Source organism: Cohnella phaseoli, from assembly GCF_003386235.1.
Lineage (GTDB): Bacteria > Bacillota > Bacilli > Paenibacillales > Paenibacillaceae > Cohnella > Cohnella phaseoli.
Window position 1 is genome coordinate 57,672 of sequence record NZ_QRDZ01000019.1, and the last position, 115,343, is coordinate 173,014.

Consider the following 115,343-nt stretch of genomic DNA (forward strand, 5'->3'; position numbering starts at 1 on the left):
TTTCCAGTTCATTTTGCCGGCCGCCTGCGTACGACTCATAATCCGACCCGCTCCGTGCACGGTGCTGTAAAAGGAATCGCGATTCTCGTCCGTATCCTTCCCTCTTACGATTACAGAGATGTCCCCCATGCTGCCGCCGATAAAACCGAGCTGTCCCGGAGCGGACGGAGTCGCGCCTTTGCGGACGACCATTGTCGTTTTGCCGACATGGGTTTCCTTCCAAGCGTAGTTGTGGTGGTTATGCACTTCGAAATCGGCGCTTGCGCTCAAGAGCGACAGCACCTGTGCGATAACGTAATCGCGGCCCGCGTATGCGTATCGACCGGCCAGCTTCATCGCCCGGTAGTACAGATCGCCGAGCTCGCTGTCCAGATCGAGCAGCACGGGCGGCTGATCCATCTTCTCTCCCGGCGCATTCGCGAGGAACTCCCGTCCGGCGGCCAGATTGAGAAATCCGCTTGCCGTCTTATGGCCGAAACCGCGGCTTCCAAAATGGTTGCCGATCCAGAGAAGACCCGTCTCCGGTTCTTCGAACAGATCGACATAGTGGTTTCCGCTGCCGACCGTTCCGAGCTGATCGCGGGCCAGCGCCTTCAGCTTGTCATGCTCCTGCTTTCCGATCGCCGAATACACACTCCAGTCGGGATCGTCGAACAGGTCGTGATCCACCTTTTCGCTGTTAACGCGCCCAACGCCGAAAGATATTTTTCTGGCGATCTGATCCATCACGGCGGGTAGTATCGGTTTAATGTCCGCCGCCAGCACGTTCGTCCGCACTGCTTTGTTGCCGCAAGCAATGTCATAGCCGACGCCGGAGGGCGAAATTTGCCCCTCGTAAGCGACAACGCCGCCGATCGGCTGGCTGTAGCCTTTGTGGTGATCGGCCATTAGCAGCGCTTGCACGACGTTGCCGTGCTCCGCGCAGGTTTTCGCTTGGGACAGCGCGCCGGCATCGGGGTTGCCCCATACGCGTACGCCGTCAATTGTCTGGTAAGTCATTTCTCTATCTCTCCTTGCTATATACGTTGAACCAAAATAGGGCGATTGAAGAGCCGAGCCATTGCATTCCGAAAGGGATGATTTTGCCGACTTCAGACAGGTTGTTTTGAGTTGCTTGGATCGATAGGATTTGTATAGGTAAGCAACTCAAAGCCAAAACTCGCGGCAAAACCATTCCCTTTCTCCATTCCATTGGCTACTCTCTGCCCTTTCCGTGGTTCAACCTAGATCGTTTCCTCTTAATATGACCAGTTGTCTACTAAAGCCGAGCGAAACAAATCGTCCAGCTGCTCTCCCAACCTCGCGTCGGCCGTTTTCATCTCGATCGCCGAATTTTCCAGCTCATGCAATCTTTTTTCCAAGTAATCGTTAATCGGGGCAAGCTTAGGCTCGATGTCCAGTTCGTCGCCCGACTTTTTGCGCGCCAGCAGCTCCGCCACTGTCTCTCCCAAGCTTCCCGATCGCGGAATTAGCCGCTCTACCAGCGTATCGAACTCTATGGGCGGCATCCCGCCGTAACGCTCGATCCATTCGCATGCCAGAACGGGTCGCAGAACATAGAAATATTTCTTGATCCGCACGCGCTCTCCCTGCAAATAATCCCGATAGTTGCCCCGCGCCATGTTGAGATAGTGGTACATGCAGGATTTCGGGGAAAAAGCCAGCGGAGAAATACGACGAAGCTGACTCGCAACTACGGATTTCTCGGCATAGCGGATCGGCGATTGCAGCCATTCGAGCAGCGGCGGGTTCGATTTGCGATACAGGTTCAGCGCCTTGCGCAAATCCCAGCCGCTGATGTCGAGCTTGTCGCTGATCGGGCGTTCGATAACGTCCCTCCGGTCGAAGATCGACAAGTACCACTCCGGCTTGCGGACGTAGATGAATCGCACATCGTAATCGCTATCCCGGGAAGGAAAGCCCCACGCCCGGCTGCCCGATTCGCAGGCGTACAGAATGCGAACTTGCTCCTCGCTCTCCAGACGCTCCAATTGCTCGGTTATCGTATGACGTATGGCTTCCATTTGTATCACCTCTATAAAAACGAATCGTTTATGAAATATCAATCGGAGCGGATTAGCCGCATTCCCCTTCCCCACCCTCGTCTCTCTCAGGGCGTGTCTGCAAATCTGCTGGCCTCGGAGCATGCAGACACGCCCTAGCAAATCAGCGCGCGGTCGTCACATTAAACGGTACGCATTACTTCCATGCTTAGGCGCATTCTTGTTACATTTCTGGGCTCATTCATGAAAAGATAGACATGGCCCCGCGTCTACTCAAGGAGGTCCAACTTGCCCGTTGGCGGGTTGCGCTCGCCTTCGCCGGGAGAGACTACCTTCGCGGCTATTCCTCGAGCAGATCGGTCCGCCAGTTCAGCTCCTGAATGCGAAAATCATATTCACGGTAGGCTTTCGACAGGGCGTCGACCTTAGTCTGGATCTGAACGACGTCGATTGTCCGCTCGTATTTCACTTCGGAGCGGCTGAAGCGATCCTGCTTGATCGAAGCCTGCTCAAGCACATCCCCCAACAGCTTGCGATGCTGCATGATTCGATCTCTTTCCGCCAAGGCGTCCGAAATGCTCAATCCCTCGGCGAAAGAAACCGTTGCGTTTGTCCGATTGATTTTACGAATCCATGCGGTTTGTTCGTCCAGCGTTTGCTCCAACTCTCGAAGCAGGGATGACGGATCTTCCGCAGGAAGCTCTCCCTCTTGAACCTTTACGACTCTCTCCAGTCGCTGTCTCAGCTGCGCAATCTTCTTCTGGGTATCGGCGCGCAGGACGAGCGCTTCCGCTAATTTCATATCGTACAGTTCCCCTCTCAAAATGTCGTTTTCTACAGCTCTATCTTCTCGACGGTCTCCACTAGCGAATCGTAGCCCTTCGCGGTCTGAGCGATGTAGCTCAGCACCGTATCGCTCCAACCGTAGATGTAGTACGTATTCGGATCTTGCGGCGGAACCATTGCGCTGCGGTAAGGCGAGATGTCGATGATGAACGCCTTCACCTGCGGGTTCACCTTGGCGCGATAGTTCGCCAGCTCCCGATAGAACATGCTGCCGCTGTTTTGTTGTTCGTCGGTGATGATGACGATCTGATCGACCTTATGCCGTTCGGATAGCAGCTTGCGGACCGGAGCTCCGGTATCCGTGCCGCCGCGCGTCTGAATCCGATCCGCCTGCGATAGAATGCTGTCCCGGCGCGACGGGTAAGCATCCTCCGCCTCCGTGTCGAACAACCAGAACAGAGAGTTACCCTGCGTTTTCTTGTACAAAGCCAGCGCGAACACCGAGCCGGTCTGCAAATATTCGCCATCCATCGATCCCGAGATGTCGAGGAAGATCGCCGTGCGGTCTTCCAGGTCGGGCAGGTTGGCGAACGTAAGCTCCACCGCATCACGCAGCGCGTCTCGCAGCTCCGGATGCTTCACTTGACGGAACGCTTTCGCGAACCGGAAAGGCAAAATCTTGGCCTTGCTCAAGGCGACCGGATCGGTCAGTCGAGCAATTGCGGCATCAAGGTTGCGGCGGTCTTCCAGCACACCTTCGCGTTCCAGCGTGCTCAAGTGACGAAGCAAAGCAAAGGTAGGCATTTGGCCAAGCAGCGCCTCCCAGATCGCCTTCGTCGGCTTCACTGCACCGGTCACAACTTCGTGCGGCAGCTTGCCATTTTCAATCCAGTGCAGCCGTTCCTGCTCCGTCGCCGCCCGCTTCAGCTGCTCCAACGCCCCGACTTGCGGAAGGAGAGTCAGATTCGCCTCCTGGCCCCGCAAATAACGGAACAATGCTTGCTGTTTCAGGTCCGCAGGCTTCGGATGAGCGGTTGCGATCGCGTCGCCCAAGCTGTAGCCCCGACCTCTACCGTTGTATTTGATCGCCCAATATTCGGACACTCCCGCCAGAAACCGGCTCACTTGACGTTTAACCGCCCGGCCGCCTTCGCCTCTGCCCATTCCCTTCAGAATCGTCAGAAAATCGGACAAATCGGAAGGAATCCGCACAACTTGCGGGAACGCTTTGGCAAACAAATCCGGACGATACTGCGATAGAATCGCCAGACCGTACAGCGGCTGAAGCCGCATGTAGCCTTCGTTGCGGGCATAGACGAGCGCCTGTGCCATGAATTGCGGACGATTCTGCGCCATTTCGCGGTGGAGCTCGTCGGCTTCGTCCAGCAGCGTCTGCTGATCCGCGTAAAACGTATTGCCGAACGTGTTGGTCACCAGCGTCTGCACGTACTGCTCTTCAATGGAGCGAGCATATGCCGGATAGCCTTCTCTATTGCTTATTGTAGGTCGGATGACCGAAAACAGCTTTTTTGCGAAGCTCATTACAATTACCTCCTTAATTGTAGGAACCGGCGAGGAAAGGGCGGAGAAGGTTGACTGCAGGACTCGAACCTGCCGTAAAGCCCGGGTAAATCAATTGGGTGCGCTAAGTGGCGAAGTAGCCCTCCCCGGCGCCTCGCCGGTCATATGTGATTTTAGTAGAGCGAGGAAAAGTTCCAGAAGGCTTAACGGAGAAGCTGATTTTGCTCCTTCCGCCCTTTTCTTGGACGAAGTAGCCCTCTTGAGCGCCTCGCTCTATGTTGCGTGTTATTGCGGCCGTTGAGGAAAAAGGCGGAAAGGTACGTGCTGCTCTACCTACTGAGCTATCCCGCCATGACGGGAGTTGGATTCGAACCAACGACATGCCGATTAAAAGTCGAAGTAACCCTTCCATGCGCCTCAACTGCGCTTTGTTGATTAGCCGTGCTTGCGGCCGTTGTTTCATGCTCTTATCTTCGCGCATTTCCGGTTGAACGAACATGGCGGAAGTATGACGACGGGGAGATTTGTTGGGGAAAATAACAAAAAAAGCATCCTTTCGTTCGCGTAGAAAACGAAAGAACACTTTTATATCATCCATCAGCCCCGACTATTTGGCTCCCGCTTCTCTCAAGACGTTCGCGAGCTCTTGCATCGTATTGCTTAAGGCAAGCTCAAGCAATCGATCTTTCTGGGCTTGGGTGAGCGGATCAAGATTTGTTTTGTAGTTAACGATAAGCAAGTTAAGGTTTTGCATATTCTCAAGACTTGGATTCCAACTGGTGATTTCATATGCCGATACAATCAATTTTTGTTTGCGTTGAGGGTCCCGCTCAAAACCGTAAGCATGAAAATAAATATTTTTTTCCGTGTCGTCCAGATAAACCAGCTTTACCGTCTCCCCGTTGGGGTCTGCTCCATGACTAAGCAACCATTCCAAGTTCTGTGTATTACGGGAAGCTAGAGCCTCGTACACATCCAAAGGAACGATTTCAAAACCATGCTCATAAAGAAGCTGCGCCACTTCGCCGGAAGGCGGGGTCGTTACCTCAGGCGGAATTCTCGCTGTAGCACTTTCTTGCTGCAGATTCCACTTGCCCAACGCACTGCCAATATAAGAAAGTCCATGCTCAAGTTTAGGGGCGCTTTCTTTTGTCACCTTTCCCTTCTCAAGCATCAATCGTACAATTTCAGTTTGTTTATATTTGACGGCCGCATCAAAATAATTAGCTGGTTCCAAAATATTGTCGATCACATCTAATGCGATATTTACGATTTCAATATTTGGAGTTTCATTCTGTATACTGTACATAAGTGCAAAGGATGGATTTGCTCCAAGCCGAATAAGCTCTTTCACTTCCTCCGCATCTTCCTTATCTACTGCATCTTCCACAAGTGGAATCCAATCGTAAAGCTTCAATTCTACTTTATCCTTATTCCAAACGATCCCTAATCCAGAAACATGATCGAGAACCTCTATCGGAATATAAAATTGCCCGTTGATCGTAGTTGCCGGATGGCTCAGACGCACAACCTCATCGTTAGCCTTTATTATTTTTGACCCCAATGAAAGAACAATCGGATAGTAATCTTTTTTAATCGTTAGCCTCTTATTGTCTAATTTGATCGGAAGTTTCATTTGCCTAAGAACGGAAAGCGGAATGTACACCACGTCATTTTGAAGAAGCGGCTTCGGATTGATTTCTGTTTTCTTACCATTAATAAATAATACGACGGGTTCAGGTTTCTGGCTCTCTTTCTTAGCAGGAGCCGCTGTTGCAAAGCCTGGGATGAGTAACAATACAGTTAGGAACAAGAGGAAGGTTCGTTTCAATAGGAGTAACTCCCTGCGATTAAGATAAACACGATTGACGTTAGCATTTCTTAAGTAGAGACCAAATGCTATATTTCCCAATTGATTCTATCACCAACTTGATTATTGGTAAATCTAAAACAGTCAAACGAGGCTTTCTCACAGCAGGTTGATTGAAATGGTCGATGACAAAAGGGAGACGTACCTTCTGGAGACTTATGATTGACCCACAATGGTTCCAATCGACACACATGAGTTTACGCAGGGAGTTAGTCGGAAAATCGTACAAAGCAGCTCGAATCAGGCTTAAACGGTGGACGTTTGTTCGAAGAATCGTACAAAACTGCTCTGCTCAGGCTCAAACAACGGACATTTGTAGGGAAAATCGTATAAATCGACCAAGATCAGGGATTGTATGTCACTAAACGTCTTCGATGGTGATACGAATAAAATCTGGGAATTATCTGGAAGGTATTGTGGGTCATGATTAGTCCGGAGAATGCCTCATACGCTCCTGAAACCGCCTTATCACGGTTTTACCCATTCAGGTTTCAGGTGCGTATAGCATCGGAGGAGGAAGGTACATCCCCTTTCACTTTGCTCATAGATTATCTTTCACTGTAACTTGGTTGGCTTATGGGACAGCCCCATCGCCCTGATCGGTTAATAGGGACAACTTCATTATGTTACTGCCGATTTCTTTTCCCGGTAGGGGGTTTTCGTATAGCGATTCGATATGGAAGAAGCCGCGATCGCTTCCGGTTTCACCCGAGCCGACAATCCCATCGCTTCGATCCGTCCAACCAGCTCCGCCACAAGTGTTGAGGTCCGATTGCGCTTGGCGTCCGTGCCCGCGTCGATGTCGATGAACAGCTTCAATTCGGCGCCTTGGTACACGTAAGGAAGCAAAATATCCTCCAACTCGGCGCGTTTACTTTCATCGAAATACGAAGCAGTCTCCTGGCTGAACGTCGTCTCCAGGCTGAGCTTTTCCTGGAGTGAGCGGATTTCACGGGGCAGAATGATCTGCCGGTAGCAAAACCATGCTCCTCTGCCCGGCCGGAATACAACGACGGACGTCACGAATTTCGTATGTCCGGCGTGAACCTGCGCATCCGTGCCAACCATCAGTTGGTAAGCAGCGCGAGGGTCAACCAGCATAAAACTGCGAATGCGTGCAAAAACCTCGTCCATCGTCAATCCTCTCTCGGAGACGTTTCGGAAGGTTTGCTCGTGGATCATAGGGATTTGTCTTCTCTGCATAGGGGTCACCTGTAACGCAAGGTCGGCTTCTTCCTTTCTAGTAAGGTAGTTCAAAAAGTCCGCTTTTGATCAAGAAGCATTTTCAGGTAGTAGACTCGACGTCGAATCTTGAACTCAGCCGGACCTTCCGGTACTCATGTAGGTTCTCCTACACTAGTTCCTAGCTTCATCCAACCTTCTTGGTGCTGAAAATCGAACTTTTTGAACTTTTATTAAAATAGTAGAATTTTGGCGGGGGCAGCAGGAGTCGAACCTGCATATGCGGTTTTGGAGACCGGTGTTCTTCCGATTGAACTATACCCCCGTGGCAGGGTTGGCAGGGCTCGAACCTGCGACCGTCCGATTAACAGTCGGGCGCTCTACCGCTGAGCTACAGCCCTGTAGCTGGAGACGTGGACGGGACTCGAACCCGCACATCCGGGCGTGAAAAGCCCGTGTGTTATTCCTTTTCACCACCACGTCATATGATGGTCGGAACGGCAGGATTCGAACCTGCGGCCTCTTGCTTCCAAGGCAAGCGCTCTAGCCAAGCTGAGCTACATCCCGATATGGCGGCCCCAAGGAGGATCGAACTCCTGACTTCCGCGCTGACAACGCGGCGTTCTTCCACTGAACTATGAGACCGTATTGGAGGCGTGGACGGGACTCGAACCCGCACATCCGGACGTGAAAGGCCCGTGTGTTATTCCTTTTCACCACCACGCCGTGGAGGACAGGAGCGGATTTCCCCCGCCGATCTGTCAGCCGCCGAATTGCGGCAGCCTATCTGATAACGCCTATCCATGTATGGATGCCCGGGCAGGATTCGAACCTGCGATGGATGAGTCAAAGTCATCTGCCTTGCCGCTTGGCTACCGAGCAATGTTGGGGAGACTAACCAGACTCGAACTGGTACTAACGGACTCACAAACCGCCGCGTTCGCCCTTTCGCCATAGTCTCCAAAATAAAAAGCTACCCGTGACCGCCCCCCATTTTCCCCGTCAAAACAAGGATAGAAGGATTCGGAACCCGGATAGCTCAATTCGCACAGCGAGCATGCTCTCGCCTAGGAGAAGGGATGGCAACTCTGTCGGTAACCCGGCCATCGTTGCCCGCTTCTCGCGAATCGGCTATCCTGTATCTCGATCGGATGATCCTGCTGACGCCAATTCCGTTCATACGGATGTAAGTTGTTTTTCATGGTGCTCGCCTCTCTTCTAAAGTGGATTTTTACTGCGATATGTACTTTGTTAGGGATCAGGCATAGACGTTTTCCGTCAAAAAAAAGACCCCTGTCGCCGCCGTCTTCCTCTATGGTTGCTCCATAGAAAAAGACTGCCGGCCTCGGCAGTCTCTACAAGTACGCGAACTATGCGATTACGAGCGGAGTCAGGCTGTGGAATACAACCGACGAACCGCAACGAATCTGCTGCGCCTGTAAAGATAGCCTATCGAATATGGAATGAAGGAAACATGCGTCTCGTGCCACGGCTGGCTCATCTGTTCCTCATGAATAACCGGATTGTTCGCCCAATCGAGTCGATTTAACTTATGCATGCTCCCTCACTCCTTTCTCGTATAATTGATATTGCTGGTAATCCTAACATCTCAGCTTTAACCATGTCAACCATTAATTTCATGAAATACAGAGGAAAATGTGCGGAAAGGTAATCACCACACCACCGTTGCAGCTTCCTGTGAAGGTGGCGGATTGGATTCGAACCAATTTTGAGCCACCGAAGTAACCCTTCCAAGCGCCTCTGTTACCGGGAAACCGTCGACCGTGCGGCCTCGGCTTCACAACCTGATTTTCGCCGATAATCGGATCCACGAACAGGGCGAAAGTATGGCAACGGATAAAATTTCCTCAAAAGAATGAACCTTGCCCGAATTGATGTCCCTTACGGTCTCGCAGGCCGTTACACGAGCTACCCCGAGCCAATTAGCCGCCATTAATAATCGCTTCCAACTGATTAGCCGTATCGTACACCGCTTGGTAAGCGTTTGAAGGATACGGGCTGATTTCCGCCGTTAATGTATCGGTGTAGCCGATCTCCTTAAGCGCGGCGATCACTCCCGGCCAATTCACATCGCCTGCCATCAAAGGCACGAAACCGCTGAAATTGCCTGCCGAGGTTTTGAAGTCTTTCACATGAATTTTGGCTATACGGCTGCCCAGAATACGAATCCACTGCTCGGGATAGCCATATAACAGAATATTGCCGACATCGAAATAAACGCCAACGTTTGGAGAATCCAACTCGTCCACGTATCGCTTCATTTCCAGAGGAGAGAGCAAAAACTTGTTCCACACGTTTTCGATTCCGATTTTGACGCCGCGACGCTCGGCCTCTGGAAGCAGCAGCTCCAGTTCGCGTTGGCTGTTTGTATAGCAATCATCGTAGGAGGAGTTTTCATTAACTGTACCAGGTACGACGAGAACGGTATCGGCTCCGATTAGTTCGGCAATTTCAAGCTGCTTGTGCACGATCTCGCGGCCGCGCTTTCTCTCATCGGCATCCGAAGAAGAAAGAGGAGCGCCCCACAGCAAGCCGGTTGAAATACTGCGCAGCTTCAAGCCATGCTCGGCTGCCTGCTTGGCAATCGTATTCGCCTCAGCTGCCGTTGTATCCATCGTAAATCCGGCGGGCGCGCCTGAAGCATACAGATTAAGCTCTACGGCATCCAGCCCCGCTTGCTGACTAACCGAGAATACCTTGTCCAAAGCTGTGCCCTCTGGAAAGCACCATTGATTTACACTTTTCAACATACCCGTTTCACCTTCCTCCGCCTCAAATATTATTCTCCTACAGCAACAACGCCTTGTTTCTCCGCCGCCTCATTAAAAGCCAACGTCGCCGCCAATGTGGCCGCCGCCTCTGCGTAACTGCCCAGAACAAGCTCCTGCCGCCCGGAACGAATGGCCTCGACGAATGCGCTATTTTGCGCAGCATAGAAATCGGTCGTACATGTTTCCGTGATATTCTGGTGAGCATCGCGAATCGTAAGAGAATGGCCGTCAATCGACAGATAGAAATCCGGACCGTAAATCTCGATATCACCGCGGCCGTGGTAGTCGGATACACAGCTATTCACGAACGAACCTACAGCGCCCGATTTCAGTCGAAACGAAACAACGCCCACATCGGGGATCGTAGCGTCAGGATCTATATTTCGAATGCTGCGCTGCGCATAAACCGCCTGGACTTGATCGAACTCGCCGACCAAATAACGAACAAGATCCACCTGGTGCGTAGACTGCTCCACCATTTGTCCGCCCGACTGATCCATCTGCGCAAACCATTTGGTCGGAGGAAGACCGCCAATGCGATAAGCGACAACCATGTTAATCGGTTTATTCGTCAAGTAAGCTTTCGCCTTCTGCACATTGTCCAAATAACGCAAGCAGTAGCCGGAGCTGTTAATGATGCCGGCCTCGCTAATTTTGCGGCCGATACGGTTTACAGTGTCCATATCGAGGCCGACCGGCTTCTCGGACAACAGATGAATGCCTCTCTCAGCTGCCATCGTCTCCGTATCCCCTCTAGTGAACGGCGGCGTACAAACATAAAGCGCATCCACTTTGCCCGAATCCAGCAGCGCCATCTCGCTCGCAAATACTTCCGCGCCGAACTTATCGCCAATTTGCTTGGCTCGCTCGCCATTAATATCATAGACAGCTGCCAATACGGCCGTTTCGATATTTTGCAACGTATTCATATGATGCTCTGCCATGCCGCCGACGCCGATAAATCCGATTCTCACTTTGTCCAAGATCGCAGCCTCCTTGTATTTCGTGCACACGTCAAGAATAGTAGATCGAGCCATAAAAGTATTCATCGAAATCGAAACGGAATTTACGCAAAAAAGACACCCTCAGGTGTCGGAGAATGTACTAGGTTGTTTGGGGCTGCTTGGATCGATAGGACCTTCAGAGTGGGCTTTAATCATTCATGTGAAGCTGCCTCTTCCTCCATCGCGATGGAGAGATGCCTTCCGCTTCTTTAAACCATTGGGAAAAAGAATGCAGCCTGCTAAATCCGATCTGCTCGGCAATTTCATTCAAATCCTTGTCGGTGGCGCTAAGCAGCCATTTCGCTTCCTGCATGCGGCATTGCTGCTGATATTGTTTTGGACTTAAGCGGTAAATCTTCTCGAACGTGCGACGAAAACCGACAGCAGACAAGCCGGTCATGGCGGCCAAATCAGCTACTTTCGGCTGTTGACGCAAATTTTCGCGCAAAAAATCGGCCGCTTTCGTAATGGTCATCGCCTGCGAATCGGCTTGGGAATGCTCGTACAAATAGAGCAGCAGCATCTCCGCCCATACCGCGTATGTTTTGTCTTTCTCCTTCAACGGATAGTTTTGTATATAGATCCACTCGCGTAACAGCTTCGCGAAGCGATCCCGATCCAAGCGAGACAAAGCATAAATTTGCGGCTCTTTACCGCTTGGAGTCAGCTTATTCGCAATCGCGGCGAGCGATAGGGACATGTGCTGCAAATGGATCACGCCAAGTCGAATTTTGGATATCGCGCCGAAACGATGCGGAATCCCTGGAGGAATAACAATGACATGCCCGACTTCTATACCCATTTTTCTAGCCGTCCATTCGAATATTCCTCTGCCTTCCAGCACGATCTCTATCTCCAGCGTTGCATTCCGATGAAAGCCGGGGTCTTCCCAGTCCTCATCATATGTGCCTATGCCGCTAAAAATAGTAAATCTCTCGTCCACCGCCAGTCCTCCCCCCCGAAAAACCGGAAAAACCGACACCCTCCCTAGGGCGTGTATACATACACGCCCTAACGTGAAAACGAGGTGTCGGCTTTATAGCCCCTCTCTTGCCATTCAGTTTATTCCTTCACGCTTCCGAGCACAATCCCCTGTACAAAATATCTTTGCAAAAACGGATAGACGAGCAGGATCGGAAAAGTGCCTACGAAAATCTGCGCGGCTTTGGCCGTTCGATCGGATACTTGAGACATCACGAGTGCGTCCTGCCCGGTTATTTTAGTTAAGTCGATTCCTTTAATTATCCTTTGGAGATAGCTGGCAAGCGGATACTGATCCGGCGTATTCATTAAGATCAATCCGTCAAACCAAGAGTTCCAATGCCCGACGATCGTGAACAAGCCAATCGTGGCCATCGCCGGCAGAGAGATTGGCACGAATATTTTCCACAACGTGGTCCAATAGCCCGCGCCATCGATGAAGGACGATTCCTCGAGCTCCTTCGGCAAGCCGCGGAAGAAATTCAATAACAGAATGACGTTGAACACCGGAATCGCGCCCGGCAGCACTAAAGCCCATATGCTGTTCAGTATGCCGACATACTTAATCGTCATGTACCACGGGATCAGTCCGCCGCCGAACAGGATCGTAAAGATGAAGAACCAGGCATACATCGTTCTGAACTTCAAATCTTTACTTTCCTTCGATAGCGGGTAGGCAATCACAATCGTCAAAAACATGTTGATGATCGTCCCCAGGATAACCCGCTGTCCCGTGACAAGCATGGAACGGAGAAACTCGGGTTTGGCCAGTATAAATTCATACGATTTCGTGGTGAAGTCAACCGGCCATAGCTTAACGAAACCGGCGGCAGCCGCGCTGCTGGAGCTGAAGGAAATCGCCAATACATGCAGTAACGGAAACAAGCAGGCAAACCCCAATAAAAACAGCACCGTATAGTTAAAAGTCGCAAACACTCTCAAAGCGCCACACACTCCTTTTTACTCAGAAAATCCGGTAGTTTGCAAACCTGTAAGCTAACCAATAGGAGGTTGAAATCAGGAAGAACGAAATGACGGACTTGAACAATCCAATGGCTGTGGCCAAGCCATATTGAAAATCAACAAGCCCCATTCGATAAACCATCGTATCGATAATATCCCCGCTCTCGTATACGGCCGGGCTATACAAATTGAAGATTTGGTCGAAGCCCGCGTTCAGCACATTGCCCAGGCTGAGCGTGGCAAGCAGAATAATAATCGGGCGCATGCCCGGCAACGTGATGTGCCAGGTCTGTCTCCAGCGATTGGCCCCGTCCATTCGCGCCGCTTCGTACAAGGTCGGATTGATGCTCGTCATCGCGGCCAGATAAACGATGGTGCTGAAGCCAAACTCCTTCCACACATCCGAGATGACAATCACATACGGGAACCAGGAGTTGCTGCCCAGGAAAAAGACAGGCTCCAGGCCGAACGAAGATAGAATCTGGCCGATAATGCCGTTAGACGGAGATAAAATATCGATTAGAATGCCGCCTAGAATAACCCAGGATAGAAAGTGGGGCAAATAAATCAGCGTCTGTATGCCTCTCTTAAACCACATTCTCCCGATTTCATTCAACAGCAAGGCAGTGATTAAAGCCGCGATTGTGCCCGCCACGATTTTCATCGAGGAAATGAATAGTGTATTTCGCATCACAAGGCGAAAATCGGGCAATTCAAAGGCGTAGCGAAAGTTGTCCCACCCGATCCACTCCGAGCCGAATAAGCCATGAGTCGGTATAAACTGCTGGAACGCGATCACAATGCCAACCATCGGCACATAACTGAATAGAAGCAACAGTACAATGCCCGGCAGCAGCATCATATGCAAGGGAAGCTGCTTGATTATTTTTTTATTCATGCCGCGCCATCTCCTGATTCTGATCTCTTTCATGCACAAACGGCTGCGTCTTGATTGCGAAGACGGCAGCCGCTATGCTTACGAATTACGTTGCTCGTATAACCTTATCTTCCTGCCGCCCACTCATTCACTTCTTTCATAATGTCGTCGCCGCCAAGCTTGTGCCAATTCGCGACAAACACATCAAACTCGTCTGGACTCTTCTCGCCCATAATAATTTTAGTGAACGTTTCCATCATCATTTTCTCCAGGTTAGCGGTTCTCTGACTCATCGTTGTCGTAGGGGCTCCGAAGAACTCCTGATTCTGAATCAGGCTTCCGTCAACCTTCTCTTTCACGTAAGGCCACGCGCTGTCGACGCCGTACATCCCCTCATTCGTCCAGCTTGCCGGGTCGCCGGCGCGGTAAGCCATGATCTTGTCGTAGTAGCCTTTCTCCTCCCCAGTCAGCTTGGAAATATCGCCGGAGCTCAAGGCATCCTTCAGATGCAAGTGAATGGCCAGATTTCCTTCGGCAGGCGAAGCATATACCAAGGGGTAATTGTTATATAAGAAACCGTCTTCCGCGATGAAATACTTGGTAATATCGGCATTGTCCGAATAGCCGTTCTCGACCAGAACATTGAGCAATTTGACCAGCGCCTCTGGATTCGCAGCGCCTTTCTTCACCACGTAATACTCGTAAGTCGGGAAGGCGAGCTGCAGCTTGCTGGCCGTATCGTCAATAGACGGAATACCGTAGGCTTTCCATTCTGCGGTCGGATCTTGATCTTTGACCGCCTGCAGCGGCCAGGCCGGATTCCACCATGCCCCGTACGATATGCCGATTTTCCCGGAAACCAGCGCTTCCATCACTTTGGAGCCGTCTTTGACTGCGAATTCCTTGTCGATGATCCCGCCCTTGTACATTTCCTGCAGCTTGGCCAGCGCCGCTTTCATCTCGGGCTGTACGCTGCCATACACAAGCTGACCGCTATCGTCTTTTACCCAAGTATCCGTGTAGGCATGGAAGCCGTTAAAGAAGCCCTGCAGATTGGCAAAGCCGCCCTGCTGCAGATCCTTCGTCAGAGCCAGACCGAACGTGTCGTTCTTCTGGTTGCCATCCGGATCTTGCGTGGTAAACGCTTCGGCGATCTTAAATACATCCTCCATCGTTTGCGGCTCGGACAGTTCCAGCTTCTTCAGCCAATCGGCGCGAATCCAGAGCACCTGCGAGGAATCATAAGGCGAGCCCGCTCTTGGCAGCGCCATCTGCTTGCCATCGAAAGCGGCGGAAGCCATCTGATTCGGATCTCCGGCCATGATTTGCTTCGTCAGGGGCGACGCGTATTGCTCGTAGACTTGAGTGAGATCCTCGATCTGCCCTGCGTCGACCAATTGCTTGAGCTGAAGCGCATTTACGCTGAAAATATCGGGCAGCTCGCCAGAGGCGATCGCCACGTTAATTCTTTGCGGGTAATCGGAGTTGCTCGTCCATAAATATTTGATCTTGATGCCCAGCCGTTCTTCGTACTCGCGGCTCCACACGTTATTGTCAATCGATTCGCCTTCGCGGAAAGCAATGCTGGCCGGCAAATCTCTTACGGCCGTCACTTCAATCGGCGGATCGTATTTGCCCAGCGGATCGATCTGCGGTTCGGCCGACGCTCCGGGCGTCGAAGAAGCTTCGGCGCCGCTCGCCGATGCAGATTCCGAAGGCTTCGCGACGTTGCTGTCGTTTTTCTTATCGGAGCACGCTGTCGTGATGAGCAGCACGCAAATGGTAACCAATGCGATTAAACTTTTCATTTTGCTGTGACGCATGGTAATCCCCCTCTAGTGAAAAAATGTTATTGAAGTTTAACGTAATCCGCTCTATTATCGCGATATTTGACCCTAGATGCTTTCCTTATTGTATCCGCTTCAACCCTCCCCGCATCCAACTCAAGCATCGTTATGTTTTAAGTATAGGAATTGAACGGAGGAGCATCTACGAGAAACTTGTTACCTTCTTTATCTTTTGTTTACTACTGTTTTCGAGTATTCTGTGTTACAAGCGCCACACCAACGAAGATGAGGTGAGCACCTTTGTTCAGCATTTCCGCTAACTATCGCGTCTCTATTTTCCCTAAATTGTTTCTCTCCTTTGTGTTCATTATTGCTTCGCTCTACTTTCTTAATGTGACAATGAATCAGGCCAGTATGGGCACGATTAGAACCGGGATTGAAGATTCGCTGACATCGCGCGTTCATTTCTATAACAGTACATTGGTAACCGATCTGAAGCGAGTGATCCAATTGAAGACCGAGTATTTATACGATAAAGATTTAATGGAATTAAGCTTTATCCCCGAGCAAATGAGCGACTATCAGTTCGCCGAAGCTGTGCTTCGCATTCGAACGAGGCTGTCGCTGCTGGAAACGTCCAGCTTGTATATCGAGAACGTGAACGTGCATATCCCGTTAATCGACAGAACGATTTCTTCCAAGGGATACGTGGATTCGCCGCCGGCCGAAGAGCTGAACGCTCTGCAGGACTCGAACTACAGCCATCCGATTGTGGCTTGGAATAATCGGTTGTTGATCGGCGCGCTGTCTCCGGAAAATATGATTGAAGATACAGATCTGCTGATGGCGATTAAGATTCAGCTGTCCAGAGACAAAATACGCCAGTCGCTTAAAGAAATTAACAATGCCGGTGACGGAAAAGCTGTTCTGTTGGATAACCAAGGAGCTTGGGCCGTATTCAGCGAGAACTTGTCTGTGGAAGAGGAGCAAGGGCTGCTGGCGCAATTGCGGATGGAAATCGGGGACGAGCCGCAAGGGACGCTGTATCGGAAGATTAATGGCGATAACTATATTTTTATCTATGAACGCTCGGCGGTGCTGGATGCGACAACCGTCGTTTATTTTCCTGAAAATGAAATATTGGCGCCGCTGAAGGCGCATCGTCTGTGGTTCTGGTGGTTTTCGCTATTATCGATCGGGGTTGTCCTTGCATTCTCTGTGTGGACCTATCGTCTTATTCACAGGCCGATCCATAAGCTGGTTCGCGCTTTCCGCAAAGTGGAGGAAGGCGATTTAAGCGTTGCGCTCTCTAGTCGTCAGGGAGACGAATTTCGTTATTTGTATACGCAATTTAACGTGATGGTGAGCAAGCTGAACGTTCTTGTGAAAGAAGTGTACGAGCAGAAAATTCGTTCGCAGCGAGCGGAGTTAAAACAGCTGCAGTCGCAAGTTAACCCGCACTTCCTGTACAACAGTTATTTTGTGTTATACCGTTTGGCCAAAATTCCCGATGTCGACAATGTGCTTCGAATGGCGCGCCACCTGGGAGAATATTTTCGCTTTATTACCCGCAGCCGTTCGGACGAGGTGACGTTGGAGGAAGAGCTCAAGCATACGCTTGCCTATATTCAAATTCAAATGTATCGATTCGATCAGCGAGTGGAGACGTATTGCGAAGAGCTTCCGGAAGCATGCAAGTCGATCTCGGTGCCAAGGCTTATTTTGCAGCCCATTGTCGAGAATGCTTATGAGCACGGATTGCGGGAAACGGTCTCCGGTGGACTTGTACGGATGGCCTTTCAACAACTCGATCAGGATTTGATCATTATCTTCGAGGACAACGGCTCCGAAATGACGGATGAGAAAATCGCTGAATTACACGACCTGCTGCACGCCAATGCGGACGACGCGATCGAGACAACGGGAATACTGAACGTCCACCGGAGACTGCAATTGAAATATGGCAGCTCGTACGGTTTATCCGTTTCCCGAGCGCAGATTGGCGGTTTGCGTATCGAGATGAGAATTGGATTGGAGCAAGACAGCGAATCGATGTCGCCTGGGCAGAGGATGTAAACAGAAGTCAACAAAGGCAACGAGATTCCCGTAGTTCGACCATTTGGGCGGGTCCTATAATAATCGTAAGACATCGTGCCGCGGCGATGTAATTGGGGAGTGGGAACAGGAAAGCGGCTGTCCCATAAATAGAGTTGCTTGAGATGATCGAGATATAAAGAAAGGGGGATGTGCCTCTCGGAGACTGCCTCATACGCTTCTGAAATCACCTTATCACGGGTTTACCTATTCAGATTTCAGAAAGCGTATAGCATCGGCGAGAGACACATCCCCCTTGTACCTTTATCATCGATTATCTTTCACAGCAACTTGGTTGGCTTATGGGACAGCCCCTTCTTCTCGCAACCTTTTTTGTTTGCGCTTTCATAACGATTGACGTTCTACAACTACGCGAAGAGGTGAATAGGATGCGATCCAAATTGGGATTGATTTTAAGTATTGTTTTGCTATTTTCCCTGATTGCGTACCCGGCTCCAACCACCCATGCCGCTACGTCCACTATACTGTACCAAACCTCGTTTGAAGACCCTAACGACAGCACTTGGCAAGCTGCATTCACCGAGTACGATACCGCCGACGCCCATACCGGTTCTTACTCGCTTAAGTACACATTTAACGGAACTAATCCGGGGCTTGTAATCCGACTTCCGATTGAAGCCGGACATTCCTACGACATGAGCGTGTGGGTCAAAACGACAAATACTCCCGACTCCTGGCCGGGAGCCAAGATTGCGATTGACGCCTACAGAAATTGGGCTTGGGATTGGGCTGGTGGCAAGTACATGTCGGCGCCAGTCAACACGAACGGCCAGTGGCAGAAGATCAGCTTGCCCACTTACACGGCTCCCGAGGGCGCCGCCTCCGCCGTTTTTACTTTATATTCAGAGGGAGCGAGCGGCACGATTCAATTTGACGATTTGAAGATTGTGGAGACTGAAAGAGTTGATCCGATTGAGATCGGGACGTCCTATCAGACCTCCTTCGAAGATGCGAACGACAGCATCTGGACTCCATATGAACATACTTCGTATGCGGTCGACGAGCATCATAGCGGGTCGCAATCCTTAAAATACGTGATTCCCTCCGGAGCCAACAATCCAGGCGAAGAAGGGGCCGAAAGGCCGGGACCTTCGATTAAATTTGTAGCAGAGCCCGGTATGGCCTATGATACGAGCGTATGGATAAAAACCGTCGATACACAGGGACTATGGGCGGGAGCGATGTTCCGTATTACCGTTCTGGACCACAATGGCAACTGGTTGGAGAGTAAGAAACACAATCCGCACGGCACCGGCGGCGAATGGCAACTGCTGAAGCTGCCAACCCTTGTCGCAGGCGAAGGGGCCGAGCAAATCGAGATTACGCTATTCGCTTACGGTGGAGCAGGCACCCTCTATTTTGACGATTTATCGATAGAGAAATCTCAGCCTCCCTTATTTCAATCCAAACTCGTAAACCCTACCTACAGAGGGCTTCTGGTTCCTGGCGGAAATCCGCAGGTCGCAATAACGACCCGAGGCGCGGCAGGCATTAACAAACAGCTCTATACCACGGTTGCCCAACTGGTAGACCAGAATGCTCAGGTCATGGAGGAGCAAGTCTATTCCGGAAGCTTGGATGTTAACGCAGAATTCGATACTTCTTCCTTACCGGCAGGCAATTACAAGGTCGTTGTGTCAGCGAAGCTGACAGGGACAGAGGGCGGCGGCTACTCGCAACAATGGCCAATCGTGAAAGTGCAGTCCTTGCAGGAAATGCCCGAATCTTATACAGACGATCAAGGACGGTTTTGGAAGGATGGGGAGTTGTTTTTCCCAATAGGGATCTATACGGCGAATACGGACAAGAAAGATTTGGAGGATTTGCTTGGCGGTGCGATCAACACGATCTTGCCATACGGTTATCCAGACAGAGAGAAGCTTGATCTTGCCCATCAGTATGGGATGAATGTTATTTTCTCCATGAAGGATTTCTTCTTCCGATCTCCCTGGGCGCCGGACTTTATCCAGTCCGAAGAAGACGAACTCACCGCTATTGCGCAATATGTTCAGGAATACAAGGATCATCCCGCTTTACTTGCCTGGTATGTAAGCGACGAGACGCCAACTGACAATCGCTTATCCGCTCATTATCAGACCGTTATGGCTAATGATCGGGATCATCCGGTATATGCGGTGGATTACAGATGGGTGGATCATTATACCGTAAACGATACAACAGACCTGTTTGGCTTGGACATATACCCTGTCTATGGGAAGCCAAATGATGATTTGAAGTATTTGGGCGACTTGCAAAAGGCCATGACTACCGATCTGCAGAATAAAGGGCAGTGGGCGGTTGTTCAGGCACATAATCATGGGAACTATGTCTCCTCGGGCGTTGATCCATTGCGGCCGCCGACGACGGAAGAAATGCGCAATATGGCTTGGCAATATATTGCCGAAGGCGCCCGGGGTGTGTTGTTCTATTCCCTCTTCGATCTAGCCAACGATGCAAGCGGAAAAACGTACGATGAGCTTCTTGGCAATGTGAAGACGGTGGCGCAAGAGCTGAAAAATATGGCTCCGGTCATTCTTTCCGCAGAAACAGCACCGGAAGTCAGCTATAATCCGCAAAGTTGGCTGCATGTGATGGTGAAAAGCTATGAGGGCAATACTTATATTATCGCAGTGAACAACAGCAAAGAAACGCAGCAAGCCTCATTCGGCGCACAGCAATTGAGCGGCCTGCCTGTTCAGGTATGGAACGAAGGACGTACGCTCAATTGGAATAACGATCAGTTTAGCGACACCTTCGCCCCGTATGCCGTCCATATCTATGAAATAGGCAATGGGGATTCGATAGCCTCTCCCGATCGTCCCGAATGGGCAACGGGAAATCAACTGGCTGTCTCCAATATTCAGAGCACAAGTGTAAAATTATCCTGGCCGAGCGCCTCGAACGATACGGACGCTTATTACGTTTATGTCGATGGCGTCAAAAAGGCCGAAGTAGCGGGGACGGCGAATGAGTATGTCGTGCCTGGGCTGACAGCAAGCTCAACCTATACTTTTACCGTTACAGCGGTCAATGCGCAGGGCTTGCAAAGCAACGGATTATCGAACTCGGCCACTACCGCAGTTGCTGTGCCTTCAACGACGGCGCCGCAGAGCAGCGGTGGCGGTTCGCCGCCTTCCAGCCTGAAAACATTGAGCCAGCTTGGGATAACCGCGAACGGCAAGCCTCTAGTCTTGTCGCCTGCCTTCTCGGCAGACGTAACGGAGTATTCCATGGAAACGGCAGAGAAATCTGTTACGATTGCCGCAGCGGCTTTTGGAGCAGCCGCAATGACTTTGAACGGCAACGCGGTAGACAAAGAAGCAACGGTGAACCTGCAAGAAGGGGATAACAAATTCGAACTCATCGTGAAAGCCGCGGACGGAACCAAGCAGGTCTACATCCTCCATATTGTGAAGACTGGCGAAAAGGAGCCTTCTTCTTCAAACCACGAAAAAGCGTCGGATTCTTGGAAGGACATCGCCGGACATTGGTCGGAAACATTGCTTCTGAAAGCTTGGGAGATGAAGCTGATTAAAGGTTACCCCGACCAAAGCTTTAAACCGAATCAAAGTCTGACTCGCGCGGAATTTAGCGTGCTGCTGATGAGAGCTCTACAAGCAACAGGGGATGATAACGCCCTTGGCTTCACGGATCAGACGCAAATTGGAGCATGGGCGCGATCGGAAGTCGCCAAAGCGGTTGAGGCCGGCGTTATTCGAGGATATGATGACGGCAGCTTCCGCCCTGGCGAACCGATTACAAGAGCTGAGATGGCCGTTATGATCAGCAGAGCATTAAAGCTGCTCGACACGAATAATCAAGCAACGAATTTTGCGGACGCAACAGAGATTCCGGCATGGGCCGGCGAAGCTGTGCAAGCTGTACAGCAGCTCGGCATCATCGAAGGGCGAAGCAGCAACCGTTTTGCGCCGAACAAGCCGCTTACTCGAGCGGAAGCGGTCGTTGCTCTCCTAAGAATGCTGGAGAAGACCGCAAAACATTCTGAATAAGCGATAGGCAAAGAGGCCGACCCATAAGCAGAGTCGTACAAGATGATCGATCAGAAAAAGTGCATGTATCTCCCGGAGACTGCCTCATACGGTCCTGAAATTACCCTATCGTAGGAAGATACATGCACGGCAACATTCTCTATCGATCATCTTTTTGTACGACTCTTTTTACTTATGAGACAGCTTCTTCGTTCAAATCGGCATATCCCGTTCGATCAGATACTTGAGACCTCGCGAGCTTCCCGCAGATCATTATCGAAGAGTTGAACCTCCCCTGCTTCCGACCCCGAAGTGCGAAGAAATACGGTTGTGCCGGGAAGCGCCGTGCAGTTGGACACACTTGCGGATTCCACATCCACCATCGCGATAGCCGGAGCTTGATCGCCATTCCCCGCCTGCCGACCGGTAAACCCGCGAATCTGGAGCCGTTTGATCCGTTTGCAGGAGATCGCGCTCCAGCTTCCGTCATATTCGCCGTCCTGCCATACCAAGCTCACTTGATCCATACGAATGGTCTGAACGTTCCGCAAATAGATTCCGTAAGGCGCAAAGTGATGGTGGGCATACGATGGGATCGGTTCGGGAATTTCCAGACCGTACAGCTTTTTCTTAGGGGCAATCTCGAACTGGATATGGGTCAAGGAAACTTCCTCGATACAATCATCGGGCAAGCCGATCACCGTACAAGCCCCATTCGAATGCACAAGCCAATGATTCAGATGGACATGACGAATCGTTCCATAATTGCTCATCAGAAAAATAGCCGTTCCTTCCTGCTCCATCCGTACCGTCATATTGGACACTGAGATTCTTTCAATTTGGCCATGCTCTGCCGTCACATTCAGCACGCCCGCTGCGTTGAAGACGGAGCAATTGCTGATTGATATATCGCTAATCGAGCTGTAGCTTGCCTCTTTGATCCATGGGTCGAGCCCCGTGTAAATGCGGAACGCATTCACCGAGGTGTCAAAGGTGCAGTCGCTAATCGTGAAATGGCACGAGCTCTGGCAGCCGTTGCTGTCAATTGCAATCGAATCGTCTCCGGTACGGAAATGACAGGATGTAATATGGACATACCGGCAGGAGCTGAAATGAAAGCCATCGCTATTCGGTCCATAAAAATGATTCAGGATGTTAAGCCCCTGCAGATTAACGCGATCGCAATCGATGATCCACCCCGAGTATACCGGAGAATTGCACAATTCAATCCCGCTAATCCGAATGTTCGAACAGGCTTCGAGAAGAATCAACATCGGCCGCCACTCTAACGGATCATAGCGCGACGGCGTAGAATTCCAGCCTTCGCCGATCGTATCCTTGGTGGCCCAGAACGCCAAATCCTGGCCGTCGATACAGCCCGTGCCTGTAATCGTAACGTTCTTTAAGTTGGAGCCGTATAGCAATCCCGGATAGACAACAGGATATTTGCATGTAGAATACACTTCCGCAAAATCATAATCCTCTCTGTTCGTGCTCGCCTGCAGCACCGCGCCCGCTTCCAGCCATAGCGTGATATGGTCTTGCAATCGGAGCGTACCCGTTACATATTTTCCCGGAGGAATGTAGACAGTGCCTCCCCCAGCTTGTGCGCAATCGTCGATCGCAGCTTGTATGGCTGCCGTATCCTTGGTCATCCCGTCGCCAACAGCGCCGAACGTTCGAATATCCCGATAGTTCATCCTAGTCGCTCCTCCTGTTACATTCCCTTCGATCCTCTTCGCTATCCGCATAAGGACCGTTGCATTTTAAAGTATAGGAATGGAGCGGAGGAGCATCTACGTGAAACTTGTTACCTTCTTTATCTTTTGTTTACTACTGTATGGCGGCTCTATTGATTGAGCTCCCGGAATTCAGTCGGCGTCAAATTCGTCATCTTCTTGAAAAACCGCGTGAAATAAGCCGCCGATTCAAATCCGAGCGCCTCGGATATTTCATGGATTTTGATCGCAGGCTGACGGAGCAACTCCTTGGCTTTCTTCAATCTCATATCGAGAATGTACTCGGACAAGCCTTCTCCGGTTTTCTGCTTATAGAGCCTGGACAAGTAAGAACGATTAAACCCGACTAAATCCGCAATATGGGTAAGCGATAAATCGCCCGCCAAATTCTGTTCGACATAACGTTTGATCTTACGAATGACTTCCCGATCCCGTTCATCCAGATCGTCGTTTTTGACGGAAAACAGCAAGTCTGCAATCCCCTGCAAGTATTGAACGGCTCCCGCCCATGATCCGTGCTGTTCCATATGAGTTAATCGGCGAATGTCCAACTGACTCCCGCCCTTAGGCGGTTGGCCCAATTGGTGCAGATAGGAAAGGAAGAGGGTTACGATCCCGTAATAAAGGTGCATCTGAACGACATCGATTTCCGCTTCATTCTCCCCGGTTAAGCGCACAAGCTCATAGAACAACTCGTTAAATGCCTCTCTTTGCCCGGTTTCCAAATAGGTATCCAACAAAAGCATTTTGCGTTGCTGGCGTTGGGCGGATGTATCCGGGGACTCTGCATGCAGCCCCTCCTCCGCTTTTGTCAAATTGGCCTCGGATAAGGCCAACTCCCTCCGCATCGCATGATTCACGAATAGCAGCCGTCTTAACCGATTGAATTTGACACGGCAAGTCTCCCACGACACGGCCTCGCTCGCAACGATTAACGATATTGTGATCCCCAAATATCGTTTGCAGGCTTCCAGGATAGACTCGGACGCATTATTCATCAGCAAGGCGATCCGTTTGGAAGAACTTACTGTCTCCGCCGCCAACATCTGACTGTCCTGAATCAGCCAAACCACTTCGCCTTGACCATTCGCGAGCGGATAAAGCTCCGCTGTGGAACCTAAATATTCCTTGACGATATTGGTCATCGCGTACAGCATCAGCATTCGGTCGCTTGTATTCGTCTTATTGCCCCAGTCGTCAACTCGTGCCACCATCAGCAGCACCTCCCGATCCAGCGACAAGGGAAAATCCAACTCCTGTATCTGTCTAAGCAATCTCGAATCGTTGTAGGCCCCTTCTTCTTGAAGAAACTCCCATAACAACTCCTTTTGCAAGATCGGCAAAGCTTGTTTTAATTTCAAAGCGGCTTCGGCCATGGAGATATGGATTTCAAGCTGCTTATTCAAGCGCTCAACCGCTTTGCCGACAGACAGAACGATCGTCGAGTCCTCTTCCGTTTTCAGAATATAGTCGGTTCCTTCGTTGCGCAGCGCCTCTTGAACGTAATGAAATTCATCGAATCCGGTCAAGAAAATAAACTGACAGCCCGGCCACAGCTCCTTTACTTTCTTCTGCAGCTCCAGCCCTGTCATGCCCGGCATCCGGATATCCGACAATACGATGTCCATCGGCTGAGTTCGAATCAGTTCATACGCCTCTACTCCGGAATAGGCTCGAAAAAGATCCAACTGCAACTCGGATTCTTCTTCGAACAAGCGGAATAACCCGTTTACAATCGCCCTTTCGTCATCGACAATGAGCATCTTGTACATCGTTGACAGCAAAATTCCAATCTCCTTTATCATGGCCGCAGTCTAGGGCGTGTCTGAATACTCCGAGGGCAGCAGGGGGCGAAAAGGCGGTGATAGATGCCCCTGAGCGGGTTTTCAGACACGCCCTGGTGTCGTACACCCATTATAGAATCCTGTCAAGCGCCAAACTAGGAGAATTTCGTTACCTTGTTGACTTCTGTTTACCTTATCCGCCCGTTCTGCTGGTTAACGCTGACTCCCGCCCCCGAACCCGTCCGCCAACCGAACGACATTAATCGTTGTATGGTATAGATTGTCCCGAGCCTGCTCCAAGCAATCGGACAATGGCATCGGTCTCGGAACGCAGGAGAAGCAAGCGGTAAATTCGCTGTTTAATTGCTCCGATTGCGGCCCCAGGCTGCCAGAAATCAGCAGCGAGCGAGCTCCGGCGGATTGGGCCAGCCGGGCTACGTAGACCGGCAGCTTGCCGAACAACGTCTGGTTGTCGCTTTTCCCTTCGCCGGTAATGACCCAGTCGGCATCGACCAGCTTAGCTGGCAAATTCGCCGCGGAGCCGATCAGCTCCGCTCCCGGCATCAGCTGCGCCCCGGCCAGCAGCAGGGCGAAGCCCGCTCCTCCGGCTGCCCCTGCGCCCGGGTGGTTCTGGAAGACAATTCCCATTGCTTTCTCTAATAGGCCCGCATATCGCGCCAGCTCTTGATCCAACGCTCGCACTTGCTCGGAGGTCGCGCCTTTCTGAGGGCCGTATACCTCGGAAGCCCCGTCCTTGCCGCATAACGGGTTCTGCACATCCGACGCCACAAGAATCCGGCATTCCTTCAGACGGGCATCGATAGGGGCGGCGTCGACGGAAGCGATCTCAAATAGATCGCGCCCGTAGCCTGCGAGAGGCTCTCCCTCCGCATCCTTGAACCGAACCCCGAGAGCGGCGAGCAATCCCATGCCCCCGTCGTTCGTGCCGCTGCCGCCAAGCCCGATTATAAAGCTGCGAATTCCTTCGTCCAGCAGATGGACAATCAGTTCGCCCATGCCTCTCGACGTAGCGAGATAGGGATCGCGTTCATTTGCAGGAATCTGGGATAATCCGAACAAAGCTGCCGCTTCCAGCACGGCCGTATCTTGATCTGCTTCTCCGTCTACCGCCTGCTTAATCCTGCCGTAGACGGCGCGGATTCGTTCACCTCGCGGTCCGGTTACTTCTGCAGCATGCAGCGTGCCTTGCGCCGCTTCGACCAATGCCTCGACGGTCCCCTCTCCCCCGTCCGCCATAGGCACTTTAACGATAGAGGCATTCGGATTCACGCTTAGGATAGCCTCGCTAATCGTCTGGGCGACTTCAGAGGCCGATAGGCTCTCCTTGAACGAGTCCGGCGCAACGACATATTTGATCCCACCCGTTCTGTCCGCTCTATTTTCATTCGTGCGCATTCCTTACTCCCCCCGACTAAATATCTGATTTATATACTCATGCTCTTCGACGAGCAGGTCCAAATAGATCGAAACCATCGTATTCGTATTCCGCAAATTCAACCCGGTAATCTCAGCAATGCGATTCAAGCGGTAGGTTAGCGTATTGACGTGAACATGGAGAATGGAGGCGGCCTCCTTCAAGCTCGTATTACAGCTCAAATAGACGGATAGGGATCGGTTGAGGTCGGCCTTGTGCTCCTGATCGTGCTCTCTTAGCTTCATTAATAACGGACTTTGGCGTCCGCTGCTTCTTCGCAGTTCAATGACCGCGGGAAGATCCGCGAATACCCCCATATCGTCGTAACGGAAAATATCGCGGGTATGATACGGAAGCCGTTTCTTCATTTCCAATACGGACAAAGCTTCCTGATAGGCGCGCCAGGCCTGTCCGTAATCGTCGTATTGCCGGCTGCAGCCCGCGGAGATAACGGACGGGCTCTCGCTCGCGTCGTCCCAATGCTCGATAAAACCTTTAATGAACGACAAAAGCACCCCCTTGTCCGACGTCTTAAGAGGATGCGAATATAATCCGATCAACTGGTTTCGATCGGACATCAGGAAATGGGCGTCTATGGTGGAAAAGGCGGATACGGTGTTGCGTATACGCTCGATCACGGAAGACTCGATGATCGCACCGAAATCGTGGATGACGATCCAGTACTTATCCGGCAGTCTGACGGATATCGACTGGGCTTCCTGCCTTAACTGCGCTGCGGAACCGTTGCGGGTCGTCAGCAGCTTCCAGAAAAATTCATCCTGAAGCTTGCGCTGCTTGGTCCCCCAGCTTCTTTGCCTCAGCAGGTACAGCTTCGCGATGTCCGCAGCCTTCTCCGCGACTCGCTCCGCCTCCCCGGCGATCAAACGTCCCGTGTCCACAATCCATATATATCCGAGCACCGAGTTGTGGTTTTTGATGCAAACCGTCAGCCTCGGCCCCAAGCCGATCTCCGGCATAGCCGGAATCCGCAGCGCAACGTCCGACGTCTCCAATTGCTGCAGAATCCCCGCCTTTCTCAAGCCGGCGGTTACTTCATCCGGCACCCGACGACCGATAATGGTGGAAATTCTCGCCGAGTCGCTCTCCTGCCGGTGCGAGCTATAGGCCATTACGTTGTGATTTTCATCCTCTATCGTAACCTGAGATTCCAAAGATTCGCTGATGGCATCGGCAAGCGCTTCCAGATTCGCGTATGTTTGCGCAAGAGGGGGGTAGGCGTGCATATGTCGACCTCCGGGAATATAGCTTTCAGAAGAAATTATAGATGGTTTGATCTTCGTTGGCTACACAAACACGCGAGGCGTTCTCCCGCCAATCAGACATATGACCTCGTAATTAATCGTCCCCATGAGCTCGGCAATGTTGTCCAGCGCCGCAGGCCCCGAATCCTCCGTTCCGATCAAAACAACCTCGTCCCCTAATCGGCATTCGGCAATTCCGGTCACGTCGATCATCGTCTGGTCCATGCAGACTCTACCGACGATCGGTGCCGCTTGCCCGCGGACCCGGACGCCGCCCCGATTGGATAGCAGACGGGAAATCCCGTCCGCATATCCAGCAGGCAATACGGCAATGGTGCGCTCTGTATTTGAAACCGATGTACACCCGTAGCCAACAGGTTGATTTCCCGGTATTCGCTTCAACGCGGAAATTCTCGTCAGCATGCGGAACGCCTGCTTAAGCCGGATCGGATGGCTGATCTTCAGCGTCTCCGCAGGATACAGTCCGTAAAGGGCGATCCCGATCCGCACCATGTCCAGATGCATCTCGGGAAAATTCATCGTCCCCGCGCTGTTGCAGCAATGCTTGATCTCGATGCAATGTCCCGCCTCTTCCAGATAGTCCAAAGTTTCTTGAAAACGCGAAAATTGGAGGCGAGAATAAGTCGGGTCCTCTCCATCGGCGTAAGCAAGATGGGTGAAGATGCCTTCTATTCTAAGTTGGGCGTAGGAGCGTGCTAGATTCGCGATTGCGAGCACCTCTTCCTTGGAGCTCACGCCAAGTCGCGACATCCCGGTGTCTACTTTGAGATGCAGGACGGCAGACTTCTTCAAAGCGGTCGATTGCGCGGCAGCCTCCCGAACCATGTCGGAGCTGATCGCGGTAATGGAGATGTCCGCCTCGATTGCCGCCCTTATTGCACTCAGCGGAATGGCCCCTAACACCAGAATCGGAGCGCGTATGCCAGTCGCTCTCAATTCCAGAGCCTCTTCCAGCAGTGCAACCGCCAAGTAATCGGCTCCCGCCTCCAAAGCCGCATTAGCCGCGACTACGGCTCCGTGACCGTAGCCATCGGCCTTCACTACCGCCATTAGCCGGGTAGCCGGATCTATAAACTGCTTGAATTGCCGTACGTTGTGCTTAATGGCATCCAACGAGATTTCTATCCAAGTCTCTCTGTATCTCGTCAGGGACTGTGTGAGCTGCAAAGCTTACCTCTCCTTCTAACTCCGACCGGCTTGATGCTGCCGATTTTATCTCTATAATAAGTTGAACCCATGGACGGGAATCCCATTGCATTCCCTTTCTCCATTCCATTGGGCCATCTCTTAGAAGTATCTCTGATTCAACTTATATGCTGGCCGTCAATTGGAGCTTGAGCGCCTCCTCGACTGACACGAAAACCTCTCCGAGGTCGCGAGCGACCGCTTCGGAGGTGATTTGGCCGTTAGCCACATTTACGCCCTGCTTCAACGAATCGTTGTCGCTGATAGCTCGATTCAGCCCTTTGCCCGCAATCTGCAAGGCATACGGAACGGTAACGTTCGTCAGCGCAAGGGTCGACGTTCTCGGAACCGCGCCCGGCATATTCGCTACGGAATAGTGAAGCACGCCATGCTTCTCGAAAACGGGATGATCGTGCGTTGTAACCCTGTCGATCGTCGATACGATTCCGCCTTGATCAATGGCGACGTCGACGATCACCGACCCCGGCTTCATCTTCTTCACCATCTCTTCGGTAATCAGCTTCGGCGCCTTCGCTCCGGGAATAAGCACCGCGCCGACCAGCAAGTCCGCTTCGGCAACCGCTTGGGCGATATTGTAGGAATTGGAGATCAAGGTACGAATCTGCGTGCCGAAAATATCGTCCAGCTGACGCAGCCTGTCTGCGCTTACATCGAGAATCGTCACGTCTGCTCCCAGTCCAATTGCGATCTTCGCCGCATTCGTCCCGACGACACCGCCTCCGACTATGCTTACCTTGCCCCGACCGACTCCCGGAACGCCGGATAGCAGAATGCCTTGTCCGCCGTTGTTTTGCTGCAGAAACTGCGCTCCCAATTGAATCGACATCCGCCCGGCCACCTCGCTCATCGGCGTCAGCAGCGGCAGAGTACGCCCTACGGCAACCGTCTCGTAAGCGATGGCGACGACTTCCTTGGCCTTAAGAGCAGCAGCCAGCTCCGGCTCCGCAGCCAAGTGCAAGTAAGTAAATAATATCAATCCGGGACGGAAATGACCATATTCGCTCGACAGCGGTTCTTTGACCTTCATAATCATCTCCGCCGTCTGCCAGACCTCCGCAGCAGAATCGGCGACGCGAGCCCCCGCTTGCACATAGTCCGAATCCGAGAAACCGCTGCCTTTCCCCGCATTTTTCTCCAGAACGACTTGATGTCCTGCCGCAATGAAGGAAACGACTCCCGCCGGCGTCAACGCCACCCGATTTTCGTTATTTTTGATTTCCTTGGGTACTCCGATAATCATACCAGCCAACTCCCTTTTCGAAGGTTACGATTTTGTGTAAAAAATCATAGCATATTCTTCGGAGAGCTCTTTTGTGGAAAATGAAAAAATTGGCGGGAATTGATTGTGGATTTCAACAGGGGGGACACTCTAAACCACGCTAGGCGTGCCCGTTGAAGCTCTTGAAATTACGCATAATTTTACGTAACATAATGAGTGAAATGAGTATGACTATTTTAATAATGAGGCATAAATTAATAATAGGAAGGAGAAATAAGGATGGTGAAAACGATAACCAAGCCAACACTTACCGTTGATCAGTTGATTACCTCATCGGAAGCAGCCAAAAAGTTTGGGGATCTGCGAAAAAAAGCAAAGGAACTCCCTCAATTTATTACGGATAATGGTACTGTCGATTCAGTCCTGATTAGCTACGAACTCTTCGAGCAGATGTACGAACGACTTACTCAGCTAGAAGATGAAGAAGAGCACCGTCTCTTGTTACAGCGCATCGAACGGAACGAGCAGAATCCAGCGGCTGCAAAATCTTGGAGAGACATCAGGAGAAGTCCGAAGTCGTGATGTCCGAAGATCGTTTTGATGTGCGATTCGATCCCGATGCCGAAGAGGAGTATAACCGGCTGGGGTTACTGGGGTTACTCGGCTTGATCCGCTTAGAGCGTAGACTTATTAGTCTAAGGCGGAAAAGCCGTCTTAAAAGTGATGCTGTACTATTTTCGGGGAAAATAAGGCGGATTTTCCGCTTTAATTCCTAAAAATCTCCCATTTCGGATAAATAAGAGGGGTTTTCCTTCTTAAATCGATCGTTTTCGCTCATTTGGTCGAATTAAGGCGGATTATCCGCTTTAATTTTTCTACTCAGGTGGCCTGCCGCCCGTAAGAAAAGAGGGCGTGATCAACCATAAGAGCGCGAATTTTATACTCTGGATATAAGAAAAAAATCGCCGACGCCCTCGATAGGCACCGGCGATTTTGCTATATAACGATAGAATTAGGAAACCGACTCCATCCATACCTCCCCAATCTGAGGAGCCCAAGAATACGTATTCGTTGCGGGAAGAACGACCTTCAGGAAGTTCGTTCCCGAGGGCAGAGAAGATACTTCGACGTTCCTGCTGAACCAAGGCGAGCCGCCTGGAGCGGAGACGGGCGCGCCCCAGACCGGACTAAGCGGCGACCAGGTGCTGCCGTCCGGCGAAGCATAGAGCTCCAGCTGTCCCGAACCCTCGTAATAGATCGAAGCCTTGAAGCTGAGCATGTTTGTGCGTTTGTATACGAACCATTCGTCCGAATTCGCCGTCCGGCGAACCCGACCTGCATCCCCTCCCGCAATCTCGTTCGCGTAAGAGCCGTCCATGACGAGGTTGGCGCTGCGAGCGTGCATCCAGCGGAAATTGTCCATCGTATCGCGGAGTACCGTCGGAGGGCCGCCCGCTCCGTAGCCGGAGACGATCTCCATCCGCCCCAACTGCGGAACCCAGTCGTAATCATTGGCGGCGCTGTATACGACCTTCAAATAGTTCGTTCCCCATGGAATGTCGTCTGCGCTCAGTCGGATTCGGTTCCAAGGCGCCGAGGTCTGCACGGGGGTATCTTCCGTTACGGAGATTGGCGTCCACGCGCGATTATCCGGCGAAGCATAGAACCGGAGATCATGTGAGCCTTCGTAATACAAAGTAGCCGTAAAAGAACGGATATTGAAGCGATTGTAGACGATATGCTCCTCGGAGCCCGCCGTTCTGCGAATGCGTCCGGCATCGTTCTCGGCAATGACGCCGGCATAGGAGCCGTCCACCGTCAGATTGGCGCTCCGTTCGTAGATGCCGCCGAAATCGTCCATCTCGTCTACGAACGTTTCGTTCGCGCCGCTGCCCGCCAGATTGTCCAGAATCGCCTGACGCGCCATTCGAATCGCATTCCCGTCGGCATTGTAGCTCGTTCCGCTATAGATGAGCGCTTCGGCGATATTTTGCGCCAGATCGGGCTTCGACTCTGCCAGCAGCATCAGAAGCTCCCGGTCCTGGATGCCTTCCAGCTCGGCTTCGCCGCGAATCGATTCGAACAGGCCCAAGTTAGCTTTGTCCGGATATACCAGCCAGCGGTCTCCCGGAGTCGGCGTGTCCGCCTCCTTCAGCACGTCGTCCATGCCGTAGACGGCGATCTCCGCAAGCTGCATCCGATAAGCGCCTCCATCATTCGGGTTGGAGCGCAAATTCGTGCCCTCGATCTTCACGTAACGAGCCGATACCGGCGCAAACGAAAAGCTCGGCGCTTCATCGTACACGGTCGGCTGAGGATGGCCGGTTTCCGATACGACGGTCGTCCAGTTGACGTTATCCTCCGATACGTGAATCGAGAAATCGATCGGAAAGCCGTACCCCCGGTTCGCTCCGTCGTCCCTCGGGAACAGCGTCGCCTTGCGCACCTCCGTGCTCGCGCCCAGATCGACCGTGATCCATTCGGAATGGTTAACCCCCGTATTCGAGCTGCTGCTCCATCCCATCGAGGAAGGCAGAGAGCTGATCGTGCCGTCGGTCAGATTCGCGGTCGACCACCCGGCAGCTTCATAGGAGCTGGATGCCGTAACCGGCCGATTGCCGGAAGCGGAGTTCAAATTCCAGAAGTTGAAGCCCCAATGCAAATACCCGTCCATTCCGTGCCGGAACGTGTACCAGTGCGGAAGCACCGTTTTCGCCAGCGAGGCGTCGATATTGCGCACCAGATACTCCCACGTCGGATAGTTGCAAATGTACAGCCACACTTCCTGCCCGAAATCCTGCCTGATTTTATGGTAGTTGGCTTCGTAATCGTAGTTGCTTTGCTTCACCACCTGCACGTCCAACGTATCCTCGAAAGCATAGGTCGGCACGAAGTTGGCCTCGATCGTCCGGATGCCCGGCGCAAGCGAATGCACCTTGCCGTAAAACCAATTGTCGTCCGCGCGGTCCTGATCGTTGATCGGCTCGTCCCCTCCGCTTTGGTAGAACAGATTCAGCCAGCCCTTCGCGTTCAAATGCGCTTTCAGCGCGGGAAGATAGACGGCGAGCCAAGCCTCCGCTTCGGCCGATTGGGCGGGAACGGGAACCATTTGCGGCGTGCCGTTGATTTTCTGAATCGTGCGAACCTGATAGCGGTCGCCGGCTTTCGTCATCAGGCTTGCGCCGTGCAGCTCCTTCAACGCGCCTTCGTCGATGAAAAGTTGCGCAAATCGATCGAACTTCGTCCAATCGAACGTGTAATCCCCGTTCGCGTCGATTTGCACGTCGGGAACCAGATAGCCGATCGGATCGACCCAGATGACGTTATTGCGGTGCTTCTTCATGTACTGAGCAAAACTAGTCATCACGGTCCACCAGTCGTTCGAAAACTCCGTAATTCCATACTGGTAGCGCAGAGCTTCCATTGCCGCCGGCTCCCAACCGGCCGAGGAAAACCAGTTGTCGACCTTATACGAGGACAACCGTCCGTCCGGCAGCGTTACGTCGTACACCCGAACGTTAACCGGTACGCTGGCGCTTCCCTCGTTCGATTGGACCGTTACCGTTCCGGTATACGTACCGGCCGGAGTGCCGGCAGGCACATAAACGCTGTACCAGACCGGCTGCGTCGTGTTGGCGGCCAATACGGCTAACGTCGAATCGTGGGTGATCCGATCGGGGTAATCCATGCTGGCGTCCGGAGCGAGAACCTGATGCTCCACCGGCAGTTGATCCGTATGCTGCTTCAGATGAATGAAGTCCACCAATCTCGCACTGATGTTGGAAGCCGCGATATGTGCCCCGCCCGGTCCCGTCAACGGTCCCACCGATACGGACAAGTCATTCAGCTCCTGGGCGGAACGAATGCCGAGCTGTCCGGCCCGATACTCGTTGCGAGCCGCCAGCAGGCTGATCGTCCCCGGCGCATCGTCGGGAGGAAGCGTGGCCCGGAACAGCTTGGTTAGCCCGTCGGCCGCCCATACCGTCAAGTTCGGAGATGCAAAAGCGCGAGTCGCATCGGTCATCGGCACAGTCGTTACTGCAACCAGAAACAATAAACCAAGCAGGCAAAACCTTTTTACTCCGCGTTTCATCCTTGATCCCTCGCTTATTAAGAAAGTGGGTTGCCGTTACGGGCGCCAAGCTTCGCCATTGATCAAAATCCGTTTCCCTTCGAAAAAACGGCTGTTAAAATCATAGACCACCGAAACCGCCTCGGGATGACCGACCTTCAGCCTGACTTGACGCTCATCGCCGTCGATTTTCACAGAAATCGGGCCATGAGGCGTAGGGATCGCACCTTCGATCTCGGTCAGGCCGGCACCAAGCCGCGGAGCGATCAGCGTCTCCCGGAATCCGGGCCGCAGCGGCCTTACGCCTAACGCATAGCCTTGCAGAATCGCCGAGATCCAGCCCGACCAGCCGTGGCAGGCGCTGTTCAGCGCATCTCCTTTGGAAAACTCGAAAAACGACCGCAGCGGAAATTCGCCGTTCTCGGCATCGATCATTTCCCAATACGTGCCCGGCTCTTGAGCCAGCATCGTTCCCCAGCATCTTCGGGTGAGCTCCAGCGCCTCGTCGGCCTGATCCGCCAAGAATCGGGCTTCAACCTCATAGCCGTTCATGAACGGCCAGATCTGCTTGTTGTGCGGCCACATAAAGCTCATCGTCTGCTCGTCCGTCAGACTCATCCCCGGCAAATACGTCTGGAAATGCGTGCAGCCTGCGGCGGGGACTGCCCTCTCCAGCTTGCGATCCAATGTCGCAGAGCCGTAAGGGGTCCACATCTCGGCTTTCAAGTAGCTTAGAATGCGTTCCGACATCTTCCGGTCTGCCAAGCCGAAGACGACGGCGTAGCAGTTCACGTCGCTTAATACGACGTCCGCATCTTCGAGATTAAGCACATCGCTGAAGACTCCTTTATCCTCGTCCCAGTAGGTGTCGATAAGTTGACGGCGCAGATGGGCGGCCAGCCGTTCCAGCGCCTCTACCCGCTCGCGCTCTCCCGCTTCTTCTTCGATCCGAGCGGCGCACTGCAATGCCCGATACAGGACGCATTGCGTAGCCGAGCCGTATCCCTCGCGCGGAAACGTCCACATCCACGTTTTGTCGTTGTACAGAAAGCCGCGGGAATCGAGTCGAAATTCGATCCAGTCCATTAAGGAGCGATAGCCTTCGTACATTTTATCGAGGAAGGCCCGGTCCTCCGTGAACAGATAATGCTCCCAGATCGAAATGATCCACCACAGGTTGTATTCGGTAAAAGCTTGCCGGGAAGCCGCGCTCCCCGGAATCAGCCCCGAGCTCTCTTGCAGCGCATGGAAAAGGTGCAGGCTGCTCTTCACCGTCTCGTTCGCTCCGAACGCGTAATAAATGTTGAGCGCTTCCGTGCGAATATCGCCGATCCAGGCTTCGCGATCTCTGCGCGGCCCGTCGAAAATGACGTAATCCGAATACGGGCTGCGCCACTCGTTCACGAAAGTCCGATGAGGCTCGGGCAGCTCGTTGCGGAAGGTGCTGGCAAAACGGGAACGCTGCAAGCAGAGCTGAGTCGTATAGGCACCGGTCCGCCACAGCTTCTCCCAGAAAGGATCGGTCGCACGGAAGCTGCCGCGATACACGCAGGGATAGGCGGAAAACTTCACGCCGATCCGTCGAATCGAAGCCTGGCAGGGAGACGGAAGCACCGCCTTGCTGCGGATAGACAGCTTCATGTAGCGCAGGGCGATATATTCTTCGTCGACCCACAGCACTCCGTCAGCAGGCATCGGGACGATAAGCGTTTTGATCAGTGCGTCGCGCAGAGGGCCGTACTGGATGACCAGCTCGTCTCCCGAGCTTTCCTCCAGCTCGACGAAAAAATAGCCGGTCGTCTTAATGCCGAAGTCCAGCAGCACGCTGGGAGCTCGCGATCCGCCCACGGATAGATAAGCGGAGCTTTCTCCCTTATCCAGCATCGAAGATACGTTGAGCGCCTCCCCGTCTCCGGCATCCGCGGACACCAAGCTCGGAAAGATAAATCCTGTTTTCATCACGATTCCTCCCTATCCTTTCACCGCGCCGACGGTCATGCCCCCGATGAAATACCTTTGCAACAAAGAGAACGCCGCGATCATCGGAAGCGTACACAGCACGCAAGCCGCGAAAAGCTGATTCCATTGCGTCGGGTTTTCCCGGTCTCCGAGAAACCGGATCATCACGAGAGGCAGCGGCTTCTGGTCGGGCTGGGTGATAAACACGAGCGGATAGAGAAAATCGTTCCAGATCCATACCGCCTGCGTAATGATGACGGCCGTCGTAGCCGGGAGCAGCAGCGGGAATACGATTCCCCAGTACCGTCGAAGCAGCCCCGCCCCGTCGATCACGGCCGCCTCCTCCAGCTCATACGGGACGCTGCTATTGATAAACCCGGTATACAGAAAAGTGGAAAACGGCAGGCTGCACGTCAAAAACATCAGGATGCTCGCCAGCTGCCCGTCCTTGATCTGCAAGGCGTCCATCACCGTGTAGATCGGGATCAGCGCCATTTGGCCCGAAACGATCAGCCCCGACAGAAAGAACATCGCCAGAAAACGGCTGGTCCGGCTCTGAATGCGGGCCATCGGATAGGCGGCCGCGGAGGCCAGCAGCACGACCGCCGTCACGGAGATGAAGGTCAGCAGCACGCTGTTCCACAGCGACAGCGGGTATTTCATCGTTTCGTATGCGACCCGGTAGCTGCTCATCGTCACCTGCTCGAACAGGTTAAGCGGAGCGGCCGACTGTCCCGGCGGCCGCAAGGAGCCGGACAATACGATCACAAGCGGATACAGGCTGGCGACAGAGAACAAAGCAATAGCCGCATGAAGAAGGATGGAGCGGATTCGGTTGCGGGTTCTCATGCGGACACCTCCCTGGACCTTAGGAGTTTGACGAACACCATGGTTACGGCGGAAATGACCACAAAGGAGATAACGCCAAGCGCGGCCGCCTTGCCGAACAGCGACTCCGCGAAGGCCATCCGAAACATCTCGAACATGAGCGTTCTCGTCGATTTGCCCGGACCGCCCTGCGTCATCGTGTAAATGTAGTCGAATTGCTTAAGGCCGTTAATGAGTCCCAGCGTCACGTTGATCGTCACGGCGGCGGCCAGCAGCGGAAGCTTGATCCGACGGATCAACTGCCAGCCGTTCGCGCCGTCCATGCGCCCCGCTTCCTCCAGCTCCGCCGGCACGGATTGAAGTCCGGCCAAATAAATGATCATCGTTCCCCCGAAGCCTTTCCATACGTCGACGGCCATCGTTGCCCACAGGGCGGTGGAGGCGTCGCCGAGCAGGTTCAGCTCCCAGCCTCCGAGACCGATTTTGTTCAGCAGTGCAGCTAGCAGACCATAATCGGGCAAATAAATAAAGCCCCAAATAAAGCCGACCACGATCGTGCTGAACAAGGTCGGAACGTAGGCAAACGTTCGGTAAAGCCCGCTCAGTCGAAGCTTGGCGTTAAGCCCCATCGCTAAAGCCAGCGCCAGAACGTTGGTCGCGATAACGCTTCCGATCGTGTAGACGAGCGTATTTTTCATAGCGTTGGCGAGCGTTCCGTCTTTGAGAAGATACTCGTAATTTTGGAAGCCGACATACCGGTATTGGGTATCGAATCCGTTCGAATTCGTCAGGCTGTAGTAAAAGGTGAGAAGGACCGGACAGATCCAGAAGGTGACGTACACGGCCAAGGCCGGCACGGCGAACCAGTACATTCTTTTCTTAAAAGCCTCGCTCATAGCTGCTCCTTCCTAAGGGCGGCCGGGGATCGGCCGCCCTCTCGACTCCTACTGCTGCTGCTGGGCCATTAGCTCGGACAGCTTCAGATCGGCCGCCTTGGCCACGCCTTCGACCGTTTCCTTGCCGCTGATCATCTCCTGGACTTTGGCGCACAGCTCGTCGGACAATCCGCCCGGCCAAGCCTGGTTGCTGAAGTACCAGGACGGGCTCGTCTGGAACAGCCGGTAGTATTCGTCGAACACCTCGCCGCCTTGGAAATCCACACCTTTGTAGGACGGAACCTGCCCTACGTTGTACTCCACCCATGCTTTGAATAGCGGGGATTCGCCGTCGTACATGTACTCCATAATTTGGACGATCGTATCGTAATGCTCCGTCTTCGCGTTGATGAACGTTCCTCCGCTAGGCGCCGCGGACAAGCCGATCGACTCGCCCGGATCGTTGCCCGGCAGCGGGAAAAATCCGCGATCGAAGTCGACTGCGCCCTTCTGCGTGAGGTTGGACTGCGACCAGTTGCCGTCGATCGTCATGGCGGCTTTGCCGTCGATGAATAGCTGCTGGGCCTGCGTGTTGCCTGCGCCAAGAGAGTTCTTCTGGACGAATCCGCGATCGTACAGCGTTTTGTATTTCGTCAGCACTTCCTGCCATTTCGGGTCGGCAAAGCTCTGCTCTCCCGCCAACAGCTTGGCGTCGAAATCGTTCTCCTGCGGATACACGATCGAGGCCGCCAGCTGATACAAGCCGAACTGCGCAACGAAGCCGTCTTTGTCCCCGGAGACGAGCGGCTGTATGCCGGCGTCCTGAAGCTTCTGGCAGGCGGCGAGGAAAGCTTCCCAATCCCCGGGAATTTCCGTGATGCCGGCCTGCTCGAACAGCGATTTGTTGTAATAGACTCCGAGAATGTTAACTCCGGACGGAATAGCATATTGCTTGCCATCGACGGCAAAAGCGTCCACGACGCCGGAATTAAACTTGTCCAGCACCGACAGCCCGGTAATTTCCTTCGCATAGCCCGGCTTCACGACGTCCAGCGCCTGCATTTTCGGCCAGTAGAAGAAGATGTCGGGTCCGCCGCCCGTCGCCATTCTCGCTTTCAGAGTCGTAATGTATTGCTCGTTCGGAAGCGTCTCGGATTGGATCGTGACGTGGGGGAATTTCTCTTTGACCAGCTCCGGGAAGATCTCCGTATTGAAATCCTTCTTATCCGTCGAAGCGTTCCCGGGTCCCAGCATCGTAATCGTGATCGGTTCGTTTTCTGGTTTCGGGGAATTGGCACCGCTTCCATTATTGGCGGAATTGTCGCCTTTACCGCATGCGGCCAAGGCAAATGCCAGCACAATCGCCAGCGCCGTTACTAAGCTTTTTCTCATCTCGGACAAGCCCTCCCTATGATTGTCGATGCTCGTATGTGTTGCGGCAAGCTCGCCCTTACTGTGCACAAGTCGATTATAATCGAGAATTCGGAACAGGATTTTGGCATTTGGGGTGTACTTTTTTTGGGGACTAGCGCCGCCGGGATTGTCGATAGGCTTGCGGAGTATCGCCTGTCGATTTCTTGAAAATCCGAATCAAATACTTGTCGTTGCTGTAGCCGACCAGTCTGGCGATACGGTCGAGCGGGTAATCGGTTCGTTCCAGCAGCTCCTTCGCCTTGGCGATTCGCTTGGCCGATAGAAACTCCGACAGGTTCATGCCGGTCTTTTCCTTGAAAATGTAGCTGCAATAGCTGGCGTTAACGAAGAATCGCTGCGCCAGCTTCTGCAGCGACAGGTCCTCGTGGTAATGGGCTTCAATATAGCTTTGAAGCTTGCGGACCAGACTGTGGGACGAGTCCGCGCCGGATGAGCGGAGCGGCGATTCGATCGCTTGCAGAAGCTCCTGCATGTATTCGCTCAACCGTCTGCTGTCGTATCCTTCGTCTATTATGACATCCGCATTCTTCGCCCAATCGTGAGGCGCGAGCAGAAGCTCCTGGCGCGCCGCGTTCATTATCGCTTCGATCAGCTGCCGGCATCGGGACTTGGCTTCGCTCCAAGTCATGGCGTCTCGGAATAAAGCATCGTCTAACTCCTTCGCCGCCTTATCCGCCGACCCAGACTCCAGCAAATAAACGAGCCGATCCGTTTCCTCCCATCGCTCCGACTTTGCGGGCTGACGCTCGTAGCTGCCGTAGCCGTACATCGTATCTGCGGAACAGGCGTCCATCGCCGAACGACATTCCAGATAAGCTTCGTGAAGCTGCCCCAGATCCCGCTTCGGTAGACTTGCGGCGATCAGAAGTCGGCTTTCGGTCTTATCGTCCACGTGCGCCCCCATCATCCATTGCTTAGCCAGCTTATGGACGCGCTCAGAGTCGTCCAACGAATTCAACGGCACAACGAGATAAAGCCATGCCTCCACCGAACCCGGAATGAGGGCAAGCTCCGAAGAGAACTCCTGCTGCTCCTGAAGCAGCTCGGCAAGTCGACGCAAGTCTGTCCTCTGTGCATTCTGAGCATCGGTTGCATACTGCGACAACAGCATGTAGCGCTTGATCGACTGCAGCGCGCGGCCCCGATGCGACTGAAACTCTGCAGAAGCCGCTCCATGTCTTCCCGATTCGATCTGAACGCGGCACAGCTCCAAATCGTATTGTTCGTGCAAGCGTTCCTGCTCGGCCTGCATGTCGTCGAGCTTCTCCCGCAAACCTTTGGACGCCGCAGCCGCTTCGATCGCCTCGATCGCTTTTGCCATAACCGCCTGAACCTCCTCGCGGCTGAACGGCTTGAGCAAATAGCCCGCGACCTGCGCTTCGATTGCACCCATCATATACTCGTAATCTTTGTAGCCGCTAACGACGATCATCTGCTTGTCCGAATAGCTCTGCTTCAGCAGGGCAAGCAGCTCCCGACCGTCCACTCCCGGCATGCGCATATCCGTCACGATAATTTGCGGGTCCCGTTCGGCGATGAGAGCCAGCGCCTCTCTCCCGTTGTTCGCTTCTCCTACGCAGAGCAGTCCGAGCGACTCGGCGAAGCTGTCGATTTTACTGCGTATGCCGCTGCGAATGAGCGGCTCGTCGTCCACGATGACATAGCTGTACATGATTGGCCTGCTCCCTTCTTGACTCTTAACTCTACGGCTTGAGCTTCGGTACGCGGACACGAACGTTCGTGCCCTGGCCCGGCTTGCTATCTACTTCGATTCCGGCTTCTTGCGACGCTTCGCCGTAATACAAGCGAATGCGCGAGTGAATGTTGGATACGCCGATGCCGCCCTTATCTCTGCGGCCCATCTCCGTGAAGCGAGGCGGCACTTTAAGCTGACGCCGAAGCTGCTCTAGCTGCTTCTCCGTCATCCCCGATCCGTCGTCGCGAATATCGATCTCAAGCGAGTCGTCGTTCATCCGCCCCGAAATCGTAATTTTCCCCGGCCCCTCTTTCGTCTCCAGACCATGATAGATCGCATTTTCCACCAAAGGCTGCAGGATGAGCTTCAATATTTTTTCCTCGCGTGCATGTTCGTCGATCTCAATTTCAAAAACCAGCCTGTCCCCGTAGCGCATCTTCTGGATCGTCAAGTAATTCAGCACATGGGTAAGCTCGTCCCGCAGCCGTACCTGCTCGCTGTCCGTCTTGATGCTGTAACGGAACATATCGCCCAGAGCCTTCGTAATGACCGTGATGCTAACGACGCCTTCCACGTCCGCGATGCTGTTGATCGACTCCAAGGTGTTGTACAGAAAATGAGAGTTGATCTGCGCCTCCAGCGCCCTCATCTGGGAATCCAGCACAATGATCCGGTTCTGATAACGCTCCTTAATTATCGCCTTGTTCTCCGCAATCATTGCGTTGTACTCATTGTACAAGGTCGCGATCTCGTCGCTGCCCTGCAGGTATTTGTTGTTCAGGAGCACCTCATTGGACTTCTCCGACTTCATGATGCGGCTCAAGTTGACGATTGGCCTCGTGACCATGCGCGACAGGAAAAAGGAAATCGCCCAGAACATGATGCAGCAGGTGGCCGCTATCGCGATCAGCACGTTGCGCACGGGAACGAACTGGTTCTCCAATGCCGCCATCGACACCCGGAGGACGAGCTTCCACTCGTAATTCGGAAACGTTTTGAAGATCGTCAGCCATTCGCCCTTGTCGTCCATGAACTGCCCGGCCTCTTTGCCAGACAGCAGCTCTTCGCCGCTCGCCGATAGAGGTACGCCCTCCTTCCCTTCCGAGCTGTCGTATTCGATGCGTCCGTCCAAGCCCGTAATGAACATAGCGGACTGCTGCGGAAGTATGTTTTTGTCGATGCCGCCGAACAGCTCCAGATTGCAGTCGATCAGGACGACGCCTAACGGCTCGTTCGTCGTCGGGTCAACGATCAGACGAGAAAATGAAACCGACGGCTTGGCCGACATCGAATAGTCCTTGCGTCCGATATCGCTTACATAAATTCCGTCCTCCAGCGTTCTTTTGTACCAGTCCGCCCCCTCAGGACGGTACCCTAGCAGCAAATCATTGTCCGTTCTGGCGTAGTAGAAGGAGTTGCCCCCTGCGGCAAACAAATAAATTCCGTTCATATAGCGATGCGTATAGAGCAGACTCTCGAACAGAAACTTCAAGTCCCGATGGCTCTGAAGCAGCTCGAAGCTGTTCAAATCGTCGGTGTACGCCTTGTGCCTCCGCAAAATGTCGATGATTGAACGATTGTCTGGCGAATAGGGCTGGTAGGCAAACGTCTGGCTCACACCCGCGATCTCGTCTAAGGCATCGCCGAGCTTGTTCATGCTGCTATCCAGTAAGTTGGCGGCGGTCGCGCTCACCTGACGATGAATAAGATCCGAGTATCCCCTGTAAGACACGACGGTGATAAGGATGATCGGAAGGAGCGAGATACCCAGGAAAATCGCGAACAGCTTATGCTTGATGCTGAATTTGTGCCGAATCGCTCTCATCCCCCGTCCATTTGGCTTTTTGGAATTGATTATAGTGGAACGGGCTGCCGGGGACCAATACTTTTTTTAATGGCGTTAATTGCGGCATAGCAAAAATAGCACTGAACGACAAAAAACACCGAGCATGCAGAATTAAGCTGCATCCACGGTGCTTCCGCGTCCAAACTTGTGATTTGTTAGCCAGTATACCATTCATTAAGCAAAAGATGTAGTTTTTTTAGGAAATCGCGTTATCCGCTCACTTCCCCCGCTCTTGCTACGTACATGTCTATAGCTCAACCCGCCGCAAGCTCACACTTTAAGCTGGTTAGGACTTGTATTCTCGATCATGGCAAGCATTTTTTCGCTTCTGACCATTTCGGTTTTGCATTGGGGACAGATGGGAACGATGGAAAACGTGAAATTATCTCTCATCCAACCCTTGCAGTTCTCTCCGGGGCACGTCCAAATTGCGGTGATTTCTTCCGGCAGCTCTTCCAACGGTCTTTTCCGAGAATAATACAAGTACATTCCCTCTTTCTATTTTGAAATGGAGGCAGCGGTAAAAAAAATGCCCCAAACGCTTGGTTCGGGGCAAGTCCTTATTTACAGCTTGACGACATTCTCGGCTTGCGGGCCGCGGTTGCCTTGAACGATGTTGAATTCGACCCGTTGACCTTCGTCCAAAGCTTTGTAACCGTCGCCGACGATTGCGCTGAAATGAACGAATACGTCGTTGCCGCCTTCAACTTCGATAAAGCCGAAGCCTTTGTCTGCGTTAAACCATTTTACTGTTCCCGATTCCATACTGATGACCACCTTATTAGTATTTACATGATCTTCTTATTCGATTAAAAATAAAAAATTCACATAGTGTACAAGGTTATTAACATAAAAGAATAACCCTCTACGTTATGTGAATTTGTCCATAAGTTCTATAAATTTCATTATAAACCATCGCACTACAAATAGCAAGCATCAATTTGACTAACTGGCCATTGGCCAAGGAATCCCGTTCTGACAACGACCAAAAGCTTCACCATCGAACCATACGTCGAAAAATTCCCATTCCCCCCGCCTTCCGCAATTGCTACAATGGAACTTATATGGAAAAAGGAAGAGAACGGAGGAACGACAATGGCTCGGGAAAGCTTCGACAAAGAGGTACAGTTTCTCAGGCTGCTTGCGTTGGCCGGAGGGGCCTATTCCAGGCAGCAATTCGCCTCCCGTCTGGGCATTTCCGTACATACGTATGACAAGACGCTCCGCTATCTCAAGGATATGAGAACGTCTCTTCAGCCTCTCTCCGCTAATCAGGAATCCGACCTCACGGAAGGGCTTCGCTATAATCACTATGAATCTGCCGACCCGCTGCTGCTGTTTCTGTTCCGGGCCAAATCGCTCAAGGAGTCGGAAAGCGTGCGGCTCTCTCTAACGATCACCCTTTTGCAGGATCGGGAGCTGACCGCCAAGGAGCTTCTGGACGAGTGCAGCGACAACATGCCTCTGGATTTCCCATGCCCTGACGAGAAAACCATTCGCGGCGATCTAAAGTACCTTGAAGAGGTCGGAGTTATCACTCGCTGCGAAGGCGGTCGTCCTTATCGCTACAGAGCGGCCAACGATTTGGTCGATCATCTGTCCGACGATGAGCTGCTTGATCTGTACGATTACGTGGACGTCATGGCCAACACGCAAGTCCCGGCGGTTCAAGGCTATCTGCTGCGCGATACGCTGAAGAAGGCGCTCGGTAAACGCGGCTTCTCTCCCGAAACGTCGGAAACTCATCTGTACAAGTACCACTACCATTCTCGCATTTTGGACGAAGCGCATTTGCATACCGTTTTTCAAGCGATTCGCGAGCGGAGACGGCTGCAGTTTCTCTATCTATCTCCCAAAAAGGGTAAAAACTACGCCTCGAAAAATACCAATCCACTGTTTGAGCGGGATACGGAAGGCAGCGACGAAACGACGCTCCCCCTGCTCGTGATCTACGACCATCAATACGGACGCTGGTATCTGATCGGCCACAGCTCCAAGCTCGGCTTGATGAAATACCGTATGGAGGGACTGACGCAGATCGAGATTGGCGATGCCGTGGAGGAGACGCAATTCACCAGTCAGCTTGCCCGCGCGCAAGAACAGTTGGAGCGAAGCTGGGTGACGGACACGCTGCGTCCGGTGAAGGTCGTGGCCCGTTTCTACAATCCCGACCGCGCGGGAGCTAACTTCATTCGGGATCGCGTTGAAGCGCAGGGCCAGTGGGGCACGATTCGCGAGGAGACGGAGGCAACCTTTCTGTACGAGATTACAGTTAACGGCATTTACGAAATCAAGCCTTGGCTCAGAAGCTTCGGATCAAGCTGCGAGGTGCTGGAGCCCGCTTGGCTTCGCAAAGAGATGATCGCGGAATGGGAGGAGATTCGGAACAATTATGAATCCGTTCGAGAAGATTTTTAACTATCAGATTCTCTCCCGGCTGGACGAGTCGGATGCCCTCGCCCTTACTTCGCAGGAACGGACATGGCTCCGAACGGCGCTGGCTCATAGCTCCTCTGTGGTAGCCTTTACTCCAGGTACGCTGGAGAAGCTCAATCGCATCCTGCAAAACAAACCGGGAATCAACCACCGGGATTTCATTGTTGAAAAGGCCAAAAATGCCGAACGCCAAGTCTATCACCCGCTCCTGCGCTCATTGAGACGAATGATCATGCAGGATAAAGGCATGCTGCTCACTTCCCGGATCAAGCACGGAGGAACGAAGGCGAATCAACCGGGCCTTCCCGTCAAGCTGGAATATAGCATGGTCAAGAGAGAATGGTATTTGCTCTGGTACAGCACGCGGGGGCGCTCCTTCATGGCGACCAAGCTGCAAAGCATTGTTTCGGTCGAAGAAACCCTCCTCCCTCCCGAACGGGTCGAGGAACTGCGGGCCCGAGTAGCGGCGCACTTGGAGAAACGCAAGGAGCAGGCCGTCATTGAAGTCGTCCGAACCTACAACGCCGAGCTGTCGCGAATTTTGTACGCCTTCTCCTGCTTCGATAAGTCGGTGAGCTTCGAGGAGGAGGAAAACCGCTACCTCATTCATGTAACTTACTTAGCGGATGAGAGCGAGTTTCTGCTGTCCAAAATCCGTTTTCTCGGGCTGCGGGTCAAAATTGTGGAGGGCGACGGCCTGCGCAAGCGGATGCTGGAATCGGCGGAGAAGGCTTTGGCGCGTTATGGCAGCTCGGACGATATTGCCATAAGAAAGCCGGCCCCTTGAGGCCGGCTTTCGTTCATTTTATTAAGCGCTTACACCAGATGACTGAGAAGATTCCTTTTTCGCAGCGCTGACCATCAACAGAATACCGGTAACGATGTGCATGATCATACCAACGAAAGGAATCCATGCGACCAAAGACGTTACGATTCCAAGAATGGATCCGTATTTGACTTCGTTATTTTTGGACGAAAGTACTAACGTGATGATGTGCAAAATGAACATGACGACGAGCGGAGTGTAATAGGTTCCGATAATAATCAAGCCGCCCACGAACGGAATTCCCAAAAAGATCTCAAAAGCTCCCGTCACCCATTTCATTACCTTCGAACTTGTCATAGAAATCCTCCATATCTGTTAGATGTTAGGATCAATATAACAAAAGTACTAGGAAAAATCTACTACTTATTTCACAGGTTTTCCCTTTTATCCTATCAGACGTTGTCGATCCCGGACCGAATATGTCGCAGGCGATTTCGATCCGGAATCCTACGCCAAGCTACCCTCTATTTCTGAACGATGCGCGCTTGCAGCTCCGCTTCGACTTGAGCGAACGTCGTCTGATCGAGATCGCTCACAAGAATATCGGCTTGAACAAAGTCCATCTGCTTCGTAACCGGGTTCGGAACGGCCAGCCCCCACAATCCGGCGGCTTTGGCTGCGCGCAGTCCGTTCACCGAGTCTTCGATCGCAAGCGCTTCGTCCGGTTTAACTCCTAGAGCCTCTACCGCGCGAATATACAGCTCCGGATCGGGCTTGACCCGCTTCACGTCGTCGGAGGAACGGATGACCTCGAAATAATCTCTGATCCCCTGCCGGCGAAGATGCCCCTCTATCCAAGCAAGATCCGAACTGGAGGCAAGACCGATTTTCCAGCCCAAGCTGCGCGCCTCCTCCAACCGATCCAGCACGCCGAGACGAAGAGAGGCACTCTGCAGCCGTTCAACGTGCCTCGTCCGATACATTTTGTGCAGCCCATCCTTATCCAACGTTTTGCCCGTTCTGGTCTGCAGGTCCGCATGCGGATCGAAGCCGCCGATCGTACCGATGCATACGGCCCAAGTCTCCAACGCAAGCTCCTGCCCATGATCCGCATAGATGCTGTTGATGGACTCGTAAGCGCTAGATTCGGTATCCATCAACGTCCCGTCAAAATCGAACACGACTGCTTTCAATGCCACTTTGCACCCACACTCCCGTTTCTCTATTTTGCGTTAACGCTTCTATTGTACCGGAAGTTGGAGCTTTGTGCCCCTTTGAAGTTTGCCTAAACGTCGAATGGCCTAAGCCCCTCGCCCGCCAAGCGCTTCAACTGGGAGGTAATTGAGAGCTCAATACACTCCCCGGAGTAGGGGGCTGATTGGTCGACAGCTTGCTCATTTTGTAGGTTCCGTCCAGCGGGCTTCCGTAGACAATGCTTGATCCGTCTAACGTCGTATCCAAAAACGAAATCACATGCTCTCCGTCCACGATCGGGCCGTATTCCGCACTTGTACCTTCGTTATACACGGCCATGGATACGACGGAGTCATTCGAATCGCGCACGAGCTGCACCCATGTCGCGTTGCCGTTCAACGCTTTGTTCTGCCGCGAGGTGGCATTCAGAATATAGGCGTCAGATGTGGTCAGCGACGTATTGTAAGCCGCATTGAAATCCGCCAGCGTCTTGGTGCTGCCAGGCAGACGCAGCCACAGCACTTTCGCCGATTGGGCCGGGATGACGAAGCTGCCCGTCACGTCCAGCTTGTCGTTTTCGTCGGTATAATCGTAACGTATGGCGTAGTCTCCAAGATTGATCGCGTTCTTCGTGTTGTTGTAGACTTCGATGAAGTCAAACTCGTCGACATCCGGACCGGTGCCCCCGGGAGAATTGCCCGCCAGCTCGGTAATGAGCAGTTCGGGAACGATCACGGAATTGGAGATCGTCCGGGATACGCCGTCGATCGTCGCCGTGGCTTGGACTAATATTTTGACTCCCGCGGATGCCGGAACCTGCGCCGTAACCGCCGTCGCCGATCCCGAAGCAGCAATCGACGATAAAGTCGTTACGCCGATCTCGTTCGCCGGATCGAAGCTGTCTTTGAAAAACTTTACTACCACGTTCGTAAGCGCGGAAACTCCGTTATTATGAACGGTCGCTTCGACTTGAACCGGCGCGGCTCCGGTTGTTTGGCGGTTTCCCATACTTAGCTCCATGGGCATCGGATCGACGATCCAGATTGGGGCCGTCACGGCCCAATCCCCGTCGCTCTGCTCCACCCGGGCAAAATAATAACCGTATTGCGGCGGTAGCGAGGCGGTTAATCGCGCTTTGCGGCTGCTGAACGTCTGGGATGCGACGACTCTTCCGTTATTGGAATACACCGTTATCTTCGAAATATTGTCCGCAGTCGGATTCACCGCCGTAACATCAATGTTAAGCGTCCCAGGGCTAGTGAGCTTGGAGCCCATTTCCGCGCCGTTGATTTTGAAGTTGACGCGAAGATCGGCATCGCCGTAGCTGGAATACACCCTTCGCTTACGCATCGCGTCCAGAATGCTGTCTCGAGTATTGGATTCCGCCAATACGACCGTGCGGCTCTTCGTACTTAGCCAGTTCGCCGCGTGATCGTCTCCGCCGAAGGTGGGGGCGAAATGCCAGCCCTTATCCAATCCCCTCTTAAAGTACTCGAATTGACGGTCGGTCCGCACTTCGATTAACGGAATCAAGTCGTACGTCAAAGGATCACCATCCGGATTAGTAAAATCGTTGAATTCGCCGAAATGATCCTCCGGATGGTTGAATTGCGCCACCGCTTCCGGGGTCGCCCTCAGCTCATCGAACAAACTCGGGAAGCTCTTGTTGTAGCGCTCATAGAACCATTCGGTATTAAACACGTTCAAATGGCCGTAATAACCGGTATTGTGGTTATACGCGATCTCGAAGCCCGGGAAGGAGGAGTAGGTGGACGGAAAATTGTGAAGATCGGCTTGCAGCCGAATATCCCGCCATTCCTCGCTCTGTGGATAGTCGGTCCGGTGATCCAGCTCTTCCCCATGCTCCGAGAGGAAGAAGAAATCCGCGCCCCGATCCTTTGTATCCTTGTACGCCTGCGCAGGCGTTCCCTTCCCATACGTATCATATTCTGTATGACCGTGAACGTCTCCGTAAAACCAGTTGTACGTCTCCCCTGGCGTTGCGTACTGACTGGAGGCTACCTTGCGCATGTTCGTCGTGTTATCGACAGGGTAGCTGTAGACGATGCTTTTATCCTCGGCGGTATCGACCGTAGCGGTCGTATCGTTCGACGTCCCGTCGTTGTAGGTGACTCGGCTGACTTCCGTCCCCCCGTCCGTGTAGAGTGCCAGAGACTTTTTCCCCGTATTCGCCAATCCCTGGGCTGCCGTCTCGAAGGGGTAAATGACAGAATCTTCGACATATACGTCGTAATGGTTTTTGAAGTCGGCGATCGTCTTCCCCGCGCTTTCCGTGCGCTGCAGCCATACGACGACGCGGCTCTTCGCCGGCACGGTATGGTTTGCCCACAAATCCCAGGTAACATAGGTCGACGGACTGGCCGTATTGTAATACCACTGGAATTTGTATCCTGCCAGATCAATCGAGGAAGAGGAGTTATTATACAGCTCGATATACTCGTAAGCATCGTTCGGGCTGCCGCCGCCGGCAGACGAATTCGGCATGAGCTCCGTGATCCAGATGTTCGGGTAGGACGGAAGAGCTCCCGGCGTCGCCTTCTGATTCGAAGCGATTTTGCGCATGGTGATATTGCCGGGAAACTCATATTCCGGATACTCGTAGACGATACCGCCGTCGGCAATCGCGGTGTCTTCCCATCTGTCCGTATTGTTGAAGACGGCATCGTTGTATTTCGCGATGCTCACTTCCTCTCCGGTATCCCGTGCAAGCACGACCTTCTGGACGCCCGTATTCGGAAGTCTCTCCGTCCCGGGAACAGTTAGAATATAACTGTTCGCCGTCGTCAGACTCACACCGTAATGAGCATTAAAATCGGCAAGTGTCAGCCCTGCAGCATAAACGTTGTACACCCATACGACCATTACGCCTCCGGCCGGGATCGTCTTGCTAGCTGTAATATCCCAGGTTTGACTCGTCGTAGGCGTCGTCCAAACCTTCAACCGGTAATCGGCCAGATCAACGCTGCTCGAACCAGTATTGTGAAGCTCGATATACTCGTAGGAGTCCGTAGGATCGGTAGGCGACTTGTTCGGCTGCGGGACCATTTCCGTAATGATGACTTGAGGAACGGCTGAAGCGCTAACGCTATCAACTCCCCCCATAGGCAAAGACGACAATAAGAGAAGACATCCCAGTACCCGTACCAAGCACTTTTTCATGTCAAATCCTCCATTCGCAGATGTTAGTTCAACTGCCAGCCATTCTTTGCGCACAACGCTTCAAAAGCCTGAACGATTCCCGCCCCGCAATCGGCCTCCCCGACAACCCCTCCCATTTCCAGCACTCGCCGCTTCACTTCCGGATGAGCGTTGCCCGGGCAGATCGCATGCGCCGCCACGGCAGGGTCCATCATAGGCAAGTCGGGAAGCTCGTCTCCGGCTACGACGATTTGATCGGGAGTCAGATCGTGAAGCCTCATCGCTTCCCGTATCGGCTTGTCCTTCGTCAGAAACGCCGGATGGGCATGAAACCTCTTCTCATGTGGAAGAAGGCTGATGACAAGCTCCGGCAGCTGCGGCTGACGCTCGCGCAAATAGGCGAACATGGCTTCAAGCTGCCCCTCTACAGGCGTAAGCGCAAACCAAAATCCGTTAAACAGGATAAAACCGGAATCGAAACGCCCGCACATCTCCTTGACGAACGGATGCAGCCCGGATCGGCACACCTCTGCCAGACGCTCCCTGTGCTGTGCGGTGTAGGGCTGAACCTCCGCTAATTCACCTCCTTTCAGCACGCCTAGCTCCATGCCGACGCTACCCGATATATAGAGAGGACGGCTCACCATCGAGCTTGCGGCAATCAGATCGATCTGAGGCCTGGCCTCCCATGCCGTGTTTGTCATCCATTGGCAGCCGCTTCGATCCAGGCGATCAAGCAGCCGGCAGACCGCGTCCGGAATGCGGGAGTAAGGACGGAGCCCGCCTCCAAGCAAGGTTCCGTCCAAATCCGTTACGAATAATCGAGGGAAGGACTCTGTACGGTTCATTCTTTCACGCTCCCGACCGTAATGCCTTTAATGAAATAACGTTGAAGAAACGGATAGACGACCATAATCGGCAGCGCACCGAGGAAAATCTGCGCCGAACGAAGCGTCTTCTCGCTTAATCGGTTCAACGCTCCCAGATCCTCCGTGGAGATCGCCTCGATGTTGATTTTGGTAACAAGCGTGTATAGGTAGCTTTGCAGCGGATAATGGCTTGGGGAATTCATATACAAAATCCCGTCGAACCAAGAATTCCAGTGGCCGACCAGCGTGAACAGCAGGATCGTGGCGATTGCCGGCAGCGATATCGGCAAGTAGATCCTCGCCAGAATCTTGAGCTGGCCCGCTCCGTCCACGATCGCGGCTTCCTCCAAATCCCTGGGCACCGACCGGAAAAAGTTAAGCAGCATGACCATGTGCCATACGCTCAACGCGCCGGGTAAGATCAAAGCCCAGATCGAGTCCATAATTCCGGTCTCTTTCACAACGATATAGGTCGGGATGAGACCTCCCCCGAGAAACATCGTCACGGCAAAAAACCACACGTACATCGTCCGCAGACGAAATCTCTCCACTTCCTTGGACAGCGGATACGCCGCCATGACGACAAGCGCCATATTGATCGCGGTCCCCAGCACGACCCTTTGCAGACTGACGACCAGCGAATCCAGAAATTCCGGCTTCTGGCCGAGGAACCGATAGGCTTCAAGCGTAAAGCCGACTGGCCATAGCTTAACTTGGTTGGACAAGGCGGCGATATTGGAGCTAAGCGATACGGACAGCAGATGGATAAAAGGCAGCAGCCCTAGCACAAACAAGCTGGCGAGCACAATCGAATTGATCACAATGAATAATTGGCGGCTGAACGCCATTCTCCGAAACGGCATGCGTTTTCCCCCAATGCAGTTAGAATATACGGTATTTGCTGAACCGATAGGCCAGATAGTAGGACAGGCTGACTAGAAATAAGGAAATGACGGATTTGAACAGCCCGATCGCCGCGGCGGGAGAATACTGCTGGTCAAACAGGCCAAGACGGTACACGAAGGTGTCGATCACGTCGGCGCTGCTGTATACGGTCGGGTTGTAGAGCACAAGCACCTGCTCGAATCCCGCGTTAAGAATTCCTCCAATGCTAAGCGTGCTGATTAGAATAATGATGGGCGCCATCCCGGGAAGCGTCACATGGATCGCCTGCTTCCATCTGCCCGCCCCGTCTACCTGCGCCGCTTCATAGAGATTTTGATTAATGCCCGCGATCGATGCGAGGAAAATAATCATGTTGTAGCCCATCCCTTTCCACACATCGGAACCGACAAGGATGGCGCGAAACCATCCGGCATCGCCCATAAAAAGCACCGGATCGAGTCCCAACCAAGCGAACAGCGCATTGATCGGCCCCTTGAAAGAGAACAGCTCGAACAGAACTCCTCCCAGAATCGTCCACGATAAGAAAAAGGGCAGAAACACGCTCGTCTGCACGGAACGCACGAACCAGCTTTTCGTCGCCTCGTTGAGCAGCAGCGCCAGAAGGAGCGGCACGGCCAGACCGAACACGATTTTCAGCACGGCGATCTCCAGGGTGTTCCAGAATACTTGACTGAAATCCGGTAAATTGAAAATGTATTCGAAGTTTTTCATCCCGACCCACTTGGAATGAAAGAAACCGGCGATCGGCTGGAACTTCTGGAACGCCATCGCAAGTCCGGCAAGCGGTCCATAATGATAGATAGCAATAAACACGACTCCCGGCAAAAGCAGCAGATGAAACGGCAGCTCTTCCTTGAGACGGAGCATTTTTTTAGACGTACGATTCATGCTTGGCATTCCTCCTTGCAGGCTTTCAATAATCGCATTTGGCTATAAGAAAGGGAGAGCCGCGCTTCCATCCGCTCTCCCTAATTTGAATCTTGATCCGGCTGACGTTAGCCCGTCGCGCTATTTCATCGGATTTTTGGCATACCAGTCGTTCACTTCCGCGGTAATGTCGTTGCCGCCAAGCTTCTTCCAGTCCTCTACGTACTTGTCGAACTCGTCGACGGACGCGGAGCCCATAATGATCTTCGTGAAGGTTTCGTCCGTCAGCTTGAGCAGGGAAGCCCCTTTCTCCACCTGGGTAGGCGTAGGCGGTCCCGCGAAGCCGCTGCGCACAATCTGACCCGAGTCGCGAACCTGGCGCGTGACGCCCCAGCCGCCATCCTCCGAAGCCCGGCTGAAGGTCAGCCCCCAGCTGGCTTGATCGCCGGACGCATACTTTTTGGCGGTTTCGTACAGCAAAGCGCCAGAACCATTCTCAAACTCATAGCTGTCGTTGTTCGCCTTCAGCGCTTCGTTCACTTGAATATAGTTCGTCTCCATCTCGGTCGGATTGCTGACTCGCGGCTCAAACCATTCGTACACGTAACCGTTGGCCGGCGTGGCGACATCGTTGTACTCCTTCTTCGTCATTTCCGGATAGAAATTGGCCATCTTGATCGCCGCCTCGGGATGGGCGAAGTTTTTGTTTACGACCAAGATTTTGCCAAGCCGGGCGCGGGGAACGAGAGATTTACCCGGATTCCCGTTATAGGAAGGCAGCGGCACGTTAATCCATTCGGCTTTAGGATCGTTATCCTTAACGAGATTAAGCGGCCAATTCGGGTACCACCATTCGCCGAACGACAGGCCGACTTTGCCCGCGATCATGTCCTCAACGACTTTGTTCTCGTCCTTGAACGCCCATTCCTTATCGAGCAGCCCCTTCTTGTACCAGTCGGCCAGCTTGGCGAGCGCATCCTTCGTCTCGGGAAGCGTCTCTCCGGCAACCAGCTTGCCGTCCGCCCCTGGTATAAAGTTATAGGGATAGGCACCCAGAGTATAGAAGAAGCCTCTTGCATCGAATCCCCAGAAGTTAAGCGATTTCATAAGCGCCAATCCGTAAGTGTCCTGCTGGCCGTCCTGATCCGGATCGTTGTGCGCAAAAGCATCCGCCACCTTCTCCAACTCCTCGAACGTTCGAGGAGCCTCAAGACCGACGTTTTTCAGCCAATCAGCACGAATCCATAAGGTTTGCAGAGATTGGTTGGCGTCGGAGTAGCTCGGCAGACCGAGAAGCTTGCCGTCCTCCGACTTCATCATGTTCATCGTGGCTCCGCCGTCGAATTCCATCCATTTCTTGATCGTGGGCGATGCGTAATCCCGGTACGCTTCGGTAAGATCGCCTAGAATGCCTTGCTCCTTGAACTGCTCGAATGTCACCTGGTCGACCCACATCACGTCCGGCAGATCGCCCGAAGCGATAGACAGTTTGAACTTCTGGGTAAACTGCTCGTAAGGTACGGTCCAGGCATACTTTACTTCGATATTGGTCATTTCTTTGAGCTTTTTCAAATATCCGTTCTGATCCGGCGTCAGCCCGGAAGGAACGTCTTTGGACTCCGGCGTCCTTGCGCCCAGCACCATCGATACGGTAACCGGCTCCGGGTACTTGCCGAGCGGCTCCTTCGGTTGTTCCGCCGCAGAAGGGGAAGCCGACTCCGAAGCCGGCGCGGAAGAGGAGGCTTCCGGGCTGGAGGAGGACGGTGAAGAAGAACCGTTGGAATTGCTGCATGCCGCCAGCATCAGCGCGGCAACCATTAGCACGGTGATCAGACCGGATCCCGTTTTTATTCTCATAGCGTTGACCACTCCCTGATATGAATTTCAAGCGTCTGCGTAAGTCTCGAGCCTTACCTCTTCATGATAGAAGGTCACGCGGGGAGCGGACAATCACAAACGGTTGACATCCTTGAACTTCGTTTACTTCCTGTTCTGAAGCTCCTCCCTGTATTCTTGAGGACTTCTGCCGAACATTTTTCGAAAAAACGTGGTGAAATACGAAGCGGATTCAAATCCGAGCTTCATCGCGATATCCTGAATTTTCATCTGATGATCCTCCAGCAAGGCGCATGCCGCATCCGCCTTCGAGCCATTGATGTAGTCGAACAGGTTGCGTCCGGTTACCCTCTTGTAATACCGCGACAAATAGGACGGATTAAAATAAACCGCCTCCGCGATCTGAGCCAAAGACAGATGCCGCCCGATATTGTCGTCCACGAACCGGTGAACCCGCTCCACGATTTTCTGCTCGCGATCGTACGCGCGCGACTGCTGCAAGGCACATAACTCTATGGACAACCGAACCCAGTCCTCCTCGGCTTTGCTCCAGTCCTTCGGAACGGATAATAATGTCAGCAATTGAAGCCGCAGAGGCACCCGCCTCGCGTCCTCGCCTTCCACGTCGCCTAGTCTTGCGAAATAGAGCAGCGCGAATTCGTAATACAGCTCCGTTCCCGTCCAGGGGCTGGCGTGCAACTGCTCCTTTAGGCGGGTTAACAATTCGCGGCATAAATCCGCAGATCGTGCTTCATCGGCTTCTATAAGCGCTTGCTCCAACTGTTTAACCTGCAGCTTGAAAGGTTGGAGGTCGAAGGATACGAGCTTGCCCCCGAGCCACTCCGCGCCCTCCCAATTGGCGCCGATAACGACAAGCGAAGGCTCGCGCGTAAGCGAAGGGCTGATGAAAGGTTGCGCTTGGCGAAACAAATCGGGGATACCCTCTTCATGGAGGGCGGGTCCCGAAATCGCAAACGAGACGTGCAGCCCCAGCGTATCGCGGCAGCCGTTCTGGACCGCTTCCAGCACACCTCTCAAGTACGCGGCGACTCCCGGCCAATCGACCGTGCCGTCCGCTGAACCGAATCTGTCATCTCCAGGATAATAACGAACCAGCCATACCAATGTGGAGGCGTCGTATACTGCGGACTCGGCAAGAAGCCAATGGGGGAACAGATCGTCGAATAGCCCCCGAACGATCGTTAGAGCTTTTAGCTTAGCGGCGTAGCCCATCTCGGAAGAGGAATCGATCACGCGTCCGACGAGCAGCAATATTGATCGGTCCTCCCCTTCCCGCTCTTGGCTTACCGAAAACCAATCGTGAATCGAATGAGAGATCCGTTCTCCAGCGAGATAAGCACGGATCGTCTCGGCTTTAAGCAGCTCGTTCATCTCCCGATTGCGCAGCTCCGCCTGCTCCGCCAACATTCGCTGATTCAGCTCGAAATCCAGCTTGCCAACCACCGACTTCACGGCCGTGACCACAACAGAGTCCTCCTCCGTCTTCAGGATGAAGCTCTCTACGTTTTTCTGAAAAGCCGTGTAAATATAATCAAATTCACTGTACCCGGTCAGGAAAACAATCCGGCAATCGGGCCAGTAAAACACGATGTCGTCGATCATTTGAAGTCCGGTTTTGCCGGGCATACGGATATCGCTTAGCACGATGTCGATTTTAGTTCTTTTCGCAAGTTCAATAGCTTCTCCGGGCGAATAGGCTTGACATACGTCCAGCTTCGGCTCGTCCAGCTGTTCGAACAATTGTACGAGGCCTTCGAGGATGATGGGCTCGTCGTCTACGATCAACAGTCTATACATCGTCCGCCCTCCTTGGGTCGTTCGGTAGAATGGTTATCTCCGCTTTCAAGCCTCCCAGCTCGCTTCTCGATACGGTGAGCCCGCTGCCTTCTCCATAATTAAGCACGATCCGTTTCGCAACGTTAATAAGCCCCGACGTTTCCGAGACATTCCAAACGTTGGTCAACCTCGTCTTGAGCTTGTTCAGGGAGTCGTCCGTTAACGTTCGTCCGTCATCCTCTACGGAAATAATCAAGCGGTCCATCGCGCAGCTCGCGAGAATTCGAATATAGCCCCCGCCCGGTTCCGAGTCGAAAGCATGCTCGAAGGCATTCTCGATGACCGGCTGTATGATCAGGCGAGGAACTTGTATCGAACCGCATGCTTCCGGGAGCGCGGCGGCGTCGATGCGGATCCGATTGGAGAAACGGATGCGCTGAATGTCGCAATAGTCCATCGCATGCCGATATTCCGCGCTTAACGGCACCTCGGCCGCGCCGCTGCGCGTAATAAATTGATAATAGCTGGACAGCTTCTGGGACAGGGCGCCGACGCCCTCGATATCCCCGGTCTTGCTCAGCCGGTAGATACTATAAAATCCGTTGTAGAGAAAATGAGGATTGATCTGCGATTGAAGCTGCTTAAGCTCGGACTGACGCAGGGCTAGCTTCTGTTCGTAATTTTGTCGGATCGAATCGTTTAATCTTTCGACCATTTGATCGTAGCTGCGAAATAGATACAGAAATTCGTTGTCCTTGGCGGATCTGTCGGAGAACATCCGATTATCGCCTTTTAACGTTTCAAAGGAGCGAATCAGCTTGCGAAGCGGACGATGAATAATGGCATGGATCGAAAAGGAAAACAGAAAAATAACGACGACGGAAATGACAGTTAGCGCCGTTAACCATTTTAGGAACAGCTTGAGCGGTCCCGTCGCTTTGTTCTGATCGGTATACGTAAATAAAACCCATCCGACTGAACGGATCCGTTCCGAGGTGATCTGATAGCGCTTTCCATCAAAGGCGCGAACGTCGCTGTATACGCCCGTCTGCCGTATCGTATCATCCCAATCTCCGGGGTGCGTCAAATTCCGAAACAGCTCGTTATTCTCCTGCGTGGAGATTCCCGGGCTCTCCCGATCTATGGAAAGCACCGCCCCTGCATCGTTATCGGGCTTTACAAGACTGGCCAGCGATTCGCCGAATTTGGCCGCCGACAGCTCTACGAACGAGACGACGCTGCCGCTGTTCGACGCTTCTATGAAAAACAGTCTCCCTTGAATATCGATCATGGAGGTGTGATTCGATCGCAAAGAATAATCGGAGATAAGCCCCCATTCGCTGTTCGAGGGTTCCGTCATCCCTTCCCGAATGGAGATCCCCCTGCCCAACGAGCGAATATATACACCTGCATTGACTACAAAATCATCGGAGCTTTGAAGTGCCGCCAATTGCTCCGTTATTTTTCTAAAGTATTGGAGCAATTCATAGGTGTTAAGCGTTCCGGCAAGAAAGCTTAGGTTTTGCACGTCGGAATGGTTCATGAGCTGCAATTGCTGGTTGCGGATAAAGTTGATTTGCCTGTTGAGCTGTTCTGCGTAGAACTCGGCATTGGATACAACGGAGTCGGAATACTGCTTGCGGATAAAGTTCATGCCCGTCGTATTTAACCACAGGCTGAGGGCGTAGCTTGGAACGACCAATACGCAAAAAACGATCACGATTTTCTGATACACGAATAACTTGGGCCAGATCGAGGGGGTCTTCAAGCGATCGCTCCTTTGGGATGCAGACTGTCCTTCGACAAATTTGATTTTATTTTTATTATAAGGCCCGTTTTCTTAAGATTAATAGCGTGAACAAATCGTACGCAATCGCAATCGAATGACTTTCTTTCGATTTGTTGACTTGTCTATCGACCGGGTTGGAATTTGGGGAACAAAAATCGGGGGCTCCCAATAAAGGAAGCTCCCCGATATTTTGACGATGGTTATGCTAACAGCTTAGAAGTAGCTACCGCAATCGTTCTGAAGTTGCCGAAGTGAGTGGTTGTATCATCTGGCCGACCTGGCCTGCACGCACAGTAGAAATGATAAAGAATACCCTCATGAAAAATAACCGACGGTTTATGCGCATTGATGCTGTCGAGACTCCCCTCAGGTCCTGACTGAATAATCGGTTCAGAATGCTTAACCCATGTGAGGAGGTCCTCAGAAAACGCTATCCCTTCCTGCGCATGCACACCGTCGTATCCAAAATAAAACATGACCCACTTATCCCCGTATTTCAGCACGCATGGATCGCTGACAAACTTGCTTTGCCACGTTCCCGGTACCACTTGAAGTACGGGATTGCTCTCCAGTCGTGTCCAGTGGACCAGATCCGATGAAGTAGCCGCGCCCGTTTGTTCTACCCATTCGTGGTCAGTGCCCGTCTTATTCTTGGCGTTATAGAATAAATAAAACAATCCGTCGCGTTCAACCAGGCATTCCTTGTATAGACCGCCTTGCTCCCATGGAGCTCCTTCCTCAGGAATTAGAATCGGCTCCGGCATCCTGTTCCAAGAAAGCAATGAAGGGTCCTCCGTCCAAGCCATGCCGATTCGGCCAGGGCCGCTCTCATATCCTTCGCCGGGATAGGCGTGATAGACGAGCCAGTATTTATCGTCCCACTTTTTAAGTACCGGAATACCGTCCATCTCATTCTCGCGCAGAATCCACGTCCCGGCTGCGTTAAGCGAATCCCACCCATTTCCCTCGCCGCGACGAAGGATGGTCCCTAATGGGCGCCAATCAAGCAGATTCTCGCTTGTCGCCAGACCTGTTTGATAGCCAATCCCATCGTAACCAACGTACATCATATAAAACAATCCGAGATGTTTAAACACGAACGGACAGTCGACCGCTTCTTTATCAAAGGTGCCTGCACGACCAGAACCGGTAAGGACAGGTTGAGATCGTTTGTGAGGAGTTAAAAAATCGGATACGTTCATTAGCTCATCTTCTCGCTCTCTTGATGATTCGAATTCGGGGCTGTTCCATAAGACAATCAAGTTGCTGTGAAAGATAAGCGATGATAAAGGTACAAGGGGGATGTGCCTCTTTCTTTATATCTCGATCACCCCAAGCAACTCTACTTATGGGACGGCCACGTTCGAATTTCACTATTGTTTGATAAACTCCACATGATCGACATAGTACCATTTCGTTGCCGGAGAATTGGAATAAAACCCGATCGTACATTGTCCGTTTGTTACATTAATATTCGCAATGGTAATCTGCGTCCAAGAAGAGGAGGTCGGAATATTTGTCGTTACGCTTGAGCCTCCATAATCTTTGGCCTGCATATAAGCGGTTCCTAGACCGCCATAATCATTTTTCACCCATGCTTTAAGCGTGTACAATCCATTGCTTAACCCGGTCATCGTTTGATAGGTGTAAGATTCGTAAGGACTGTTTTTCCAATGAACGAGCTTATAGGAGCCGCTGTAGGCGCCGCCTTCCGTATAATCCGAATCCAGGTTTTTACCCGTGGTATACCAACTGGACGGCGATTGAACGGAGGCCGTATTATCTTCGAAGCCCGGATTAACTACATGATTATATACATAATTAAGGCTCACTTTGCTCAACTGCGGATTATACGATAACGCACCGCCCGTAGGGAATTCGACTTTCAGGTATTCGGTTCCGGCAGGCACGGAGTTAAACGTGTACACCCTTCTCGTCCAATCTCCTCCATTAATTGGCGCATCCGCGTTCGTCCCTCCTGTCTGCTGAGTCCAAGTCGTGCCGTTAGGAGAGGTATAAAACTTGAAGTTATTGATGGCTTCCGCATGAGTCGCATACAGTCCCGTCACGCTAAAGCTTCTAATGCCAGGGTATTTATAGATGACATTCTCGGCTGGAGAGGCGTTCGTATGGTTACGGGACGCACGGCTTGAATCCCCAAGTACCGTAGCGTTAGCCGTGTCGAAAATTAATCCGGAGCTATGGGAATACGTCTTACTCCAATCGTTCAGATCATCGGTCATTGGCGTCGTCGTGACGGTATTGGTTGCATTCGTAATCTCGTAAAATACCACCCCGTGAGTCGTCAGCGTCGGATTTAATACCAGCTTATTTCCCGTTACCGTTGCTGTCGTCGTCGTTGGAGTTATCGTGGCCAACGATTTATACACGGACTCGCGAGAGTACCAATAATTTCTATCCGAGGCGTTCACTAAGTATTTCGGCACTTCCATAGAATATTTCGACCAACTATATGCCGTGTTCTGCATTCCTCTCGCCACGACGTCGGCCACCCAAGTATCCCAGAAGTTCCCATGCGTATCATCTACAATCCACTGTTTTACAGTAACGGTGTTCCCCGATACCGGCGCGATGTTATCGATCGTTAACGTCGGTGTCTCGCTTACGGAAGCATTCATATAGCTATTATGGTTGTAAGCCATGACATGCACGGTATTCGTCCCCCGATTAAAGCTGGCTACCCCGTCGACCTCATTCGTGGAATCCGCGGCCGATCCCGTAACGGCCAATCCGACCCGGTTATCCCCAACCATTTTATAAGCCAAGTTAGCCACATGAGTACTTACCGGAATTACGCCGCCCCAGAAGGCTTCGGTACTGAGCCCCCATGTGGAAAGCCAGTCGATCTGCGCGTCGTTCATCGTCTTGACTAGCTTTGCATCATACGACCCTTGGTAGCTATGCGCTACGATTCTGGAAAATAAGGCTCTGTTGTCATCGCCCGGCCCGTTAAGAATTCTGCCCTCGTCAATGCCGAATTTCAGATTGGTTAATCCAACGGAGTTGGCTTTGTCGCGAAGCAGGTTGATCGTATCCGCGAACGAAAGTCCGGAGCTGCCTTGGCCGGGAGCGCCATCATAGTAGGATGCCGATAAATAGTCGATTTGCGTGCCTTTGGCGCCTGTTTTATAGTTTGTGCCCGTCGCCACATGATCGATAAAATCCCTTTCGTCCCAGAGTGCATTAACGACGGTCATGCTATGCGCGCCGACATTCAGGTTTTCTGCGCCGATTGCGGCTTCCAATGCAGCAACCGTGTAGTCGTAAAGCTTGAAATAAGCGATCTTCGTAGAGTTCGGAGAACCGTCGGCGGCGATAAACCAATCCGCATTTTCGTATTCGGTTAGGACGCCCCATGTCCACGTCTTGACTTCATTAATGCCAAACTCCGCTACGACTGCATCGGCTATGGCTTTAATATAGTTATAGTATAAATTGTAATCGGCCGGCGGTCTGACGTTTACGCCAAACGCGGTAGAAATATGGGGATTCGTCGAATACTTCAGCGGTACGGCCCCAGTCTTAATAAACGGCTTCAGGCCTTGATCCACGACGTTGTGCAATGCGGCAATCAGCTCGTCGAATTTGTAATCCGTCAGGGTTGACGTATTATTCGGATCGACGAATAAATCGCGCGTTGAATTGCCGCCCGTCGCTGTCATGAACTGCACGTTTTTCACAAAAGGGTAATGGCTGGCAAAATAATTAGAGGGCTGGCCCGCAGCTTGAGAGGTCCAATGAATCCTGAAATCCCATACGTTGATCATGGAGTGCTTGTTTTGCATGACAGGTCCTTGCGCAGCTAAGTTAACGTTGATTTTCACGGTTCCCGCCGCATCTGCGCGTTCGGGCAAAATCGTCAACAGCAGCGTCGATAAAAGTCCGAATAAAGCGCTCCATTGCGCAACTCGACCTGCAGTGTTCCCCAAAAAACTCATGCACGTCATCTCCTTAACGGTTTGTAGGTGCTTCGCATTCTGAACCTTGTTACTCCTTTACGCTGCCTAGCACCATCCCTTTGACAAAGTACTTTTGAAGGAACGGATATACCATTAAAATAGGCAATGCTCCAAGCAGCGTTTGAGCCGCCTTGAGCGTTCGATCCGAAACTTCGGCTAGCATCGTGATATCCGTAGAATTAATCAGTGCTAGATCGTGATTGATCACAACGGTTTGCAAATAGCTTTGAAGAGGATATTTGTCCGGCGAATTCATCAGAATGAGACCGTCAAACCAGGCGTTCCAATGGCCTACGATTGTAAATAATCCGATTGTCGCGATGGCCGGCAAGGATAACGGAAGAAATATACGCCATAAGATCTTCCAATGCCCGGCCCCATCCATAAAGGCCGATTCCTCCAGCTCTTTAGGAAGAGAACGAAAAAAATTCAACAACAGCACGACATTAAAAACCGGAACCGCTCCCGGCAATATGAGCGCTCCAAGCGAGTTTAGCAAGCCCGCCTCCTTGATGACGAGATACCAGGGAATAAATCCGCCGTTGACAAAGATCGTAAGCACAAAAAACCATGCATACCACGTTCTTCCCGTAAATATGCGGGACTCCTTAGAGAGCGCATACCCCAGCATAACTGTTAACAACATGTTCACGGCAACGCCCAGAAGCACGCGCTGCAAGCTGATCTCCATAGAATGAAGAAATTCCTTTTTCCGCAGTACGAATTCGTAGGACTTCCATGTGAATTCGATCGGCCACAATTTTACAATTCCGGCGCCCGCAGCTGTGCTTGAACTGAACGATAACGCTCCGACATGAACGAGCGGAAGAATGCATAGCAGACCGAGAGAAATCAAAAGCACGTAATTGAAAGCCGTAAACAGCCTCCCGCCGAAGGAAGTGTAATTCATCTGTCTCTCCCTCTCCCATCCATCTAGAAAATACGATAATTCGCTAGTCGATAAGCGAGGTAATAGGAAATGGAAACGAATAATACGGAAACGACGGACTTAAACATGCCCATGGCGGTCGCCACCGCATACTGCGCATCGACAAGTCCGAGCCTGTACACCAGAGTGTCGATAATATCGCCGCTTTCATAGACTTGCGGGCTGTACAAATTGAAAACTTGTTCAAAGCCGGCATTCAATACATTGCCCAAGCTCAGCGTGGACATCAGAATAATAATAGGCAGCATACCCGGGAGCGTCACATGGAGCGTCTGCTTCCATCTCCCCGCCCCGTCGACGACTGCGGCTTCGTACAAGGTCGGATTGATATTCGTGAGTGCAGCCAGATAGACGATCGTGCTGAATCCGAACTCCTTCCATACGTCGGATAAGACAAGCAGATAGGGAAACCATCGATTGTCGCCCAAGAAAAAAATGGGTTGTATTCCGAATCCGCTTAATAGTTGATTTACGATCCCGCTGGATGGGGAGAGGATATCGATCAAAATGCCTCCAAGAATGATCCAGGACAGAAAGTGAGGCAAATAAATCAGCGTTTGGACGCCGCGCTTGACAAACTCGACGCGAATTTCGTTAAGTAGAAGCGCGGTAACGATCGGCGCGCTAAGTCCAGCCGCTATTTTCATAAACGCGATAAATACGGTATTCCATAAGACGTCAAGCGTTCCCGGCAAGGCGAATACATAACGGAAATTATCAAGTCCCACCCAGTCCGAGCCGCTTATTCCTTTGACGATCGAATACTTCTGAAACGCGATAACAAGCCCCGCAATCGGGCCGTAACTGAACACAAGAACGAGAAGCAGCGCCGGCAGCACCATGAGATGGAGCGGCAATTGCCGGAACCCGTTTTTTTCGGACATGCGCTGTGCCACCTTTGCGGAGACATCGATGGGGACCCATTACGGCCCCCATCTTTGTTTACCGGTTTATTTCGTTGCGTACCATTCGTTGACTTCGGCAGTAATCTGATCTCCGCCAAGCTTCTTCCAATCCGCCACAAAGGTATCAAAATCGTCTAGGGATGCCCCGAGAATAATTTTCGTAAACGTTTCCAGTTCGAGCTTTTCCAGAGTAGCTCTCCTGTCTCCCATGGTCGGGGTTGGCGCGCCAATAAACTCATTGACCTTCAATTGTCGGTTCTGATCGTAATATTGGCCGATAACGGAGTAAGCACTCTCGCTTCCGAATACCCGATCCGTTCCCCAACCGGAATTGTCGCCTCCTTGATGTGCGACGATTTTATCGTAGTATCCTTTTTCCTCGGCGGTCAGCTTGGAAGCATCTCCCGACTCAAAAGCCGCCTTTATATGTTTCTGAGCGCCAATCAGCCCTTCGCCTGTTCCCGTATTCGTGAGAAGGGCGTACTTGTGGAATTCAATCCCGTCTTTACTGTGGTAGATTTCAGGGTTCTGGCTGTCGCCCCCGAAAATATCCACGGTTAGGTTATACAGCTTGATGACGGCTTCCGGATGCTCATAACCTTTGCGAACGACCCAGAATTGGTTGTAGTCCAGGCTGCTTTGAGCATTAGCTGTGTTACCGTCAATCGAAGGGATCGGATAAGCCTTCCAATCCGCTTGCGGTTCCTTGTCCTTATTGCCTTGTAGGGGCCATAGCGGATTCCACATCGCGCCGAAGTGCATGCCCAGCTTCCCGTTGATTTCCAGTTCGGATGCTTTGCTGCCGTCTTTGACGCCAAATTCCTTGTCGATTTGACCGGCATTGAACATCTCCTGCAGCTTGGCGAGAGCTGCCTTTACTTCGGGCTGGATACTGCCGTAGACCAGCTTGCCCGAAGCGTCCTTAATCCATATCTTCGGGTAAGCATGGAAGCCGTTCATAAAGCCGGTCACGTCAGGGTATCCGCTGAACAGCTCCTTGGAAAGCGCCAGGCCCAGCGTATCCGCCTTTCCGTTGCCGTCCGGATCCTGCTTCGTGAAAGCCTCAGCTATCGTAAAAACGTCTTGCATCGTCGAAGGCTCGGGGAGTCCGAGCTTGACGAGCCAATCCGTGCGTACCCACAGCAGCGGTGCGCCGCCAAAGTAATCTTGCGATTGAGGGATGGCCAGCAGCTTGCCTCCTACAGTCGACGCAGCCTTGGCGACTTGTCCGTTCTCGATCAGTTCACGGCCCATTGGGGAAGCGTATTTCTCGTATACTTCGGTCAAATCCTCCAACTGACCGGCGTCGGCAAGCTGTTTGAATTGAACAGCGTTAACCCTGAACACGTCCGGCAGATCTCCCGCAGCGATGGACGCATTCATTTTCTGATCGTATTGATCGCTTTGAACGATCCACTTATTCGCGATCTGAATGCCCAGCCGCTCCGCATAAGCGGTATTCCATGCGTTCTTGTCGAAGGATTCGCCTTCTTTGAATTTGTAAGTCGAATCCGTATTTCGGGTAACTGAGACCTTGATCGGAGGATCATATTTGCCGAATGGATCGACCGTTTCCGTCGAAGCGCTTTCAGGAGCGGCGGTGCTTGCTTGCGAGCTGGCCGTCGCTGCCGGCGAGCCGCTTTCTTGGGCGTTGCCGCCCTTGCTTTCATTGCCGCATGCGGCGGTCATGAATATCGTCAGAACCGCCAACGACATGCCGAAATACTTTGCCGTTCTTTTCATGCGAATCCCCCTTGAGTCGATTTTGTAAAGAGCAGCTGTCTTACGCTCTTAATTATAGGAGCGTTGGATTAGGGATAAAATCGCACATTTTTGACATCGCTCATTCTTTTCTTTACTTTCTTTCGCGATATTCCTGAGGCGTCATGCCGGTCTCTTTTTTGAAAAAGCGTCCGAAATAATTGGCCGAGTCGAAGCCGACGCGCCCTGCGATCTCATGAATTTTCAGCATGGACCGACTTAATAAATCCTTGGCTTTTAAGATTCTCATTTCGGTGGTGTATTCCAATACCCCGACGCCCGTTTGCTGCTTAAACAACCGGGATAGATAGGACGGATTCAGATAGACAATATCGGACAGCCGACCGAGCGACAGATCCTGGTCCAGGTGATCGGCAATATACGATTGGAGCTGTCGGATGATCGAATGCGTATTTTCCTCGCGCTTCTCCTCCCGCAAATGGATCCAGCCCTCAAGCCGTTCGTCCAGGTAACGCAGCGCTTGCTCCCAAGAAGCATGCTCTCCAAGACTTGACCACTTGTAATCGCCGGATTCGCGCGCCGTTTGTCCACCGCGATTGCGGTTGGACAAAGAAATAAGCAAATATCCGACCCCGTAGTAGATTTCGGACAATACTTCCACATCGTTGCGACAATGCAGGGAAATCTCCTTTAGCTTCAAATAAGTCTCCGCGAAATCTTCTCTGGCTTCTTGGGAGCCTTCCGGTTCCATGGTCAGAAGCTGTTGCAACTTGCTTCTGGCCTGCAGCTCATAGACGCTTTTGTCCTCTTTGCCGGTCGCTACCAAATACCGGTCGGTCAACAACATCTCTTCGCCTTCTCCAAGCCCGTGAAACAACACGTCATTCAACTCTGCGTATTTGGCGGGAAGAGATGCCCAATCGGTAGCGCCCGACCCGGTCGCGAACGAAATCGCGACTTTCAGATAGGCCTTGCACGCGGATTGAATGGATTCCAGAGTCCCCTGTACGAATAGAGCAAGCGAATCGGATTTCTCCTCGCGCAGAGCCTCCTCCCCTGTCGTTCCCGCATCGGACTGCAGCAGCCACACGAATCGGGAAGTTTCCGTCATGAGGGAAAACAAGGCCGTTCGCTCGAAGAGCTCCTCCGCCATTTTCTGAATCGCATAAGAGAGCAGCGTGCGGTCCCTGGATGACAATCCGTCCCGCCAACAATCGACTCGTCCCACGACCATAAGCACCTTGCGCTCCGTGCTCAGCCCGATCCCGAGCTCGTCCATTCGCAATTGCGATGCCTGGTTATCCCCGCGCAACAGCGACGTCGCATACTCTTTACGCAGCATAGGCAAAGTCTCATTTATTTGTTCGGCGGCGCTCCGGATCCACCGCTCCGTTTCCATCTGCTCGGACAGCATTTCAGCAGCCTTGGCAACGGCGGCTACGATGGCTTCATCGCCGTCGGTTTTAAGAACGTAATCCACTCCTCCTTGACGAAGCGCCGCCTGAACGTAACGAAAATCGTCATAACCGGATAGGAAAACGACGCGGCAGCGCGGCCAGCGCCTGGTAACCTGACGATGCAATTCCAGCCCGTCCATGCCGGGCATCCGGATATCGGACAATAGAATATCGATTTTTATTTTCTCCAAGCACGCCAAGGCTTCCGAAGCGGAGAAAGCCCGGTATACTTCCAATTCGAGAGCAATCTCCTCTTCGAACAATTGTTGCAGCCCTTTGACGATCTTCGGTTCGTTGTCCACGATCAGCAATCTGTACATTTCATTCGCCTCCTTGTTTATCCGTAGGCAAGCGCAACTCAATCCGGAGCCCTCCGCTAAGCGATCTGCCTGCCACCATAACGCCTTCCTCTCCGAAATACAATTGGATTCTCCTTTTGACATTATAGAGCCCCGCATTTTCCCCCGGAGACTGCTTCTTTGCCAACAAGCCGTTAATCTTCGCTAATTGTTCGTCCGTGAGATTCCCGTTATCTTCTACGATAATCGTCAGAAACTGTTCATTCTCGATGAATCCGACGCGGATGAATCCAGGCCCGTCCCGATCCTCCAGGCCGTGCTGGTAGGCGTTCTCAAGCAACGGCTGCACGATTAATTTCGGAATTTGGCGATCTCTCCAACGACTCGGAATTTCTTCGAATTCCACGCGAATCTGATCCTCGAACCGAATTTCCTGAATGTCCGCATAAGCTTTCGCATGCTTGATCTCTTCTTCAAGACGGATATGGTCGCTTCCCCTCGTAATAAAGCGAAAATACTCTCCGAGGCTCTTCGTCACGCGGATGACCTGTTCGATTTCATGCATTTTCGCGATGCGATACAGGTTGAAGAAACAATTGAATAGAAAATGAGGATTAATTTGCGATTGAAGCTGCTTTAATTCCGCAACTTTCGCTTGATATTGCTGAACGTAGACCTCATCGATGAGTTCTTTCAAACGATATACGGTCTTGTTAAATCGTTCGAACAAATATCGGAATTCTCCCGTACCTTTGAATTGCATCGCCGCATCCAGGTCTCCCTTTTCCAGCTTGCGAAAAGAGAAAACAAGCTGCGCCAACGGTCGATGAATAAGCCTATAAATCCAATACGAGAATATCACGACGATAATGAAGGAGGCGATCGACAGCCACCAGACCCTATCCTTGTACTGCTTTAACGGTCCGATGATTTTGCTTTCTTTGACGAAAACCGAGAGCGAAAGCCCCAGCTTATCCGACTTTTTAATAAACAGATAATAAGCTTCCCCGCCTACTTTTAAAGTTTCGTAATGGCGATTTGTCGCAAAGCTGCCGTTATCGCGAATTCGCTCTTTGAGAGTCTCCGTAACGACAGCCGGGGTTTCCCCGCTTTCAACCGACCAATTCGGATTATCATGGGTAAGCAGGCTGCCCCCGTCTTGAAGGTCGGTGAACTCGTCCAAATACGCCTTCAAGCTAGAATCCGCTATTTCCAGTCCTAAAGTGAACAGCGGTTGACGGTTCAAAGTGCCCGGGTAAGGCAACGTAATCCAGAGCTTGCCTTGGTGAACGATAAAAGGAGATTCGAGCCGGTTGGTCGCATTATTCAATGCGGCTCCGTCCCCCGCCGGAATTTCGCTATAGGCATTGGTAGAGATTCGTCGGTTTAGGAGCCCGATATCCACGAAGCTGTCGCGAACGAAGCTGGCGGCGTTTTTCATAAGTCTAAGTCGGTCCTGCAGCCTGGAAACGGCCTCCGTAAACTCCACGTAGGACAGGTCTTCCCGCGTGCTGAGAATATCGATATCGTCATCGTTGACATACTCCGTTTGCAATCCCATCACACGGTTGAAATCCAATTCCAGCGTGCTGATGTACGAGACCATTCTCTGTTCGATCGATTGCGTGATTTCTTTGCGGACAAGCTCCTTGCTTTGCTCGTTCATCCGAATGCTCAATGCAAACAACGGCAGCAAAACAATTAAAAAAGCGAGGATTAGCTTCGGAAATATGGACATTTGGTCTCCCCAACGCGTCTTCATCTGCAGCTCACCATTTTCCTCATAGGATATGAGCCCATTATAGGGAGTACAAGTAAGAATAAAAAGCAAAATCCGTAATGCTCAGTGAAAAGCATTTTATTGATAACAAGCGGAAGAGGCGCTCCGTATGTCGGAAGCGCCTCTCGGTATAAGAGATAAGAGATGGAGTTTACTGTTCTATTTGGCTAGCGCCCCTTCACCGGTTGTCGGATTTTTGGGCTTGCGATGAAAGATGCGGTCGGTTCCCTTATGAATCAGCGGAAGCACGTAGCGGTCAAGTCCGAAGCGTCCGGCGTTCGTTCCGGCGACGACGACCAACATTCCGAGGAGCAGCAGCCATGGGTTCGTGCTTACGGTTCCGGTGAACAGGAACATGAAGTTCATTAAGATTCCGAAGAAGGCGGCGGTCAGCGTTAACGTTCCGAGTATGAGTCCAAGTCCGACTAAGAATTCGCCCCATGGGATCAAGACGTTAATGATCTTTACGTTCGGCAGTGCAAAATGTTCAAGGAATGCTAGGTAAGTCGGGTAGACCGCCTCCCCTGTCGCCTTATCGACGATCGGGTTGTTCACGGCGTTGTTCAGGAAACCCCCTGCGTTAAACGGCGTTGCTCCGGTAATTTTATGCCAGCCTGCCGTTAACCAAGCATATCCGACTACGAATCTGACGATCGTTACGATGATAGCCGCAATGCGGTTTTCTCTCCAAAGCTTCATCATGTCACTCACTCCTCAATTGGGTAAAGGTTTATTTGAACTGAAGCGATTATGCGTCCGTTAGCTGCTGCTTGTTCGCCGATGTTCGAGATCGTTGGGGAGACATCGGGATCACCTTCCTCGCTGGCTTTGTGTTTGTCTTTCATGGCTTTATTGTACATCCGGTTGCTTATTAAGTTTGTGATTAAAATCACAAATTAAGTCGTGTTCAGGATTTAGACATTTTTGTCTTCACGGAATGACGCCTTTTAGGGGGAATTACCCATTCGAAAGTCTGGAGCGATGTGCGGATTTTTCGCTTGCGATTCGACCTCACGGGTAGAAAATCGTCGATTAGGCATTAGGCCCACGGTCTTAAGTGTCGAATTATGTACCGTACTTTATCATCATTTACATGAAATTACAAATGGTGTCATACTGGTAGCAGAAGGGTTGCAGTTCCCGAAGAACGCTGGCCAGCATTCTGCTCCTGAAACTCCTTCTGCCAATTCCCAAATTGAAAGGATGGATATTCGTGAAAATGAGCAAGTTAACGGTACTAATGCTGTCCGTCGTGATGCTCTTTGCTTTCTCGACCGCCTCAAGCGCCAGCACCCCGTTGAATCACACGGATACCGTTACAGGGCAAGGGGATATTCTGATTACCGGGACTGCGTATTTTAGCAACAGCCCGCCAGCCGGAGTCATCTTCGCGGACGTATACCGCATCGTGAACGGCGTAGAAGAGTATGTAACCAGCTCGCGCTCGAATATTTACAGCAACCCTAGCGTCGTGAACTATTCGATTACGTTTAATACTTCGTTTACGCAAGGCACGTACAAAATCAAGTATTCTTACGCCGGCTCGCTCGTCGACATGACCACTTATGCTCGGTTTGTCTAAGCGGTAGGTTGTCTATTAGGAGCCGAAAGAGGCTGTCCCACAAGCCAAACCAGTTGCTCTAAAAGATAATCGACGAACAGGTCAAAAGGGGTATGTATCTCCTTCCGATGCTATACGCTCCTGAAATCTGAATGGGTAAACCCGTAATAGGGTAATTTCAGGAGCGTATGAGGCGTCTACAGGAGATACATACCCCTTCTTTGTCTATCGATCATCTCAAGCAACTCTGCTTATGGAACAGCCTCTGAATTAGGGCTAAGAAGCTGTATGTTAGGGCCGTTCCCTCATCTTTAAGTGGTCATAATATCGACTATCGCGCTGTTCTTGCTCCACTATCGCTCGAAAATAGAATTATGCCTGCTTAGTCTGTGGAGCCCTGTTTATCAGCGTCAAGAAACGCCTGTGTCCTATCTCATCATAAGATCGGCACGTCTTCAATCGAACGTAATCCAGCCTTGATCAAAGTCATAGTAGATTTTTCCCATTATAGCCCCCCCCCCCCGGTAATGAGTTTGCCCACTTGCTGTGCTTTAGCCAGTTCCAACGTTAGTGAGCTTCAATTCAAGGTTTTCAGTTTCGAGCTGCGTGATGCGATCCGTTGGTTCTGACGTCGGCTAAGGGGCACCGGGCATATAATTTCCAGCGAGACTCGAATAATCTCTTCGTTTGTCAGCTAGGGGAATACGTCAGGAACCTTCTCACACTGGTCATAATGCAATTCAAGGGAATCTAGTTCATCAAATCAGGATTTGGATACCCACTAACTTTGTTCTCGAAATAGAATATACTACAATCAAATTTATCCCCCCACTAAGTCATACATAATTTTAAGGTTGCGGATCGGCAAGTTAGTGGCAGTGGCGCCGGATAGTGTACCGAATAAATAGATAGGCTCAAGACTGTGTACGTAAAATCGCCCCTGGTAAGAGAAGTACGTGTCATATTGCTGAGGTGTGTTAGGTTGTATTAATCGCGTACCACCAACAACAGAAGATACGACAGTACCGAGCGGAGTTGAATAATCATACATCGGTATGCCGGACTCTCCTCCGTACCATGCGTCATAAAGCGTATGATTATTTCCGATTTTTCTCGTCATGGCCATATTGATTACGGGAGAAACTACTGTATTAGACGCAAATCTCTGTTGTACTTCACAGGAAACCTTTACCTCCCCTAAAGCTTCGGGAATGAATTTGGCCAATAATACGTAGGATTGGTTATTTGGGATCATCACCTCTTCTGCCACCTGAAGTCTCACATTATCGCTGGCAACGGAAACTTTACTTTTCCCCACAGACTTCCACCCCGTTCCATCAAAAAATTCAAGGTCTCCAGAATTTATTCGAACATCTGAATTCGTTAATAATCTTTGCCAACCAGTCCATACACCTCCGAATCTTGTTCGCATATAAATTCCAGTTCCCGGTTCTGTCAAGGCATATGGGATAGCTAACTGGGTAATATTACCGGAACCTGTTTTAGTTGAATACTCAAAGTTAAAAGGATAAAAATATGCTATTGTATTAACTGGGCCATTCGCTACGTTACCTCTTAGTAGTGTCTGCCCCGCGCCTGGTTTCGTATTTGTTACGTCATTCCAATCCCAAGTCCCCTCCGTAGTTTTTGCCCCGAATTTATCATCAACATATCTCTTCCTAACTGAATGTGAGTCTAACGTAGGGTCACCGGGCAAGGCTAGCAGACCGGTTAATGTGTCCCCCGCTTTATTTATTTTTGCAGTAAGGGCATTTGTCATGGTTGTTGCAAAATTAGGATCATTCCCCAAAGCAGTCGCTAATTCCAAAAGGGTATCCAATGCAGCCGGAGCGCCGTTTACCAGATTCGTAATTGCTGTATTAATTGCCGCTTCAACCGAGCCTTTGTTTGCAATTTCGTCGTCTGCGGTTGGATTGGCAATTTTTGCTCTGCCTTGTGCATCTCGCTTAACGAGAGAGTCTGGTATTGCAGCCGCTGCACCCTCAATTTCATCTGCTAGTTCGTTAATCTCTTGCCCAATCTGATTCAAATCTGCAGGTTGCACGACTTCATTCATCTGCCAATCTATTTTAGCCATTAAGCTACTACCTCCTTAGCCTCAACTGTTTGTAGCATCTTTGTATCAGATGTAATCGGAACATTCACGACGTCCGTAGTAACCAGCCTATTAACCGAATCCTTCAACTCGATCAACGTGATAAGAGATACATCAGCTACCGGTACAATATAGTTAAGGGCAACCATTCCATCTTCAACCACTCTTGCGGTAAACGAATTGATTTCATAGTTTCCATTAAGCACGACCTTCGCGATTCGAGTATTCACATACTCTGCAACGTCATGCAGAAACTGTGTGTCGATCATACGACAACCTCCTCAGGTCCCATCGTAGCGAACGCCCCCGCTCCGAGCTGCCACCATCCCAACTTGTAATTCCACGAAATTTTCTGCAAGGAGATATGCGCCTCCAACCCGATCGTCGCGGCGGTTGATGTCTCCTGCTGATAGATTAAGTTCGCTGGTTTAATTGTCTGGATCGTGTACTGTACTTCACGGAAGATATTCGCATTCTGGATGTTTGTCGTTACGTACATAATAAACTGCTCTAGGTCCACAGAAACGATTGTCAACCCCGGCCCAATGAGCCGATCCAACCTTTGCTGCAAATATCGCAGAGTGAAAGGCGGCTTGGTCGAATAACGGTTAACGATGCGGCGACGGCGAAAGTCGAGCGATTCAACGGACGGATCGGCCTGGATGCCCAGCATACTTTCCCGTCGTTTGACCGCCTCTATCCCGGAGGTCAAGACAAATTGATTGCTGAATAACTGGTCGACCGAGCCGGCGGCAAGCTGCAGCTCCTTATCTTCCGCTTTGGCCAACTCCACAAAATCTTCGATGTCCGAATAGAATGTTGGCCAATACTCTTGAATCGGCTTACTCATGGATTACCACCGCCCCCAGCACTGGGATTTCGTCCGCCGCAAACATTAGATTCGAAGCAGCGCTGTTAATTTTGGTGTCGGTCACATCCTCCACTCCCTGCACAGTGAGCATGCGCGCGTCTATCTGTGCCGTTCGGACGATGAGTTGCTGCTCGTTAGACCAATTCTGCCGCAATGCAAGCAGATAAGCTTCAATCATTGCCTGTATGTCTGCTTGCACCTGAGCAGGCGTCACGCCGCTGGCCAGCGTCAATGTCGTCTCCACGTTGACCAATACATCGGTTACACCCGAAATCGTCACCTCATGTCCAATCGGGGCCTGCCCAAAACCTTGTCCGCCATTAACTATCGGATCCATGATCGACTGCACCTCGTCGATCAACGTCGACGACGGAGGCGTCCAGTCTGCCGCGATGATAGCACATTTGACGGTGCCTCCTCCCTGCCAGACGGGGTAAACCTTGGTCGCGCCGACGCCCGGAATAGCGTTGATCCGCTGCTTGTAATCCGCGACGTTGCCGCCAAAAGCCGGTTCATTAACGGCAGCGTAAAACCGTTTCCGTAGCGCATCGTCCGCTTCCTCGTCCTCGCCTGGCACCAATACCTCAGCCAACACTGCACGGGTCAGGCCGGGTACGTAATCAATAGGCAAAAGTGCGCCAAACTGTTCGTTACCGACGGCCCCCAGCGTTTCGCAGACCATTTTATAAACACCGACGCCGAGACGTCCCTCGATCACATAGGTTAGATTCCCGATGGAATACCGACCAGTAAGAGGAACGTCCATAAGCGCATTGCTCGAATTATAAAACATTCCCTTCCTTTCGGCGGGCGTTGCCATGGCTCGGCTAACGCCGAATTCGGCCGTCTTGCGACTCAAATATTCCCCGCTGGCCGTATCTACGAATGAGAGATTGTAGTTAACATCCAGCTCGATATACATTTGCGCCAACTCGGCCGCTGCCGGTGCGCAAGCATCGTAAATCACGCTGCCCTCACGCTTATCGAGGGTATCCGAAACTCGGGAGAGCATCCGCTGCAAAATAAAATCAAAGGTCATATGCTCATGCATTTAAGCTCACCTCCTGCTCAAAACTGCCGTACATCGTCGCCACAGTAAACCGGATCAAAATCTGATCGCTATCGACTAAGGCCTCCACATTTTCAACCGAGTCTATTCGATCATCCGGCAAGAGCGCCTCCTCAATCATCCGAACAGCCTCGGATCGGACAAACAAAGGACTGCTGCCGAGTAGTAACGTCAGCTCATGGCCATAATTCGGACTGTAGATGTCATGCCAGAATCGATTCGTCTGAAAAACCTTGTAAACAGCCTGCTTTATCGCTTCCAGTCCATCCGTTTTCCCGACAACTTTCCCTTTATCAAAATCCAGTCGCCAGGTTAAAGATGGTCGTGGCCCGCTATCCAACGGCTCGTCCAGTAAAGCGGGATCAAACTCCGGGATCATTCGCGCTCACCACCCTATCCAAAATCACATATTGTTGGCCGCCCTGCACGCGCAGCAGCAACACCTTGTCTCCGATTTCAAGCCCGCGACGAATGACGAGCGGCTCCTCTGGCAGCGCCGACTCGGTTGTCTTCGTTGATAATCCGCTCGTACTGTCGTCCACATACCGGTGAGTATGCCGCAGTTGAACCTCGTAGTGCATCAAAGTTTCCGGCACGATTAGGAACTCCGCAGGAAGAGTGAATCGCTGATCGACCTGTATCTGCAACGGTGCTTCTCCTGTTACGCTACCAAACAGAACTGCGGCAGGGTTGCTCGCTGCCATAGCGGCCGTAGATGCCTGTTTGATCGTGCTCAATAAGCCTGCCATCTCTTCTACACCACCCTTAAATCCAGTGACATCGTGTGATCGGCACCGTCAAAGCTATGCGTGCATTCATCCACCAGCAGCGCCTGATCAACCTCGTATTCGGCTATAACGATTCGGACTCGCATGCCAGCCCGTACCCGGACGTCACCTATAGCGCTTATCTTCAGCGACTTTGTTTCGCGATTTTTGATCTTGGCCAAGTTGAGCAGTAGCTCCTCTATCTGCGCCTCGTTCATATCCTCTTTCACGCTTTGATAGTGCTGTAGCAGCCCCCAGCGCTTAATGTTTACACTATCCTTAGCCACGTACAATTCCCGATTGCCGGTCTGGTTATTGTCTTTATACAGCTTGATCTGATTGTATGTGTCGCTGTCGATTGACTTCGTGACCTGATAGTCTGTCATCAGGCTGCCGTCGCCGATAATCAGATCAAGCTGCCCGTTGTCGACATCCCGCAGACAGAGAGCTCCGAAATCGTCATACAGGCAGTAGTCGCGTCCAGTGTTAGCGAAAGTGAGCGTAATCGCCTTACTGATAATATCGATCAGCTTTTGACTGTCCTCAGACATCGTCGGGATGCGATAACCGGTCTCGGCGACAGTTCCAAGCTTTAGCTCAAAATCCTTCGCAATCCGCTGCAGTATTTCGGTTGCCGTTGCACCGACAAATACATAGGTGTCGGTATTCATCAAATATCGGATTTGATCGTAAGCCGTTATTTTGACAGCCTCATCGCGCCCGCCTTCCATACTGAAAATGTATCCATGAAACAACTCGGTTTGACCTACGCGAACACGAACAACATCCCCATTGCTATAGGAAAAATCCCGCAGCTGGTAGAGGGGAGCTCCCTTAATCAAAGTGAAGGATAGACTGCCCGCCTTTCCGATACGCGACGTTTTCCAGGTCAGCCCTTCGGAGATTTCGCTGACATCCCATTCGCTTCCCTGTTTGTTTATGATTTTGACACGGATCATGGCAGCTTCAGCACCTTTCCAATAGGCAGTCGCTTGATCTCTGCGTCAGTAATTCCGTTCAGCTTCTGAATCTCCTTCCAGCGAGCGCCGTTGCCAAGTTGCGTCTGCGCCACCTTCCACAAGCTGTCTCCCGCCGCCATTTTATAGGTTTTCGGATTCTGCTTCTCATTGGGACGTGCGGAGCCGCCTTCTTGCCCCTGACCTGACTGTTCGTCAGTGCCTCGTTGAATCTTGCGAGCAGCATAAAAAACATATTTGCGCAGCTTAAGCGTATATTCGATATCTCCGGTTCCCCCTGGCGTTTCGTTCCAGGTAAACGATTCTATGCTTGCCGGGGTATTAATGTCGTACGTATCGCTAGCAATAATAAACCGAATCGGCCGTTTGGCTCTCAGCCATTTTTCGATCTTGTGAATGTATTCGTCGGGACGCAACAGCTCTTTAGATGTTACAAACGGGTACCTCTGCGTAGGAAAAAGACCGCTGAAACTGTATTCGGCCAGTTTGCGGTCTTTAATCACGTTGATTTCTCCTAGCCCTGCCACTTCGTAGGTTTTGCCTTGACCGGATTCGCTTACTTCAAAAGAGGTCGGATTGATCGGCAGCTCAAGCACTTCAGCTTTGTTGTTGAAACTCAGCTCAACGCCGTATACTTTCATATTGTCGTCCTCCTTTAACCATAAGCAGCGTCTGCAGAAGCAGCAATATCCTGGTTAAGTCTGTCCGTAATCTTCATAATGATCGTATCCATATCGCTCTCATTTCTGATGTGGGTATCCCCGAAAGAAATGCTAGGCGTAAGCGACACGAAGTTCTGAATGTTCTTCATTTCAGCCAACTCGCGCATCATCTTAAGATCTTCGCTGCTGATATCTACGGTATTGTTGATTTTTCCGACTTCGCCAACTTTGCCGATATTCGGCGTCTCGTAGGGGTTCTTACTGTCCCCAAAGCCCTTGAAGGCCTCTGCATCAGTACCTGTCAGATTATCCAGATTAAAATTTTTCAACTTATCGGATATCCCATTTGCCCAGCGCGAACCGGCATCGTAGCCTTCTTTGGCCTCATCAAGTATGGACTTTTTCTCCATCCGCTGTATAACCTTATACCCCTCGGGCATCTCGCCGACCCAATCCGTCATTTTTTCTTGCAGAGAGGTGATGCCTCCGGCAAGATTGGAGCCGAAAACCCAATCGATCGCTTCTGCAACTTTCTTGAGCATATCCAGCGTAGAATTGACGAATTCTGCAAACAATTTCTTCGCGGAATAAACGGGATGATTAAACACGTTAAGAAAAAACTCGGCAAACGCCGCGAATCCGTTATAGATATCCGCAATGATATTATAGATGGCAGCATACAGCCCTCTGAAAAACCCGACGACGGCTCCGACGATTTGTTCGGCGGTCACGCCCATCTGGGTAAGCACATAAATGATCGCAACGATGGCCAGGACAATCAGGACAACCGGCCAGTATACCGCCAACCAAGCCGCAGCCTGCGCAAAAAGCGCCGCGACCTGCGCATAGAGCGCTGCGGTCGTCAGCCAGATTTGAACGATAATATACGCCAGAAGCACGGAACCTAGTAAGACTAAAATAGGCTCTATTACCGGCCAATACGTAACGAAGGCGTTCGCAATCGCTTCAATGCCAGTTACCAAATCCCCAAGGAGAATAGCGGCCGTTTGAATGGCAAGACCGATATTGTTGATAAAAGCAGTACCGACGTCACTGTTCAAGAAATCGTTAATTTGCTCAATAATGGGACCAAAAGCCTGAAGAGCATTGTTTTGCAACTGATTCCGGACGTCAGCGAAGGTGCGGGGCACATCTTCGAATTTCCGGGTAATCTCGTCCGATGCCGCAAACATGGCATTTTTCATGATATCGGCCGTAATCTTGCCTTCCTCAGACAATTCCAGAAGCTCAGCTTGAGAAGTGCCCGTATAATTCGCAATTGCTTGGGCTAGCATCGGAGCATTCTGCATTATGCTTCTAAATTCGTCTCCTTGCAGCTTTCCCGCGACCATCGCTTGGGACATCTGCTGCATGCCTCCCTGCTGATCTTCGGCTGTTGCACCGCTAACCCGGAACGACTTTTGCAGCAGCTCGGTGAAGGTGATGACCTCATCGTTGTTGCCGAAAGTGTCCGAAGCCGTCCCCATTCGGCCAACGGCCTCTGCCATCTCCGTATAGCTGCTCCTGGCTCTCCCGGCCGACGCAAACACTTTCTGTTGAAGCTGGTTTGTTGTCTGCATCCCATCATTGACGAAGTCTAGCTTGGCTCGAATATTCATATACTCATCACTAATTCGCATCGCCGATTCCCAGTCAATGGACGAGAATACCCGCTTAAGCATTCCGTTCCCTCCGCCTTCTTCGCTTGCACCACCTGAGCCACCGCCACCACCCTCTCCCCCTGGAGGCGGGATATTGCGCACGGCCTCCGACAATTGTCTGACTAAATCGATAAGCTGACTAAACAGCGATGTCAGATTACTGTTCAGATGAATCGTGGCGGTAATCGTTCCAATTCGCGATAAAATCTGTAGTCGCAGGGCCGCCGCTCTAACCAAGGCTTGCCTGGTATCCAGATGAACGCTTACACGAATCGGCCGTATAGCAGACGCATTGAGGCTTATGCGGAGGACCGCAGGTTTTTCGATAAGCCTTCTCATACGCTCCAAAGCAACGTTTAAGACGTAGACGCGGCTTGTAACCCGATCCAGTGCTCGAGACAATTGATTCATCATACCAAGCGCTGACGATACGGTTGCCATCATTCTCACCTCCTCTGAAAATACGAATCGTGCTACCTTTTTTTCATTTTCGCCCTTTCGCGACTTTCCTTCTCGATCCGCACCTTGATCATCGCCGTTAGTGCCGCCTTCTTCCTACCATCCAAGGCGGTAAAATCCCACGGCATAAGATGGAACTCATGGAGGGCGTAGTAGGCGATATTCGCCTCCCCATCGCCCTCCTCGATTAGTTTTTTACCTCTTCCACTAACTCTTCCATATCGCGGTCGAAGCCGTTAAGCTCTTGCACCTTGCCGAGAAGAGCCGCGTACTCTCCAGCAAGTAGCATCTTCTTGAGCAGAGTTTCGGCTCCGTGTACGTTATAGGAATTTTGCAGTTCGGCATTCTTCAGATCGGGGTATACCACGCAGGCTGCGGCAATTTTCGCCATATAAACCTCCGGCTTGGTCTCCGGAAGACGCTGGCCGCCTCTTCCTTTTACGTACTGGGTGGAGGCTTTGCGGATCTCCTCATTTTCTTCCTCCGAAAGCGTGCGAAGCTTCCAAGAGATCGGGGCTCCATTGTCATCTTTGAATCGGTCGGAGACGGTAAATTCCTCAATCGTTTCCAGTTGCACGTTTTGTGCGAAAAAAGCCTGCAGACTCATCTTGGTTCTCCTCCTAATTAAGCTCGCTAAATAAATCCGGTAGCTCGTAATCGCTGAAAGTAAACGGAAGCTCCTCTTCCAACATATCATCCGAGGAAGCATCGAACTTGGCGGCGATAATGCTATCAAGGTTGCAGTGAAGCAGTCTAGCCGTCTGTTTACCGGCTCCCGATGTCGGATCCTCGTTGGTGATCTGCAGCTCGAACCAGAAGTCTTTGCCCGTTTTAATATATTCCCACATCAGTTGGCGGAAAATAGAAGTGACGTAATAGACCGTGAGCGTCCCGCTCCCTTTCCAGCCGGCAGAGCGCTGCGGCGTATTCGTACGCCCGAGAATGGGGACATCTACCTTATTCTTTTCAATAGTTGCCTCGATATTTTTGGCGTAGAACAATTCTTCCCTGCGTTCACCAAACGAAACAAAGGCCCTGGCCTGTTTACCGCTGATCGCATCGCTTTCTCTGAAAAATGCCATTGGAATCTCTCCTTACTGAACCGTAATGGTCGTGTAGATTTTTTCAATGCTATCCACTGGCTGAACAGCCAGATCGATTACTGTTACATCTGCCTCTGCGCCTGCCGAAACGGCAATGTCAGTTTGGCTGTTGAAGTTCTGGATCGCGTTGATGTTTTGAAGCGTAGCCAAGTAGTTGACGCATTCGCCTTTAAGCAAATTGCGTCCGTCGGCGTTATTCGGCACCTTGCCGAGATAGAAATTGGAGAAAATGCGAACAAGATCATTGCTCGCAGAATCCAATACGCGAATTACGCGGTTTTTGGAAAACGCCTTACCCTTCTCAGGAGCAAATGAGGTGAGGGAGTTAATATCCTGTTCGACGACCGCCCGTCCGTTGTTCACCGTAAACAAGAACTCTCCAGCTTGTAAAGCCGCAATAATCTGGCTGTTCGTGTATCTGGGGGAAGCATCCACAGCTCCATCATAGGCTGTGTAGGTTAGCGACTCATTGACATCGGCTCCTGCCGTTGCGGCGGCTACCCAACCCGTAACCTGCGCAGCGGAAAGCACAGTACCGTCATCCAGAATGACCCCGTTTTTGACGCTGATAACCCCTTCGTAATCAGCGGACGGATAGTTCTCCAACACGACCTGAATTTTCTTGCCATCTTCGTCTCTCAACCGCTTAACAAAGGAAGCAAAAGCCGCTTTAAGCGCAGTATCCGTCGAAGGCAGTGCAATCGTGTTGAAATCCTGCAGTTCAATCGCCTCAAGATAATCGAGATAATCCTGAAGAGCCGCCGTGTCATTCGAACCTCCGACAAGGGGGACGCCAGCCGCGGCGGCTAGTTCGCCCGTGCCTCCGAACGTAACCCATTCATTGGGAACCAGTCCGGAGATCGTTGAGACCGTCTGAGAATCTACCAGAACTCCTTTCAACAGCGTTTTTACGTCAAACAGGTTTTCGTCATCGACATTCTCCGCGACGGCCACCGCCAGATCGTTCCCGCGAATCCCAGCCCATCTGGCCGTCACCGTTAGGCTGCCGCTGGTTGCTGCTGCTTTCGTGCCCGTATTGACGCGATATACCAGCAACTTGCCGGCACGTTTCAGCGCTTCGCCGATCAGCAATAGCGATTCATCCGTGATCGGGTATCCGAGCTTGTGCAGTGTGTTCTCTCCGGCCTCGATTGTAATCACGCTCTTAGGCTCTCCCCAAGAAAGCACGAGAGGAATCGACACCACACCTCTTTCTCCTACCGACCCTAGAGCTTTCGGAGCGCTTTTGATATTGACGTACACGCCCGGTCTTACTTTGTTTTGAGTGGTCCATGTTCCACTTGCCATAGTTTATTGTGCCTCCCGTTTTAGGTTTTTTTCGAAGATATTGACCGCTTCTTTGACGGTATAAGTCTCATCGTCGCGAAGCAAACCTCTCATCATATCCTTCTCTACTGCCGTAAAATGCTTCGATGCAAGAAGGGCTTCCTTGCTGTGCTTGACCGGCTGAGCACCGGACATTGCTGCCTGCTTATTCATGGGTGAACTCCTCCATTCTGTTCTAGCTTCTGCATCATAGATGCTTCTGCAGGAGGCATCCAGACGAAAAGCTGATAAGTAACGTAGAAAAGAAGAGCCTCGCCTTCTGCCTTGAACTTCATTCCAATTCCTCGTACCGAACGGCCTCCCGCATGAATTTGATTCAAAGACGTCATCAGCCGCTCGGCGATCGTATGCATTTCGTTGAGTCTTCGCTCAGGGTCAGAGTACTGAATGACGAATGGAAGCGTCCAGCGATAACGCCGATCGAGCTCCTGCGTATGTGACGATTCAGCCAGCTTGACCAGAAAATAGGGAAGGCTCGGCTGGTTTATCTCCTCGCTCTCGATTGCAACCTCCGGAAACGCCTCCTCCAGCGCCCCATCGACTGCTCGCCTAAAATCGTTAACAGTTACCTGCAGCTTCATCACCTCCGGGATCTGCGACATCAATTGGCCATGAGTTCGGCCTTTGTAGGAAATGCTCACATTTTTCTCTCCCCCTCGCCTGGCAACGACCGACCATAGTAAGGGCAGTCGGAATAACCTTTCTATTTATAGGTGGCATTCGTACGACAAACAGAATTTTATTTAGAAGGACAACGCAAAAAGCGCTCCGAGTATCGGAAGCGCCTTTGGGTATATGAATCTATCGGAAAGGGAACCTTCTAACCTCCTGTCGTCGGTTGTCCTTTCTATGATAGAAAGCTATCCCCTCATTGCATTTTCTTAACAAGAATCGGAGTCAAGCTGTCCTTAAAGCTCGCATCTCCTAGCTGTCCGGCATTATTTTTTCCCCACGCCCATAGATTACCGTCTTCCGTAATCGCTACGGCATGCTGATCTCCCAAGGAGACTGAGATAACCTTCTCTATTCCCACAATACGTCTTATTTCATGCCCCTTCTTAAACTCTACAGGATAGTCGCCTATATTGTTTCCCAAGACCATGAGAGAGCCATCCTTTTTCAGAATTAGCGTGGATAACCCATTTGTAGCAATCGAAGAAACATCGGATAACCCGGTAATCTTTACAGGTTGATCTATGATTTCCGTTTCTTCCGGCAGTCCCAAATTACCTCTGAAGTTCTTTCCCCAGCCCCAGACTGTTCCGTCTTTCGCAATAGCAAAATTTTGCTTCCCCTGACCTTTCGATAAGGCCACGACATTTTTCAAGCCCTCAATCTTAATAGCGGAATAACTCGGATTCATCTCAATATTACGAACGGCATAGCTATTATTTTCGGTAAACTTATGAGTTCTGAACTGCTTATCCGCTAAGACAAACTTGATATCTTCGCCATAAGCCGTCCATTTCCATACCGTTCCGTCTTCCCTAAGGATATGAACTCCGGCTTTGCCGTCCCATGAAATATCTGTAGCGTCATTAATATTTTCAAGTTTGTGGTACCCGTTGTAATTCACCAATGGATGCCACACCCATACAGCACCGTCCTTGTCGATGGCGGAATAAACTTCGCCGCCCGCAATTTTTACAATATTGGACAATTCCTCGATCCGTTTCGGTTCTGGAAATTCGGTAGTACCCTCAAAAATTTGCACCGAGTTTACCTTCCAGCTTGGGCCCCACTCCCACACCGTACCATCTTTTTTCAAAATGATATGATTATCTCGGAACGCTTGAATTTCAGCTACATCCTTTAAATTCTTCATATGCTCGGGAGTGTTATCTCGGGGAGTAGGCTTGCCTTTAATGACGTCCGCTACTCCTCCCCAATACCAGATCAATCCATCCGAGGTTTGAGCAACGCTGTGATAATCGTAAGCGATAACGGTAGGCGGCTTCATATCAGGCTTTGGCGCGGCAAGTGCCGGCACGGATAAGGCTAGGGCTAGTCCGGCAGCGAATAAAATCGACCAGCGAAGCTTCGCCACCGTGCCCTTTGGAGCATTAATTTTCAACAAACTCACTCTCCAATCCTTTTTAATACTTCCAGTAATTAGACAGAATTTCCAGCAGAAAAGTTCCTCACTTTGGTGATTCTCATAATTCTAATGATTGGGAGGATTATAACCATGCAAAATGGCGGCAAGGGATTTGGCCTCTCCCTAGTGCCGCCATTATGATATACATCTTCTTTGCAGCGGGCTAACCTAACCTCGATTAACCTTACACTGTTAATGAACGCCAGAACCCTCATATTTCCTTCAATCGTTATTTATTTGATTGAGGTTTTTAATCGATTTTGCCGGTAATCGACGAAACGAACGGGCGCTCCCCCCGCCGCGACCGACTTCATGGATAGCGGAAACACAGAGCTCCACATCACCGCATCGTACACGTCGACGACAGGCTTCCGGTGTCCCTGGACAGCCGCTACGAATTCCTTCATGACGAACAAATCGCCGCCGCCGTGGCCCGCAGCCATCGCCTCGTCTGACCATTGTTGCCAGTGTGGATGCTCCCACTTCGGCGCACAGGCCCACAGCGACTTCCATTCCGCTTCGCCCTTGTCTTCGGCAGATTCATTCTCGAGCCAGATTACCGGGGACTCGCCATCGAATCGCGGCCCCATGTAGGCTCCCTTCGTGCCTTGCAGGCCGTAATGAACCATATTGTGCGGACGCGACGATTGCAGGTCAACACGCAGCGAGATAAGGACGCCTCGCTTAGTACGGATCAGTGTACTGGACGTATCCCCCTGCTGCCAGAATCCCGCCTGCGCACCCGGATGCTCTACACCGAACCGCTCGCAGAAATAGTCGACCGACGCTCTGCTGTTAGAGCTCAAGCTCACCAGTTCCTCGAAGTCGTCTCCGCCTTCCTCTCCCAGACCGAGCCATTTGACGACCGGTCCGAGTGAATGCGTCGGGTACGGCGCTCCATTATAGTCCCGAATATACTCTCCCCGCCATGTCAAACGGCCATCGTCATGGTGGAAAATACTTCGACAATCATGAATGTACCCGCACTCCGCATATGTGATTTCCCCGAATTCTCCGGCGTGCGCGAGCTGCTGCACCATCATATTCTCACGTGTAAAGATGTAGTTTTCCGCCAGCATATATGTTAATCCGGTTTGTTCGACCGTCTCGATCAGCTCCCACCCGTCTTCGATCGTATGCGCGGCTATCACTTCGCTCAATACATGTTTACCCGCGCGCAGAGCCTGAATCGCCTGACGAGCATGAATCAACATCGGCGTCGCGAGGAACACCGCATCGACCATCGGGCTGTCAAGCAGCTTCTCGTAGCTGTCGAACGTCGCAATGCCCGGATATTTGCTCTGCCAGTGGGCCAGAACGAGCGGATTAAGATCGCATACCGCCACCAGTTCGATCGCATCGGCCATACTTGCGAGCACGTTGCCGAAAGCGCCTCCCCGTTGTCCGCCCACGACTGCCATTCTTACTCTATTAACCATTGTTAAGCCTCCATTAAGTATTACGAAAGTATCAGTTTGACCAATCGCTCCATAATCGTTGCAGCTTGCTCGCGCGTAATCCATTCCTTCGGCTCCAGAAGCTTACCGGAAGTTCCGCTAAGGAGTCCGTTGGACGTAGCCCAGGTAACCGCTGGCACAGCCCAAGTCGAAATATCGCCATGATCGGCAAACTCTCCGATGGTATTCGCTGCAGCTTGTTCGCCAATCCGATTGTGCAAATAATTGTAGAGAATGACGCAAAACTGTTCTCGGGTCGCCATGCCCTCCGGGTTAAACGTAGCGTCGCTTGTCCCGGTAACCAGCCGATTTTCCGCCGCCCAGGCAACTGCTTGGCTATACCACTTGCCGTCTGCAACATCACCGAATTGCGGCTTCCCCGCAGGCACAGGCTCGCCGTCCAACCGATGCAGAATCGTAACCAGCATCCCCCGCGTCACAGGAGCGGTCGGGCTGAACGTGTTGCCGGATGTCCCCGTGAAGAGTCCTCGGGCCGCTGCAAATCCGATGCTTTCCATGGACCAACGGTTAACGACATCTTGGAAGCCGTGTCGCTTCTCCATGAGTTGGAAATCAGACGATCCTTTCAAAGCCATGATCCATTGTTTCCCGATGACAGCCGACTTGCTGACGATATGGCCATCGGCTAGCACCGGAACGCTTTCGGCGGACAACGCCTCCTTGGCGTCCACGGCAATCTTGATGTCGCTACCGAGATGATTCAGTACTTTGTCTCCCGACTTGATCTTGAACGAGTAGCGGCCAACCGGCTGTATGCCGATGGAAACCGTAAGCTCGCTCTTCATGGCTGCAAGCTCCTTCAGATTACCGGCTGTCAAGATTACGGTTCCCTGCGGCAAATCGATGAGCAGCCTGGAGACGGCATTGTTGACAAGCTGATCGACGGCTTCTCCGGGAAAAACGACTTCCGTCGCATCGGCAGCTTCCGTTATCCGAGGTCGGATGACAACCTCCCGATCATTCGGCGCGGAACGGGCAATGAGCTGCTCTATCTGTTTAACTGTTATTTTGATATGTGCAATCCCATTTCGAATAACGACTTCCGGAGCTCCTTCATCGATGTCGGATCCAGGAAGATTCGTAGCCGCACCCCCGCTCCCGCCAGAACCGATCGGCAGAAACTTGGCACGAACGGCCACATTGCCCGCTGGCATGACGAAGCTCGTCGAGGGATTATCCGCGCTCTTCAGTACCGCTTCGCCCGCCACAAGCTGCCAGCCTTTGAAGACATAACCCGGGTCTGCCTTTGCATGCAGAAGCACCAATTCGCCAGTTGCAGCGCGCGAGGTATGGGCTGATGATCGACCTCCCGGCGATGATTCTACCTCAATAGGATAAATAGAAACGGATTCCCCCAAAAGTTTGGTAGCCCCCATCGCTTCGGCACTCTTCGTACTGACGATGCCCCCATACAGCTCGATAAAGCTGCGTCCGATGTCGTCGCTGTCGTTGGCAGCCACATTGATTCCCACGTTGGCGTTTGCAAGCGGGGCAACGCCATTCGCTCCTATTATTGTCCATGGCAGAGCCGCGAAATAAACGGTATGCTTGGTCTCGTCATTGCGTACAATGCGCAATCCTATCTCTTCAGCGGCAATTTCCTGCAGCAGTAACGGCGTGCCAACGATCGTGTTGGAGTGGATATAGGCTTTAGGCGCTGTTCCGTTATTCGTCAGAGCAAACGTAAATTCAATTTTCCCTGCCGCCCCGTAGCCGGCATCGCGTCCGGGATCTATCGCGAACTGGACGCTGTCCTGCATCCACATTTCGCCTGTCTGCATCTCTTGAAGATGAACATCGTCGATCACATCCGCTAACAAATAAAAGTAGTTTTCGTCCCATAACGTTTGGACCGTCATCGATAAGTTATCGGGCTCATTGGACGTTCTGACAAGCTTGTCCGCCAGCTGCCAGACGCTGTCGGCGGCTCCGAGGGTTGGCGCAGCTTTCGGTGTCGTATTGAAAAAAGCTTTGCCGCTCAACTTGCCCGATACATCGGTATCTTCGATTTGGATGACAAGGTTGACATTGCCCGATGACTGCGCAGGAATCATATCCGACGGTAAGGTTAAGATGTCATAGTAGAAGCTTACCGTCTGCCCCGCCGGGATAAACTTCGCTTCATATATTAGACTACCGTCTATAAAATTAGCAGTAGCCGATTCTATGAGAATGCGAGCAGACACCGGATCGGCGGAAGTGTTGACGAGTACAAGCTTCATTTTCCATTGATCGTCCACGAATACCGGCGAGATGTTAGCCTCCAAGTAATCCGACAACACCCCGTTCACATCGGTTCCGGTTATGTTCTTGGAGATAACCGTCGCCTCCAACTTTTGCGTGACTGCCGAGGGATAGTTATTGTCCGACACGACTACGCCGTTGACGCCGTTCAAATAAATCGCCGGAGCGTCATCGTTGCTGTCCGTGTACCCCTTGCGCGGTTCGAAAACATTGCCCTCGATCGTTACATCCTGCGCACCGTTGACATTGATGGCGTACATGGTGTTCCGATTCCGGATGACATTGTTCCGGATCGTAATATGCTTGTGCAGCAAATATTGCGGGTCGCTGGTCATCTGCCCATCGCCCGAGATGTTAATGGGACTGTGCAGGACGGAGCCTGTGTAAAACCCGCTATTCTCGATCAGGTTATTCTCGATTAATAGGTTCCATACCGGTCCGCTTTCGCTCCATCCATCCTCGATTTCGGATTTGACCAGAATAGCGCTCATCCCGTTGTTCTTTAAAGTGTTATGTGCGATTTTCCCATCAAAAGCCTTAACGAGCAGACCGCGGGAACGGTTATTGTCTATATAATTGTTGTCAAATACAAACCCTCCGCCGTTTGCAGACTCGTTCTCGACCAGCGTTCCGGCCTCAAGGGCAAATGTTCCTTCAATGGTAAATTCGTATTGGTCGTTGCCCAAGGATCGGGTGGCCGAGGTAGCTAACGTGTCTGCCAATAGCTTGCCCTGACGAGTAAAGACGAGCACATGATCGCCAACCCGGAAAGGGGCATTGAGACCGGTATAGAAGTTATCTCCTTTGGTATAAACAACCGTATTCCCTGTCACACTGACCACTTTTCCAAATTCGCCGTTGACATTCGTCGCATCGTCCGTCATGTTCTCGAACAGGGAGTGGTACACGCGCATACCTTCACGCTTGTTCGTAGAGTGAGTCGCGTCAGCGGTAGAAATCAGAGGCTTCGACCCTCGATCCCGCCCCATGGCATCGGATTCTACCAAACCTTGTACGATAGCGTTAATCGTGGGCGTAGAATGATTGTAGTTTTTGAAGAAATCGGCCGTTCCCTCTGTCAATAACGGAGCGGCCGCAGGAGTTGCCGCTACGCGCCACAGAGTCGTCGCCTTGTCTCCACCGTATTCGCTGAAGCCAAATCCGCTGCCGTTCAGGACGCTGACGTCTTCATAGCGAATATCGCTGCTGTACATCAATTTGTTCACATTTGCCGTAATGCCGCGCATCACGATTTTATTGCCGACCTCCAGATGATCGCTAGCTGCGCCGCTTACGGTAAAGGTGTTCAATCTCGTGTTAGGGTCGTATGTGCGATTGCCCAATCCGCCGTCAGCGAACGGGGTCGCGAAGTTGCCGTTTGCGTCGGGCTTGAGCAAGGTTAATCCTGCGCTTTCCGGGTAGTATGCCGGATCGGTGAAATCGGGCAAGAAGCCCGGATCGGCAATAACCGTAATCGCTTTGCCATTCACAGCAACGATTGTTCCTTGCGCATTGGCGTTATTTTGAGAGTCCATGACAAGACCCTTAATCGTAATATGGGAACTATTGTTCATTGTAATCCCCGGAACAGTATACCGCTCGAATTCCGCCAACGCCCCGTAAGCGTAAATGCTCGTGCCGCTAAGCTGATCGAAGGCGATTTCGTTAGTGGCATATGCGCCTGGAGGAATCAAAACCGTTTGTTGCGTCCCAACCGAATCGGACAAAGCCTTCTTGAGGGTCACCTGTCGACCTTTCCAGTTAAATGTCTCTCTGCGCGGCATACCGACAAATAGCTCCTTGTCGATTTTAGGAAGCAAATCCAGATTGGCGCCGCTCGCCGCGCGAACGGAATAATCCAAAATATTATTTCCGTAGGCGTTGGTTGCCGTCCCCGCATCCACGGAGACTGCGCCCTCGTTGCCGTTAACAAGCGCATATGCAGTGTCGTTCAGTTTAATTAAACCGATATCCAGTTGATTTTCAATAATGCTGGCATTGCCGCTGCCATTCTGATACTCGATGTCGCCCTGAGCCTCGTTCCGAACGGAGACAACGTTCCGAGCGCCATTAACTGTAATTGCACTGCCATCGGCGACGATCTTGTTTAGACCAATCAATACATTCTGCCTGCCGGGCTGAACCCTGATCCCGGATTTTCCATTAATGGAATTGTTCTGAATACTCGTGTAGCTCGTGTTTACGTTAATTGCGGTATTATCCTGATCTACAAATACGTTGTTGCCGATATATGCCCCGTTTAAGCTGTTATCGTTCACGGCGTGCTTGCCGCCCTGAATGTAACTATTCATAACGGTAGCGTTGACCGTTTGGAAGGTGTCCACGCCTGTTGATTCTTGACCGTCCATTACAATTCTGACCTTGTCCAGTACAAGATCGGTGATTGCCTCGCCATTATCCACCCTTACGATCGGCATAGCTCCGCCATTTCGGCCTGCGCCGGCGTCTACATGGATTTCAACATTTTTCAGAGTCAATTTCTCGACATTCCACGTATTGATTACCGCTTCCGGCGCGCCTCCGCGCACATGGATCGTCAGGTCCTCCAAGACAACTTCTTTATAGCCTTGTATAAAGACAGAGAAACGTCTGTCGTTCCACGGTTCAACCACAACATCGCCAATGGTCGAAGTTTCAATTTTGGCATTGTTGCCATTGACGAGGAGCGATTCGCTGCCGTTACCATAAAAGCCCAATGAATCATTATCGCTGGAACGATAGATCGCCCCCTCGTCCGCAAGACCATTTTTCAGACGGCTGGCTATCGCGCTTGAAGATTCCTCAATAGCCGGTGTATCTCCGTAGTCTCGCGCTGCCAAAGGATATTCCCCTTCCTGAAGCGTACTGCCGACAACTGTAGGAATAAGCGGTTCATCCGTGACTCCAGGGTCGCTCGGGTCAAAGTTGTTATAGGTAATGATCGGATTTAGCGCGACGGAGTCATGCCAGTTCTGCGTCCCGCCAAGATTGAGACGAAACCAAATGTATTCATTCTTCCTGACATTCACGGAAATCGGAGCGATGCTCTTCGTCTCGCCATTGGCGATATCCTGCATCACATTTATATCCTCCGTATGGCCCGGATACAGATTTTCTATCAAGCTGCCGGTACTGCTTAAGAAAATGCCGAATTTAACGCCGTCGCCCGCATCTGCGTTTCCGTTGGAATCTGCCAAGCTTACGGTTCCGTTTTCTAGCGCAATCTGAATCGTACCTGTATAAGGCGCCTTAAACGCAATCAAAGTATCGTTCTCCGCTCCCGCCAACATCCCATTTTGGCGAATGAGACCGGCGCTGTAGCTTCCGTTCATTCTCCAGTTTTCACCATCGTTATGGGGCATTCTAACAGCCCTTTCGCTCCCGAAAGGCACATACATATACTCCCATTGGCCTGAAGGATTATTTGTATTCAAGTACTGCGCTTTGAAATTATAGACGAGATTGGTCGAAGGGATATTCCTCTCGAGATCGAGACTTGCGACATAATTGAAATCGATGTAGTCAATCATCGGGTCAATCCAAACCGGCTGAATGGGCTGCGTGTCGCTCTTGGCAACCACAAAGCGAATCTGATCGCCCACGAAGCCAGATACCGTCAAATTGTCGAATGCAATTGAGGTATCGTTGTTATCCACGGAATGCCAGCCTTCGCCCGTAGGCCAGATTTTAACGTTTCCTTTAAATAGGGCTACATTCGCACCCGATTCGACCGTTATGGCATCGTTCTTCGTTGCGATGCTAACCGTGCCGTTACGAGGCATAGTGTAGGCATATACAGCTGCGCCATTCTCGCCGGGATGCACGGCCATGTTTGCGCTGTTGATCGCGCCGTTGCTTGACCCCCATAGACTCTGGCCGGTATAAAGCCATTGACCGTCCACTTGATCGAGCTTCGTAAAGCTTTTGGCTCCATAGGAATAGCTTTCGTACATCCAACCCTTGCTCAATTCGGCATCGTTGCTAGCCAAACTTATCATTGCATCTTGAGAAACGGAGGTGTGAGGCAACTGCTTCGCTTGCTCGCTCAGGTCGGCTTCTACCGTATACGTCTCCGACATCAAACTTACATATGGACGCCACTCCAGGTTATCGTTGGATGGATTATCGCCCGCGTTCACGCGGAAATAGAATTGGTCGCCGGCTTTAGCCGCCGTCGTGATTTCCGGCATAGGGATGGCCTCGTTGCTGCTTGCCGTCACCTCAACCCTTTTCCACTTGCTGTATGCGGGCCAGATCCGCTGATCATTTTGATACACTGCAACATTCACATATCCGTCAACCGCCGCGCGTAAGAACAGCTTGTCGTCGGAACCGAGCGAATAAACGCCAGTCTCGGAAACTGCATAAGAATAGACCGCATCGTAATCGTCCGAAGGACTGATTTTTACATTGCTGATCCGGCCGTAGGTCCAATTGGGCCCTTGCTGCGAACCGCCACCCGCCGGGGTGATTTGATGAGAATAAGTCCAGTTGTTGTCATAATCGTCATAATAAAAGCTATCCATGTTCGTGTATTGACCCGGCGAAAACGAATCCTTCCCGACAAATTGGTACGACCAACTATTGTAAGGGTTTTTGTTGTTATATAGGGTTCCGGGTACAAGATCGGTAGCGGGATACTGCTGGTTCATTTGGCTCTTCGATACGACTTCCGACGCACTGGCCACTGGAGTGTTTGTCCATAAATTAAGCAGCATGCTCGTGACTAATGGTACGATTAGCAATTTTCTCTTCATAGTGGCTTATAACCTCCTACTGAGATGTTTGCGTTTCTTCTAGTTCTGTTGCGCTGCAGCTTTGTCGCCTGGCAGAAGTTAAAGGGTTTTAAAGTAATCCTGACATTTAAGCAGCGATAAGGCGGCAATTGCATTGCAACCATACCAATCTGCAAAAGATGGATCCAAATGCGTTCCAAACCGCCAATCCACCCCTGAAGTTGAATACCTGCCCTCAGCATGCTGCATGCGCGTAATGGCATTAGCCGCACGCAGCGACTTGATTTTATAAATTTCTTTCTTGGTTGCCTGGTGCAAGGAAATAAGCGACATAAGCCAATTCCCGGTATGCACTTCCATAGGGAAATAGAAGATGTATTGCTCCATGACAGTGGGATAAACCGTTTGGCAAGCCAAATGATTCACATGAGGGCCGAAAATAACAAATTGGTCTTCAACAAAGCGATTAATGCTTTCGGCAATATCGATTGCAGAGGGAATTTCATCCGCGTATTTGCAAAGGAAGCGGATCATTTCGCATGCGTCCCAATTTTCCAAATTGCTGTATGGCGGCTGTTCTTTCACATCTTCGTACATGCCTTGCCACCGGTTTGTTCTAACGGGGTGATCCAACGTCCAGCGAATCGCTTTGTTAATGGCAGATTGGTATGAATCGCGATGTCCGACTTGCTGCATTCCATCCAGAAATTTAGCAATCAGTATGCCGGATGACGTATATTCTTCAACGACATCGCCCGTTTCCGGATTCACCCGGTAGGGCCAGCTCCCGTCCTCATTCTGCATGCCGGCCAACGTATCGGCCAAATGTTCGGCGTAGTCAAGGTAACGCGCATCGCCGCTGCTATGATAGAGCGACAGCATCGCTTCCCCTACTCTGGCAGCTCTGAATACAGTCGTACAGCCACGTTCAGGTATATGTTCTTCCGATATATCCCCGGTAATCCAAGCCGAGATTGGAAATCGGGAGCATTTCCAGTCGGAGTTCAGTGTGTGGGAGATCAACCAATCCCCGATGAAGAGGGCAAGCTGATGTGCCCTTGCCCCCAACACCGTATCGGGAAGGCGCCTTGATACTTCCAGAAACAAAAAAATGTAACTGGGGTAATGGAGCGCCGGATACACGATCTCATGCTGGCTCCCCTCGGTTCTATAATCAATAGTGCTTTCATAGAGCGTAACTGCGCTGCTGCGCATCAGGAGAGGCAGTTCTTCTTCCGGATTTGAAAACGCGAGCAGCCATGTCGTATTGCGCAACGCACTCTCTTCCCAGTTCTCCGGAACTTCGATCTCCCCGTCGAAATCCGGCACCTTGGTAAACCTCTGCATTTTGGACTGTTCAAATACTTTTCCATTCGTGTCTTTGGCAATGACTACCCAATAGACTTCGCCTAAGGGAAACTGATTCCAATAAGTTGAAAAATCAAAAGTAGATTCCTTCGTGACGTTCTTTACGGCATGATTGTCAGCAGCAGCAAACTGAATCTCATAAGCTGCCGCGCCTTTTACCGGCTGCCACGTAAACTGGGGCGGGTCAATGAACCTTATCGCATTCTGATTCCAACTCGTAATCTCAATCATGAGAATGTGTCCCTCCAATTTTTTCCGGCTAGCCCTTGATGGAACCAATCAACAATCCCTTAATAAAATACTTCTGCAAAAAAGGATATACACAGGCGATCGGCAAGATGGTAATCACAGTGATCGCCATTTTAAACGTTTGCGGCGTGATCGAACCCCTCTGTCTATTCCCTGCCTCCTGCAGCTGCTCAATCGTCGAAAATTGATTCAGCATGTTATATAGCACATATTGCAGGGAATGCAGCTGCGGATACATCGTATTGTAGATTTGCACGTCCATGAACGAGTTCCATTGATTGACGCAATCGAACAGGACAACCGCGGCAAATACAGGGGTGCAAATGGGGAAAATGACCCTGAAAAACAGCTTGATATCGTTCGCCCCGTCTACAACCGCAGCCTCGGATAGTTCCTTCGGCAAAGCCTCGATATAGGTTTTGATGAGCACCATATTAAATACCGAGATGGCGCCAGGTATTACATAGATCAGAAACGTTCCTTTCAAATGGAGAAAGCCCATCAATAAATACATGGGGATAATGCCGCTTGAGAAATATAAGGTGAAAATAAAATACCTGCGGAAAAACTTAACGCCGAGCAGATCGGGCCGGGACACGACGTATGCGGCCATCGAGGTAATAAATAACATAATTGCCGGCCCTAGCACGCTTCGTGCGATCGAAATGAATGCCCCGTTTAATACGGCGGGATACTCGAATGCCCGTTTGAACGAGTCAAACGTGAATCCCTCCGGCCATAATACGAGCCCCCCCTTCAGCATATTGGGGCTGCTTAGGGAGTAGCTGAAGATGTAAATGAACGGGATGATCATAACCGCAAGGATGATCAACATAAACAACTGATTGGATATATCGAACGCAGTACCGCTTAAAGATCGTTCTTTCATCTCGTTTGCCTGCCTTGTTAGAAGATTGCCTTATCCGTCGCTTTTTTCGAAATGGCATTCACTGCGACAATGAGGATGAGACTGACAAATGTCTTCATAATGCCGACTGCTGTCGCATAGGGGAAATTCAGCAGCTGGAGGCCGTACTTGTAAATATAAATATCGAGAACCTCCATCTTCTCCCAGTTGGTCGGATTCGTAAATAAATAGAACTGCTCGAAATTTGAATTCAAAATCCAGCCGCTGTTCAATATGAGCAAGACGATTAAGGTCGGGATCATACCCGGAATCGTAATGTACCACACCCGTTGAAAACGGTTCGCTCCGTCTATTTGCGCCGCTTCGTAGTACTCATTCGATATAGACGCGATGGAAGAAATAAAAATAACGCTGTTATATCCAAGATACTTCCATGCACCTAGTGCGATCATGAACACCCAGGCGTACTTCGGATCCCCCAGAAAATTGAATCCCTCTTCAACGATCCCCCATCCGACAAGCGTCTCGTTAATGGCGCCGGCCGAAGTTGCGAACAGCGCGCTGGAGAACGAGTAGATAATGACCCAGGAGATAAAGAAGGGAAAAAAGGTAATGGTCTGAATCAGCTTTCCGAAAAACCTTATTCGGATTTCATTCATTAACAAGGCGAATATAAACGCGGTCACCAAGTTCGTGATCAGCGATCCGATATTCATAGCCAGCGTGTTGCGCAGCAAGTAGATGTAGTCGCTGCTCTTCGCAAAGAAATTCGTAAATTGCTGCAGTCCCATCCATTGCAACGAAGAATAGTCGCTCCCCGGCCGGTAGTTGACAAAAGCGATGATCCACCCTGACAAAGGGATATAGGAGAAGAGGAAAACCAATACAAACGCCGGCAGCAGCATCAGGAACAGATACCGTTGCTTGACGAACGTTGCCATCACTTTACGTCCCCTTGCAGGTACAATTGTGTTTCCCATGAAACGTCCCTCTCTATCCGTTGAGCGGAAATAGAGGGTCGAACGCTTCGCCCGGATCCTCTATTTCCCTTTCAGCGGCTTCCTTATTTATGCTGATCCAATTGACTGGCCTTATCCTGATAAAGCCTGTTGTATTCGTCCACGACTTCATTCGGCTTAAGCTTCATATATTCGGCGACGATGGATTGATACAACGCTTCGAATTGCTCATCCGTTTTCGGTTCAACTATCAGCTTCGCGGAGTTTTTCACGCGGAAATCGACCATTTTCTGCTGCAAAGCGCCGATCTCCGAAGTGGTGTCGAGCGAGATTGTCGAAATCACGCCGGTATGAGCCGACACTCCGGTTTTCAGGAAGTAATCTTTCGAGCTCGCCCAGCCTAGTTGATGAAAAGCATCCTTCGCCTCGGGCGTCAGCGTCAGATCATCCCGGATTTCCGAATTCTGATTCATGCTGTAAGGACTGCCATCCGGAGCATTCGTAGCCACATTGCCAAGGAAATCAAACAGCCCGAACCCGATTGCGTTATACTTTTCCGAATCTTTCAACGCACTGAGGTAAGCTTCCGTAGGGACGCGTTTGCTATCCTGAATCGTATAATGCTTGCCTTCGATACCCGACTGCAGCAGCAGCTTCCCTTCCTCCGTAGCCGCCCAAGCAAGCAATTCCTCAATGCGCTCGGGGTGCTTGGCATTCTTGGTAATCGCATAAATGGCGTTCGGTCTGCTGTCTTCCACGCGAATTAACCGTTTCTCGTTCCGTTCCACCTGCGTCATGCTGCGAACCGGCATATTGATGTATTGCATTTCCGGATGACCGGCTTTAATGAGTCCTTGATTGGAATCCCCTAGCCCCCATACGTAATACCATGTCGATAAAGCTCTGCCGCTGTTCAACTTTTCTTGTACTTGATCCGCTTTATCCGTGAATGAATCTTTATCCAGAATGCCCTCGCGATACAAATCGTTAAAGAATTGCAGGCCTTCTTTGACATATTCGTTCAGCATATAATCCTCGAAATTCTGCTCCGCGTCATTCCACACGACCCCGAGATTGCCCGCCGCAGCGAAATATCTTCCGCCCTTCTCGTACATAATTCCGGAAACGCCCTGAATTCCCCACGGCTCGCCGAAAGGCACAACCATACCAATCGTTTTCTGTCCGTTCGTCGTCGGATTATCCTTCAGCGCTTGCTTCAAAAAACGGATATAATCGTCAGTCGAAACCAGATTCGGCCAGCCCTGTTGCTTGAGCGCATCGATTCGTACGCCGACATCGTTGACTTCTACCAGGTTCTCGAAGTTCTGAGGTACGCCGCCTTCCCATTTGTACAGCTTCCCGTCGGGTCCTGCCAATTTCCATAACGGAATTTGTACCTCGTATCTTTTCGCGAATTCGGGCGCGCTCTTCACGAAATCGTCCAGAGGCCGCAATGCGCCCGCTCTGGCATATTTGTCGAATGTGACGTTGTCCGATATGGCGACGATTTCCGGGTAATCCCCGCCAGCCAACATCAAATTCAGCTTGTCCACCATATTCCCCGGAGTTTGGACAAATTCGAATACAAGATTGAACTTGTCCTTAATGATTTGGCCGATTTCGGTTTCATCGCTTCTTTTCTGTTTGATGGCCGATTGGGTCAGGACCTTAATGACATATTCCTCTTTTACAGCCTCATTCCCCGATTCTCCTTGGCCGGCGCTTTGCGTCGATGTTGACGGAGAAGAGCCGGATTTGGAACCGGACTCACACGCAGCTAACGCAACAAGGCTTAGAACGATAACGACAGACAACCCCATTTTCCATAACGCTTTCAACTGTATCCCCCCAGCAAGTTTTAAGTATAGCGCTTACAATTAAAAGCTTATCGAATCCGTGCTAGCTTTCATATCGCTATACATTAGCTGTTTTATATCATTTTTTTAGATGATCCTCGCGATATTCCGTAGCAGAGAAACCTGTTATTTTCTTGAATACTCGAGCAAAATGGAAATAATTGATGTACCCCGCTTCGTACGCAACCTCCTGTACCGAAAGCGACGTATCTCGAAGAAGCCCGCACGCATACGCGATTCGCTTACTGGTCAAGTATTGCAGGAACGTATCGTTGCCCGCCTTGCGGAACAGTTGACTCACATAGCTTATATTCAGGTTAAGCTCGTCGGCAACGCTCTGAAGCGACAAGTCCTCATGGAAATGTTCGTCAATATACGCAATCATTTTGCCGTATGTCGTATCGTTAGATTTCGGCTCCCGGGCGGAATGCAGAAGCGTAGGGAAATCCGCAGCTTCCGTTCGTTGGATCGCCTTCTTAGCCAGCTGTCTCTCGCTGAACTTGTCCAGCGCCTCTTTGATCTCCGCCTTTTCAAACGGCTTAAGGCAATAGTTAATTGCCCCATATTGGATCGCCTTCTTCGCGTAATCAAAATCCTTGTAGCCCGTCGCTATGATAAAATCCGCACGATCACCCCGTTCTACGCACCTTCTTATCAATTCCAATCCATCCATGCCTGGCATGCGGATGTCGGTAAATACAAGATCCGGCGAATGCTGCGCAATTTTCTCGTATCCCTCGATACCGTTAAAGGCTGTGTCCACGATATGAAAACCGTGCGCTTGCCAATTGATCATATTATTCAGGCTTTTGACCACCCATTTCTCGTCATCGATCAACATCACCTTATACATGAGGAACACCTCTTTGTCCTGGAATGTGTATGCTGACTTCCGTTCCTAAACCCGGGGCACTCTTAATGCCGAGCCCGTACTCGTCTCCGTACATCGTCCGCAGTCTGTTGTGCACGTTGACAATTCCGAGATGCTCCTTATTCCGGTCCCTCTCAAGAAACTCGTCTCCCGCGGCAAGGTCCATGCGGATGGATGCAAGCTTCTCCTCGCTCATGCCGACTCCGTCGTCCCTTACCCGAATCACGATATCGCCATCCGGCTTCATTCGGCCTTCAAGATGCAGGTGCCCTTTATCTATCCGGTTCTCCAAGCCATGCGTAATCGCATTCTCCAGAATCGGCTGCAAAATCATCTTGATGACGCGGCAAGAGAGAATCGATTCCTCGACATCGATCCGAGCTTCGAATCGGTCGTCGAATCGGAACAACTGCAGCTGGATGTAGGATTTTGCGATATCCAGCTCCTGTTCGAATGTCACCTCTTCGTGGCCTTTGATACTGTATCTCAGCATTCGACCCAAGGCAGTAATGTGGTCCAGCAAGTCGGTCGCTCCGGTCTCGCTAGCCATCCCCTTAAACGATTCCAGCATATTGTACAGAAAATGCGGATTTACCTGCTGCTTCAAATAGGCAAGCTCCGCCTGCTTCTTCATCAGTCCAAGCGACATTATACGGGTCTTCGAGGCAACGACCTCATTCGTTAAATTGCCGATTTCGTCAAGCATTTCGTTAAATTTGTCAGCCATTACCGTAATCTCGTAGTAACCGGTCATTTGCAATCGCATTTGATGATAGTAAATATTTTTGACTTGTCTGATTTGAATGAAGCGCATGAATGTGCGGATCGGGTCGATCAGATTGCGGTTGATCACCCATAAGACGAACAGCATGAATGGAACAACCAGTGCGAATATCCATAAATATGTCTTCCAGACCTTCTCCAAACCGCGCTGCAAATCGTACTTCGAATAGATATTGACCACTTTGCCCTGGATCTCCGGCACATCCGCCGACTGGACGACATATCGTCCGTCGCTGTTCCATTCGGTAAGGTCCAGCCTTTTTCCAAGCATCGCGCTATCGTTTCCGGCACTGACAATTCCGTTCCGGTCGAGCACATAGAAATTCCCAAAACCGTTTTCAAGCATCGTATCGAATTGGGGAAACAAGGCGTCCAGATCCAGAATAGCAACCATATACCCGAGATGTTTGACTGGAACGACATTGCGAATTTCCGCTCCCAGCATAAAGAAATTCTGCTCGCTCCCGTTCGCGACGATCGTTCTGAAGCCGGCGTAATACAGCTTGGACTGACTGTTATTCATCTGCGAGATTTCATCAATCGTTTTCATAACCGCCTGTCTCTTGTACGGATCCGACATATAGTTAAAGTTGCTTCCATTATCGCCAATGACAGTCATGCTATTTATGCCATTCTGCACTTGGGTGACTAGAGCGACATGGGAATCTACCTTGCGAAAAAAGTCCATCTTTTCCAGCACGTCTTCCGTTTGCAGATACAGATGGATCTCCGGGTTATAGATCGTATTTTTGACCACACTATCGATATTGTCTAACTGAGATTGAATATATTGCGTAACCTTGTCCAACAGCTCGGCGGAATATTCGCGGTTTTTCTCGTAAAGCATCTTCTTCGACTGGTTAAAGGTCAAAGCCATTACGAGGACCGTCACAAGCAAAAACATAACAAAAACAACCAGCAGTTGAAGCTTAATCGGACGCTTCTCAAATAAATTCAACGTTCTCTCCCCCCTGATTATGCATAGTATAGTTCGCAGTCTCATTACGCTCGTAAAATAACAAACCAAAAGCGAGAATATCGATAGTAGAAACGTAAGTTAATATAACATAAACGAAAGTATTCAAAATACAATGTGAACTAAAATAAGCGGGTTGAGTTAGTGAAAACCGTCAACCCGAACACTTCTGATTTTGGAGGAACTGTTAGAGATAAGAGGGGCGAGAAAAATTGAGCGGATGGGCCGTCTCTAACGGTCTGGCAGACCGTTTACGCGGGCGAAATCGAGTGGAAGACTGTCTTTAACGGTCTGGCGGACCGTTACGCGATCGAAATCGAGCAGATGGCCCGAGCCGGGGAGCGAAGGCCAAAAATGTGCCTCGACGCGACCCGGGCCGGGATGCGAAGGTCGCCCATCGTTCGCCTAACCTGACAACATTGGGGGCGGGGCAGTCCTCAAGTCGGCTCTAATAAATTTCTAAGACTGTCTATGTTGCGAATGCTGATTTTCTTCCGATCGATACGGATTAGCTGCTCGTTCTGGAACTCAAGCAACAATTTCGTCACCGTCTCGCGAGCCGTTCCCGTCATATCCGCCAAATGCTGATGCGTCAGCTTCAAGTCAATTAAAATGCCGCCGGAAAAGGGCACGCCATGCTGCTCAGCTAATCGCAGCAGCATACGGGCAATACGCGTGCGCGCATCGTGAATGGTCAAATCCGTGATTAATTTATTGGCACCGCGAAGGCGCTCCAAGGTGGTTTCCAGTATGCCTATCAGGATTTCGGGCTTGCTTTTAACCAAGGGAATGAAATGACGTTTCTTCAAAATACAAAGAGTGGACTTCTCGATTGTTCTTGCAGAAGCGGAATGTTCCCTTTCATTTTGCAGCAAAGCCATCTCTCCAAAATAGTCGCCTTCTCTAAATATAGAAAGAATGATGTCCCTGGAATGGTTATTTTGATAAATTTGAACGACTCCCGATATCACCAGATAGAGCGCTTCTCCTTCATCGCCTTCCAAGAAAATATACTCGCCTTTGGAGTAATTGCATATGCTGCACAGCTTAGATATCTCGGCTAGATGTTCATCGTTAAGCTGCTCGAAAAGCGGAAAATCGCGCAATAATTGTGGATTCATCCTTGCCACCTCCGGTATAACCATTATAACGGTTAATATCGCGAAGAGTTGAAGAAGAAAGCTTCTCCGAACGCGCAAAAGGCGCTCCGGATATCGGAAGCGCCTCTTGGCATCAGGCTATGGGAGATGGGAATGGAGCTTACTGTTTATTTGGCTAGCGCCCCTTCGCCGGTTGTCGGATTTTTCGGCTTGTGGTGGAAGAGACGGTCGGTGCCCTTATGAATCAGCGGGAGCACGTAGCGGTCAAGTCCGAAGCGTCCGGCGTTCGTTCCGGCGACGACGACCAACATTCCGAGGAGCAGCAGCCATGGGTTCGTGCTTACGGTTCCGGTGAACAGGAACATGAAGTTCATTAAGATCCCGAAGAAGGCGGCGGTCAGCGTTAACGTTCCGAGTATGAGTCCAAGTCCGACTAAGAATTCGCCCCATGGGATCAAGACGTTAATGATCTTTACGTTCGGCAGGGCAAAATGTTCAAGGAATGCTAGGTAAGTCGGGTAGACCGCCTCCCCTGTCGCCTTATCGACGATCGGGTTGTTCACCGCGTTGTTCAGGAAACCTCCTGCGTTAAACGGCGTTGCTCCGGTAATTTTATGCCAGCCTGCCGTTAACCAAGCATATCCGACTACGAATCTGACGATCATTACGATCACTGCCGCGATGCGGTTTTCTCTCCAAAGCTTCATCATGTCACTCACTCCTCAATTGAATTTAGTTTGCTTTTTATTTTGAACGGGTCCGATTAGGTGTGCGTCTGTTGTTTGTTCGCCGATGTTCGAGATCGTGTGCGGGACATCGGGATCACCTTCCTCGCTGGCTTTGTGTTTGTCTTTCATGGCTTTATTGTACGTCCAGTTGCGATTTCAGTTTGTGATTAAAATCACAAACTTAATCAAGTTCATCATTTAGACATTTTTATCTTCATTGCCGGCGCCGGTTGAACCCGGGCGAGTTGGATTTTCTCTATGGTATTCTAACTAATGAGAATGATATATTGTAAGCGATTAAACACCCCACTGCGTACAGGAGAGATCGGATGGACTATTTCAAGAGACGTCCCATCAAGCTTCAATTGCTGGTCATCTTCATTATGTTCGTCGCCGTTGTCGTATCCGTAATGTTCGTAACTTACCTGCAATCCCAAAAGATGATCTACCAAAAAAATCAGGCCTATTCCATAGAGCTGCTCGACAAAATCACGCAGTACATTCAGTCGCAGATCGATACGATCGACGGGCTGATCATTAATACTTCCTACAACGCAGACGTTCATCAGTATTTACGAACGACGGAGCTGCTCGACAAAATCGACGCCTTCAAGAAGGTAGACACCTATATTACAACGGTCAGTCAACTTGAGAATGGAATCGTGGACATGACGATCATCGGGGAGAACGGCAATAATGTTAACCTCATGTACCACAGACAGAAGAAAAAAGTCGTATTGGACACCGTCGAAGAAATGAAAAACTACGATTCGCCGTTGAAGCCGTACTATGCGGGATTCAAAGAGATTGTTGAAAGCGGCATCCAGAAGCATTATTTTGTGATCGGTTCCAAAATCAGCAACACCTTTCCACGTTCCACGCTGGGCTACCTGGTCGTTATTCTGGATTTGGATTCCCTGTTCCCCAAGTTTAATACGATGCTGTCCAGCGGCTTCGGCAGCTTCTACGTGCTGGATCGCAACGGGATTGTTTCCTCCAGCAACGATGCGCGACTTATTGGACAACGGCTGGAGCTCGATACTGTGGACGCCCGGCAGGAGCCCTATATCGTTCAAACGATGGAGCTCCGCGACCTGCAGGGAAAAATCGTAAACGTCTATTCGAAGCGAGATTTGTTTCGCGGATTGGAGAAGGTTCGAGCCGTTTATGGGTGGATTATGGCGGTGTGCATCCCCGTCCTTCTGGCGCTGCTCTGGGTGATCAGCCGCAATATTCTCGAGCCGATGAAGTCTTTCATGCGTTTCATCCAAGTTCAGAAGGTCAAAAATATTTATCACGGTCAGGAACGAATCCAGTTAGTAGGCTACAACGAAATTATGGTAATGGCCGACAAGTTCAACGGCATGCTCGATGAGATCGATCAATTGACGGATGAAGTGGTCGCATCCAAAACAAGAATCATGTCGCTGGGGCTGCTGAAGAAGCAGGCCGAACTCGCGTTCCTGAAGCAGCAGGTGAATCCTCATTTTCTGTATAATACGCTCGAATCGCTGAAAGCCATGGCGGGCGAGACCGGGGCAATGGAAGTCCGCGAAATGATCGTAGCGCTGGGCAAACTGCTCCGTTACAGCATTAAAGGGCAGGATGAGGTCACGCTCGGCAAAGAACTGGACATTGCAAAGGCGTACTTAAAGCTGCAACAGTTCCGATTCGCAGGCCGGTTCGACGTTCATATCGCGTTTCCGGAAGCGTTATTAAATAACCGTGTGATTAAAATGGTATTGCAGCCTATTCTGGAAAATGCGATTACGCACGGTCTGGAAAGCAGAATGGAAAAAGGGAACTTATGGCTAAGCGCTCGAGCAACGCCGGGGGGCGACATTGTCCTTTCCGTCCAAGACGACGGAATCGGCATCCCCGGCGAGAAGCTCGCGCTCATTCAAGCGGAAATAGCCGCCGGCGAAGAGTTTCTCTCGCGCATGCATGAGGGCGACAACGCCCATCTCGGTATTCTTAACGTACACAACCGGCTGCGAAGCGCCTATGGCGAGCCGTATGGATTAATAATCAGCAGCGAGCCGAATGCGGGAACGGAAGTGGAATTGCTGCTGCCGCAAAGAACGGAGGATTCTTATGTTGAAAGTGCTGCTCATCGATGACGAGCAATGGGTGGTCAAAAGCTTGAAGACGATTGTGGACTGGGAATCGCTTGGTTATGAGATTATAGGCGAAGCCTTCAACGGCGTGGACGGATACGAGCAGCTCCGGAAGCTGTCGCCCGACCTGGTCTTCACCGATATTCGCATGCCCGGAATGGACGGACTGGAATTAATCCGTCGGGGCAATGAATTAAACAAGGGAATCAGCTTTGTTGTGACGTCCGGGTACAAAGAGTTCGAATACGCGAGGAAAGCGATGCAGTACGGGGCGCTTTCCTATTTGCTGAAGCCGTTTGACGAGGAGGAATTTCTGGTCGTATTGGATCAATTCGGCCGGAAGCAGTCGAAGAACAAAACGATTTGGCAGATGGAGCTGGTGAGCCGGCTGCAGGACCCCGACGAGCATTCCGATCGGCTCCTTGAAGAGCTGATGGGCAAGCTCGGCTTCAAGTGGGACGAGCAGTTCGGCGCTGCCGTTGCCGTTGCCATCGGCTCCGCCGAGCTGCCCATTCCGACGGATGTACCCTGTCTTGCTTTGCAGACCGGAAGAAACGTGAAAGCATATATCGTTCGCGGAGATTGTATCGCAGATTTGGTCGAATCGCTTGCCGACGAGCTTCCGGAGTTCGTTGCCGGCGTAGGAATCAGCGGCGTCGTTCATCAGTCGTCCCATTTGATGGAGGCCATTGACGAGGCGGACGTCGCAGCTTATCAATATTTTGTTACGGGACATAAGGGGGTTTCGCATGCCATCCCCCCCGGCGGCAGATTAGCCGAGTTGATGGAGATGCTGCGGCAATTAAATCGGACGCAACGGCCGGAGCTCGTCGACGATTTGTCCGTCAGAATCAAAACGTTGATCCGTGAAAGCCGGTTTACGATCAAAACCGCCGCATCCTTGTATAATTGGGCTTTGCTGAATGTGTACAAGCTGGAGGACGAACCGTTATTGACCTATCAGCAGCTGGCGAACAGGTTCGAATCGGTAAATGAAATGATGGCGGAATGGGAATCGCTGCTGCGCGTCTATTGCGACCGCACCTCTGTCCCTCCTCCTCCCACCACTCAGGTGCCCACCTTTAACAAAATCGTCGCTTATATCGATGAGCATTTCAGAGAAGATCTGTCTTTGCAGGTCGTTTCCGAAAGTCTGAACCTGCATCCGAGCTATGTGAGCCAGTTGTTCCGCAAGGAGTCGTCGGAGACGTTCCTGCAGCATGTCACCCGCAAACGGATCGCCTATGCCCGCAAGCAACTGACGGAAACAAATCTCTCCATTCAGGAAATATCGGAAAACGCGGGGTATTTGGACTACTTCCACTTCGCCAAAATCTTCAAGAAGACGGTCGGGCAGACGGCTTCGCAGTATCGCGATGCCGTCCGCGGCCCATCCTAAAATATAGACATACCGACACTAAGTATGAACATATGAAAACGAATCCTTATCTTTTATGATCAAGGTGTAAGCGCTGACAAGACAGACATGATCAAAGGGAGGATTTGAATTGAGAGCAATGCGCAGAAAAGTAATGCTGATCGCCATGGTGTGCTGTGCTCTACTCGTCACGGCGTGCAATTCCGGCAACAACGCTCCGACTGCAAGCGAGTCGACCGCCTCTTCGCCATCCGGCAGTGCAAGTAACGCCGAGGGTAGCGCAAGCGAAGCCCCGAAAGAGGAATACGTCATTAAAGTATTAACGCAAGCCGCTATGAAAGTGAAACGAAGCGATGAAACCAAAGTCGGACAAGTGGTTAAGGACAAATTCAATATCGTATTCGAATACGTTCAGACACCGGGCAATTATGCGGACAAGTTGAATCTGATGCTGGCTGGAGGAGATTATCCGGAAATCATCACAATTCAGGACAATGCGACTTTCGATAAATATGTACGCGCAGGCGCCCTGCTTCCGCTGGATGATTTCGTGGCCAATGCGCCGGAATTCGCGAAACGTTACAGCGAGCAAATTCCATTGTGGAGACTGTCGGCGTATGACGGCAAGCTGTACAAATGGGAAGGCATGGTGCCGGTCGACTTCCGCAACTATGTCGAAGTGAACGATATCGGCGTACGCACCGACGTGTTGAAACAGCAAGGGTATCCGGACCTGTTGTCGACGGACGATTATATTCAATTCCTTAAGCAAGGGCTTCAGGACAATCCGACGACGAATGGTCAGAAGACGCTCGGGATGATCGTCCCGTTCGCAGAGCCGTGGGGCATGCAGGGAATTTCTTCGATCATGTACGAGAAAGGCGGAAGATATACGGCGGCCGCCGGAAATATGGGCGTCATCTGGAATCAAGTCGATCAGAAATTCGAAGATATGATGATGAACGAATATGTTAAAGAAGGTTTGGTCTTTTTCAACAAGCTGTATCGGGAAGGCATTCTGGATAAAGACTCCTTCACGGACAAATACGATCAGTTCGCAGAGAAGCTGAATAGCGGCCGGGCGTTGTCCTCCTGGTATGTCGTCTGGGGACTGAACGCGACCAATCAAGGCTTGATCGAAGCGGGACTACCCGATATACAGTACATTAATATGCCGGTTCGCAGCATGACGCAAGTCGAGCGTAATGAGAAGCGTCAAATCCGTGTGGAAGATACTCGCCCGTTCGCGATTTACTCCATTACGAAAAATGCCAAGCATCCGGAAAGAATTCAGGAGCTTCTGGCTTGGGCGGCGACGGAGGAAGGACGGATTTTGCTGCAGTCCGGCTTCGAGGGCGAGCAATATACGATTGTCGACGGCAAACGCGTGCCGACCGAAGCTTACAAGAAGATGCTGGCCGATCCGGATTCCGACGAAAAAATCGGGCTTGGCGGATTCGAATTCCTCGGCAACGTATTGACGAGCGGCGAAGACGGCGTTCCTTACAACATGTCGCTTGACCCGAGCATTCAAGACGAGCTGGGCTTGACGCAACAGGCGCGAGACGCTTACAGCGCACTTGGCTGGAGCAATTCTAAGGATTATTATCTGCAGACCGGAGAATCGGCGCATACCGGCGTTGCCGGAACGATCGCGATCGACACCACGTCCGAACTCGGCGCCTTGCACCAAAGAATGGTCGATTTCCGCGTGAAAAACTCGACCAGCCTCATCATCAAACCGAAGTCGGATGAAGAGTTCGAAGCCTTATATCAGTCGGTCATTAGCGATTATCAAAAATTAAATCCCGAGCAAATCGTTAACGAGTATAACCGGCTCTACCAGGAAAAGAAAACGCAAGTCGATCAACTAAAATAAGACAAGTCAGCTTGAGAATGAAGGGCCAGAGGATATGCGGACTGTAATTCGTTCTTGTATCCTTTGGCTTCTTCATTGTTCCCGAATGGCGGAAAGGATGAACCATGATCGCCAAAATATCCAGACAACGTTATCTGTATGCCATGCTTATACCGGCTGTAGTGATCACTTTTATTTTCGCATACGTCCCCCTCTTCGGCTGGTTTATCGCATTCGTTAACTATAAACCCGGGTTTTCCTTGTTTTCATCGGAATGGATCGGGTTCCAGCAGTTCAAAGCTTTCTTCACGGAAACGAAGGATTACGTCTACTTGCTGCGGAACACGCTGTCGATCAATATCGGCTCGTTGATTGCCAACCTGGGTACGGCATTCGTGTTTGCGCTTCTGTTGAACGAGGTGCGGCTGCGTTTTTTCGGGAAGCTGATTCAGACCGTTACCTTCTTCCCCTTCTTCATCTCGTGGATCATTATTTACTCGCTATCGAACGCCTTGTTCGCAACCTCGGCCGGCGCGATCAACCAAATGCTCGTGCAATGGGGCTGGATGGACGAAGGAATGAATGTGCTCGGCGATCCGAAGTATGCCTGGGCGTTTATTATTGCGATTGGCGTATGGAAATATCTCGGCTATAACAGCGTGATCTTTATTTCGTCCATTGCTTCGATTCCAGCGGAATATTACGAGGCCGCCCAGATCGACGGCGCCAACCGCTGGCAAAGAATGCTGTATATTACGGTGCCGAACCTGGTGCCGACGCTGATCGTGCTGCTCATTCTCAATAGCGGATGGATACTCAACTCCAACTTCGAACAGTTTTATTTGTTCACCAACACGACGAACTGGGAGAAGATGGAGGTTCTCGATATTTACATTTATAAATACGGGTTGCAATTGCTGAACTACCCCTATGCGACTGCGGTTGGCATCATGAAGACGGTTATGAGTCTGCTCATTATTGTCTCGGTGAATGCCATTGCCAAAAGAGCAACGGGAAAAGCCATATTTTAAGAGGGGAACACGATGAAAGAACGAACAATAAGCGGTTCGCTGTTTGACGTAGCCAATACATTGTTTATGCTGTTTATTTTATCCGTCATGGTCGTCCCGTTCGTCTACATCCTCAGTTACTCGTTTAGCAATCCGGGCATGCTGAAGGGTGGTCTAATCTTGTGGCCGGCCGGCTTTACTTTGGACTCATATACGAAAGCCTTTGCGGACCCGGCCGTTCTGAAGAGCGTGTTCATCTCTGTCGCCCGAACCGTTCTCGGCCCTGCGCTGATGCTGCTGTTTACTTCGATGGGCGCTTATACGCTGACGCGCAGCGACCTGGGCGGGGTGAAGTTTTTTCGCAAATACTTCGTTTTTACGCTTTATTTCTCCAGCGGGATCATCCCAATGTATTTGCTGATGGGATACTTGCAGTTGAAAGGAACTTTCCTCGTGTACGTTCTGCCAGGGGCGGTGTCCGTTTTCAGTATGGTGCTCATCAAGACGTACATCGAAGCGCTGCCGAGAGAGCTTGAGGAAGCCGCCGTTGTGGACGGGGCCAATGATTTTCGATTGTTTTTCCAAGTGATTTTCCCGATTTGTACCCCTGTCTTCGCGGCCGTTGTTCTGTTTGAATGCGTGAATCAATGGAATGCGTTTATCGATACGCAAATTTACAATACGATGTCTCCAGACCTGTATCCTTTGCAATATGTATTGTACAACACCTTAAATCAGATCAATTCCCTGGAGCAATTAAAGTTGCAGGGACAGAAAGGCCTAGGGGCGATTACGCCGCAGACATTCAAGATGGCGATAACGGTCATTACCGTGCTGCCGATCGCTTTCGTCTATCCTTTCTTGCAGAAATATTTTGTTAAGGGACTGCTGGTCGGTTCGATTAAGGGATAACGAATCAGGTTTATGGGACAAAAGGCAACGGAGGCGCAGCAACAATGGGGAATAAAGTGAGATTGGCCGTCGTAGGCGGACAAAGGGGAGGCGCTTTCGGCTCTGCGCTGGTCAGCTTGGCGGATACGGTCGAGCTGGCGGCGGTATGCGATCTGAATCCGCTTGTGCTAGTCGATTGGCAGAGCAAGTATCCGGGCATCGCTGTGTTCGACAGCTTCGATAAACTGCTCGATAGTCCGACGGTTGATGCGGTTTTTCTCGCGACACCAATGCTGATTCATGCTCGCCAGGCCGTTCAGGCGCTGCGCGCAGGCAAACATGTGCTGAGCGAAGTGATCGCCGCCCATACGATCGAGGATGGCTGGGAGTTGGTCGAAGCGGTCGAACAAACGGGCCTGACGTATATGATGGCGGAAAACTACCTCTTCACCCGCGAGAATATGATGGTGCAGCAGCTTGCAAGAGCAGGCAAATTCGGGGAAATCACGTATGCGGAATGCGGATACATTCACGATTGCCGGAATTTGTTTCATCATGAAGACGGAAGCTTGACGTGGCGGGGAGAATATATTCGCGACTTTAATGGCGCTCCGTATCCGACGCATTCGCTTGGGCCGGTCGCGAAATGGCTTGGCATCGGGGACGAAGGCGGAGATACCTTCGAAGAGCTGTTCACCATGAATGCGAACAACAGAGCGTCGGTCGCGTATTTCCGCGAGCGGTTCGGTGCTGAGCACCCGGGCGCTCAGCCGGGATTTTGGCGGCAAGGAGATACGTCCAGCACGCTGATCCGCACGAAGCGCGGCGCGCTGATCTCGCTGCGTGTCGATCTTCAGTCGTCGCGCCCGCACAATATGGTGCATTACGGCTTGCAGGGCACGAAGGGTGCTTATATGGGGCCGAGATTCGACGGAGAAACGCCATTGATCTGGCAGGAGACCGAGATTGCCGGCGAGAAAGGCCATGAGGAGTGGCAGCCGCTTTGGTCATGCGCATCAAAGTGGGAACATCCGCTCTGGCGGGAATGGTCGGCTGAGGCGCTGGCTACGGGTCACGGCGGCGGCGACCTGTTCGTCCTGCAGGAGTTCGTGACGGCGGTGCGAGAACGCCGAAGACCTCTTGTCGACGTGTATGATGCGGTGACGTGGAGCTCAGTGTTTCCATTGTCGGTACAGTCGACTGCGGCGGGCGGCGCGCCTGTGCGTTTTGTTGATTATCGGCAAGGCAAGTAAAGATGAAGCTTCTATATTAGAATGCAAGAGGCGCTCCGGATATCGGAAGCGCCTCTTGCATTCTGGCTATGGGAGATGGGTATGGAGCTTACTGTTTATTTGGCAAGCGCCCCTTCGCCGGTTGTCGGATTTTTCGGCTTATGGTGGAAGAGACGGTCGGTGCCCTTATGAATCAGCGGGAGCACGTAGCGGTCAAGTCCGAAGCGTCCGGCGTTCGTCCCGGCGACGACGACCAACATTCCGAGGAGCAGCAGCCAAGGGTTCGTGCTTACGGTTCCGGTGAACAGGAACATGAAGTTCATTAGGATTCCGAAGAAGGCGGCGGTCAGCGTTAACGTTCCGAGTATGAGTCCAAGTCCGACTAAGAATTCGCCCCATGGGATCAAGACGTTAATGATCTTTACGTTCGGCAGTGCAAAATGTTCAAGGAATGCTAGGTAAGTCGGGTAGACCGCCTCCCCTGTCGCCTTATCGACGATCGGGTTGTTCACGGCATTGTTCAGGAAGCCCCCTGCGTTAAACGGCGTTGCTCCGGTAATTTTATGCCAGCCTGCCGTTAACCAAGCATATCCGACTACGAATCTGACGATCATTACGATCACTGCCGCGATGCGGTGTTCTCTCCAAAGTTTCATCATGTCACTCACTCCTCAATTGATTTTAGCTTGCTTTTTATTTTGAACGGGTCCGATTAGGTGTGCGTCTGTTGTTTGTTCGCCGATGTTCGAGATCGTTGGGGAGACATCGGGATCACCTTCCTCGCTGGCTTTGTGTTTGTCTTTCATGGCTTTATTGTACGTCCAGTTGCGATTTTAATTTGTGATTAAAATCACAAAGTAGACCATGTTCATTTTTATGCCACATTTGATCGCCCCCTCAGCTCAACTCATCGACTCAGTAGCTGAAGCGCGACAAGGCAAACTCCGAGGAAGAGACATAGCGGACTATGCAACTGTGTATCCCATTTAGCGAATGGCGTATCGATTTGCTTCTTAAAGAAACCGACCCAGCGAAAATCTCCGATAGCTCGCAATAGAAATACGACAGATAATGCCCAACCTCCATATCGTAGCAGCCACTTCGAGAAAAGGAACGACTCCACAGCTTCGTTAGCCTCCAGAACAAACCATCCGGCCAGAGCCAAGGCCACGGCAACGAGGATTGTAGCGGTCTTGGAAGGCCGAAACAATGGAGCCTTGCCGTTGCTTGGAACCGCGGCTTCGCCTCCCCAGCTTCCTCCCGCCGCCCAATACCAATGAATTCCGCTAAGCAGAAATAATATTCCTCCAACGATCCAGGCCATGGCCTCTATCATGTGAACGCCTCCCTTATCTATCTGATACGAATATCCCGTCGCCGATGGCCGAACGAAATCAGTTCTTTCTCCCGCTTATATCGTTTGTTCTGTTCCAAGGCCGCCGCATCGTCCACTTCCGCCACCATCAGAACCATTCCATCCTCAAGCATCCATTCCAGATCCAACGTTTTCAGCCGAAATTCGATTCATCTTAATGTCCGTCACGATCACGTCGGGATCGAGCCGTTCGACTAGCAATAAGGCCTCTTCGCCGTCTTCCGCAGTATGTACCTCAGCCACTCCGCACTCCGCCCACGGGAAGACCGTCTTCAGCCCCTCGCGTATTTCCTTCTCGTCGTCGACAATAAGTACCTTATGCATTTCCGCTACGCCCCTCTTCAACGACTTCCATCTATCGGCATCATATTGCATCGGCGACAATTGTTCAACCTCCGGTGTCTCAATAGGAAATCGCACAACGCAGCCCGGATCAGGCTCAAACGACGTTTGTACGAAAAACCGTACAACGCAGCTCATATCAGTCCCGATCAACGAACATTTGTAGGAAATATCGTACAAAGCGACCAAAATCAAAGGTTGTATGACACTAAAACGTCTTCGATGATAATAGGAGGCTGGAATTATCTGTGCTATACTGTAAGATCGCATGACTACATAAAATTAAAGGAGATCAACATGAACAGTCACAGCAGTTTACACGTTTTGCTTGATGACATTTCAAGTAAACAAAAGAAAGGCTTACCCTTTATATTAGCGTCGATTTGTATTTGGGGAATTATCACTATAATTACATTCAGTTCGCTAGATCTAATGGTAAAAAACATCATCACCCTGTCTTGCGGAGCGCTATTGTTTCCGATATCCACCATTTGGGCAAAAATACTAAAGGTAAATTTATTTTATAAAGAAAATCCAATGATTAACGGACTACTTATTGCTACCAACAATCAAGTGTTATACATAATTATTTGCGTCTTCCTTCTAATTAAGGCTCCCACGCTAGTACTGCCGGCATATGCCATCATTTACGGCGCACATTTACTGCCCTATTCCTTTTTTTATCAATCAAAAAGCTATAGGATTGTTTCTATATTTATTTGCCTAGCCATTTTGGCAAGGCTTGTTTTTTTACGACTGAGTGTGGATTTTATACCCGTAATTGTTGAAATCGGTGTAATTTCTTTAGCCCTTCTGCTGCGCAAAGAATTACAGAAAAAGAATTAATTCTAGCACACCATAGAAAAAGCCCGGGAGCCGAAGCCCCCGGGCTTTTAATTTATGAAGTTGTTCACTTATCGTACTCATCCACGTCAAACGTGAGGATCTTATCGAAGATCACGTACTCGCTGCGAGCAGCGAACGGACCTTGATTCCATGTCTTCGTGAACCTGTATTTAGCAGGGCCGACACCCGCATCCTTGGCGTCGTACCAGGCGAGGAAAGCGTTAAGCTCGGCTTCGGAAAGCTCGTATTCCTTGATCTGACCGCCAAGCAAATAGATCGTCAGAAGCGCTCCCGGAGAAGCCGTTCCTCCCACTTGGGCAGAGGCTTCGTTCGAATATGCGCTTTCCTGTCCGAGATCGTTCGTTGCCGTGACTACGTAGTAATAAGGAGTGTTCGAGTCGACCTTACTATCAGTGTACGTAGTCCCATAGACGCTCTTGGCAACGGTGATGTACGGCCCTTCCTCGTAGACCGATCGTTTCACTTTGTAGTACGTTGCGCCGGTCACGGACACCCAATCCAAGGAAATCGTTCCCTCCGCATCGTTGCCGCGAGCTTGCAGATTTTGAGGCGGGCTTATTTTCGGTACAACCGACACTTCGTTCGATCTCTCGCTCTCTCTTCCCTCCATGATATAGGTCACGACATAATAATAAGTCGTCCCGTTCGTGACAGTGCGATCTTCGTAAGAGTTGGATGTCGAGGTCCCGATATGAACATACGGACCTTCCGGAATTTTCGAACGTTTGATATAGGCGTATGTGGCCTCCGTAACGCTGGGCGTGGACCAACTCAAGGTTACCTTTCTGTCCTCGGGAGTGGCCGCAAGATCGTCAATCGGAGGCTGGGTAAGCGCACCGAATACATCGAACTCATATAGTCGAGCTGCGTTCAGGTTCGGATCGATATTCTCAATATGGATATAGACAACGTTTCTAACCGGCACCTGTAAGTGCACCGTTTGAATCGCAGAGGTGCGTTCGATCTCCTCCGAATATAAAAATTGTCTCAACCCGTTATAGAAAGTTAATCTGGCCCTCCCCTCGGTTAAAAACGACTTGTAGCTCGTAATCGTCACTGGCGACGATCCCCATTCCAGGATGGATCCCGAATAAATATCCGCAGAGGTTTGGAGGTCGTTATCCGTTGCGCGGCTGTCATATTGCCCCGGCCACGTCGTATAATAGCCTTCTTTACCATTCAATAGTCCGCCCATTGCGGCATAGGTCTGCGTTGCAGGAACGAACAAGCCGAAGATTAGCATCAATCCTAGCCATACACATATGTTCTTTTTCACCCGTCTACCTCCAGTCGTATATTTACTTTCACTAGTAGGTGGCTTTCGTACGACATGCCGTATAAGCTTTCCTGTATCCTCGGTCGAACTAAAGGTTTTATAGACAACAAAAAAAACTCCGGCCTCGTACTCG

Annotated in this window: 88 protein-coding genes and 9 tRNA genes (1 of these 97 only partly in view); 13 read left to right on the forward strand and 84 right to left on the reverse strand. The window is 51.3% G+C overall.

Going from position 1 to position 115,343, the window contains the following annotated elements:
- The 22 genes from DFP98_RS22265 to DFP98_RS22365 all read right to left on the reverse strand — a co-directional run.
- Positions 1-999: the 5' portion of an RtcB family protein gene (locus tag DFP98_RS22265; protein ID WP_116062820.1), read on the reverse strand. Its footprint begins 228 nt before the window's first position; 999 of the gene's 1,227 nt are visible here — the first part of the coding sequence; the start codon lies at positions 997-999; the stop codon falls past the left edge of the window.
- A gap of 239 nt (positions 1,000-1,238) precedes the next feature.
- On the reverse strand, positions 1,239-2,024 hold the full coding sequence (locus DFP98_RS22270; RefSeq protein WP_116062821.1) for a nucleotidyltransferase domain-containing protein: 786 nt from the start codon (positions 2,022-2,024) through the stop codon (positions 1,239-1,241).
- Between the two features lie 319 nt (positions 2,025-2,343).
- Entirely contained in the window at positions 2,344-2,805 is a 462-nt protein-coding gene (locus tag DFP98_RS22275; RefSeq protein ID WP_116062822.1) for a DIP1984 family protein, read from the reverse strand.
- A gap of 32 nt (positions 2,806-2,837) precedes the next feature.
- Positions 2,838-4,331 carry a TROVE domain-containing protein gene (locus DFP98_RS22280; RefSeq protein ID WP_116062823.1) on the reverse strand — a complete coding sequence of 498 codons (1,494 nt, stop codon included), beginning with the start codon at positions 4,329-4,331 and terminating at the stop codon, positions 2,838-2,840.
- Positions 4,332-4,662: 331 nt separating this feature from the next.
- Positions 4,663-4,727: transfer RNA gene (locus DFP98_RS39205), tRNA-OTHER, on the reverse strand.
- 190 nt (positions 4,728-4,917) lie between these two features.
- A complete protein-coding gene (locus DFP98_RS22290; RefSeq protein ID WP_116062825.1) occupies positions 4,918-6,141 on the reverse strand; it encodes a stalk domain-containing protein in 1,224 nt (407 codons plus the stop codon).
- Between the two features lie 660 nt (positions 6,142-6,801).
- On the reverse strand, positions 6,802-7,362 hold the full coding sequence (locus DFP98_RS22295; RefSeq protein WP_246016642.1) for a ribonuclease H-like YkuK family protein: 561 nt from the start codon (positions 7,360-7,362) through the stop codon (positions 6,802-6,804).
- 250 nt (positions 7,363-7,612) lie between these two features.
- Positions 7,613-7,687, reverse strand: a tRNA-Trp gene (locus tag DFP98_RS22300).
- Between the two features lies 1 nt (position 7,688).
- Positions 7,689-7,763, reverse strand: a tRNA-Asn gene (locus DFP98_RS22305).
- A gap of 5 nt (positions 7,764-7,768) precedes the next feature.
- Positions 7,769-7,845, reverse strand: a tRNA-Glu gene (locus DFP98_RS22310).
- Between the two features lie 6 nt (positions 7,846-7,851).
- Positions 7,852-7,929 (reverse strand) — tRNA-Pro (locus DFP98_RS22315).
- Between the two features lie 3 nt (positions 7,930-7,932).
- Positions 7,933-8,007 (reverse strand) — tRNA-Asp (locus tag DFP98_RS22320).
- 4 nt (positions 8,008-8,011) lie between these two features.
- Positions 8,012-8,088 (reverse strand) — tRNA-Glu (locus tag DFP98_RS22325).
- An 82-nt stretch (positions 8,089-8,170) separates the two neighbouring features.
- A tRNA-Gln gene (locus tag DFP98_RS22330) sits at positions 8,171-8,244 on the reverse strand.
- 4 nt (positions 8,245-8,248) lie between these two features.
- Positions 8,249-8,323, reverse strand: a tRNA-His gene (locus tag DFP98_RS22335).
- 429 nt (positions 8,324-8,752) lie between these two features.
- On the reverse strand, positions 8,753-8,920 hold the full coding sequence (locus DFP98_RS39210) for a hypothetical protein (RefSeq protein WP_181917862.1): 168 nt from the start codon (positions 8,918-8,920) through the stop codon (positions 8,753-8,755).
- 385 nt (positions 8,921-9,305) lie between these two features.
- Positions 9,306-10,133: a sugar phosphate isomerase/epimerase family protein gene (locus DFP98_RS22340; RefSeq protein WP_116062827.1), complete on the reverse strand. Its 828-nt coding sequence runs from the start codon at positions 10,131-10,133 to the stop codon at positions 9,306-9,308.
- 29 nt (positions 10,134-10,162) lie between these two features.
- A complete protein-coding gene (locus tag DFP98_RS22345) occupies positions 10,163-11,128 on the reverse strand; it encodes a Gfo/Idh/MocA family protein (RefSeq protein ID WP_246016648.1) in 966 nt (321 codons plus the stop codon).
- 178 nt (positions 11,129-11,306) lie between these two features.
- Complete coding sequence (locus tag DFP98_RS22350) at positions 11,307-12,101, reverse strand: helix-turn-helix domain-containing protein (protein WP_246016643.1); 795 nt, start codon at positions 12,099-12,101, stop codon at positions 11,307-11,309.
- A gap of 119 nt (positions 12,102-12,220) precedes the next feature.
- On the reverse strand, positions 12,221-13,081 hold the full coding sequence (locus DFP98_RS22355) for a carbohydrate ABC transporter permease (RefSeq protein WP_371822787.1): 861 nt from the start codon (positions 13,079-13,081) through the stop codon (positions 12,221-12,223).
- 22 nt (positions 13,082-13,103) lie between these two features.
- Positions 13,104-14,000 carry an ABC transporter permease gene (locus DFP98_RS22360; protein WP_246016644.1) on the reverse strand — a complete coding sequence of 299 codons (897 nt, stop codon included), beginning with the start codon at positions 13,998-14,000 and terminating at the stop codon, positions 13,104-13,106.
- A gap of 104 nt (positions 14,001-14,104) precedes the next feature.
- On the reverse strand, positions 14,105-15,802 hold the full coding sequence (locus DFP98_RS22365) for an extracellular solute-binding protein (RefSeq protein WP_116062831.1): 1,698 nt from the start codon (positions 15,800-15,802) through the stop codon (positions 14,105-14,107).
- Between the two features lie 264 nt (positions 15,803-16,066).
- Here DFP98_RS22365 and DFP98_RS22370 point away from each other — a divergent pair, with 264 nt between their 5' ends.
- Positions 16,067-17,842: a sensor histidine kinase gene (locus tag DFP98_RS22370; protein ID WP_116062832.1), complete on the forward strand. Its 1,776-nt coding sequence runs from the start codon at positions 16,067-16,069 to the stop codon at positions 17,840-17,842.
- A gap of 407 nt (positions 17,843-18,249) precedes the next feature.
- Entirely contained in the window at positions 18,250-21,891 is a 3,642-nt protein-coding gene (locus DFP98_RS22375) for an S-layer homology domain-containing protein (RefSeq protein WP_181917864.1), read from the forward strand.
- Positions 21,892-22,106: 215 nt separating this feature from the next.
- Here the strand turns inward: DFP98_RS22375 and DFP98_RS22380 are convergent, their stop codons facing one another.
- The 6 genes from DFP98_RS22380 to ald all read right to left on the reverse strand — a co-directional run bounded on the left by DFP98_RS22380 (position 22,107) and on the right by ald (position 30,557).
- A complete protein-coding gene (locus DFP98_RS22380) occupies positions 22,107-23,570 on the reverse strand; it encodes a glycoside hydrolase family 28 protein (RefSeq protein ID WP_181917865.1) in 1,464 nt (487 codons plus the stop codon).
- Positions 23,571-23,719: 149 nt separating this feature from the next.
- Entirely contained in the window at positions 23,720-25,393 is a 1,674-nt protein-coding gene (locus DFP98_RS22385) for a helix-turn-helix domain-containing protein (RefSeq protein WP_181917866.1), read from the reverse strand.
- A gap of 213 nt (positions 25,394-25,606) precedes the next feature.
- Complete coding sequence (locus DFP98_RS22390; RefSeq protein WP_116062836.1) at positions 25,607-26,809, reverse strand: glycerate kinase; 1,203 nt, start codon at positions 26,807-26,809, stop codon at positions 25,607-25,609.
- Positions 26,810-26,812: 3 nt separating this feature from the next.
- Positions 26,813-28,072: a PucR family transcriptional regulator gene (locus tag DFP98_RS22395; protein ID WP_116062837.1), complete on the reverse strand. Its 1,260-nt coding sequence runs from the start codon at positions 28,070-28,072 to the stop codon at positions 26,813-26,815.
- A gap of 60 nt (positions 28,073-28,132) precedes the next feature.
- Positions 28,133-29,278, reverse strand: coding sequence for an alanine racemase (alr, locus tag DFP98_RS22400; protein WP_246016645.1), 1,146 nt, complete (start codon positions 29,276-29,278; stop codon positions 28,133-28,135).
- A 142-nt stretch (positions 29,279-29,420) separates the two neighbouring features.
- Positions 29,421-30,557 carry an alanine dehydrogenase gene (gene ald / locus DFP98_RS22405; protein ID WP_116062838.1) on the reverse strand — a complete coding sequence of 379 codons (1,137 nt, stop codon included), beginning with the start codon at positions 30,555-30,557 and terminating at the stop codon, positions 29,421-29,423.
- A 258-nt stretch (positions 30,558-30,815) separates the two neighbouring features.
- On the opposite strand from ald, the gene DFP98_RS22410 reads away from it, so the two are divergent.
- On the forward strand, positions 30,816-31,118 hold the full coding sequence (locus DFP98_RS22410; RefSeq protein ID WP_116062839.1) for a type II toxin-antitoxin system prevent-host-death family antitoxin: 303 nt from the start codon (positions 30,816-30,818) through the stop codon (positions 31,116-31,118).
- 430 nt (positions 31,119-31,548) lie between these two features.
- Here the strand turns inward: DFP98_RS22410 and DFP98_RS22420 are convergent, their stop codons facing one another.
- The 9 genes from DFP98_RS22420 to DFP98_RS22460 form a co-directional block, all read right to left on the reverse strand.
- The gene (locus DFP98_RS22420) at positions 31,549-34,629 is read right to left on the reverse strand and encodes a glycoside hydrolase domain-containing protein (protein ID WP_116062841.1); all 3,081 of its coding nucleotides are present in this window, start codon (positions 34,627-34,629) and stop codon (positions 31,549-31,551) included.
- A 36-nt stretch (positions 34,630-34,665) separates the two neighbouring features.
- Entirely contained in the window at positions 34,666-36,567 is a 1,902-nt protein-coding gene (locus DFP98_RS22425; protein WP_116062842.1) for an alpha-L-rhamnosidase-related protein, read from the reverse strand.
- Positions 36,568-36,579: 12 nt separating this feature from the next.
- Positions 36,580-37,416: a carbohydrate ABC transporter permease gene (locus DFP98_RS22430; protein WP_116062843.1), complete on the reverse strand. Its 837-nt coding sequence runs from the start codon at positions 37,414-37,416 to the stop codon at positions 36,580-36,582.
- Positions 37,413-38,291, reverse strand: coding sequence for a carbohydrate ABC transporter permease (locus DFP98_RS22435; protein WP_116062844.1), 879 nt, complete (start codon positions 38,289-38,291; stop codon positions 37,413-37,415). Before DFP98_RS22435 ends, DFP98_RS22430 begins: the two co-directional genes overlap by 4 nt.
- Positions 38,292-38,339: 48 nt before the next feature.
- Complete coding sequence (locus tag DFP98_RS22440; RefSeq protein ID WP_116062845.1) at positions 38,340-39,662, reverse strand: ABC transporter substrate-binding protein; 1,323 nt, start codon at positions 39,660-39,662, stop codon at positions 38,340-38,342.
- A 133-nt stretch (positions 39,663-39,795) separates the two neighbouring features.
- Positions 39,796-41,376 carry a response regulator gene (locus DFP98_RS22445; RefSeq protein ID WP_116062846.1) on the reverse strand — a complete coding sequence of 527 codons (1,581 nt, stop codon included), beginning with the start codon at positions 41,374-41,376 and terminating at the stop codon, positions 39,796-39,798.
- 31 nt (positions 41,377-41,407) lie between these two features.
- Complete coding sequence (locus DFP98_RS22450) at positions 41,408-43,225, reverse strand: cache domain-containing sensor histidine kinase (RefSeq protein WP_116062847.1); 1,818 nt, start codon at positions 43,223-43,225, stop codon at positions 41,408-41,410.
- 291 nt (positions 43,226-43,516) lie between these two features.
- Entirely contained in the window at positions 43,517-43,735 is a 219-nt protein-coding gene (locus DFP98_RS22455) for a cold-shock protein (protein WP_391572682.1), read from the reverse strand.
- Positions 43,736-43,810: 75 nt separating this feature from the next.
- Complete coding sequence (locus DFP98_RS22460) at positions 43,811-44,011, reverse strand: cold-shock protein (RefSeq protein WP_094042991.1); 201 nt, start codon at positions 44,009-44,011, stop codon at positions 43,811-43,813.
- 330 nt (positions 44,012-44,341) lie between these two features.
- Between DFP98_RS22460 and DFP98_RS22465 the strand changes: the two genes are divergently transcribed.
- Both DFP98_RS22465 and DFP98_RS22470 read left to right on the forward strand, forming a co-directional pair.
- Complete coding sequence (locus DFP98_RS22465) at positions 44,342-45,664, forward strand: helix-turn-helix transcriptional regulator (RefSeq protein ID WP_116062849.1); 1,323 nt, start codon at positions 44,342-44,344, stop codon at positions 45,662-45,664.
- On the forward strand, positions 45,639-46,469 hold the full coding sequence (locus tag DFP98_RS22470) for a WYL domain-containing protein (RefSeq protein WP_116062850.1): 831 nt from the start codon (positions 45,639-45,641) through the stop codon (positions 46,467-46,469). The genes DFP98_RS22465 and DFP98_RS22470 overlap by 26 nt, the downstream gene beginning before the upstream one ends.
- 21 nt (positions 46,470-46,490) lie before the next feature.
- Here the strand turns inward: DFP98_RS22470 and DFP98_RS22475 are convergent, their stop codons facing one another.
- From DFP98_RS22475 to DFP98_RS22555, 17 genes are all read right to left on the reverse strand, one after another.
- Positions 46,491-46,805, reverse strand: coding sequence for a hypothetical protein (locus DFP98_RS22475; RefSeq protein WP_116062851.1), 315 nt, complete (start codon positions 46,803-46,805; stop codon positions 46,491-46,493).
- Positions 46,806-46,972: 167 nt separating this feature from the next.
- Positions 46,973-47,647, reverse strand: coding sequence for an HAD family hydrolase (locus DFP98_RS22480; protein WP_116062852.1), 675 nt, complete (start codon positions 47,645-47,647; stop codon positions 46,973-46,975).
- 127 nt (positions 47,648-47,774) lie between these two features.
- Positions 47,775-50,822 (reverse strand): lamin tail domain-containing protein, encoded by a 3,048-nt coding sequence (locus DFP98_RS22485; protein WP_116062853.1) that lies wholly within the window; start codon positions 50,820-50,822, stop codon positions 47,775-47,777.
- A gap of 23 nt (positions 50,823-50,845) precedes the next feature.
- Positions 50,846-51,649 (reverse strand): HAD family hydrolase, encoded by an 804-nt coding sequence (locus tag DFP98_RS22490; protein WP_116062854.1) that lies wholly within the window; start codon positions 51,647-51,649, stop codon positions 50,846-50,848.
- Positions 51,646-52,533 carry a carbohydrate ABC transporter permease gene (locus DFP98_RS22495; RefSeq protein WP_246016646.1) on the reverse strand — a complete coding sequence of 296 codons (888 nt, stop codon included), beginning with the start codon at positions 52,531-52,533 and terminating at the stop codon, positions 51,646-51,648. The genes DFP98_RS22490 and DFP98_RS22495 overlap by 4 nt, the downstream gene beginning before the upstream one ends.
- 19 nt (positions 52,534-52,552) lie before the next feature.
- Positions 52,553-53,443, reverse strand: coding sequence for an ABC transporter permease (locus DFP98_RS22500; protein WP_116062921.1), 891 nt, complete (start codon positions 53,441-53,443; stop codon positions 52,553-52,555).
- A gap of 141 nt (positions 53,444-53,584) precedes the next feature.
- Positions 53,585-55,300: an extracellular solute-binding protein gene (locus tag DFP98_RS22505; RefSeq protein ID WP_116062855.1), complete on the reverse strand. Its 1,716-nt coding sequence runs from the start codon at positions 55,298-55,300 to the stop codon at positions 53,585-53,587.
- 123 nt (positions 55,301-55,423) lie between these two features.
- Positions 55,424-57,097 carry a response regulator transcription factor gene (locus DFP98_RS22510; RefSeq protein WP_116062856.1) on the reverse strand — a complete coding sequence of 558 codons (1,674 nt, stop codon included), beginning with the start codon at positions 57,095-57,097 and terminating at the stop codon, positions 55,424-55,426.
- The gene (locus DFP98_RS22515) at positions 57,090-58,844 is read right to left on the reverse strand and encodes a sensor histidine kinase (protein WP_116062857.1); all 1,755 of its coding nucleotides are present in this window, start codon (positions 58,842-58,844) and stop codon (positions 57,090-57,092) included. The genes DFP98_RS22510 and DFP98_RS22515 overlap by 8 nt, the downstream gene beginning before the upstream one ends.
- 221 nt (positions 58,845-59,065) lie before the next feature.
- Positions 59,066-60,067: a glycoside hydrolase family protein gene (locus DFP98_RS22520; RefSeq protein WP_116062858.1), complete on the reverse strand. Its 1,002-nt coding sequence runs from the start codon at positions 60,065-60,067 to the stop codon at positions 59,066-59,068.
- Between the two features lie 171 nt (positions 60,068-60,238).
- Positions 60,239-62,824: a GH39 family glycosyl hydrolase gene (locus tag DFP98_RS22525; protein WP_181917868.1), complete on the reverse strand. Its 2,586-nt coding sequence runs from the start codon at positions 62,822-62,824 to the stop codon at positions 60,239-60,241.
- 49 nt (positions 62,825-62,873) lie between these two features.
- Positions 62,874-63,755: a carbohydrate ABC transporter permease gene (locus DFP98_RS22530; RefSeq protein WP_116062860.1), complete on the reverse strand. Its 882-nt coding sequence runs from the start codon at positions 63,753-63,755 to the stop codon at positions 62,874-62,876.
- Positions 63,756-63,778: 23 nt separating this feature from the next.
- Positions 63,779-64,678, reverse strand: coding sequence for an ABC transporter permease (locus DFP98_RS22535; RefSeq protein WP_116062861.1), 900 nt, complete (start codon positions 64,676-64,678; stop codon positions 63,779-63,781).
- Between the two features lie 66 nt (positions 64,679-64,744).
- The gene (locus DFP98_RS22540) at positions 64,745-66,442 is read right to left on the reverse strand and encodes an extracellular solute-binding protein (protein WP_116062862.1); all 1,698 of its coding nucleotides are present in this window, start codon (positions 66,440-66,442) and stop codon (positions 64,745-64,747) included.
- Between the two features lie 112 nt (positions 66,443-66,554).
- On the reverse strand, positions 66,555-68,198 hold the full coding sequence (locus tag DFP98_RS22545; protein ID WP_181917869.1) for a response regulator transcription factor: 1,644 nt from the start codon (positions 68,196-68,198) through the stop codon (positions 66,555-66,557).
- A gap of 1 nt (position 68,199) precedes the next feature.
- Positions 68,200-69,939, reverse strand: coding sequence for a sensor histidine kinase (locus DFP98_RS22550; protein ID WP_116062864.1), 1,740 nt, complete (start codon positions 69,937-69,939; stop codon positions 68,200-68,202).
- Positions 69,940-70,116: 177 nt separating this feature from the next.
- A complete protein-coding gene (locus tag DFP98_RS22555) occupies positions 70,117-70,659 on the reverse strand; it encodes a DoxX family membrane protein (RefSeq protein ID WP_116062865.1) in 543 nt (180 codons plus the stop codon).
- 511 nt (positions 70,660-71,170) lie between these two features.
- On the opposite strand from DFP98_RS22555, the gene DFP98_RS22560 reads away from it, so the two are divergent.
- Complete coding sequence (locus DFP98_RS22560; protein ID WP_116062866.1) at positions 71,171-71,539, forward strand: hypothetical protein; 369 nt, start codon at positions 71,171-71,173, stop codon at positions 71,537-71,539.
- 799 nt (positions 71,540-72,338) lie between these two features.
- Here DFP98_RS22560 and DFP98_RS39485 read toward each other — a convergent pair.
- The 25 genes from DFP98_RS39485 to DFP98_RS22685 form a co-directional block, all read right to left on the reverse strand.
- A complete protein-coding gene (locus tag DFP98_RS39485) occupies positions 72,339-73,616 on the reverse strand; it encodes a pyocin knob domain-containing protein (protein WP_220377151.1) in 1,278 nt (425 codons plus the stop codon).
- Entirely contained in the window at positions 73,616-73,903 is a 288-nt protein-coding gene (locus DFP98_RS22570; RefSeq protein WP_116062867.1) for a ketopantoate hydroxymethyltransferase, read from the reverse strand. The genes DFP98_RS39485 and DFP98_RS22570 overlap by 1 nt, the downstream gene beginning before the upstream one ends.
- Positions 73,900-74,484, reverse strand: a complete 585-nt coding sequence (locus DFP98_RS22575) for a putative phage tail protein (protein WP_116062868.1) — start codon at positions 74,482-74,484, stop codon at positions 73,900-73,902. Before DFP98_RS22575 ends, DFP98_RS22570 begins: the two co-directional genes overlap by 4 nt.
- Complete coding sequence (locus tag DFP98_RS22580; RefSeq protein ID WP_116062869.1) at positions 74,477-75,556, reverse strand: baseplate J/gp47 family protein; 1,080 nt, start codon at positions 75,554-75,556, stop codon at positions 74,477-74,479. Before DFP98_RS22580 ends, DFP98_RS22575 begins: the two co-directional genes overlap by 8 nt.
- The gene (locus DFP98_RS22585; RefSeq protein ID WP_116062870.1) at positions 75,549-75,953 is read right to left on the reverse strand and encodes a DUF2634 domain-containing protein; all 405 of its coding nucleotides are present in this window, start codon (positions 75,951-75,953) and stop codon (positions 75,549-75,551) included. The genes DFP98_RS22580 and DFP98_RS22585 overlap by 8 nt, the downstream gene beginning before the upstream one ends.
- The gene (locus tag DFP98_RS22590; protein ID WP_116062871.1) at positions 75,937-76,323 is read right to left on the reverse strand and encodes a DUF2577 domain-containing protein; all 387 of its coding nucleotides are present in this window, start codon (positions 76,321-76,323) and stop codon (positions 75,937-75,939) included. Before DFP98_RS22590 ends, DFP98_RS22585 begins: the two co-directional genes overlap by 17 nt.
- Positions 76,324-76,328: 5 nt before the next feature.
- Positions 76,329-77,300, reverse strand: a complete 972-nt coding sequence (locus tag DFP98_RS22595) for an XkdQ/YqbQ family protein (protein WP_116062872.1) — start codon at positions 77,298-77,300, stop codon at positions 76,329-76,331.
- Positions 77,297-77,959: a LysM peptidoglycan-binding domain-containing protein gene (locus DFP98_RS22600; RefSeq protein WP_116062873.1), complete on the reverse strand. Its 663-nt coding sequence runs from the start codon at positions 77,957-77,959 to the stop codon at positions 77,297-77,299. The genes DFP98_RS22595 and DFP98_RS22600 overlap by 4 nt, the downstream gene beginning before the upstream one ends.
- 14 nt (positions 77,960-77,973) lie before the next feature.
- The gene (locus DFP98_RS22605; protein ID WP_116062874.1) at positions 77,974-80,085 is read right to left on the reverse strand and encodes a tape measure protein; all 2,112 of its coding nucleotides are present in this window, start codon (positions 80,083-80,085) and stop codon (positions 77,974-77,976) included.
- 202 nt (positions 80,086-80,287) lie between these two features.
- Positions 80,288-80,707, reverse strand: a complete 420-nt coding sequence (locus tag DFP98_RS22610; protein ID WP_116062875.1) for a phage tail assembly chaperone — start codon at positions 80,705-80,707, stop codon at positions 80,288-80,290.
- A gap of 13 nt (positions 80,708-80,720) precedes the next feature.
- Positions 80,721-81,182, reverse strand: a complete 462-nt coding sequence (locus DFP98_RS22615) for a phage tail tube protein (RefSeq protein ID WP_116062876.1) — start codon at positions 81,180-81,182, stop codon at positions 80,721-80,723.
- Between the two features lie 12 nt (positions 81,183-81,194).
- Positions 81,195-82,511, reverse strand: a complete 1,317-nt coding sequence (locus DFP98_RS22620; RefSeq protein WP_116062877.1) for a phage tail sheath family protein — start codon at positions 82,509-82,511, stop codon at positions 81,195-81,197.
- 3 nt (positions 82,512-82,514) lie between these two features.
- Entirely contained in the window at positions 82,515-82,703 is a 189-nt protein-coding gene (locus tag DFP98_RS22625) for a hypothetical protein (RefSeq protein WP_116062878.1), read from the reverse strand.
- Positions 82,700-83,191, reverse strand: coding sequence for a phage tail terminator family protein (locus tag DFP98_RS22630; RefSeq protein ID WP_116062879.1), 492 nt, complete (start codon positions 83,189-83,191; stop codon positions 82,700-82,702). Before DFP98_RS22630 ends, DFP98_RS22625 begins: the two co-directional genes overlap by 4 nt.
- A 227-nt stretch (positions 83,192-83,418) precedes the next feature.
- Positions 83,419-84,624 (reverse strand): RCC1 domain-containing protein, encoded by a 1,206-nt coding sequence (locus DFP98_RS22635; RefSeq protein WP_116062880.1) that lies wholly within the window; start codon positions 84,622-84,624, stop codon positions 83,419-83,421.
- 257 nt (positions 84,625-84,881) lie between these two features.
- A complete protein-coding gene (locus tag DFP98_RS22640) occupies positions 84,882-86,087 on the reverse strand; it encodes a Gfo/Idh/MocA family protein (protein WP_181917871.1) in 1,206 nt (401 codons plus the stop codon).
- A gap of 20 nt (positions 86,088-86,107) precedes the next feature.
- The gene (locus DFP98_RS22645) at positions 86,108-93,127 is read right to left on the reverse strand and encodes an S-layer homology domain-containing protein (protein ID WP_116062882.1); all 7,020 of its coding nucleotides are present in this window, start codon (positions 93,125-93,127) and stop codon (positions 86,108-86,110) included.
- A gap of 78 nt (positions 93,128-93,205) precedes the next feature.
- Entirely contained in the window at positions 93,206-94,705 is a 1,500-nt protein-coding gene (locus DFP98_RS22650; RefSeq protein WP_116062883.1) for a glycoside hydrolase family protein, read from the reverse strand.
- 28 nt (positions 94,706-94,733) lie between these two features.
- Positions 94,734-95,612, reverse strand: a complete 879-nt coding sequence (locus DFP98_RS22655; protein ID WP_116062884.1) for a carbohydrate ABC transporter permease — start codon at positions 95,610-95,612, stop codon at positions 94,734-94,736.
- 17 nt (positions 95,613-95,629) lie between these two features.
- Entirely contained in the window at positions 95,630-96,571 is a 942-nt protein-coding gene (locus DFP98_RS22660; protein ID WP_116062885.1) for an ABC transporter permease subunit, read from the reverse strand.
- An 83-nt stretch (positions 96,572-96,654) separates the two neighbouring features.
- Positions 96,655-98,388 carry an extracellular solute-binding protein gene (locus DFP98_RS22665; protein WP_116062886.1) on the reverse strand — a complete coding sequence of 578 codons (1,734 nt, stop codon included), beginning with the start codon at positions 98,386-98,388 and terminating at the stop codon, positions 96,655-96,657.
- A 97-nt stretch (positions 98,389-98,485) separates the two neighbouring features.
- Complete coding sequence (locus DFP98_RS22670) at positions 98,486-99,259, reverse strand: response regulator transcription factor (RefSeq protein WP_116062887.1); 774 nt, start codon at positions 99,257-99,259, stop codon at positions 98,486-98,488.
- Positions 99,252-101,018, reverse strand: coding sequence for a sensor histidine kinase (locus DFP98_RS22675; RefSeq protein ID WP_181917872.1), 1,767 nt, complete (start codon positions 101,016-101,018; stop codon positions 99,252-99,254). Before DFP98_RS22675 ends, DFP98_RS22670 begins: the two co-directional genes overlap by 8 nt.
- Positions 101,019-101,473: 455 nt before the next feature.
- On the reverse strand, positions 101,474-102,157 hold the full coding sequence (locus DFP98_RS22680; protein ID WP_181917873.1) for a Crp/Fnr family transcriptional regulator: 684 nt from the start codon (positions 102,155-102,157) through the stop codon (positions 101,474-101,476).
- Between the two features lie 146 nt (positions 102,158-102,303).
- Positions 102,304-102,846 (reverse strand): DoxX family membrane protein, encoded by a 543-nt coding sequence (locus tag DFP98_RS22685; RefSeq protein WP_116062890.1) that lies wholly within the window; start codon positions 102,844-102,846, stop codon positions 102,304-102,306.
- A 347-nt stretch (positions 102,847-103,193) separates the two neighbouring features.
- Here DFP98_RS22685 and DFP98_RS22690 point away from each other — a divergent pair, with 347 nt between their 5' ends.
- From DFP98_RS22690 to DFP98_RS22715, 6 genes are all read left to right on the forward strand, one after another.
- Positions 103,194-104,984: a cache domain-containing sensor histidine kinase gene (locus DFP98_RS22690; protein WP_116062891.1), complete on the forward strand. Its 1,791-nt coding sequence runs from the start codon at positions 103,194-103,196 to the stop codon at positions 104,982-104,984.
- Entirely contained in the window at positions 104,959-106,380 is a 1,422-nt protein-coding gene (locus DFP98_RS22695; RefSeq protein WP_181917874.1) for a response regulator transcription factor, read from the forward strand. The genes DFP98_RS22690 and DFP98_RS22695 overlap by 26 nt, the downstream gene beginning before the upstream one ends.
- 118 nt (positions 106,381-106,498) lie before the next feature.
- Positions 106,499-108,238: an extracellular solute-binding protein gene (locus DFP98_RS22700; RefSeq protein WP_246016650.1), complete on the forward strand. Its 1,740-nt coding sequence runs from the start codon at positions 106,499-106,501 to the stop codon at positions 108,236-108,238.
- Between the two features lie 104 nt (positions 108,239-108,342).
- Positions 108,343-109,248, forward strand: a complete 906-nt coding sequence (locus tag DFP98_RS22705; protein WP_116062894.1) for an ABC transporter permease — start codon at positions 108,343-108,345, stop codon at positions 109,246-109,248.
- A gap of 12 nt (positions 109,249-109,260) precedes the next feature.
- Positions 109,261-110,139, forward strand: a complete 879-nt coding sequence (locus DFP98_RS22710) for a carbohydrate ABC transporter permease (RefSeq protein ID WP_116062895.1) — start codon at positions 109,261-109,263, stop codon at positions 110,137-110,139.
- A gap of 44 nt (positions 110,140-110,183) precedes the next feature.
- Complete coding sequence (locus DFP98_RS22715; protein ID WP_116062896.1) at positions 110,184-111,371, forward strand: Gfo/Idh/MocA family protein; 1,188 nt, start codon at positions 110,184-110,186, stop codon at positions 111,369-111,371.
- A 95-nt stretch (positions 111,372-111,466) separates the two neighbouring features.
- Here the strand turns inward: DFP98_RS22715 and DFP98_RS22720 are convergent, their stop codons facing one another.
- The 4 genes from DFP98_RS22720 to DFP98_RS22730 all read right to left on the reverse strand — a co-directional run bounded on the left by DFP98_RS22720 (position 111,467) and on the right by DFP98_RS22730 (position 113,100).
- Positions 111,467-112,009, reverse strand: coding sequence for a DoxX family membrane protein (locus DFP98_RS22720; RefSeq protein WP_116062897.1), 543 nt, complete (start codon positions 112,007-112,009; stop codon positions 111,467-111,469).
- A gap of 248 nt (positions 112,010-112,257) precedes the next feature.
- Positions 112,258-112,686: a DUF3995 domain-containing protein gene (locus tag DFP98_RS22725; protein ID WP_116062898.1), complete on the reverse strand. Its 429-nt coding sequence runs from the start codon at positions 112,684-112,686 to the stop codon at positions 112,258-112,260.
- A 17-nt stretch (positions 112,687-112,703) separates the two neighbouring features.
- Positions 112,704-112,838, reverse strand: coding sequence for a hypothetical protein (locus DFP98_RS40020; RefSeq protein WP_281275155.1), 135 nt, complete (start codon positions 112,836-112,838; stop codon positions 112,704-112,706).
- The gene (locus tag DFP98_RS22730; RefSeq protein WP_246016651.1) at positions 112,831-113,100 is read right to left on the reverse strand and encodes a response regulator; all 270 of its coding nucleotides are present in this window, start codon (positions 113,098-113,100) and stop codon (positions 112,831-112,833) included. The genes DFP98_RS40020 and DFP98_RS22730 overlap by 8 nt, the downstream gene beginning before the upstream one ends.
- Positions 113,101-113,364: 264 nt before the next feature.
- Between DFP98_RS22730 and DFP98_RS22735 the strand changes: the two genes are divergently transcribed.
- On the forward strand, positions 113,365-113,913 hold the full coding sequence (locus DFP98_RS22735; RefSeq protein WP_116062899.1) for a DUF7010 family protein: 549 nt from the start codon (positions 113,365-113,367) through the stop codon (positions 113,911-113,913).
- 64 nt (positions 113,914-113,977) lie between these two features.
- Here DFP98_RS22735 and DFP98_RS22740 read toward each other — a convergent pair whose 3' ends face one another.
- Positions 113,978-115,210, reverse strand: a complete 1,233-nt coding sequence (locus tag DFP98_RS22740) for a fibronectin type III domain-containing protein (protein ID WP_116062900.1) — start codon at positions 115,208-115,210, stop codon at positions 113,978-113,980.
- Positions 115,211-115,343: the final 133 nt, after the last annotated feature.

Excerpts from the sequence above, each read along its gene's own strand:
- DFP98_RS22420 (WP_116062841.1), bottom strand. The coding sequence starts at position 34,629 with ATGAAACGCGGAGTAAAAAGGTTTTGCCTGCTTGGTTTATTGTTTCTG.
- DFP98_RS39210 (WP_181917862.1), bottom strand. The coding sequence starts at position 8,920 with ATGCATAAGTTAAATCGACTCGATTGGGCGAACAATCCGGTTATTCAT.
- DFP98_RS22725 (WP_116062898.1), bottom strand. The coding sequence starts at position 112,686 with ATGATAGAGGCCATGGCCTGGATCGTTGGAGGAATATTATTTCTGCTT.
- DFP98_RS22585 (WP_116062870.1), bottom strand. The coding sequence starts at position 75,953 with ATGATCCCGGAGTTTGATCCCGCTTTACTGGACGAGCCGTTGGATAGC.
- DFP98_RS22705 (WP_116062894.1), top strand. The coding sequence starts at position 108,343 with ATGATCGCCAAAATATCCAGACAACGTTATCTGTATGCCATGCTTATA.
- DFP98_RS22440 (WP_116062845.1), bottom strand. The coding sequence starts at position 39,662 with ATGAGAAAAAGCTTAGTAACGGCGCTGGCGATTGTGCTGGCATTTGCC.
- DFP98_RS22735 (WP_116062899.1), top strand. The coding sequence starts at position 113,365 with ATGAACAGTCACAGCAGTTTACACGTTTTGCTTGATGACATTTCAAGT.
- DFP98_RS22730 (WP_246016651.1), bottom strand. The coding sequence starts at position 113,100 with ATGCAATATGATGCCGATAGATGGAAGTCGTTGAAGAGGGGCGTAGCG.
- DFP98_RS22580 (WP_116062869.1), bottom strand. The coding sequence starts at position 75,556 with ATGCATGAGCATATGACCTTTGATTTTATTTTGCAGCGGATGCTCTCC.
- DFP98_RS22430 (WP_116062843.1), bottom strand. The coding sequence starts at position 37,416 with ATGAGAACCCGCAACCGAATCCGCTCCATCCTTCTTCATGCGGCTATT.
- DFP98_RS22365 (WP_116062831.1), bottom strand. The coding sequence starts at position 15,802 with ATGCGTCACAGCAAAATGAAAAGTTTAATCGCATTGGTTACCATTTGC.
- DFP98_RS22570 (WP_116062867.1), bottom strand. The coding sequence starts at position 73,903 with ATGATCGACACACAGTTTCTGCATGACGTTGCAGAGTATGTGAATACT.
- DFP98_RS22410 (WP_116062839.1), top strand. The coding sequence starts at position 30,816 with ATGGTGAAAACGATAACCAAGCCAACACTTACCGTTGATCAGTTGATT.
- DFP98_RS22550 (WP_116062864.1), bottom strand. The coding sequence starts at position 69,939 with ATGAAGACGCGTTGGGGAGACCAAATGTCCATATTTCCGAAGCTAATC.
- DFP98_RS22520 (WP_116062858.1), bottom strand. The coding sequence starts at position 60,067 with ATGAACGTATCCGATTTTTTAACTCCTCACAAACGATCTCAACCTGTC.
- DFP98_RS22490 (WP_116062854.1), bottom strand. The coding sequence starts at position 51,649 with ATGAACCGTACAGAGTCCTTCCCTCGATTATTCGTAACGGATTTGGAC.
- DFP98_RS22525 (WP_181917868.1), bottom strand. The coding sequence starts at position 62,824 with ATGAGTTTTTTGGGGAACACTGCAGGTCGAGTTGCGCAATGGAGCGCT.
- DFP98_RS22710 (WP_116062895.1), top strand. The coding sequence starts at position 109,261 with ATGAAAGAACGAACAATAAGCGGTTCGCTGTTTGACGTAGCCAATACA.
- DFP98_RS22530 (WP_116062860.1), bottom strand. The coding sequence starts at position 63,755 with ATGAATTACACTTCCTTCGGCGGGAGGCTGTTTACGGCTTTCAATTAC.
- DFP98_RS22500 (WP_116062921.1), bottom strand. The coding sequence starts at position 53,443 with ATGCTCCGTCTCAAGGAAGAGCTGCCGTTTCATCTGCTGCTTTTGCCG.
- DFP98_RS22275 (WP_116062822.1), bottom strand. The coding sequence starts at position 2,805 with ATGAAATTAGCGGAAGCGCTCGTCCTGCGCGCCGATACCCAGAAGAAG.
- DFP98_RS22720 (WP_116062897.1), bottom strand. The coding sequence starts at position 112,009 with ATGATGAAACTTTGGAGAGAACACCGCATCGCGGCAGTGATCGTAATG.
- DFP98_RS22620 (WP_116062877.1), bottom strand. The coding sequence starts at position 82,511 with ATGGCAAGTGGAACATGGACCACTCAAAACAAAGTAAGACCGGGCGTG.
- DFP98_RS22615 (WP_116062876.1), bottom strand. The coding sequence starts at position 81,182 with ATGGCATTTTTCAGAGAAAGCGATGCGATCAGCGGTAAACAGGCCAGG.
- DFP98_RS22360 (WP_246016644.1), bottom strand. The coding sequence starts at position 14,000 with ATGAATAAAAAAATAATCAAGCAGCTTCCCTTGCATATGATGCTGCTG.
- DFP98_RS22470 (WP_116062850.1), top strand. The coding sequence starts at position 45,639 with ATGAATCCGTTCGAGAAGATTTTTAACTATCAGATTCTCTCCCGGCTG.
- DFP98_RS22685 (WP_116062890.1), bottom strand. The coding sequence starts at position 102,846 with ATGATGAAGCTTTGGAGAGAAAACCGCATCGCGGCAGTGATCGTAATG.
- DFP98_RS22390 (WP_116062836.1), bottom strand. The coding sequence starts at position 26,809 with ATGCGCACGAATGAAAATAGAGCGGACAGAACGGGTGGGATCAAATAT.
- DFP98_RS22465 (WP_116062849.1), top strand. The coding sequence starts at position 44,342 with ATGGCTCGGGAAAGCTTCGACAAAGAGGTACAGTTTCTCAGGCTGCTT.
- ald (WP_116062838.1), bottom strand. The coding sequence starts at position 30,557 with ATGATTATCGGAGTACCCAAGGAAATCAAAAATAACGAAAATCGGGTG.
- DFP98_RS22690 (WP_116062891.1), top strand. The coding sequence starts at position 103,194 with ATGGACTATTTCAAGAGACGTCCCATCAAGCTTCAATTGCTGGTCATC.
- DFP98_RS22625 (WP_116062878.1), bottom strand. The coding sequence starts at position 82,703 with ATGAATAAGCAGGCAGCAATGTCCGGTGCTCAGCCGGTCAAGCACAGC.
- DFP98_RS22640 (WP_181917871.1), bottom strand. The coding sequence starts at position 86,087 with ATGGTTAATAGAGTAAGAATGGCAGTCGTGGGCGGACAACGGGGAGGC.
- DFP98_RS22495 (WP_246016646.1), bottom strand. The coding sequence starts at position 52,533 with ATGCCGTTTCGGAGAATGGCGTTCAGCCGCCAATTATTCATTGTGATC.
- DFP98_RS22485 (WP_116062853.1), bottom strand. The coding sequence starts at position 50,822 with ATGAAAAAGTGCTTGGTACGGGTACTGGGATGTCTTCTCTTATTGTCG.
- DFP98_RS22340 (WP_116062827.1), bottom strand. The coding sequence starts at position 10,133 with ATGTTGAAAAGTGTAAATCAATGGTGCTTTCCAGAGGGCACAGCTTTG.
- DFP98_RS22595 (WP_116062872.1), bottom strand. The coding sequence starts at position 77,300 with ATGATCCGTGTCAAAATCATAAACAAACAGGGAAGCGAATGGGATGTC.
- DFP98_RS22375 (WP_181917864.1), top strand. The coding sequence starts at position 18,250 with ATGCGATCCAAATTGGGATTGATTTTAAGTATTGTTTTGCTATTTTCC.
- DFP98_RS22435 (WP_116062844.1), bottom strand. The coding sequence starts at position 38,291 with ATGAGCGAGGCTTTTAAGAAAAGAATGTACTGGTTCGCCGTGCCGGCC.
- DFP98_RS22715 (WP_116062896.1), top strand. The coding sequence starts at position 110,184 with ATGGGGAATAAAGTGAGATTGGCCGTCGTAGGCGGACAAAGGGGAGGC.
- DFP98_RS22540 (WP_116062862.1), bottom strand. The coding sequence starts at position 66,442 with ATGAAAAGAACGGCAAAGTATTTCGGCATGTCGTTGGCGGTTCTGACG.
- DFP98_RS22270 (WP_116062821.1), bottom strand. The coding sequence starts at position 2,024 with ATGGAAGCCATACGTCATACGATAACCGAGCAATTGGAGCGTCTGGAG.
- DFP98_RS22505 (WP_116062855.1), bottom strand. The coding sequence starts at position 55,300 with ATGAGAATAAAAACGGGATCCGGTCTGATCACCGTGCTAATGGTTGCC.
- DFP98_RS39485 (WP_220377151.1), bottom strand. The coding sequence starts at position 73,616 with ATGGCTAAAATAGATTGGCAGATGAATGAAGTCGTGCAACCTGCAGAT.
- DFP98_RS22645 (WP_116062882.1), bottom strand. The coding sequence starts at position 93,127 with ATGAAGAGAAAATTGCTAATCGTACCATTAGTCACGAGCATGCTGCTT.
- DFP98_RS22695 (WP_181917874.1), top strand. The coding sequence starts at position 104,959 with ATGTTGAAAGTGCTGCTCATCGATGACGAGCAATGGGTGGTCAAAAGC.
- DFP98_RS22605 (WP_116062874.1), bottom strand. The coding sequence starts at position 80,085 with ATGATGGCAACCGTATCGTCAGCGCTTGGTATGATGAATCAATTGTCT.
- DFP98_RS22460 (WP_094042991.1), bottom strand. The coding sequence starts at position 44,011 with ATGGAATCGGGAACAGTAAAATGGTTTAACGCAGACAAAGGCTTCGGC.
- DFP98_RS22655 (WP_116062884.1), bottom strand. The coding sequence starts at position 95,612 with ATGAAAGAACGATCTTTAAGCGGTACTGCGTTCGATATATCCAATCAG.
- DFP98_RS22555 (WP_116062865.1), bottom strand. The coding sequence starts at position 70,659 with ATGATGAAGCTTTGGAGAGAAAACCGCATTGCGGCTATCATCGTAACG.
- DFP98_RS22680 (WP_181917873.1), bottom strand. The coding sequence starts at position 102,157 with ATGAATCCACAATTATTGCGCGATTTTCCGCTTTTCGAGCAGCTTAAC.
- DFP98_RS22510 (WP_116062856.1), bottom strand. The coding sequence starts at position 57,097 with ATGTATAGACTGTTGATCGTAGACGACGAGCCCATCATCCTCGAAGGC.
- DFP98_RS22295 (WP_246016642.1), bottom strand. The coding sequence starts at position 7,362 with ATGATCCACGAGCAAACCTTCCGAAACGTCTCCGAGAGAGGATTGACG.
- DFP98_RS22700 (WP_246016650.1), top strand. The coding sequence starts at position 106,499 with ATGCGCAGAAAAGTAATGCTGATCGCCATGGTGTGCTGTGCTCTACTC.
- DFP98_RS22670 (WP_116062887.1), bottom strand. The coding sequence starts at position 99,259 with ATGTATAAGGTGATGTTGATCGATGACGAGAAATGGGTGGTCAAAAGC.
- DFP98_RS22455 (WP_391572682.1), bottom strand. The coding sequence starts at position 43,735 with ATGTACTTGTATTATTCTCGGAAAAGACCGTTGGAAGAGCTGCCGGAA.
- DFP98_RS22660 (WP_116062885.1), bottom strand. The coding sequence starts at position 96,571 with ATGGGAAACACAATTGTACCTGCAAGGGGACGTAAAGTGATGGCAACG.
- DFP98_RS22575 (WP_116062868.1), bottom strand. The coding sequence starts at position 74,484 with ATGAGTAAGCCGATTCAAGAGTATTGGCCAACATTCTATTCGGACATC.
- DFP98_RS40020 (WP_281275155.1), bottom strand. The coding sequence starts at position 112,838 with ATGCTTGAGGATGGAATGGTTCTGATGGTGGCGGAAGTGGACGATGCG.
- DFP98_RS22475 (WP_116062851.1), bottom strand. The coding sequence starts at position 46,805 with ATGACAAGTTCGAAGGTAATGAAATGGGTGACGGGAGCTTTTGAGATC.
- DFP98_RS22380 (WP_181917865.1), bottom strand. The coding sequence starts at position 23,570 with ATGAACTATCGGGATATTCGAACGTTCGGCGCTGTTGGCGACGGGATG.
- DFP98_RS22280 (WP_116062823.1), bottom strand. The coding sequence starts at position 4,331 with ATGAGCTTCGCAAAAAAGCTGTTTTCGGTCATCCGACCTACAATAAGC.
- DFP98_RS22610 (WP_116062875.1), bottom strand. The coding sequence starts at position 80,707 with ATGAGTCTGCAGGCTTTTTTCGCACAAAACGTGCAACTGGAAACGATT.
- DFP98_RS22590 (WP_116062871.1), bottom strand. The coding sequence starts at position 76,323 with ATGGCAGGCTTATTGAGCACGATCAAACAGGCATCTACGGCCGCTATG.
- DFP98_RS22450 (WP_116062847.1), bottom strand. The coding sequence starts at position 43,225 with ATGAGAGCGATTCGGCACAAATTCAGCATCAAGCATAAGCTGTTCGCG.
- DFP98_RS22600 (WP_116062873.1), bottom strand. The coding sequence starts at position 77,959 with ATGAAAGTATACGGCGTTGAGCTGAGTTTCAACAACAAAGCTGAAGTG.
- DFP98_RS22545 (WP_181917869.1), bottom strand. The coding sequence starts at position 68,198 with ATGTACAGATTGCTGATCGTGGACAACGAACCGAAGATCGTCAAAGGG.
- DFP98_RS22650 (WP_116062883.1), bottom strand. The coding sequence starts at position 94,705 with ATGATTGAGATTACGAGTTGGAATCAGAATGCGATAAGGTTCATTGAC.
- DFP98_RS22425 (WP_116062842.1), bottom strand. The coding sequence starts at position 36,567 with ATGAAAACAGGATTTATCTTTCCGAGCTTGGTGTCCGCGGATGCCGGA.
- DFP98_RS22445 (WP_116062846.1), bottom strand. The coding sequence starts at position 41,376 with ATGTACAGCTATGTCATCGTGGACGACGAGCCGCTCATTCGCAGCGGC.
- DFP98_RS22535 (WP_116062861.1), bottom strand. The coding sequence starts at position 64,678 with ATGTCCGAAAAAAACGGGTTCCGGCAATTGCCGCTCCATCTCATGGTG.
- DFP98_RS22395 (WP_116062837.1), bottom strand. The coding sequence starts at position 28,072 with ATGCACGCCTACCCCCCTCTTGCGCAAACATACGCGAATCTGGAAGCG.